Source organism: Achromobacter sp. MYb9 (genome assembly GCF_002975275.1).
Taxonomy (GTDB): domain Bacteria; phylum Pseudomonadota; class Gammaproteobacteria; order Burkholderiales; family Burkholderiaceae_B; genus Achromobacter.
In genome coordinates, this window is record NZ_PCOQ01000009.1 from 111,607 (window position 1) to 224,026 (window position 112,420).

A 112,420-nucleotide genomic window follows, 5' to 3' on the forward strand; every position below is an offset into this window, starting at 1 on the left:
CTGTGCAGCGTGGGTGCGCGTTCGGGCAAGAGCTTGGCAAGCTCGGCGGCAACGGGAAGGGCGGGCAGGGCGCCCGGAATGACGATCAGCATGGCGGGATTGTAGTCCGCGCGCGCCAGGGGAACTAAGCGGTGGTGGCGACTGCCATAGGTTGACACGGCTGGTCGTGGAACCGCACATCCGCGGCGCGATTTCCAGGCCGTTAATGCCATAATGCGCACGTGCTGAAAATACCCTACGAACTCTGGATAGGCGCCCGCTATGCCGGGTTGGCCCGAATCCGCCAGCGACGCGGGCGCCGCGATCGCTTCATCTCTTTCATCGCCGCCAGCTCCATGGCGGGCATCGCGCTGGGCGTCGCCGCTCTGATCGTGGTGCTGTCCGTGATGAACGGGTTTCAAAAAGAAGTGCGCGACCGCATGTTGTCGGTGTTGCCGCACATTGAACTGTACATCCCGGGGGGCTTGCCCGAACGGGTGCTGGAGCAGTGGCGGCAGTTCGCTGACGCGGCCAAGCAGAACCCCGAAGTCAAGGCCGGCGCGCCCTTTGTGGCGGCGCAGGGCATGCTGGTGCGGGGGCAGGCGCTGCGGGGCGTGCAGGTGCGCGGCATTGATCCTGCCACTGAAGGCAACGTGTCCGACCTGCCGCGCCAGATGGTTTCGGGCAAGCTGGCCGACCTGAAGGCGGGCGGCTTTGGCGTGGTGCTGGGCAACGAACTGGCCGACGGCCTGGGCGTGAAGCTGGGCGATACGCTGCTGATGATGGCGCCGCAAGGCTCGATCAGTCCGGCGGGTTTCGCGCCGCGCATGCGCCAGTTCACGGTGGTGGGGGTGTTCTCGTCCGGGCACTATGAATACGATTCCTCGCTGGCGTTCGTCGACAACGAAGACGCCGCGCGCGTGTTCCGGGAAAGCGGCACGGCCGGCGTGCGTCTGCGCATCGCCGACATGCAGAAAGCGCCCGAAGTGGCCAGCGAACTGAAGAAAGTACTGCCGCCGTATGTGATGGCCAGCGACTGGTCGCGCAACAACCGCACCTGGTTTGCGGCCGTGCAGACCGAAAAACGCATGATGTTCCTGATCCTGGCGCTGATCGTGGCCGTGGCGGCGTTCAACCTGCTGTCGTCGCTGGTGATGGCCGTGAAGGACAAGCAGTCTGATATCGCCATCTTGCGCACGCTGGGCGCGGGCCCGGGCGAAGTGGCCCGCATCTTCCTGGTGCAGGGCGCGCTGATCGGCGTCATCGGCACCTTGCTGGGCGTAGCGGGCGGCATTGTCATTGCGTACAACGTGGACGTGATCGTGCCCTTCATCGAACGTCTGCTGGGCGTGCATTTCCTGCCGCGCGAAGTCTATTTCATCAGCGCCTTGCCGTCCGACCCGCAAGTGGGCGATATCGTCACGATTGGCCTGACCTCCCTGGTGCTGTCGCTGCTGGCGACGCTGTATCCCAGCTGGCGCGCATCGCGCCTGCAACCCGCACAGGTGCTGCGCCATGATTGACGCCCCGAATCGTTCCTCTTCGACGCCAGCCTTGCAGGCCGAGAATATCGTCAAGGTCTACGACGAGGGCCCGGCCCGCATCGAAGTGCTCAGCAACGTCAGCCTGTCCGTGGCGCGCGGCGAAATGGTCGCCATCGTGGGCGCGTCGGGCTCGGGCAAGAGCACGTTGCTGCATATCCTGGGCCTGTTGGATGTGCCGACCAGCGGTTCGGTGTCCGTCGATGGAAACCTGGCCGTCGGTTTGTCCGAAGCCAAGAAAAGCGCGGTGCGCAACAGCAGCCTGGGTTTCGTGTACCAGTTCCATCATCTGCTGGCCGAGTTTTCGGCGCTGGACAATGTGGCGATGCCGCTGATCGTGCGCCGTGAAAACCGCGACAAGGCCCGCGAGGCCGCGCGCGAGGTCCTGGCTTTGGTGGGCCTGGCCGCCCGTGAAGACCACTTCCCGGGGCAGTTGTCCGGCGGCGAACGCCAGCGGGTGGCGCTGGCGCGCGCGCTGGTGACGCGGCCGGTGTGCGTGCTGGCCGACGAACCCACGGGCAACCTGGATCGCAACACGGCGCACAAGATGTTCGAGCTGCTGACCCGCGTGAACCAGGAGTCAGGCACGGCGTTCGCTATCGTGACGCATGACCCGGAACTGGCCGCTCGTGCCGACCGCCAATTGCTGATGGAAAACGGCCGGCTGGTATCGGGATAAGGCGATACGAGGGGATAATTCCGACAAGGAGGCCACGCCCATGCTGATCGACACCCACTGCCATCTGGATGCCGCCGAATTCGATACCGACCGCCAGCAGGTGGCCGACCACGCCTGCGGGGCCGGCGTCCAATCCATCGTAATTCCGGCCATCGAGCGTGCCAATTTTCCGATCGTCCGGGACCTGGCCGGCCAGATCGCCGGCGGTGCGTATGCGCTGGGCATCCATCCCCTGTTTGTGCAGCGCGCCGACGATTCCGACCTGGACGTGCTGCGCGACACCATCAAGCAGTCGCTAGGCGACCCACGATTTGTCGCCATCGGCGAGATCGGCCTGGACTTTTTCGTGCCCGAGATCTCGTCGGGCGAACCCCGTGAACGCCAGGAACGCTTCTACGCCGCGCAGTTGGACATGGCCGAGGAGTTCCGCTTGCCGGTGTTGTTGCATGTGCGCCGGTCGCAAGACATTCTGCTGAAGTATCTGCGCCGCCATGGCCGTATCGGCGGCATCGCGCACGCCTTTAACGGTAGCGCGCAGCAGGCCCAGGCCTTCATCGATCATGGTTTTGCGTTAGGGCTGGGCGGGGCCATGACCTACGAGCGCGCCTTGCAGATCCGCCGGCACGCCGTGGACGTGGACTTGGCGCATCTGGTGCTGGAGACGGATGCGCCCGATATCCCGCCGGCCTGGCTGCATCCGCCTCACCGCCGTAATCGGCCCGGGGAACTGGCCCGCATCGCCGGGGTGCTGGCCGAATTGCGCGGCATTTCGCCCGCGCAGGTGGCGCAGGCCACCACCGCCAACGCCATGCGCGTGCTGCCGCGACTGCCGGCCGCCATTCTGGCCGACGCCGACTGACTTCCGTCCCCCGATGTAGGCGACGCGATGACGGCAGTTGTCGTGTGGATGCCTCATATTTCCAAGCGACTACGGCCCGACCAAGACCGGTACCAGCGCGCCGACGGCCAATGCCAATTGGAGCAATTCATACCGCGAGGTGCTGGAAGGCCGTCGCCTGTGGGCGTCGGCGAACATCACCTTCTGATCGCGCGGAAGCCCCGGCTGTTGCCGGGCAGCGTCGCCAGGGCCCCGTCGCGTGCGGGGCCTGTTGCATTCAGGACGCTAGACGAGAAGCGGTAGTTCCATGCGCACGCTAAGGCCCTGCGGCGAGACATTGCGGGCCGAAATCCGGCCCTTGTGCGCCGCGATCGCCGCTTGCGCGATGGACAAGCCCAGGCCGGCGCCCGAGCCCGGCGCCTTCGAGCCGGAGGCAGTTCGGAAGAAGGGCTCAAACAGGGATTCCAGATCGGCGGGCGGCACGCCGGGGCCGCGGTCCTCGATTTCCAGGCAGGCGTCGCGCGCGCCGACCAACAGGCGTACCCGGATCGCGCTGTGCGCGGGCGCGAATCGCACGGCGTTGCGCAGTACGTTTTCGATGGCGCTGGCCAGGCTGTCGCGATCACCGGTCACCGGCACCGGGGCCGGGCTGTCCCAAAGAATGCGCACCTGGTGTTCGCCCGCTTCGTACCGGGCGTCGTCCACGACGGCGGACACGACACCGGCCAGGTCCAGCGCGTCGCTGGGCTCGGGCTGGGCGCCCAGGCGGGCCAGGCGCAACGTATTGCCGACCAGCGTGTCCAGGCGCTCGCATTCGCGTTCGATGCGGTCCAACTGCATGTCCTGGCGCTCGTCCTTGCGCCGCGCCAGTTCGGCGGCCAGGCGCAGCCGGGCAAGCGGCGAACGCAATTCGTGCGCGATGTTATGCAGCAGTTGCTCGCGGGTGTCCACCAATGCCTTCAACCGGTCAGCCATGGCGTTGAAGTCGCGCGCCAACAGGCCAAGTTCGTCCTTGCGTCCGGCCAGCTTGGGGGGCGTCTGCGCATCCAGGCGCCCGGCGGCCAGCGCGTGCGTGGCCTGGCGTAGCTGCGTCAGCGGCGCGGTGACGTGGCGGGTGAGCGCCCAGCACAACGGCGCGGTGACCGCCAACGCGAAAAGCAGTAGCGCCAGCGCCACGGGCGAGAGGCCCAGCACTTCCCAATGCGACGAATCAAAAGGCAGGAACAGCATCAGCAGTTGGGAACCGTCGGGCAGATCGAGCCGCTGCGGCTGCCACCAGGAAACGCGCTCGCCAGCGGGGTCGGGCTGCAGGTAGTCCGCTTGCGTCGACCGATCGGTGGCCGCCCGGTAGGCGGCAAGCCAGTCGTGCGTGCGGGCGGGCAGGGTCCGGCCCAGGATTTCCGTGTCGCGGGCGTCCAGCACGTAGATCTTCAGCGCCGAGTAGCGTCGATCCATGGCTTCAACCCAGCGTTCCAGGCCCTTCATGCCGTGATTGCGGGCGACTTGCCGGGCGTCGTGGGTGAGGCTGGCCGGATTCAGGCCGTCCAGCGAGTTGATGCGATACCAGGCGACCGTCGCGGTGAACAGCATGCCGCACACCAGGATGATGGCCATGGCGCCCCAGAAGGTCAGGAACGCGCGCCAGAAGAGCGACCGGGTGGGTAGCAGCCAGGGCATCAGGCCGCGCCCGCCAGCACATAGCCCAGCCCGCGCAGGTTGCGGATCGACAGCGTATCGCCGGACGTGCCCAGGCGCAGCTTCTTGCGCAGTGTGCTGATGTGGGTGTCGATGCTGCGGTCGTAACGTTCCGGCCGGCGTCCCAACGCATACATGCCGATCTGTTCGCGGGCGACCACTTGCCCGGGGGCGCGCATCAACAGTTCCAGGATGCGCTGTTCGGCCCCCGTCAGCAGAACGTCTTCACCGTCCAGCCGGACCCGGCCGCTGGCGGGGTCCAGCGTCAATGCGCCCAGCGTCAGGCTTGGCGTAGTGGCTTCCGGCACTTCTTCAAAGCGCCGCAGCACCGCGGTGATGCGGGCCTTGAGTTCGCGGGGGCTGAAGGGTTTGGCCAGGTAGTCGTCGGCGCCGAATTCCAGCCCCAGCACGCGGTCGGTCTCGCCGCCGTGGGCGGTGAACATGATGACCGGGCGGCGCGAGCGCCGGCGGTAATGCTTAAGCAGGTCCAGCCCGCTGCCGTCCGGCAGCATCAGGTCAAGCAGCACCAGGTCGTAATCGTGTTGCGCCAGCAGGGCAAGGCCGTGGGCGCCCGTATGGGCCAGCGTAAGCAGGCTGTGATTCGGTTCGAGGTATTCGCGCAGCATCTGTGCAAGCTCGACGTCGTCGTCGATCAGCAGGATGCGGTGCGCGACCGCTGAGTGAGTAAAAGGCATCCGTATTGAGTGTCCAGCACCCGGTAGTCTGGCGCATCGCCATGCCGCCGAGTGTCAAGAAGTGCGAAGAAGATAAAAGTTGTGGAAAGGCGTTTGCCCGCCTCCAACAGCCTCAATTCTAATATGAGAATAGTTTTCATTAAGAAATAAGAGGCGGACTTAGTGTCGCACACAGGGTGCGCCGCGGGTCCGGTACGGGAGAAAGCGGAATCATGAGCAGCAACGATCTGGCCTTGGGCGGCCGCATTCGGGTATCGCGCACGCGGTTGGCGGCGGCGCTCTGCGCGGCGGGGCTGGGCGTGGGCCCGGCGGCGGTTTGGGCGCAGGCGAGCGACTCCCCGAAGACGATGGAAACCGTCGTGGTGACCGCCAGCGGGTTCGAACAGCAGATCAAGGACGCCCCGGCGTCGATCAGCGTCATTACCCGCGAAGACCTGGACAAGAAGTTCTACCGCGACGTGAACGACGCGCTGCTGGAGGTGCCGGGCGTCATCATCACGGGCGGGGGCGACCGCCAGGACATCAGCCTGCGCGGCATGGGCCCGCAATACACGCTGATCCTGATCGACGGCAAGCGCCAGAGTTCGCGGGAAACGCGCACCAACTCGGATTCCGCCGGCGTGGAAGGCGGCTGGACGCCGCCGCTGGCCGCCATCGAACGGATCGAAGTCGTGCGCGGCCCGATGTCGTCCCTGTATGGTTCGGACGCAATGGGTGGGGTGATCAACATCATCACCCGCAAGGTGCCCAACGAATGGGGCGGCGAAATCCGCCTGGACACCACCATCCAGGAAAGCAATAAATCGGGCGACATCTACCAGGGCAACTTCTACCTGTCCGGGCCCATCAAGACCGACCTGCTGGGCTTGCAGATTTACGGCCAGTCGTCGCAGCGGGATGAAGACGATATCGTCAACGGCTTTCGCAAGCGAAATTCGGACAGCGTGACCGCCAAACTGGCGCTGACGCCCAACCGTAATCACGACATCGTGCTGGAAGGCACGACCATGCGCCAGAAGTACGAGAACACACTGGGCAAGACGGTCGCGCCGCAACCGCCGGGCGTCGCATGCGGGCGCAACGGCTGCCCCGCGTCGTCGGAAACGGACTACCGCAGCAACAAATGGGCGCTGTCGCACACGGGGCGCTGGGGCTGGGCAGTGTCGGACAGCTATGTGCAGCAGGAAGAGTTCGACAACCGTTCGCGGCAGATGAAGATCAAGAACCTGAATCTGCAATCCAGCTGGACGCTGCCGCTGGGCTCGCACATGCTGACCCTGGGCGGCACCTACCTCAGCCAGCGCCTGAATGACCAGACCGGCAACCAGTTGGCGGGCGGCCCCAACAAGATCGACCGCTACCAATGGGCGTTGTTCGCCGAAGACGAATGGCGCCTGACCGACAGTTTTGCCGTCACGGCCGGCCTGCGCATGGACGAGGACGAGAATTTCGGCACCCACTTCAGCCCGCGCCTGTACGGCGTGTGGCAAATGGCCGAGCGGTGGACGCTGAAGGGCGGGGTATCGACCGGCTTTCGCGCGCCCGACCTGCGCCAGACGGTGGCGGGCTGGGGGCAGGTCAGCCGCGGCGGCAACATGTACGGCAACCCGGACCTGACGCCCGAAAAGTCGGTGACCGAGGAAATCGGCATTCTGTATGACGACGGCGAAGGCTTCAACGCCGGCCTGACCGTGTTCAACAACGACTTCAAGGACAAGATCACGCGCGTGGGTTGCCCGGCCTCGCAATGCCCCGAAGGCCCGAACCAGTTTGGCGCCAGCCCCACCACCTACATGAACGTGGACAAGGCGGTGTCGCGCGGCGTGGAAGCCAACCTGAAGTTGCCGCTGGGCCGTGACTGGTCGCTGACCAGCAGCTACACGTTCACCAAGTCGGAGCAGAAGTCGGGCCAATACCAGGGCCAGCCCCTGAACCAGTTGCCCAAGCATCTGTTCACCACCACCGTGAACTGGCAGGCATCGGACGCGCTGCAAGCCTGGGCCCGCCTGAACTACCGCGGCAAGGAAAGCCAGCCGATCACCAGCGCGTCGTCTTCCTCGTTCATTGCGCCGTCCTACACCTTTGTGGATCTGGGCGGTTCGTATGCCGTGAACAAGACCGTGTCGGTGTATGCCGGCATCTACAACCTGTTCGACAAGCAGGTCACCTACGACGATTACGAGTTCGTGGAAGACGGCCGCCGCTATTGGCTGGGCGTGGGCGTGAAGTTCTGATCTTGAGACACAAGGGGGGCGCTTGCGTCCCCCGCAACACGAAGAGGTAGCGATGACGATGCAAGCAAACATGGGCCGTGCCCGCCACTGGCTGATCCAGGCGGGCGTCGCCTTGGCGATGGGGGCGGCCACGGCAGTGTGCGCGGCCGGCGCCACCATCCCCGTCAAGCATGCGCGGGGCGAGACCGCCGTGCCGGCCAGCCCGACGAAGACCGTCGTGATGGACATGGCCGTGCTGGACACGATGCATGCGCTGGGCATCGACGTGATGGGCGTGCCGTCGGTCGCCAAGCTGCCGCCCCAACTGGCCCAGTACGCCGACACGCGCTATTTGAAGGTGGGCTCGCTGTTCGAACCGAACTACGAGGTCATCCATGCCGCCCAGCCGCAGGTGATCTTCGTGGCCGGCCGGTCGGCGCCCAAGTATGACGAATTGACCAAGCTCGCGCCCACCGTCGACCTGACCGCCGATCCCAAGGATCTGGTCGGCAGCGTGACGCGCAGCACCGAGACGCTGGCGGCCATCTATGGCAAACAGCCTCAGGCCAAGCTGAAGCTGGATGCGTTGCGGGCGTCTATCGCGGCGTTGCACGGCCAGGCGGCGAACGCCGGCACGGCGCTGATCGTGCTGACCACGGGCGGCAAGATGAGCGCCTATGGCCCGGGCTCGCGCTTTGGCGTGATCCACGACGCGTTTGGCGTGAAACCCGCCGCAACCGGTCTGAACGTATCGAACCACGGCCAGGCGATTTCGTTCGAATTCATCGCGCAGACGGATCCCGATTGGCTGTTCGTCATCGACCGCGACGCCGCGATCGGCCGCGAAGGCGTGTCGGCCCAGCGCATGCTGGACAACGACCTGGTGCGTCCCACCAAAGCGTGGAAGAACAAGCGCGTGGTGTATCTGAACGGCTTCAACTGGTATTTGCTGGGTAGCGCCGGCCTGACGTCCATGCAGCAAAACGTGGACGAAATTTCCGCGGCGCTGGCAGAAGGAAAGTAAGCGGCATGTGTGTTGCACGGATGGGCCGCCGGTGAACTGGCGGCACGCGATCAGCGGTTGGGGCGGCCTGACTGTGGTGCTGGCGCTGTTGGCGGTGCTGTGCGCGGCAAGCGTCAGCCTGGGCGCCGGGCAGTTTTCGGTGGCCGCGCTGTGGGGCGGTGGTGAAGACGCCGAACGCGCTTGGCGTTTTCTGATGGTCAGCCGCGTGCCGCGCACCGTGGCGTTGCTGCTGGCCGGCATGTCGCTGGCGGTGGCGGGCCTGATCATGCAGATGCTGGTGCGTAACCGCTTCGTCGAACCTACGACGGCCGGCACGGTCGAGTCCGCCACGTTAGGCATCCTGGTGATCACCTTGCTTGCGCCGGACGCGCCCGTGATCGGCAAGATGCTGACCGCCACGGTCTTTGCGCTGGCGGGCACGTTGCTGTTCCTGGCGCTGCTGCGCCGCGTGCCGTTGCGCACGCCCTTCATCGTCCCGCTGATCGGCTTGATCCTGGGGGGCGTGATCCATGCGGTGACCACCTTCGCGGCGTTCCGGTTCGATCTGCTGCAATCGCTGCACGCCTGGACCACGGGCGACTTCTCGGGCGTGTTGCGCGGCCGCTATGAGTTGTTGTGGATCGGCTTTGCGCTCGCGTGCGCGGCCTATGCCGCGGCCGACCGCTATACCGTGGCAGGCATGGGACGGGAATTCGCCGCTAACCTGGGGCTGAACCACGCCCGGTTGACCCTGGTCGGCCTGCTGATCGTGTCCGCGATTTCCGCGGTGGTGGTGGTGACGGCGGGCGGCATTCCGTTCCTGGGCCTGATCGTGCCCAACGCGGTGAGCCTGCTGCTGGGCGACAACATGCGCCGGTCCATCCCATGGGCGGCCGCGCTGGGCGGCGTCTTCGTGCTGGCTTGCGACATCATCGGCCGGCTGGTGATCCACCCCTACGAAATCCCGATCGGCACCGTCGTGGGTGTACTGGGCAGCATCCTGTTCCTGTGGCTGTTGCGCACGCGGAGGAACCGCCTTGGCTGATAGCTTGCTTGTCGCGACCCGGCAGCCGGCCCGACGCGCGCCGCAGCCCCTGCGTCTGATGTGGCTGGGCGCGGCCGCCCTGGCGTGCATGGTCGCGTTCATGACCTTGGGCGCCAACGGCCAGTGGTCGTTCGTGATTCCGTTTCGCGGTGGCAAACTGGCGGCGATGCTGTTGGTGGCATATGCCGTGGCGGTGTCGTCGGTGCTGTTTCAGACCATCACGCACAACCGCATCCTGACGCCCGCGATCATGGGCTTCGATGCGCTGTATCTGCTGATCCAGGCCGTTGTCGTGTTCGGCTTCGGGCAAGCGGCTACCGCCGCGAACCATCCGGTGGCGGCCTTCCTGCTGGAAGTCGGTGCCATGACCGCGTTTGCCTGCCTGTTGTTTCGCTGGCTGTTTTCGGATGCGGTCCGCAGTCTGCACCTGATGATGCTGGTGGGCATCGTTTTCGGGCTGCTGTTTCGCAGCCTGTCCAATTTCGTGGTGAGGCTGATCGACCCCAACGAGTTCCTGGTGCTGCAGGACCGCATGTTCGCCAGCTTCAATTCGGTGCGCGTGCCGTTGCTGCCGATCGCGCTGGGCGCCGTGTGCGTGGCGACCCTGCTGGTCTGGCGCATGCGCCATCGCTACGACGTGCTGGCGCTGGGCCGCGAGATCGCGTTGAACCTGGGGGTGGATTACCGCCGCAGCCTGATGCTGACCCTGGCCGCGATTGCCGTGCTGGTGTCCGTGTCGACGGCGCTGGTCGGGCCCGTGACCTTCTTCGGCCTGCTGGTCAGCAACCTGGCGTATCAGGCGATGGGGTCCGACAAACACCGGTACACGATTCCCGCGGCGACCTTCCTGAGCGTCATTTTCCTGGTGGGCGGCCAGACGCTGCTGGAACGCGTGCTGGGACTGAACACCACGGTCAGCGTCGTGATTGAATTCGTGGGCGGCGTGATGTTCCTCTTCCTGATCCTGCGCAAGGGGCGCCGATGATAGAAATTCGACAACTCAGCAAGCATTATGGCGACAGCGTGGTCGTCGACGACGTCAACCTGGACCTGCCGGCCAACGGCGTCACCGCCATCATCGGACCGAACGGCGCCGGCAAATCGACATTGCTGTCGATGATCAGCCGCTTGCTGCCGATGTCGGCCGGGCACGTCCGGGTGGACGCGCTAAACGTGACGACCTCCGACAGCCGTGAACTGGCGCGCCGGCTGTCCATTCTGCGCCAGGATAATCACTTGCCGCTGCGGCTGACGGTGCGCGACCTGGTCGCGTTCGGCCGCTACCCGCATACCGGCGGGCGCCTGACGCTTGAGGACAAAACGCACATCGATCGCGCCATCGCCTATCTGGACCTGGAACCGCTGGCGGACCGTTATCTGGACGAAATGTCCGGTGGCCAGCGCCAGCGCGCGTTCGTGGCGATGGTGCTGTGCCAGGACACGCGCTACGTGCTGCTCGACGAGCCGCTGAACAGCCTGGATATGAAGCATGCGGTGGCCATGATGGGCACCTTGCGCCGCGCGGCCGACGAACTGGGCAAGACGGTGGTGCTGGTGCTGCACGACATCAACTTTGCGTCCAGCTATGCGGACCGCATCGTGGCGATGCGGCAGGGGCGTATCGCGCATTTGGGCACGCCGGCGGAATTGATCCGTTCCGACGTGCTGAGCCCGTTGTACGAATTGCCGATCGACGTCCACGACATCGGCGGCAAGCGGATCTGTGTGTATTACCGGTAGGGGCGGGCGGTTTTCAACGCGATACCGTCGGCCCCGCTGGCGCAGTCAGCGTGCGGGATCCGCGCTGGCGACCAGGCCGGCCTGGCGTGCGGCGCGGTGGCGGCGTTCCAGCATGACGGCCCACAGCCACAAGGGCATGCTGCCGATGGCCAGCAGGCTGCCCACCCAGCCGGTGGAAGTCCAGCCAAATCCAGCGGCAATCGCCAGACCGCCCAGGAAGGGGCCCAGCGCGTTGGCCGTATTGAAGGCCGAATGGTTCAGCGCCGCGGCCAGGCCCTGGGCATCGCCCGCGACATCCATCAGGCGCGTCTGCAACACGGTGCCCAGCGCGCCGCCCACGCCGACCAGGAACACGTTCAGCGTGATCAGCCAGACGTTGTGGGCCATCAGCGGGAATAGCGCCAGCACCACGGCGGACCACAGCAGCAACAGGCCGGCGGTGCGCATGACTGCGCGGTCGGCAAAGACCGGCACCACCATGTTGCCCACCGTCAGGCCGACGCCGAACGCGCTGAGCACGAACGGCACCGTCGTGGGCGCCACTTGCGTGACGGCGGTCAACGTGTCGGCCAGATAGGTGTAGATCGAGAACAGGCCGCCGAAGCCCACCGCCCCGATCGCCAGCGTGATCCAGACCTGGCCGCGGCCCAGCGCGCTCAGTTCGCGCAGCGGGCTGGCCTTGTGGTCCGCCGGCGTGTCGGGCGCATAGACCGCCACGCTGATCATGGTCAGCACCGCCAGCAGGGACACCAGGCCGAAACTCCAGCGCCAGCCGATGACCTGGCCCAGCCAGTTGGCCATCGGGACGCCCACGATGGTCGCCACCGTTAGGCCCAGGAACACGCGGCCCACGGCCACGGTGCGGCGGTTGGCAGGGACCAGCGAACTGGCTACCAGCGACGCGATGCCGAAGTACGCGCCGTGCGGCAGCCCGCTCAGAAAGCGGAAAAACAGCATCCAGTGATAGTCGGGCGCGATCGCGCTGAGGCCGTTGCCGATGGCGAAGAGGCCCATCAGCGCGATCAGCAACCGGCGGCGAGGCATCTTGGCGCCGAGCACGGCAAGGATCGGCGCGCCGACCACCACGCCCAGCGCATAAGCGCTGATGACGTGGCCCGCGGTGGGCGCGTCGATGCCCAGCGACTGGGAGAAATAGGGCAGCAGGCTCATCGTGGCGAACTCGGTGGTTCCGATGGCGAAGCTGCCGACAGCAAGGGCAAGCAGCACCAGCGCGGGCCGGTGCTGCGGGGAAGCAGGGTGGGACATGTGACTAAAAGAGGGGATTCGCTGAAATGTTGCGACGCAACAGCACTATTGTAAGCACCCCAAGCTGTCATTTAAATGTCTACGCACCTGAACGTGGGCCTGGGGCGCCCCGGCATCCGGGCGCCCCAGGGGCCAGCAGGCGCGGTTACTGGCTGAGATCCACGGCGTAGCGCGACAGCTGTGTCGTGGCGTCCGGTGTGGCGTCATGCACCGACACGTTGGTGACGCCATGCGCCACGGCCATGGGCAAGGTGCCGGGGACGGACCAGAACAGGACGGGGCCAGCCAGCGCGCCCAATTGCTTGAAGCGCCAGCTGCGGTCCAGGCCGTAAGTCGCCAGGTCCAGCGTGGGGTTCTTCTTGATGTAGTTGATCAGCACATCCCGGCTGGCGTCCGGGGCTTGCAGCACGATGTCGCCCTTGCCTCCCGCCAAACCCGGGAAGTCGCCGCCGCCGCTGGCGCGGTAGTTGTTGGTGACGACCAGGAACTGCGCGGCAGGATCCAGCGGCGCGCCCTGATAGGTCAGCCCCGAAATGCGTGAACCCTTGGGTTGGCTGACGTCGATCTGGTAGGTCAGCGCATTGCCCGCGGCGTATAGCACGTCGAAGTTGAACGTGGGGAAGCTGGTGTCGACGAGGTCTTGGGGGGCGACCTGGGTGGGGTCGATCTGCTTGAACTGTTCGGCCGTCTTTTCCAGCCACAGGCGGACGGTGTCGCCGGTGACCCGCACGACCTGCAGCGTGTTGGGGTACAGGTAGAGATCGGCGGCGTTGTTGATTGCCACATTGCCTTGCTTCACGAACGTGAAATCGCCCGGGCCGTTGCGCCCGCCCTTGAACGGCGCGGCGGCCGACAGGATGGGCAGGTGACCGTACGACGGGTTGTTCTTGGCGATGTAGTCCGTCAGGTAGTCGATCTGCGCCATGTTCACGATCTGCAGGGCCGACACGTCGCCCGTCAGCGCGTAATAGGTGGCCATGTCGAACTGGCTTTGCCCGATCGGCGTTTTCACGTACGCGATCGTGGCGGCGTGTTCGGCTTGCACCAGTTGCTGCACGGCGGAGTCCGAGGCGACATAGGTCGCCGGCGTGGCGCCGCTTTGCGCGGTCAGACGCGTGGAGATGCGTTGGACCGTGGTGGCGTCCTTTTGCACCTTCCAGCCCTTGTCATACGCGAGCTTCAGCGTGATCTGGCCCAGGTTGTTGCCCCATTGGCCGGCCTGCACCGCGGGCACGCCGTTAATCAGGCCTTTCTCCAGGTCAATGCCGGCCTGCCCCCGGAACGGCGACGTGGCGCTGGTGTCGGGGAACAACAGATGCTGGTGGCCGGTGATCAGGGCGTCGATCCCCGGGACCTGGCTCAGATAACCGGCGCCATTCTCCATTGACGGGCTGTAGGCGGTCTTCATGTCGATGCCGCCATGCGCCAGCGCCACGATCAGATCGGCGCCCGCGGCCTTCATTTCGGGCACGAAACGCTGCGCGGATTCCTTCCAGCCGGTGACTTCGACGTGGCCTTCCAGGTTGGCCTTGTCCCATTGCAGGATGGGCGGAGGCGCGAAACCGATGACGCCGACTTTCAGCGGCACATCGATTGTCTTGCCGTTGGCATCCGTGGCCTTGAAGGTCTTTTCCAGCAGTACCCAGGGCTTGAAAATGGGCTGCTTGCTGGCCGCCGACACGACGTTGGCCGAGACGAAGGGAAAGCCGGGCGCCGCGCAGTCCTTGGCGCCCGCCGGATTGGTCTGCGCCGTCCCCTTGCCGATGCCGGCCAGGCCGAAGTCCACGTTCGTGATCTGCGACAGGAAGGGCAGGCCATAGTTGAATTCGTGGTTGCCCATCGTGCCCGCGTCATAGGCCAGCAGTTTCATCTGCTTGTAGATCGCGATCATGTCCGAGCACTGCACGGGCGATACCAGCGCCTGGTAGTCGGACAGGGCGGTGCCCTGGATGGTGTCGCCGTTGTCGAACAACAGCGTGTTGGCGTGCTGCTTGCGGGCGTTGGCGATCAGCGTGGCCGTCCGGTCCACGCCATAGCTCTTGTCTTCCGTCAGCTTGTAGTAGTCGTAGCCCAGCACGTTGGCGTGCAGGTCGGTGGTGGCAAGAATCGCCAGGTCCAGCGCGGCGCCTTGGGGCACGCTGACTTCGGGCGGGGGCGTGCTGGTGCCCGCATCATCGTCGTCGTCATCGCCGCCGCAAGCCGCCAAGCCGGCCGCAAGCGCCAGGCTGGCGGACAGCGCAAAGAGTTTTCGTGTGTGTGGCTTCACCGTCTTTCCTCCGGGTTTGAAGGAAATCGATTTTGGGGACAGTGTGTGACCCGCTGGTGACATGGCCGCCGGGACGTGGCGTCCGGGTTCGCGCACGGGTGGCACAGGGCGCCTGACAAAAAACTGAATTGGATGCGTGTCTCATTTATCGTGGCCGCCGTGCAACGTGATGATAAAAAAATTGCGAGTGATTCTCATTGTCAAGAAAATGGCGCTTCGTTCCATTTCAAACGACTTCAGAAAACCCGTCACGGCCATGCACGCCCCTCGATCCCTTTCCGCAGCACTCCTTGCGTTGGCGCCACTTGCCAGCCCGGCCCCCGCCCACGGCCAATCCAATACACCGACCTTGCCCGCCGTCAGCGTGGTCGGCAGCGACGATGCGCAAACAAGCTACAACCCGCCAGATTCCACCAGCGCCACCAAGATCGACGCGCCGCTGCGCGATATTCCGCAGACGGTGAACGTGGTGCCGGCCGAAGTCATGCGCGACCAGCACGCGACGTCGATGCAGGATGCGTTGAAGAACGTGCCGGGCGTCAGTTTCTCAACCGGCGACGGCCAGCGCGACCAGGTGTCGATCCGTGGCTTTACGGCCATTGCCGACCAGTTCGTCGACGGCTTCCGTGACGACGCCCTGTATTTCCGCGACCTGTCCAACGTCGAACGCATCGACGTCATCAAGGGGCCGGCCGCGGTGTTGTATGGCCGGGGATCGTCCGGCGGCTTGATCAACCGCATTACCAAGAAGCCGGGCGAAGACATCTCGCAATTTGGCTTGAGCTATGGCGGCTGGAACGACCGCCGGCTGGATCTGGACCTGGGCCGCGTCAATGAAAGCGGCAGCATGGCCTGGCGCCTGACGGGCGCGGTCGAGAAGGGCGATAGCTATCGCGACAAGCAATTCCTGGACCGCAAGGCCATCGCGCCGTCGGCCCAACTGCGCCTGGGCGAAGACACGACGCTTCTGATCCAGACCGAGTTCCTGGAAGACCGCCGCATCACGGACTTCGGCATTCCGGCTTATCGCGGCCGGCCCGTGGATGTGGACCCGTCCACGTACTACGGCGCCGAGAACGCCCGCGACGTGGATTATTCGCAGGCGCGCGTCCAGTCCTACGCGGCCACGCTGAACCACCGCTTCAATGAAAACTGGTCGCTGCGCAATGCCACGCGCTACTACCACTACACGCTCAACCGCAACAACACGCTGCCCGGCGTCGTGAACGAAGCGGCCCAGACGGTGACGCTGAATCGTTCCAACGTGCTGCGCGACGAACATGGCTGGACCAACCAGACCGAACTGATGCAGCGCGCCCAATGGGGTTCCGTGCGCCACGACATCCTGTATGGCGTGGAAGTGGGCCAGCAGAACAAAGACCTGATGAACTATTCGGCCAATGCCGTGGCCACCGTCAATCTGTTTGATCCGGTGCTGCCGACCTTGCCGTTGCAGGTGCCGGGCAATCCTGGCACGAGCAACCTGGGCCGTTTCAACACGCTGGGCCTGTACGTGCAGGACATGGTGTCGCTGGGGGATCACTGGAAGGTGCTGGCCGGCGTGCGGCACGACCGTTTTGAACAGAAGACCGAAGACCGTCGCAACGGCACGGACCTGGCCCGCACGGATTCCAACTGGAGCCCGCGCCTGGGGCTGGTGTTCCAGCCCGATACCGTGCAGTCGTATTACGTGTCGTGGAGCCAGTCGTACCAGCCGTCCGGCGAAGCGTTCTCGCTGGCGGCCAACAATGCCGATCTGGCGCCCGAGAAGACGACCAACTACGAGGTCGGCGCCAAGTACGATTTCCTGGACGGCAAGCTGTCGACGACTGTGTCCGTCTTCCGCCTGGAACGCACCGACATCAAGGTGAACAATCCCGTCACCAATACGCTGGTGCCGGTGGGCACGCAGCGGACCGATGGCGCGGAATGGACGCTGTCGGGCGATCTGTCCAATGGCTGGCGCGCCATGCTTGGCTACGCCTACCTGGGTGCGCGCGTCACCAAGTCGGTCGCGCGCGACGCGGGGCAGGACGTGGAGGGCAAGCGCGCCACATTGACGCCGCGCCATGCCGCCAACATCTGGGTGACCAAAGACCTGGGCGACGGGTTCGGCGCAGGCGCCGGCTTGAATCTGGTGGGCGCGCGCTTCGCAAACCCGGGCAACACGGTCACCTTGCCGGGCTATGTGACGGCGGATGCGGCCGCGTGGTGGCGCAAAGGGCCGTACGCGGTGCAATTGAACGTGTACAACCTGTTCGACGCGGGCTACATCGTGTCGGGCCACGGCAGCAGCCCGAACCTGAACATGCCGGGCGCGCCGCGCAACGCGATGCTGAGCTTGCAGTATCGGATGTAGGCGTCAGCGCAACGGCGATTCCTGCGTCAGGCTGTCGATTTCCAGGGCGGCCAGCGCATCCAGGAATCGCCAGGCGAAGGAGCCCGGCCCGTCCGCCAGGGCGCCGGCGCGTTGGCCCGCGAGGCCGAAGCACGAGAGCGCGGCGACGGCCGCGGTGTACGGATCGTCCTTGGACACTGCCGCGAAGGCGCCGACCAGCGCCGTCAGCGCGCAGCCCGTGGCGGTCACGCGCGGCATCAGCGCGGAGCCGCCCGTCACCCGCACGGCGCGCTGGCCATCGGTGACGTAGTCCGTTTCGCCGGTCACGGCCACGACCGTCCGATGGGCGGCGGCGATGGCCCGCGCGGATTGCTCGGCCTGCGCGACGGCGTCGCGCGCGTCCACGCCCTTGCCGGCGCTTTGGCCGCCGGCCAGCGCGATGATCTCGGAAGCATTGCCGCGGATGATGGCGGGCTGCAAGGCCAGCAGGCGTTGCACGGCATCGCGGCGGAAGGCGGTGGCGTGGTGGGCCACCGGGTCCAGCACCCACGGGATGCCGGCCTGGCGGGCCGCGTCGGCAGTCAGCAGCATGCTTTCCAGCCAGGGCGCCGACAGGGTGCCGATATTGATCACGACCGCGCCCGAGAGGCGCGCGAACTCCGGCGCTTCTTCGGCGGCATGCACCATGGCGGGCGATGCGCCCATCGCCAGCAGCACGTTGGCGGCGATGTTCATGGACACGAAATTGGTCAGGCACTGCACGAGCGGCGCGTCGCGGCGGACGGCCGCGTACAGGTCTTGCGACGCCCGGGCCAGGGCGGCGTTGTCGGTGGGGATGTCAGCCATGCGGATACGGGTTCGGAGGGGATCCGCGTATGGTCTGGGGGGCGGGCGGCCTTGTCAAGCCGGCTTAGGGCAGCCCGCTCCGGCGCTGCCCTAAGCCGCCCGCGCCTGATCGCGGGCCAGCGCGTGGCGGTTGGTTGGCCGTTGCAGGCCCAGGTGTTCGCGCAATGTCGTGCCCTGGTAGTCGGTGCGGAACAGGCCGCGGCGGCGCAGTTCCGGCAAGACCTGCTCGATGAAATCGTCCAGGCCGCCGGGAAGCCACGGAGACATGATGTTGAAGCCGTCGGCGCCGCCCTCTTCGAACCACTGCTGCAGCTGGTCGGCGATGCTTTGCGGCGTACCGACGACCTGCTGGTGGCCGCGCGCGCCGGCGATCCGCAGGTAGAGGTCGCGGATGGTCAGGTTTTCGCGCTGCGCCAGGTCGACCAGCAATTGCTGGCGGCTCTTGCCGCCGTTCGTCTCTGGCAACGGAGGCAAAGGCCCGTCCACGGGGTAGGCGGACAGGTCGATGCCGCCGATCATATTCGACAGCAGCGAGACGCCCACGACCGGATGGATCAGGTCTTGCAAGGTCTGGAACTTCTCGTCGGCCTCTTCTTGCGTGCGCCCCACGATGGGGAAGATGCCCGGCATGATCTTGATGCCGTCCGGGTCCCGGCCGTGCCGCGCCGCGCGCTGTTTGATGTCGCCATAGAATTCCTGCGCCTCGCCGAACGTCTGGTGCGCCACGAAGATCACTTCGGCCGTGCGGGCCGCCAGGTCGCGGCCGGCTTCGGAAGCGCCCGCTTGCACCACGACCGGCCAGCCTTGCGGAGAGCGGCCCACGTTCAAAGGGCCGCGCACCGAGAAGTGCTTGCCTTTGTGGTTCAGCGCGTGGTGCTTGCCGGCGTCGAAGAATTCACCGGTCTGCTTGTCGCGGATGAAGGCGTCGTCTTCCCACGTGTCCCACAGGCCGGTCACGACGTCGTGGAATTCTTCGGCGCGCTGGTAGCGCAGCGGGTGCGCCACGTGCGTGTCCAGATTGAAATTCTGCGCTTCGCCTTCGCCGCTGGAGGTCACCAGGTTCCAGCCCGCGCGGCCGCCGCTGATCAGATCCAGCGACGCGAACTTGCGGGCGACGTGATAGGGCTCGTTGTAGGTGGTGGAGACGGTGGCGATCAGGCCGATGCGTTCGGTCACGGCCGCCAGCGCGGACAACAGCGTGAGCGGTTCGAAGTGTTCTGCCCGGGCCGTGCGCGACAGCGACGGGCTGTGCGCGTTGCGCACGCCGACCGAGTCCGCGAAGAAGACCGCGTCGAATTTCGCGGCCTCGGCCTTGCGTGCCAGGTCCACGTAGTGCCGGAAGTTCTGGCCGGCGTCGGCCAAGGCTTCCGGGTGGCGCCAACCGGCGATGTGGTGGCCGGTCTGCATCAGAAAGGCGCCCAGCTTGATCTGGCGGGAAGGAGTGCTCATGGTGTGTCCTGGTCGATGCGGGGAAGGGGGGTTACCAAGCCATGCGCAGGCGATCCAGGGCGGGCAGCGTGCCCACCGTGGCCGTCAGGGCGCCAGCGGGCGGCAGGGACTCGTTGTCGGCGATGCGGCCGTCGGGATCGAGAAAATCCCCAAGCACGTCGTCGCGCAGCCGGATGAAGCGCAGGTCGCTGCGGTTGCGCGGGTGCGGCAGGTCGATATCCACGATGCGGCGGATGCGTCCCGGACGCGGCTGCATCACCACCACGCGGTCTCCCAGGAACACGGCCTCTTCCACATCATGGGTGACGAGGATCATGGTGATCTGCTCTTTTTCCCAGATGCGCTGCAATTCATTCTGCAGGCGCGACCGCGTCAAGGCGTCCAGCGCGCCCAGCGGTTCGTCCAGCAGCAGCACGCGCGGCCGGTTCACCAGGCCGCGAGCAATCGCCACGCGCTGCGCCATGCCGCCGGAGATCTGGTGCGGGAACGATTTCTCGAACCCTTGCAGCCCGACCAGCGCGATGTGGTCGGCCACCAGTTCCTTTTTCTCGGCGCGGCTCAACGGCGCGTTGCGCAGGCCCGCCGCGATGTTGCGTTCGACATCGAGCCAGGGGAAAAGCCGGTGGTCCTGGAAGACGATGCCGCGGTCCAGGCCCGCGCCTTGCACAGGAACCCCATCCAGCAGGATCTGGCCGGTGTAGTCGTCATCCAGCCCCAGGATCAGGCGCAGCAGGGTGGACTTGCCGCAGCCGCTGGCGCCCACGATGCTGACGAAGCGGCCGGCGGGCACGTCCAGATCGATGTCCTGCAAGACCTGCAACGCTTGCGCGCCGTCGTCGCTGCCGGCGTAGCGCTTGCCTACGCCGCGGATGCTTAACTGCTTGCCGAAAGTGTCAGCCATTCCTTTCCTTCTCTTGTCATGCGGCGCCGAAGCGGTGCCGCGCCAGCCGGCGCTCCAGCGCGCGGGCCAATGCGTTCATGGACCACCCCACCACGCCGATCACGAACATGCCGAAGATCACGAGGTCCATCTGGAAATGCTCGCTGCCTTCGATCAGCGTGTTGCCGATGCCATGGCCCGCCACCAGCAGGTATTCCGCGCCGATCGTCGCCAGCCAGGAATAGATCAGCGCCAGATAGACGCCGGTGAAGATCGACGGGGCCGCGGCCGGCAGCACGACATGCCACAGCGTCTGCCAGCGGGAATAGCCGAATACACGGGCCACTTCCAGCAGCGAGGCCGGCGTATTGCGGATGCCGTCACAGGTGTTGACGACCACAGGCACCAGCGCCGCCAATGACAGGAACGTGACTTTGGCGACGTCGCCCAGGCCGAACCACACGGAGATCAACGGGATCCAGGCAAACAGCGATATCTGCTTGAAGGTGTTGAAGCTGGGGCCCACGATCCGGTTGAACAGCGGCAACAACCCCAGCAGCGCGCCGAGCGCGAGGCCCAGCGTGGTGCCGATCGCGAAACCCGTCATCTCGCGCGCCAAACTTGCGCGTAGCGCCCGCCACAACTGGCCGGATGCGATCTGGCTGGCGGCGGTGTCCAGGACTTTGCCGGGCGACACCAGCAACGGCGTCGACACCCAGCCCAGGCTTGCAAGCGTCCACCACGCCGTGATGGCGACGGCGGGCAGCACCAGGCCGCGCCAGCGCGCGCCCAGCCAGGCCCGCCAGGCGGCCGGCCGGCGCGTTGCCGGGGCAGCGGTGATCCGCGCGGCCGTCATGCGCGGGCTCCGGTGTTCGAGACGCCCAGGCGGGTGGCGGCCTGGCTGGCGCCAACGCGGGTTTCGGCCAGATCCAGCAGCTTGTCGATGGCGTAGCCGATGGCGCCCACCACGATCACCGCGGCCATGACCAGATCCAGCTGGAACAACTGGCGGCCGTAGACGATCAGGTAGCCCAGCCCCTCGCTGGACGCGACCAGCTCGACGACGACCAGGGACAGCCAGGCCTTGGTGAACCCCAACCGCAGTCCCGTGAACAGCGTCGGCAGCGCATACGGCAAGACGACTTCCAGCACTTGCTGGCGGCGTGTGTAGCCATAGACGCGGGCGACTTCCAGCAGGCTTGTCGGGGTCTGCCGGAATCCTTGCAGGGTATTGAGCGTGACGGGCACCAGCGCCGCCTTGGCGATCAGGATGTACTTCAGGGGTTCGCCGATGCCCACCAGCAGCAGGACGAACGGCAGCCACGCCAGAACCGGAATCTGCACCAGCGCGTTGAACGTGGGCAACAGATAGGCTTCGAGCGGGCGCCACAGCCCCATGGTGGCGCCCAGCGCCAGCCCCAGGACGCTGCCCGCCGCGAAGCCGACAAGCACTCGCTGCAGGCTGGCGTGCACGTTCAGCCAGAGGTCACCGCTGGTGTACAGGTCTTGCAATGTGAGCCAGACAAAGTGGGGCGACGGCAGCACTTGCTCGGATATCCAGCCCTGGGAGGCGCCCAGTTGCCATAGCGCAAGCAAGGAAAGGGGCAGCAACCAGGGCAACAGGCTGCCGCCGGCCTGTCGCAGCCAGGCTTGCGGGCCGTGCCGGGCGCGCCGCAGCGCGGGGGCGGGCGAGGGCGAGACGTGGACGTCCAGGGTGTTTTCTGCCATGGCGCTTTCCTTATCGCGCCGGCGCGGCCGCGGCCTGGCGTTCGCCCGTCGCCGCCTTTCCTTGGGCATTGAAGGCGGTCCAGCGGCCGGCCAGGTTGGCCTTCTGCAGCGCGGCGTCCAGGTAGCGCGGCTCGAACCAGCCGTCCACGCTGACCGGGCGGCGGATCAGCTTCAACTTCAGCGCATCGTCGGCCACGGCCTGGTAGCGCGCCGTCAGGAATTCATCCAGCAGCGGCGAATTGCGCACGGCCAGCGTGTCGCCGTCGAACTCCGCCTGCCATGACGCGTAAGGCGTGCCACTGCGCGCCCAGATATTGAACAGGGCGTCGCGGTTTTGTTCGTCCGACGACCACTGCGCGGCGCGCACGAACACGTCAACCACCCGCTGCACGGCGTCGGGGTTTTCCTTTTCGAAGTCTTCGCGCACCAGCAAGGCCGCCTGGCGCGTGAAAGAAGGGTCCTGGCCCTTGGTGGAGTAGATGATGCGCACCAGGCCCTGATCGCGCAGCTTGAAGTATTCGTATCCCCCGAACGCGGCGTCCACGCCGTTGGACACCAGCGCGGCTTGCGCGCTGCCGCCGTCCAGGTTCACGCCTTTGATGTCGCGTTCGGTCAGGTGCTTCGAGGCCAGCACATTGATGGCCACCAGGTGTCCGTTCGTGCCGCGAAAGATCGAGACTTTGCGGCCTTTCAGATCTTCCAGGGCGTTGAGCGGGGAGTCCTTGGGGGTCGAGACGTACAGGTTGTTGCGCACGCCGCTGCCAAGCAGGATGCGGGTTTTCAGGCCGTTGGAGCGGCCCACGACCGCGGGCAGGTCGCCCTGGTAGGCGAAGTCGATCTGCTTGTTCGAGAGCGCTTCGTTCACGGCGGGGCCGGCGCCCTTGAAGAACAGCCATTGCACCTGGGTGCCGGTGCCCTTGAAGGCCTCTTCCAGCCACTGGTTGGCGCGCGCGACGCCGCCGGGAGATCCGCCCCAGGTGATCGGGTCGCCGCCGCCGGCGGTCGCCACACCGATTCGGACCACCTCGGGCGCGGCCAGCGAGGCGGCGCTGGCCGCGCATAAGGCGACGCCCAGCAACAGGCGTGAAATCAGGCGGGCAGAGGGCAGGATGCGCATGGTTGTTCCGTATAAAGATGAAAAGCGGGGATGAACGAAGCCGGTCCGCGCCGGAAACGGGCAGACCGCCGCCCGCCTGAGCGGACGGGAATGTCGGCAAGGCGGGGGGCGGCTCAGGCCGCGAGCGCTTGGGCCTGCAACGTCTTTTCGATGCGGGTGCCCTTGAAGAATTGCGGATGCGCCTGGGTGTAGAAGCGGTAGGGGTTGTCGAAAACCAGGGCCTTGAAATCCGCCTTCGTGATCACGCCTTGTTCGACCAGGTCCCAGCTTTCGGCCAACGGTTCGGTCAGGTCTGGCACGTCCCAATGGCCGACATCCGACGACCAGATCGCATTGAGCTTCACGTTCAGCGGATTCGCGCGGTCGTTGAAGGCGGCGCCGACGGTCCTGTCGTCGGCTTCGGACCCGAAGTAGAAGCTGTCCACCCAGCGCGCGCGGATGTCTTCGACGCGTTCGATGCCGGCGGCCGCGAAGTCGTCGAGTTCGTCGCCCCGCGGATCGCGGCTGTGGGGCAAGGCCGAGACGCCCAGGCTGTCTTGCAGCAGGGTGGCCTTGTCCACGCCGCGCCCCTGGAGGAGTTCCGCGCCATAGCGCTCGAACAGTTCCGCCAGCAAGCCGATGTCCGCGTTGGCGGGGTTGTACTGGTGCACGGCGTCGCGGTTGCGTTTTTCCCAGCGGTCCACCAGGTGCGTGTACACATGCGCGCCCCAGTCCGCGCCGCCTTCCAGCAGCGCCACGCGCAGGCCGGGAAAGCGGCGGGTGACGCCGCCGAAGAACAGCGCTTTGGCAAAGGCCTGCGAGCCGTCGGCGAAGTGGCCGATGTGGTTGAACATGTAGTTGCTGATGGAGTGCCGCCCCGTCCAGCCCTGGCTGCCGTAATGCGTGGCCAGCGGCACGCCCAGCTCGACGGCCTTGGCCCAGAACGGGTCGTAGTCGTGTTCGCTGTCCAGGCCGAAGAAATCCACATACGACGCGTGGCGGGCGATGTCCGGGTATTGCGCGGGCGGGTACTTGTCGGCGATGGCCTTGATCGGCCGGCGCACCCCGCCGGGGATGTTGGCCACCTTCAGGCCCAAGGTGTTGACCGCGAATTCAAGCTCTTCGATGGCCTCCTGCGGGTGGTACATGGGGATGCCGGCGACGGGCGTCAGGCGGTCGCTGTACTTGCGGTATTGGTCCGCATGAAAGTGGTTGATCGCGCGGTGCAGCGGCTGGCGGAATTCATTGCCGGCGCCCAGCGGGGCCAGCACGTCATTGGGAAACAGGATGGAATAGTCCGAGCCTTGCTCTTCAAGACGCTCGTACAGCAACTCCGGCAATGTGACGGTGGCCAAGTCCAGCGTGTTGCGCGTGACGCGCGCCCACCAGGGCGCACGCAGCGTGCGGTGGTATTGCCTTTCCTCGGGCGTCTGCTGGTACCAGTCTTTGCCTTCGGCCTTGGTGGCGAAGCGTGAACCCTGGGTTTTACGCAAAATGTCCACCAGCTTAGCGCCGCCGTAGTGCTGGATGTAGTCCTCCAGGACAGGTGCATAGTCGTTGACGTGGACATCGGTATCGATCACCGGGTAATCCAGATTCGCCTTGATGGCGGCGGAGCGGGATGCCTGGGTACGGTGCAGCCGGTCATTCATGGAGGTCTCCGAAAATGAAACGAAGGCGGCGTGTTGCGCGTTGGGAAACGGCAATATCGGCGCGGATACGTCACAGTACGGGACCGCCGGGCGTAACCAAACGACGAATTTGAAATGTCGTTCTGAGTGATGTGCTTATGGCGTTGGGGGCGTCGCCCACAATAAATAAGCCCCGCCCGAGAACCGACCGTCCCACTTCGTGGGGGTCACTTCACGTGCGGGGCTTATTGGGATAACGCGCTACACGGCCGATGCGGCCGGCAGGAAAGGCGGGCAGTGCACGCGCCACCGGTCCGGCGCGGCGCCGAACCGATGGCGAGCGGGCAATATCAGACGCCGACGACGGAGACGGCCTTCGTCACCAGGTAGGCTTCCAGCGCTTCCGGGCCGCCCTCGGAGCCGTAGCCGGAATCCTTCACGCCACCGAACGGGAGTTCAGCGGACGGGGTGGCGGGCTGGTTGACCCAGAGCATGCCCACTTCAAGGCGGCGCGACAGCTCGTGCACCGTCTTGATCGACTTGGTGAAGCCGTAAGCAGACAGGCCGAACGGCAGGCGATTGGCTTCGCGGATGGCCTCGTCCAGCGTTTCGAAGCTGCGGATCGCGGCGATCGGACCGAACGGTTCTTCGTTGAAGATGTCGGCGTCAAGCGGGACGTCGGTGAGGATCGTGGGCGCGAAGAAGTTGCCGGCGCCGCCGATACGCGCGCCACCGGTGGCGATGCGCGCACCCTTTTCGCTGGCGTTCTTGACGATCTTGTCCATGGCCACCAGGCGACGGTCGTTGGCCAGGGGCCCAAGCGTCGTGCCTTCGGTCAGGCCATCGCCCAGCTTGAGCTTTTCGGCATGGGCGACGAAGGCTTGCTCGAATGCGGCCTTGATGCTCTTGTGGACCAGGAAGCGCGTCGGCGAAATGCAGACTTGGCCCGCGTTGCGGAACTTGGCGCCGCCCGAGGCCTTCACGGCCAGTTCGACGTCGGCGTCCTCGGCCACGATCACCGGGGCGTGGCCGCCCAGTTCCATCGTGACGCGCTTCATGTGCAGGCCGGCCAGCGCGGCCAGTTCCTTGCCGACCGGGGTCGACCCGGTGAACGTGACCTTGCGGATCACCGGATGCGGGATCAGGTAGCTGGAAATCTCGGCGGGCGATCCGAAGACCAGGCCCAGCACGCCCTTGGGGATGCCGGCGTCGACGAAGCAGTTCAGCAGGGCGGCGGGGGAAGCCGGGGTTTCTTCGGGTGCCTTCACCAGGAAGGAGCAGCCGGTGGCCAGCGCGGCGCCAAGCTTGCGCACGACCTGATTGACCGGGAAGTTCCACGGCGTGAACGCGGCCACCGGGCCGACGGGTTCCTTGATGACCAATTGCTGCGCCAGCGGGTTGCGCGACGGCACGATGCGGCCATAGACCCGCAGTGCCTCGTTGGCGAACCAGTCGATGATTTCAGCGCCAGCCAACACTTCGCCGCGCGCTTCGGCCAGGGGTTTGCCCTGTTCCTGGGTCAGCAGGCGGGCCACCGAATCCGCGCGTTCGCGCAACAGGGCGGCCGCGCGGCGCATGACCGCGCAACGTTCATGGGCCGAGGTGTCGCGCCAGGTCTCGAAGCCGCGCTGCGCCGCAGCCAGCGCCAGATCCAGGTCTTCGCGCTTGGCGTGGGCGACCTGGCCGATCTTCTGGCCGGTGGCGGGGTTCACGACATCGATGCGCGCGCCGCCTTTGGCTTCGCGCCATTCGTTGTCGATCAAAAGAAGGGTATTCGGGTAATCGGCCATGGGGTCTCCGTAGGGTCAGGGATTGAGGGTCTGTCCGGGATGGCTGGGCGAACCTGCGGCAGCATCCATGCCCATCTCGGGGTTCTGCGGAAAAACGCGTTCAGATCGATAGGGAAAGGAAGACTCTACGCCGAAATTCCGCGCGAATCCACCGGGCGGGGGACGGATGGCCGGTTTAAAGGTGCAGATTCGAGAGCAGGCGCGTCGCATCACACCGCATACGTGACCCGATGCGCCTCGGTCGGCAGTGGCAGGTCCCACCGGTGCAGCATGCCGGTCAACGTCTTGTTCGATAGCGATGTGTCGCGCCGGGTGTTTCGGCGCAGCAGCTCGGTGCGCGGCTGTTCCAGATAGACCAGTTCGACTTGGGCATGATAGGAATACAGCAAATCCAGCGTTTTCTTGCGCATCAGCTCGCTAAGGTGGGTGGCGTTCCAGACGAAGGGCGCCTTGCGCCGCAGCAGTTCGCGGGCTCGGTCGATAGCCAGGTGCGCCACCATGCCTTCGTTCTTGCCGTGGCGCAGGCCCAGTTCTTCGCGCGCATCGTCGAACGAAATCACCGGCAGCTCGGGATGATGCCGGGTTACCCAGGTGTTCTTGCCCGACGCGGGCAGTCCGGACATCACAATCACCCGCGATCCACGTTCCTGGAACAACGGGTAGTCGGGATGCACGTCGGCGCCGCGAAAATAGCTGACCGCGGTATGGGCATCGGCGAAGGCGCGTGGCTGACCAAAGCACCGTTCGTCGCGCGCCAGTTCGCAGAACAGCGCGATGTTGTCCAGCACGCGCTGACCGTCCGGGCAGATGCGTCCACGCATGTCGGCTTCGGCCAGCATGGCCAGCAATGGAATGTCGACCTGCCAGGACAGTTCACGCACGATGAACTCGGGCGTCTTGCCGCGGCGCGAGCCCTCTAGTGCGAAGAACGGCACCTGATGGACCGCGATCAACCTGCACACGGCCTCGCGCACGGCAAAGGGCACGCCCGCATCCCACAGCGCAATACGCGCGTCGATGGCGCCCTTGCGGGAGTGGCCGGGCTGGCCGATGGCGCCGGTGACCGGATCGATGACGGTCGTGCTGTGCTTGGCGATGTCGTGCAGCAGCGCGGCAAGAAATACGATTTCCTGGTCGGCCCGATCCGCCGCGTGGTATTGCGGCAATGCCAGCAGCGCTTCCATCACCATTTTCGTATGGGTCCAGACATCGCCCTCGCCGTGATAGCGCGGGTCTTGCGGCGTGGTCTTGGCCAGCTCCAGCGCGGGAAATGCCGCCAGGCAGGCGTTGAAATCCGGCGCCTTGCCGGGAGCAGGCGTAAGTGCCCGCAGTGCTTCGTATTGCATGATCTATTCCTTATTGTCCGGCGGCGCCGCGCAGCGTGTCCCAGTCCACCGCGAGACGCGGCGCGTAGAGGTCAACGCCGGGCGCCAACTGGTTGGGCACGTAGGGCTGCTCGGAATGGTGTTTGTCCGAATCCAGGATGGCTTGAACGAAATCTCGCCGTACCCACTTGTAGCGGGCGATCGTCCTGCCGTCGGCTTCCACTTTGACGTACAGGCCTTCCGACAGGTCCGATTTGTCGCATTGTTTCCAGGCGCGCTCTAGGTCCAAGCCTTCTCGCTGCACGGTGGCTTCAAATGCCTTGCGCCAGTCTGCGGTCTTGGCCAGCGACGGCCGCAGCAGGGCCTTGAGCGTGTCAAGCCTGGGCGGCGCCACGCCTTCATACAGGACGGGCACGGACAGCACGGGGCCATCCGCCAGCAAGGCGCGGCGCGCCTGGGTGGACAGGAAGTCGCCGCTGTGACGATCCAGGACATCGAACTCGAAAAAATGATGCGGCAAGGCGTCGTAGAAAACCGAGTGTTTCTTCGACAGCGTTTCGCCATACATCACGTAGCGATCCTCCAGGCGGTCAAGCAGCCAGTCGGTGTGCGCCGCGGCCCAGGCTTTTACGAAACTGAATTGCCGTTCGCGGCCGCCGCCCACCAGGTAGTGGCCGCGCGATTGCAGCAGCAGTTCGCCCGATGGGCTGAAGCTGATGCCAGTGTTCGCGCCGTCGAGCTTTTCCTCGACGACCAGGTGCAGGCCGGCCAACTGGCGGTACGGCACGTGGTCGTGGCCTTCGTCGCCGTCTTGCAGGCGCGAGCCTTCCAGGTGGGGGGTGCGGGGATAGCGAAACAGGTCCAGCGATTGCGCGTAAGCGCAGAAATCTTGCGTCATGGGATCTTCTCCAGTGTGATGGAAAAGCCGACGACGCAGTCTGGACGGGAAAGGAAAGCGAGTGGGGTGTGTGCTTCCTGGAACCGCGCCTGGACCCCATGGCGTGCGCTCAAGACTCAGGCGTCGAGCAGCACGGGGCGCGCAGGCAGACCGCGATTACCAGGGCGGTAGTCGTCGGCGTTTAGGCGTAGTGACGGATGGCAGACACGGTTGCACTCAAATGAAAAGGGGGGAAAGAAGAGGCAGAATCCTAAGACACCGGAAAGGGTTTTGTCAATGCGCGGGATGACGCGGGTGCGTAAGCGCTTATGGCCGACTGGAAAAGTCGCTGGCGGGCACATTGCGACGGCGTGAAAAGTCGCAGACCTCGGCGGCCCGCCGCGCGATGTACTCGGCGCGCGTATCGAGCGAGCCCTGGTGAAAGACCGCGTTGTAGATCATCGGCGGCGGCATGGGGACGCTGTGAACGATCTTCAGCAGGCCGGCTTCCAGTTCCGGCCTGAAATACGCCGGGCACAGCTGGCTGATGCCGAAACCGTCGATGGTCAGTTCGCCCAGCACGGCCAGGCTGTTGCTGGCGAAGACGCGGTTGAATCGGAACCCGTGTTCCTCCAGCCAGGGCCGATAGAACAGGCTTTTGCTGGAATCGTGGGACTGCTCAAGAAACGGGTACAGCGCAAAGTCCATGGGCTTCAGCGGGCCTTCGGGCACGCCTAGCGCGGGGCTGGCCATCCAGACGTTTTCCACGACGCCCACCGGCATCAGCTGAAAGTCCTCGCCCCAGTACGTGCCTGGCACGATGGCCAGATCCAGTTCATGTTGGCGCAGTTGGTCAATCAACTGCAGGCCGGGCGCCACGCTGGGCTCCAAGGTCAAACCGGGACACTCTTTCACCACGGTGCTGATCAACAGGCCCAGCCAGCTAAGCGCCGTCAGTTCGGTGACGCCGATGCGGACCTTGCCTTCCAGCGGCGCCGAGCCGCCCGCCGCTTCAGCCATGCGCAACCGCAGCCGCAGCGCCTCTTCGGCCATGGGCAAAAGGCGTTCGCCGTCGGGGGTCAGAACAATACCGGTGGCGCCGCGATGGAGCAGGCGCTTGCCCAATTCGGCTTCCAGGTCGCTGACTCGCTTGGAGATCGCGGACTGGGTCGTGTGCAGCGTCGTCGCGGCGGCGCTCAGGCTACCCAGCTTGGCGCTGTGATAGAACGCCTCGAGTTGTTTGAAGGTTGGATTCATGGGGAGGGCGAGCGAGGGGCCGTGAAGATCCAGGAACCCATGCCAATCTGGAATGGCGGGGTATGCGGATTAGTCGCTACCGCCTGGAAAGTGATCGTATCCATAATGTGTCCACTGTTCAATAGACTCCGGATGGACCATGCAAACCGCCGCAAGACTTCAGCGTATCAAGCCTTCACCCAGTTCGATGGCGGGCCAGCATGCCCGCATGCTGCGCGCCCAGGGCAGGGACATCGTCGGCCTGACGTCGGGCGAACCGGATTTTGATACGCCGGCACACATTCGCGAGGCCGCCTATCGTGCCATGAACGACGGCCAAACGCGCTACACCGATGTGGGCGGCACGGCTGCGTTGCGTGAAGCCATCCGCGCCAAGTTTGCCCGTGAAAACGGACTGGATTACGGGCTGGACGAGATCATCGTCAGCACTGGCGCCAAGCAGATCATTTTCAACGCCATCATGGCCACCGTCGATACCGGCGACGAAGTGATCGTGCCCGCGCCGTATTGGGTGTCTTACCCCGACATCACCTTGCTGGCCAATGGCACGCCGGTGATCGTCGACACGCGCGCGGAAAACGGCTTCCGTTTGCAGGCGGAAGAACTTGAACGCGCGATCACGCGGAAGACGCGTTGGCTGATCCTGAACGGCCCGAATAACCCCAGCGGCGCCAATTTCACTGAAGCCGATTTGCAGGCCCTGGCGGATGTCCTGCGCAAGCACCCGCACGTCTGGATTCTGACGGACGACATTTATGAACATCTGCTTTATGACGGCCGGCGGTTCTACACGCTGGCGCAAGTGGCGCCAGACCTGAAAGATCGCACGCTGACGCTGAATGGCGTATCGAAGGCTTATGCGATGACCGGATGGCGAATTGGCTATGCCGGGGCGCCGGCGGCGTTGATCAAGGCGATGACCAAGCTGCAATCGCAAAGCACGTCCAATCCAAGCTCCGTGAGCCAGGCGGCGGCATTGGCGGCGTTGACCGGCCCGCAAGATTTCGTCACGCAGAGCCGTGAGCGTTTCCAGGCGCGACGGGACCGTATCGTCCAGGCCCTGAACGCCATTGACGGTATTGATTGCGCCAGCCCCGAGGGTGCGTTCTACGTCTTTCCGAAGTGTGCCGACCTGTACGGCTTGACCTTGCCGGATGGCGGCAAGCTGCAAAACAGCGAGCAATGGGTGCTGCATCTGCTGAATGCGCAGAACCTGGCGGTGCTGCAAGGCTCGGCTTATGGCGTTGACACGCATTTCCGAATTTCATTTGCCGCCAGCGACGCCGTGCTGGAGGAAGGTTGCCGTCGTATCGCGCAGGCACGGGCGCAGCTGGCCTGACCTGTCGCACTGTTTAAAAATCACAAGGGGAAAACCATGAACAAAAAACAAGCACTGACGCTAAGCGTCACCCAGACCGTCGCGGCCGTCTTGATTGCGTGCGCACCGCTTGCGCACGCCGCGGATTATCCAAACAAGCCCGTGCGTTTGATCGTGGGTTTTGCCCCGGGCGGATCCAACGACATCATCGCGCGGCTGCTGGCTCCCAAGCTGGAAGCGGTGTTGAAGCAGTCCGTCGTGGTCGAGAACCGGCCCGGCGCCGCGGGCAACATTGCCGCGGACGCGGCCATCAAAGCGGCCGCCGACGGGCACACGGTGTTCATGTGCACCACGGGCACGCTGTCCATTCAACCGTTCCTGCCCCAACGCATGCCGTTTGATGTGGAGACGATCACTCCCATCACGCAGATTGGCAACACGCCCTATCTGATGCTGGTCAGCAAGGACCTGCCGGTAACCACGGTGGGTGAGTTCTTGAAGTATGCACGCGAGAATCCCGGCAAGGTCAACTACGCGTCATCCGGCAACGGCACCACCGCGCACCTGGCGGGCGAGATGCTGCGTGCCAACGCCAAGATCGATATCGTGCACGTGCCGTACAAGGGGGCGGGCCAGGCGATGGTCGACTTGAACAGCGGTCGGGTATCGCTGATGTTCGACCAGGCCGTCAGTTCGCTGCCCTACATCCAATCCGGTGCATTGAAAGCGCTGGCGGTTGCGAACGATCATCGCCTGCGTGGCTTGCCAGACCTTCCCACGACGGACGAGGCCGGCTTGAAGAATTTCAATCCCACGCCCTGGACCGGGTTGTGCGCGGGCCCTGGCATTCCGCCCGAGGCCGTGAGAACGCTGCAGCAGGCCACCACGCAGGTGTTGGCGGACCCCGAGATACGTGAACGCTTTCAGCGCGATGGCATCGAGCCGGTCGGGAGCACGCCGGAACAATTCGCCGCATTCCTGAAGGCAGACCGCGCCAAGTGGGGCGGCCTGGTCAAAAACGCGGACATTCAACTTTGATCGTCCAGACCCGCATTGAGAATATTCAAACATGAACCCTTCTTCCTCCGCCGTCGCGTGGCCGGCGGGCTACGGCATCCATCCGCGCCAGCAGGGCGCGGATGCCGACACCATTGCGGCCTTTTCCTCGCTACCGGTCGCCGCTATCGGCGACGCGATGAGCCGTCATATTGGCGCGATCGGATTGCGCCAATATCACGCGGACCTCAATACCGTGCTCTGTGGCAACGCCTTTACGGTGCGCGTGCGGCCCGGCGACAACCTGATGATTCATAAGGCGCTCACCATGGTGCGGCCGGGCGACGTGCTTGTCATTGACGGCGGTGGCGACCTGACCCAGGCGCTGGTTGGCGGGCTGATGCGCACCACCTGCATCGCACAAGGGCTGGCCGGCCTGGTCATCGATGGCGCCGTGCGCGATGTGGTCGAGTGGGCCGAAGGCGGCATGCCGCTCTTTGCCAAAGGCCATACCCATCGCGGCCCGACCAAGGACGGTCCGGGTGAGATCAACATCCCGATCGCCTGCGCCGGCCTGCACGTGGCGCCGGGCGACGTGATCGTGGGTGATGCGGACGGCGTGATCGCCATTCCTGCCGCATACGCCAAGGATGTGTTGCAGCGCACGCGTCGCCATCTGGATAAAGAGGCAAGAATTCGTGAAGAAAATCGTTCGGGCACGTCCGATCCGGAGCGGTTTGATTCGCTGCTGCGGGCGAAAGGCCTGGCGGTTTAAGGCCAAGCGACGGAATGCTCGGGGGCCGAAGTGCCACCGAGGATTACGGTGTCGGACTGCAATATCGCGGTCTGTACGTGGCTGATCGCTATCGATAAGCCGTATTTGCGGTTTCCCGAGGTGGACCAATCCGTTCACCCGCTGGCCTGTTCCATGCCGCTACGTCCTACGCTCCAGGCTTTGGGAGAGGGACATCACCGGTCGTTCATTCTGCTTGGCGTTCGTGGCCGGCGCGGCGTGGGTGCAATGCCTGCCTGCACTGCCGGGGCGGATGCTGTTGTTGCTGACGGTGGGGTTGGGCGTCCTGGCTTCGGTGTGCTGGTCACGCTCCCGACAGGACGCGGTTCGTATTGCTTCAGCTCTGGTGTTGGGCCTGTGCGCCGGCACGCTTAACGCCAGCCTGCAAGCCGGGTATCGGCTGGACGACGCCCTGGCGGATGCGCACCAGGACCAGGTGTCGCGCTTGATCATGCGGGTGGCTGAACTGCCGGACGGAGACGACCGGCATCAACGTTTCGTTGCCGAGCTGGCGGAACCTTCCCGGCCCGGCATTCCGTCGCGCATCCAGGTGACGTGGCAAGCGCCGCCGGGGGCAAAGCGCGGAACGTTGCAGGACATACCGCAGTTGCTGCCTGGCCAGGTGTGGCGCATGGCGCTGGTGTTGAGACGTCCGCATGGCCTGCTGAATCCGGCGGGGCCCGACGCCGAAGCGCGGATGTTCGCGCGCGGCTTGCGCGCCGTGGGCACCGTTCGCGGCCAGCCCAGGCTGCTGGACGATCAGCCCTGGGCGTCGCCCGGCATCGGGATTGAACGCGCCCGGCATCGGGTGCGCGAGGGATTGCGCAAGGCCTTGGGCGGCCATCGTTATGCGCCCGTGCTGATCGCGTTGGCCATCGGCGATCAGGCGGGTGTGGCGCGCGACGACTGGCGTATCTTCAACCGCAGTGGCATCACGCATCTGGTGTCGATCAGCGGCATGCACGTCACGTCGATTGCCGGGATTGCGGGCGTGCTGGTGGCGGCGCTGTGGCGGCGGGCGCGCTGGCGCGGTGTGGGGTTGGCGGAATATGCGCCGTCGCGGGTGGCGGGCGGGGCGGCGGCGGCGATGGTGGCCTTGCTGTATTGCTTGTTGGCAGGGTGGGGCGTGCCTGCCCGCCGCACGTTTTTCATGTTGTCGGTGGTGTTGGCGGCGGCGATGTCGCGGTTGCCGTTGACGGCGGGCCGGGTGTTGGCCTGCGCGGCGGCGGGGGTGGTGGCGTTGGATCCCTGGGCGCCGTTGTCGCCCGGGTTCTGGCTGTCGTTCGGCGCAGTGGCGATTCTGCTGCGCATCGCGGACGCGCCGTTTGATGCGGAAGCGGGTTGGCGCAGGCGGTGGATGGCCAGGCTGGAGCAGGCCACGCGCTTGCAATTGCTGGTCACCTTGGGGTTGACGCCTTTGCTGGCCTTCCTGGTGTATCAAGTTTCGGTGGGGTCGCCGCTGGCCAACGCGGTGGCGATTCCTTCGGTGACGTTTATCGTGACGCCGCTGGCGTTGCTATGCGCGGCCCTGTCGGTGTTGCCGGGCGCGGGCGGCATCGCTGCCTGGGCGGGGCAATTGGGGTTGGCGGCGTTCGACTACACGATGGTGCCGGTGGCGTGGGTGGGCAATGCAGGATGGGCCAGCTTTGCGGTGGCGGCCGCGCCGTGGCCCTGGCTGCTGTTGGCGCTAGCGGGGATGGCGTGGGCCCTGCAAGTGCGCGGCTGGCCGGCGAGGCACGTGGGGTGGGTGTGCATGTTGCCGCTGCTGTGCTGGCGGCCTGACCGGCCGGACCCCGGCCATTGGCGGATGAGCGCGCTGGATGTGGGGCAGGGCAGCGCCATCCTGGTGGAAACGGCTAGCCAGACATTGCTGTTCGATGCCGGTCCGCGCCATTACGGCGGCAGCGATGCCGGCGAACGCGTGGTGGCGCCGTTCTTAAGGGCGCGGGGTATCAGGGCGTTGGATGTGCTGGTGTTGTCGCATGCCGATCTGGACCACGTGGGGGGCACGCGGGCGGTGCTGGCGGCGGCGCCGGTCCGACGCAGCTACGCGTCGTTCGATGTGGCGGCGTTTGTGCGGCGGGATGCGCGGTTGTGGCCGGATACTGGCGGGGCCGCTCTGGGCGCCGCTTCGCGCGCCGCCGGTGCAGCAAAAGCCGGCGGCGGCCCCGCGGCCGTCTTGCCACCCGCCTTGCCGCAAGAGACGCTGCGGTGCCAGGCTGACGACGCCTGGGACGTTGACGGCGTGACGTTCACCTTCCTGCATCCGGCCGGTGGCGGCAGCGGGGCGGTCGCCGACCGCAATGCCGATAGCTGCGTGCTTCGCGTGGAGGGCGTCAGCCATTCGCTACTGTTGACCGGTGACATCGGGGTGGCGCAGGAGCGCGCGCTGGTGGCGCGCGGCGTGCCGCCGACGGATGTGGTGATGGCGGCGCATCATGGCTCGGCATCGTCGTCCGGACGGGATTGGGTGGCTACGACGCAAGCCAGCCACGCCGTGGCGCAAACCGGTCACCTGAACCGCTTTCGTCATCCGGCGCCGGCGGTCGCGCGACGCTGGTTGCGCGCGGGGGCGGCGTTCTGGCGCAGCGACCGGGACGGAGCGGTGATGGCGGAGTCTGCCGCGCAAGGGTTGGATGTGTGGTCGCAGCGGGAGCGCGGCCGTCGGTATTGGCACGGGCGCTAGGTGCAAAGGGCCGCGCTGCCCCGGCAGGCCGCTAACGCGAGTCAGGGCGTGCGGGCTTTGGTTTAGCCCGGCGCGTGCTTGCGGGTTTGCTTGACGGCAGGCGGGGGCGACGGCGGAGGAGCGATGTCGCTTTTCTCGACGACATAGCGCACGGGCAGCATGACGATTTGCTTGTCCGGCGCCATGTCTGGCGTGAAGGCGGGCAGCCGGCCGGCGCGCCGGATCATGGCCAAGGTCGCCTTGTCCACCGCGACGTTGCCTGAAGACCGGGCCAGCGTCACGCCTTCGACGGCGCCAGTGGGCAGGACGACGATGCGCACCTGGACGTTCAGGTCCGCGTTGGCCTCATGGATCTCGCGGGGGACCACGATGTTGCGTTGCAGCTGCTGGCGGATGGCGGTATGCCATTCGGCCTGCGTATTCAGCGTGTTGGCGAGCAAGGGCAAGGGCAGGCCCAAGACGAGCGCGGCAATGAGGAAGGCGCGGTACCGCCAATGCATGGGGAAATCTCCTGGGCTGGGGCCGTCGGCCTATCTGCCGGACGAATCCCGGCAGCATAACCGACGCCATCCGTGCGTTATGCCGTGCCCGCCGCCAGGTCGTCGAACAGCCGCTCGCCGCCCATCTGGCCGCCCTTGAGCATCAGTTCGACGCCGTCGATGACCGGGTCGTCGCTGCGGGCGACGCTGACGGTGACGCCCGGCGCCAGCACGCTGCGAAATGCCAGGCCCCACAACCCCAGCGCCAGCGTGGCCTGGCTGGAGGTGTCGCCGCCCGCGATGCCGATGCGCGACAGCCGCTTGCCCGCTTGCGCGCTGGCTGCCACGATCGCTGCCGCGAGCCGTGCGGTGCCGCTTGCCGTGGCCGCGGCCTGTTGGGCGGTGACGGCTTGCGCAGGCCGGTCCGTGTGGACCAGCACATTGCGCCCGTCGGCCAGCGACGAGGCCGCCAGGCGGACCTGCTGAGCAGCGTAGTCGGGGTCGTCCAGCAGCCGCTGCACATGCAATGGCTGGCGCGTGTACTGTTGGCAGGCGGCGATTTGCCGCGCCGTGACCGGCGACAGGCTGCCCGCCACGATCAGGACCGGGCCGGCCGCGGGCGGCAAGGCGGTGCAAGGGGCGTTCGCGCGGCCGGGTGCGTGGGCACGGGCCAACGCTTGCTGCACGCTGCTGGGGCCAACCGCCAGTAGCGGCACGCATGCCGCCGCGCGCCAGATCAACCGCCCGATGACGGGCAATTGCTCGTCGTCGGTCACGTCGAAAAGGACGGGGCCGTCGGACGTTTCGATCACGCCATCGATCCAGTCCTCCACGCCGGGGGCGTCGGCGGCCTGTCGCAGGCGGGGATAGGCGATGTGCGGCAGCGAGCGGATATCGGCCACGCCCTGGGCCGCCAGATGCAGGCGCAGATCGGCCTCGTGCATGGGCGTGACGGGATGCTGGCTCATGACCGGATGACGGTCGATGCGATGGATCTCGGGCGCGCTGCCCGCGCGGGCGAACAATTGGGCGAAGCTGCAATAGCGCCCGATTCCCGGCTGCCCGCCCAGGATGGGCACCAGCGGGTTCGGCATGTGGCGGCGCAGTTCGCGGATGGCCACGCCGATGCTGCCGACGTGCGGCGCGCTATCAAAGGTGGAACAGCATTTGTAGTGCAGCACACGCGCGCCGGTGCCCGCCATGAAGCGGCCGACGGCGCGCAGCTCGATTTCCATCTGGTCCGGCGCCATGGCGCGCGCGGCGCCGGCGATGCCCAAGGCGTCCAGCGGACCGGCGCGGCGCAGTTGTTCGGGCGTGGGCACGCCCAGAAACAGCAGGCTGCGCAGGCCGGCGCGGGACACTTCGGCCAGCGTGTCGGTGGCGCCCGTGAAGTCATCGCCATACCAACACACGCGTGGCGCGGACGCGCCGCCTTCGACGCCAGTCATGCGCGGTTTCCGAAGAAGGCCAGGGCGCGTTGCAGTTCGGGTGCGTTTCGCGCGAAGTCTTCCAGCGACTGCCCCTCGCGCACGGCATGCCAGGCCTGGCGGATGCTCTGCACGCCTGCGGCGGGGCCGTCCGGGTGGGCAAGGATGCCGCCGCCTGACATGAACATCAGGTCGTCGGTGCGCACCGCGGACCACGTGGCGGGCACGGTGCCGGCCCATTGGCCGGACGAGAATGCCGGCATGACCGGATCGTCGATGCCTAGCGTCAACGAAGCCAGGCAGTCGCGCGCCGAGTCGACGACTTCCTGGTCGTCCTGCGCGAACTTGCCCTGCAATCCATGCACGTGCATGTGGTCCACGCCCGCCAGCCGCCATAGCGTCTGGTAGGCCTGGAAGCCGATGCCCAAGAGCGGCGCGCGCGACAGGGCGCCATAGCCGTTGCGGTGGCCGTGCAGGGCCAGCGGCGTGCTGCGGCGCAGGGTCTGGATCGCCGAGAAGCCGCACCAGTTCAGGCTGGCCATGACGCAGGTGCCTTCTTCGCGTTCGATCAGGTCGGCGTGGCGGCGCATGGCGTCGGTTTCGTCGCTGATGTTGAAGGCCACCATGACTTGCCGGCCGGTCCGTTCACGATGCGCCCGCACCACCGCCATGACGGCGGCGACGCGCTGCGCCAGCGGGGCGTGCGTGGGGTTGGCGCAGACTTCGTCGTCCTTGATGAAGTCCACGCCCGCCGCGCACAGTTGCGCGACCAGATGCGCGGTCTGTTCGGGCGACAGCCCGACATTGGGCTTGATGATCGTTCCCACCAGCGGCCCGGCGGCCACGCCCGTCAGTTGCCGCGTGCCGGCGATGCCGACCCGTGGCATGTCGAATTGGGCACGGTAGTTGGCAGGAAGCTCCATGCTTTCCAGGCGTAGCCCGGTGACTTCGCCCAGATCGTACAGATTGCCGCCGACCGTGGCCGCCAGCGTGGCCAGGTTGGCGCCGACATTCGCGACGGGAAAAGCGATGCGGACGCGGGCCCGCTGGTACTGCCCCGGCATGCCGCCCGGCTGGCGCGCCAGCCAGGCGTTTGGCAGGCTGGGCGTGGTCACGGTGTCCAGAAGTTCGACGGATTCGATCCGCGCGCGGGCACGGGCGCGCAGCTCGTCGGTTTCGCCCTGGACGCGGGTGAAGGTGCCGCAGGACTGCTCGCCCGCCATCACCTCGGCGACCCGGGCGGGATCCATTGGCGTTTCGATCAGATAGGTGGCGCTAAACGATTGGGAATTCATGGTGGCGGGCGGCAAACAGTGTCGGGGCAGGGGGCGTTCAGAGGCGGCTCAGATCGGGGAACGGACGCACGGGGTCCTTGCCGTCCCAGTCCGTGGCGCTATTGCGGATCAGGTCGAACAGGCGGCCCTTGGGGCCGGCGACTTCGGACAGCTCGATCACGGTGCCCGGGTGGTATTCGGTGTCGAAGTAGATGAAGCGGCCTTTTTCGCCGACCTCACCGCTCATCTTGGGCTTGAAGCCCTGGGCCAGCAGGCGTTCCAGATCGGCGTCGTAGCTTTCCGTCCAGTAGGCCACGTGCTGCAGGCCGGTGCGGCCGGCTTGCAGGAAATCGCGGTACATGGAGGGCACGTCGTTGCGCGTCTGAATCAGTTCAACCTGCACGAAGCCCGAGTTGGCCAATGCCACCGAATTGTGCGGCTCGTGGCTGACGCCGTCGTACTGGTAATTCACGATCGGCACGCGGGGGTTGTAGTACCAGGGGCCCACGCCAAGCGTGGTGCTCCAGTAGTCCATGGCGGCTTCGATGTCGTGGACCACATAACCGAGTTGGCGGATTTCGCCCAGGAAACGACTCATGATGGATCTTTATGAAAAGGTGGCGGAAGAGGCGAAGCGCGTGCGGCAGGCGGCGGACGCCTGCCGCGTCGCGTCATAGGAAACCGATCGAGAACCAGGGGAAGGCAGCGACGACGATCAGCCCCACCAGCAGCGCGGCGATGTAGCCCCAGATCGGGCCGATGCCCTCGTTGGGGTCGACGCGGCTGATGGCGCAGGCGCCGTAGTAACCCACGCCGAAGGGTGGCGCGAACAGGCCGATCCCCATGGCGAAGATCACAACCATCGCGTAATGGACTTCATGCACGCCGGCCTGCACGGCGATCGGGAACAGCAGCGGCCCGAACAGCACGATGGCGGGAATGCCTTCCAACACGCTGCCCAGGATGATGAAGGCGACGATGGACACCGCCAGGAAGCCGTAGCTGCCGCCGGGCATGCCGGCCATCAGGCGGGCCAGATCGCCCGAGAATCCCGACTGCGTCAACGCCCAGGCCATGGCGGTGGCGCAGCCCACGATCAGCATGATGGCGCCCGACAACGAGGCCGTTTCGATCAACATGGGCCGCAAGCGGGCCCAGTCGAAACGCCGGTAGACCAGGATGCCGACGACGGCGGAATACACGATGCCGATGGTCGATACCTCGGTGGCCGTGGCCACGCCTTCGACCACCGCTGCGCGGATCACGAAGGGCAGGGCGACGGCGGGCAGGGCGATCACGAAGAAGCGGCCGATTTCCTTCGCGCTGAAGCGTTGCACCAGGCTCAGGTCTTCCCTGCGGTAACGCCACCACACCACCGAACACAGTGCCAGGCCCAGCACCACCGCGGGCAGCAGGCCGCCCGTGAACAGCGCGGCGATGGATACGCCGGTGACCGATCCGATCGTGATCAGCACGATGGACGGCGGAATGGTTTCGGTCTGGGCGCCGGTGGCCGACAGCAGCGCCACCAGATCGCCCGGCTTGGCGCCGCGCTTCTGCATTTCAGGGAACAGCACGGGAGCGATGGCCGCCATGTCGGCGATCTTCGACCCCGAGATGCCCGACACCAGGTACATGGCGCCGATCAGCACATAAGACAGCCCGCCGCGCACATGGCCCAGCAGGCTCGCCAGGAACTGGATCATGGCGCGCGCCATGCCGGTCATCTCGATCAACGATCCCAGGAAGATGAACAGCGGCACCGCCAGCAGCATCAGGTGCGACATGCCTTCGTCCAGCCGGCCGACCATCACTTCCATCGGCGTGTTGGTGGTCAGCGCCAGATAGGAAAATGTCGCCAGGGCGAACGAAAACGCGATCGGCACGCCCGAAAACACGGTGGCGGCCACGATGCCAACGAAGAAAATCACCAGGTTGAGCTTGCCCAGCCCCTTGAACAGCGGCTGTGCCAGCCAGAACACGGCGACCACCACGGCCACGGCGGCCAGCGCCATCAGCACTTGCGGCAAGGGCTGCGTGCGCAGCAGCCGCAGCACCGCCACGACGGCCATCAGCCCCATGCCCACCGGAATGGCAGAGGCCCGCCATGCGTTGCTGAGTTCCAGCGCGGGGGTGATGATGAAATGCTCTTCGTGCGCGTATTCAATCGCGGGCGCCAGGATCAGGATCAGGAAGGCCAGCGACGCGGCCAGCGCCACGGTTTCCAGCTGCGCGCGCCGCGTGGGGCTGACATTGTTGACCAGGGCCGTCATCCGCATGTGCTCGCCGCGGCGCAGGGCCACGACGGCGCCCAGCATGGACAGCCACAGGAACAGGATGGAGGCGAGTTCGTCGGACCAGACCAATGGGCTGTGGAACACGTAGCGCGCGACGACGCCGGCGAACAGCACAACGATCTCGATCAGCACGATGGCGGCGGCCGCGTGCTCGACCACGCAGCCCAGCGCGCCGTCAAGCGCGCTGGCGGCCCGGCGCAGGGGATTGGCCGGCAGCACCGGGGCCGCGGCGTGGGGGGCGGACAAGGAAGACATGGCGCGACCTCAGGCCAGCTTGCCGACGCTTTGTTCCAGCAGCGACCAGGCTTCGTTGCCGAAACGGCCTTGCCATTCCTTGTAGAAGCCCGCGGTGCGCAGCTGTTCGCGGAAACTGTCGGCGGCCGGCTGATTGAACAGCAGCCCCTTGGCTTCCAGATCGGATTGCACCGAGGCGTTCAGTTTCTTGATGTCTTCGCGCTGCGCCAGGCCGGCTTCGTTGATGCCGCGGGCAACGACGGTCTTCAGGTCTTCCGGCAAGCCTTCCCACATGCGGCCGTTGGCGATGAACCAGTAGCCGTCCCAGATGTGGTTGGTCAGCGAGCAGTACTTCTGCACTTCATACAGCTTGGCGACCTGGATGATGGGCAGCGGGTTTTCCTGCGCGTCCACCACCTTGGTCTGCAACGACGAATACACCTCGCTGAACTGCAGGCTGGCGGGTGCTGCGCCCAGGCCCTTGAACATGGAGATCGGCAGCGAACTGACCGGCACGCGGATCTTCAAGCCGTTCATGTCGGACGCGGATGCCACGGGCGCCTTGCTGCTGGTGGTCTGGCGGAAGCCGTTGTCCCACATTTTTTCAAACGCGTAGAGCTTGCGCTGCGCGATGGCGGCGCGTACGTGCGCACCCAGCGCGCCGTCCATGGCGCCCCAGACCTGGTTGTAGTCCTTGAACGCGAAGCCCACGGCGTTGATGGCGGCTACCGGCACCAGGGTGGCGATCACAAGCGCGGACGGCGTGAAGAAATCGATGCCGCCCGAGCGCACTTGCGCCAGCATGTCGGTGTCGCCGCCCAGCTGGTTGTTCGGGAAGATCTTGATGTCGACGCGGCCGTTGCTTTCCTTCAGGATGCGTTCGGCGGCTTCCTGGGCGCGGATGTTCAGCGGGTGGGTAACGGGCAGGTTGTTGCCATACTTGAGCGTGTAGTCGGCTGCGCGGGCAATCAGCGGGAATCCGCCGGCCAGGGCGGCCATGGCGGGAACGGCGCAAAGGCGACGCAGGGCACTGCGGCGTGTCAGCAGCTTCATGGTTGTCTCCATAATCGTAGTTATGATGTTTTTTGATGTGCCACAAAAACGCCAAACCCATGCGGCAGTGTGGACAATAGTGAATAGGCAGTATCATCGTCAAACCTTATTCATGATGGTTTTTGATGTGAATAGAGCCCTGCCCGAACGTAAGCTTGCCCGCCTGGCCGATGTGGCCGCGCGCGCCGGCGTCTCCACCGCCACGGCCGACCGCGTGTTGAACCGCCGGCCCGGGGTGCGCGCCAACACCGCGCAAAAGGTCTTCAAGGCCGCCATCGAACTGGACTATCTGCCGGAACAGGAACTGGCCGCCGCAGCCCCGGCCGAGCCCATGCGGCTGGTGTTCCTGCTGCCGCGTGGCAGCAACCGCTACCTGCGCATGCTGGGCGACACGGTCAGCTACGCGCACGAGCACTTCGCGCCCTTGAACGCCAAGTGCCAGATCGAATATGTGGAAAGCTTCAACCCCGATGCGCTGGCGCAAGCGCTGGCCAAGCACGGCAAGCGCGCGGACGGCATCGCGTTCATGGCGCTTGAGCATCCCGTGGTGCGCGAAGCCGTCAATATGCTGGCGGAACAGGGCGTGCCCACGGTGACGCTGATTTCCGATCTGGCCAACAGTGCGCGCACGGCCTATGTGGGGCTGGACAACCGCGCGGCGGGACGCACCGCCGGCTACCTGATCGCGCGCTTCATCGGTTCGCGTGCCGCGCATGTGGCCCTGATCGCCGGTTCGCGCCATTACCGCGCTCACGAAGAGCGCGAAAGCGGGTTCCTGCAGTTGTATGCCGAACAGTTCCAGGCCATGCAGGTGGTGGACTTGCGCGAAGGCTACGACGACGCGCAGCGCAACTACGAGCAGACGCGCCAGTTGCTGGAGCAATATCCCAATCTGGCCGGCATCTATAACATCGGCGGAGCGTCCGACGGCGTGGCGCGCGCGCTGAAAGAAGCGGGCCAGCAGCACCGCGTCGTGTTCATCGGCCACGGGCTGACGCCCGACACCCGGTCCTTGCTGATCGACGGCACGATGGACGCCGTCATCACGCAAAGCCCGATGGAAGCGCTGATGAGCTGCGTGCGCATCTTCTGCAATCTGCGCGATAAGCGCAGCGCGATGAACGGGGTGGAATTGGCGCGCAGCCAGGTGATTTTCCGCGAGAACCTGCCGTAGTTCGCCATGCCTTGCCGTGAATGGGCGGCAGTCGCCTGTCGTCTCGTGGCCCGTGGCGCATCCCCTTGATGCATCGCTTGCATTTTAGCTGCCTAGGCAGTTAAACTTCGGAAATCGACCCCAAATGTTGCGGCAAGGCGACTATGTCCCGCGTCAAACCTTCCATGCTGGACCGCTTTCATACCGGTGAACTCGGCTTCATGGTGACGTCCGTGCGCAACAGCATCTATGACGCCCTGGAACGCGAGTTGGCGCCGTTCGAACTCACGACCCCCCAGTACGTGGTGCTGAATTGCCTGGCAAAGGGCTGGGGCCGCACCCTTAGCGACTTTTGCCGCGTGTTGGCGTATGACTCGGGCGCCATGACGCGTCTTCTGGACCGCATCGCGGCCAAGGGGTTCATCCGCCGGGTGGAAAACGAAGCCGACCGGCGCAGCTATCTGATCGAGCTGACCGAACAGGGCCAGGCCGCGCTGCCTCAGGTGCTTGACGCCATCGACGTCGCCATGCGGCGTTTGCTGACCGGCTTTTCGGAAGAGGATGCCGAGACGCTGCACAAGCTGTTGTCGCGGCTGCTGGTGAACGCCGCGGCGGACTGACGTTATTCAGTCCGCTTTTTTTTATCCATTTACCTGCCTAGGCATATACAGCCTGGGCCTATATTAACCGCTACGTTGTCCGCCGCCATGAGTCCCGCCCCAGCGCCAAGCCACTCCCCCGTCCCGCCCGCGTTGCTGATGACGATCGGCGCGCTGACGTTCATCGATTTCCTGCAGAACGGCATGGTCACGTTCGCGGCGGCTCCCATCATGGGCGAGATCGGCGCAAGCCCCGAGGAATACACCACCGTCGCCGTCATCTACGCCTGCGTGGCCGTGGTGCTGATCGCGCTGCAAGGCTGGCTGGTGCATCACCTGGGATTGCGCCGCTATCTGCTGGCGTCGCTGGGCGCGGCGGCGGCGGGCGCGGTGGTGTGCGCGCTGTCGCTGGGCGAGACCGGGTTTCTGCTTGGCCGCGTCCTGATGGCCACCGGTTGCGCGGCGATGCTGACGTCGTCGCGCTTGAGCGTGAATCTGATTGCGCCGGGCCCGATGCGGTTCCAGGGCATCAAGGCCTTGGCGACGGGGCTGTGCACGGGAACGGCGCTGGCGCCGTGGGTGGCGTCGGTGGCGGTCGACCACGATGGCTGGCCGCTGATGTTCTGGCTGGTCGCCGCGCTGTCGGTGCTGGCGATGATTCCGGTCGCCCTGTCGATGCCTGGGAAGGAAGGACACGCGACGGTGGCCGGGCAGGCCCGCATGGCGCCGATCGCCGCGCTGGGATTGGGCAGCTTCCTGCTGCTGCACGCGCTGCAGCGGTCCTATTACGATTTCTTCAGCGACCGTCATCTGCTGGTGCTGTCCGCGCTGGCCGGCATGGTCGCGCTGGGATACTTCGTCTGGGCGGAGACGCGCAACGGCGCGCCGCTGCTGAAATTGGGCGGCATGAAAGAGGCGCGGTTCGTAAGCGGGCTGGCGCTCTTCATGTTCTGCTATCTGATGCTGGGCGCCAATGGCTATCTGGTGCCGTTGATGCTGCAACGCGCGCTGGGCCACTCCTGGGCCAATACGGGCGTGTTCTTCGCCATGGGCCTGGGGGCGGGCGTGCTGACGTTCGCCGTGATGTCGCAGCTGCTTGCCCGCTGGCCCTCGCCGCGCAAGTTCTTCGTGACGGGGTTCGTGGCGCTGGCGGCGTTCGGCGTCCTGATGTCGCGCCTTTCGCCCACGGCCGATGCCTGGAGCGACGTGTTGCCCGCGCTGGCCTGCTATGGCGTATTCATCATGATCATCATGCCCACCACGGCCATGAACACCTTCGCCGGCTTGGCCCACGATCCGGCGCTGTTCGCGCACGCCCAGCAGGTAAAGAACATGTTGGCGCAAGTCGGACAGGCGCTGGGCATCATGGTGGCCACCGTGGGTCAGCAGTGGTTGACGTCTGAACACTACAACGTGCTGCAAGCCAGCATCGCCACGGGCAACGCCAACTTCGAAGCGGCCAAGGCGCAGCTAAGCAGTGTGTACGCTGCGGTGGCGGATCCGGTGCGGGCGCAGCAGATGGCGGTGGCGCAGATCTCGCAAATGCTGGATCAGCAATCCGTGTTGCTGGCGAATCTGGACCATTTCCGCGTGCTGGCCGTCTTGGCCGCGGCCGGCGCCCTGGTCAGCTTGAGGCAACGGGTGTTCCGGTAGCGCGACGGGTTAATTTCCGCCCAGCTGAACGATCACCTGGCGCGCGACATCCGACAGCGACAGCCCGCCATCCATGGCGGCGCGTTGCAGGCGTTCGTGCGCGGCCTGTTCAGTCAGACCGTATTGGCTGATCAGCAGCAGCTTGGCGCGGTCGATGCGCTTTTTCTCGTCCAGCGCGCCGCGCACGGTGTTCAAGGCGTCGTCGGTCCGCTGCATGCGCAGGGTCTGTTCGCGCATCATGTCGAGGATCGACCGTTCCAATTCACTGCCCACGCCATCCGCGGGCGGCGTATCCACGATGCGGCTTTGCACGCTGTACAGCATGCTGGGCGCGCGGCCGCTGGCATGGTCGGCATAGCGGCTTAAAAGCAGGCGGCGGTCGTCCAGCTCTTGGCGGGTCTCGGCGATGCGGCGGGCGCATTGCTGCGCCAGCGCCTGGGCCAGCAGGCTTTCGACTTCGCGCATGGCGTCGATGCGCGCGGTGTACAGGTCGAACCACAGTTCGGCCAGGGCGCCGTCGACGCGTTGCGCGCTGGAAGTGTGCTGCGCCATGTCGCGCATGCGTTGCACCGGCTGACCCTGTTGCTGGATCCGTTCCCAGCATTGCAGCGCTGCGCCTTCCGCATATTGGGAATAAGTGTCGAAGCTGCGCCGCTGGTTGGCCGCAAGGCCCAGCATGCGGGCCTTTTGCACGTCGGTGAAGAAGCCGGCCGTGTACCCCATCACGCCACAGGCGCGTTCCTGGCCGCTCAGTTCCTTGCCCTGCATGAAATTCAGCAGCGCCACCAGGATGCGGGTGACGCCGGGATCCAGCGCGGAATCGGCCGCTTCGAAGACCACCGCCAGCAGGCTGCCGATCACCTGCGTGAAGCGCGAATCGGTCTCGTCGGCGGATACGGATTGGTCGCGGACCTGTCGGCGCAGCGCGGGCAGCTCGTCCAGGCGGAACAGCGCAAAAGCGATGCAATTGAGCAGGCGCGCGCGGCTTGCGCCGTGGCTGGAATCGGTGGCGTGGGTGTCCAGGAATTGACGCGCTTGCGCTTCGACGCCGACGGCGTCCTGGCTCAGCCCGGCCAGGGCCGGTTGCAGGCGGTCTTGCGGGCTGCACAGCGTCAGGTTGGAGTAGCCCCGTTCTTTTTGCAGCGCGTGCACCAGCGCGCTGACGCGCACCACCAATTCGCAGGTGCCCGACAAGGCCTCCAGGCCCTGGAGTTCGCTGCGACGGGCGGCGAGTAGGAAGCGCAATGGCGGCGGCAGGCGGCGTTCGGCCATCGGAGTCCTGGATTCAGGCGTGCCGGCGCAGGGCCGGCTCGGCAAGCGCCGGCAAGCGCGCGTCGCTGGCGCCGAACATCTGGCAGGCGGCGACCTGGCCGATGACCAGCACGGCCGGGCTGCGCAAGCGGAAGGCGTCGGCATCGCGCGTCATGGCGGCAAGCGTGGAACGGCATTCGCGCTGGTCGGTCAGGGATGCGCGCTCGATCATCGCGACGGGGGTGTCGGCGGCCATGCCGGCCGCCAGTAATTGGCTGCTCATGTCGTGCAGTTTCGCCACTCCCATATAGACCACCAGCGTCGTGCCGCTGCGCGCAAGCCCCGTCCAGTCGGGCACCGTGCCGTCCTGGGAATGGGCGGTGATCAGTGTAACGCCCTGGGCCATGCCGCGTTGCGTCAAGGGAATGCCGCAGGCGGTGGCGGCCGCCAGCCCCGCGGTGATGCCGTTCACGACTTCACAGGCCACGCCGTGGTCGCTGAGCCATTGGGCCTCTTCGCCCGCGCGGCCGAAGATGCACGGGTCTCCGCCTTTCAGGCGTGCCACCCGCAGGCCTTGGCGGGCGTATCGCAACATCAGCCGCTGGATGAATGCCTGTGGCGTGGAACGGCAACCGCCGCGCTTGCCGACACGCACAAGACGGGCCTGCGCGCAATAGTCCAGCACTTGCGGATTGACCAGGTCGTCGATCAGGACGACATCAGCCTGGTTTAGCGCCTTGACGGCTTTGAGCGTCAGCAGCTCCGGGTCGCCGGGGCCGGCGCCGATCAGCCACACGGTGGGATTCATAACGGCACGCTCCAGGTTTCAAAGAGTGATGGAAAGGATAAGGATGACGACGAACTGGACCAGGCACAGGCCTTTCCAGAACGCGACGGGATTGCGTTCCAGCAGCGGCAGGCGTTCGCCGCGGCGCGCTGCATCGGGCGGATGGCGCAGCGCATGGGTGAACTCGGACAGCTCGGCCGTGCGCGCGGCGGGGTCCGGGTGCAGCGCAGGGCTAAGCACGCCGTCGATCCAGGCGGGCAGCTCGCGCTCGGCATCCAGCACCGATACATAATTCAGCCGCAGTTGCGCGGCGCGGCTGCGGGCCCGCGCGACCTCGGCGCCATAGGGCAGGCGGCCCGACAGCATCTGGTAGAGCACTGCCGCCAACGAATACAGGTCCGAGCGCACGGTGCCGGCTTCGCCCAGGAAAGTCTCGGGCGCGGCGTATTGCGCCGTGCCCAGCATGGGGGGCGCGTCGTCTTCCTGCGCCGCGCGGTCCAGCAGACCGGCCGTTTGGGCGGAACCCAGGTCGATGATCTTCGCCCGGCCGTCTTCCGTGATCAGGATGTTGTCCGGGCGCAGGTCCTGGTGCACGATTTCCAGCCGGTGGAAGGCCTGCAGGCCGCGCGCGACCTGTTCGATGATCGCGACCGCCTCCTCCAGCGTGGGCCGGGGATGCTCGGCCATCCAGCGTGTCAGGGTACGTCCCGGGATGTGCTCGCTGACGGTGTACAGGTAATGGCGGGGGCGCGGCATCGGCCAGGCGCGCACGACGTGGCGGCTGTCGATGCGGCGGGCAATCCATTCCTCGGTCAACAGCCGTTCCAGGTAGGCGGGGTCGTGCCGCATGTCCAGCGACGGGATCTTCAGCACGACGGGTTCGCCGCTGGCGATGTCGCGGGCCAGATACACGTGGCTGCGGTGGCTGGCGCGCAATTCCTCCTGGACGTGGAACCCTTCGAACGTCATGCCGGCGGTCAACAGGGGCGGGCAGGGCAGGTGGCGGCTGTAGCGGGCGATCTCGTCGGCGCGGCGCGGCGGCAGCGCGTCGATCCGGACGATCTGCACGGTCAGGTTGTCGTCGCTGCCGCGTTCATACGCCAACTGGACCAGGCTGCGCGCCGCCTGGTCCAGCGTGTCTGGATGCGCGTCCAGGGCCCGCGCCACGTCGGCCGCGCCCAGGTGTTCATACGCGCCGTCGGTGGCCAGCAGGAACACGTCGCCCTGTTCGACCGGCTGCGTGTGGTAGTCCACCTCCAGGTGCGGCGCCAGGCCCAGGGCGCGCCCCAGATAGCTCTTGTCCTGCGATATCCAGACGCGATGGTCGTCGGTCAGTTGCTCCATCTTGCCGCCGCGCAGCCGATAGATGCGCGCGTCGCCGATGTGCAGGATGTGGGCGGTCGTGGCTTTCAGCACCATCACGGTCATGGTGCAGACATAGCCCCGGTCGGCGTCGCGGGGCTGGTCGGGATGCTGCCGCTGGCGCGTCTGCGCGTGCAGCCAGCCGTTGGCGGCGCTTAACACCTTGTGCGCGGATTTCTTCACCGACCACGTTTCGGGCGTGCAGTAATAGTCCTCCAGGAAACTGGCCACCGCGGTTTCGCTGGCAATGTGGCTGACGTTGCTGCTGCTGATGCCGTCGGCCAGCGCAATGGCGATGCCCTTGGCGCCCAGCAGCGGTTCGGCGGGCACGCACAGGCCGTGGAAGTCCTGGTTGACCGGCTTGCGGCCCGGCTCGGTGTGCTGGCCCACCGCGACCTGCAAGGAGGAGGCGGGCTGACGTTCCGTCAAGGTCGGCATCCGCTTGCGGGATCAGTTGAAGCGGCGCTTGGGCGCGGTCTTCATGTGGGTGGTGTAGAGCGTCAGGCCGGTCAGCGAGATGCCGCCGATCAGGTTGCCCAGCACGACCGGGATTTCGTTCCAGATCATGTAATCCATGATCGAGAAGTTGCCGCCCATGATCAGCGCCGACGGGAACAGGAACATGTTGACGATGGAATGCTCGAACCCCATCGCAAAGAACAGCATCACGGGCATCCACATGGCGATGACCTTGCCGCTGACCGATGTCGAGATCATGGCGCCCACGACGCCCAGCGACACCATCCAGTTGCACAGCACGCCGCGGATGAAGATCGTCAGCATGCCGCCGGCGCCGTACTCCTTGTAGCCCAGCGTGCGGTTCTCGCCGATGTGCGAGATCACTTGCCCGACCTTGTTGGGCGGCACGGAAAAGCCGTAGGTGAAGACGATGGCCATCAGCAGGGCGACCGTCAGCGCGCCAAGGAAGTTGCCGATGAAGACCAGGCCCCAGTGCTTCAGGATGGCCTTGACGGTGACGCCGGGCCGCTTGTCGAAGAGCGCCAGCGGCGTCAGCACGAAGACGCCCGTCAGCAGGTCGAAGCCCATCAGGTACAGGATGCAGAAGCCGACCGGAAACAGCGCGGCACCCAGAATGGGAGAGTCGGTCTGCACGGTGACGGTAACGGCGAACACCGCGGCGATCGCCAGGATGGCGCCGGCCATGAAAGCGCGAATGAGGACGTCGCGGGTCGCCATGTAGATTTTCGACTCGCCGGCGTCGACCATTTTGGTGACGAATTCGGAAGGTACCAGGTAGGACATGTTGTTTCCTATTGCGTTGCTATCGTGAAGTCAGTGTCGGGGCCCGGTGGTCAGGCGATTTCCACGGCGTCGCCGTTCAAGCGCGCCAGCCAGGTGCGCAGCCGCTGTTCCGGGTATTGCACGCAACTTCCGTCGGCCAGCCGGAAGTGCTGCTTGTAAAGGGGAGAGGCCACGACCAACTCACCGCCCAGATGGCCGATCAGGCCGCGGCCGATGACGTTCGCGCCCGATTTCGGGTCGCGGTGTTCAATGGCGTAAAGATCCGGACCGTCCGCGCCGGGCAGGTAGAACAGGGCGATCTGTTCGCCGTCCACAAGCACGACGACACCAGACTGGGCCACCAGGTCCTGCCGCGTGCAGACGGGCCGCCACGTGGGGGTAGGGTGGGGGGCGTTCATCAGGCGATCTCCTCTGCGATGGGAATGACACGGGACGGCACGCGCGCGGGGGCGGGCCGGGGCTGGCCGCGTTCCTGCACGAATTGAATGTCGGGGTCGCCGCCGCGCTCGTTCACGAAGGTGCGGAAGCGCTTGAGCTTTTCCGGGTCGTTCAAGGCGTTTGCCCACTCGCATTCGTAGCGGTCGACCACCAGCTGCATCTGCGCATCCAGTTCCGCGCACAGGCCCAGGCTGTCGTTCAGCACCACGTCCTTCAGATAGTCCAGGCCGCCTTCCAGCGATTCACGCCAGACCGAGGTGCGCTGCAGCTTGTCGGCGGTGCGGATGTAGAACATCAGCACACGGTCGATGGTGCGGATCAGCGCGGCGTCGTCCAGGTCGGTGGCGAACAGTTCGGCGTGGCGTGGCCGCATGCCGCCGTTGCCGCACACATACAGGTTCCAGCCGTTCTCGGTGGCGATGACGCCGATGTCCTTGCTTTGCGCCTCGGCGCATTCCCGCGTGCATCCCGACACCGCGAACTTCAGCTTGTGCGGCGAACGCAGGCCTTTGTAGCGGTGCTCGATGTCCAGCGCCATCTGCACGCTGTCCTGCACGCCATAGCGGCACCAGGTGCTGCCCACGCAGGACTTCACGGTGCGGGTGGACTTGCCGTAGGCGTGCCCGGTTTCGAAGCCGGCGGCGATCAGTTCGGCCCAGATGTCGGGAAGTTCGTGCAACTGTGCACCGAACAGGTCGATGCGCTGCCCGCCCGTGATCTTGGTGTAAAGGTTGTACTTCTTGGCCACCGCGCCGATGGCCATCAGGCCATCCGGCGTGATCTCGCCGGCGGGAATGCGCGGCACCACGGAATAGGTGCCGTTCTTTTGCATGTTGGCCATGAAGGTGTCGTTGGTATCTTGCAGCGGCACCAGGTGCGGGTCCTGGATCGGCCGGTTCCAGCACGACGCCAGGATGGAGCCCACGGCGGGCTTGCAGATATCGCAGCCCACATGGCCCTTGCCATGGCTGGCCAGCAAGGCGTCGAAGGTTTCGATGCCGCCGACGCGCACGATCGCGTACAGCTCCTGGCGGGTATAGGCGAAGTGTTCACACAGGCTCTTGTCCACGGCGACGCCGCGGCTCGCCAGTTCATGTTCCACCACTTGCTTGAGCAGGCTGGCGCAGCCGCCGCAGCCGGAGGCCGCTTTGGTGCAGCTTTTGACGCCGGCCAGATCGGTGCATCCGCCGTCGATGGCCGCGCTGACCGCGCCTTTGCTGACGTTGTGACAGGAGCAGATGGTGGCGGTGGCCGGCAGCGCATCCACGCCCAGTGCCGGCGCGGCCTTGCCCAGCGGCAGGATCAGGCTGGCGGGATCGGCCGGCGGCGCGATGCCGTTCTGCACGTACTGCAGCAGGGTGTCGTAATAGCGGTTGTCGCCCACCAGCACCGCGCCCAGCACGCGCTTGCCGTCGGCGGACACGACCAGCCTGCGGTAGCTGGACCCGGCCTCGTCGATATAGCGGTAGCTGCGCGCGCCAGGGGTGGTGCCATGGGCGTCGCCGATGGAACCCACGTCCACCCCCAGCAGCTTCAGCTTGGTGGACATGTCGGCGCCGGTGAACGGTTGTTCCTCCGCACCGCACAGCTCGGCCGCGACGATGCGCGCCATTTGGTAACCCGGCGCCACCAGGCCGAACACGGTGCCGTTCCAGGCCGCGCATTCGCCGATGGCGTAGATTTGGTCGTCGCTGCTGCGGCAGCGGTCATCGATCACCACGCCGCCGCGTTCCGCCAGCGCCAGGCCGGCTTTGCGCGCCAGCGTCACGTGCGGGCGGATGCCGGCCGAGAACACGATCAGGTCGGTCTCCAGCGGCTCGCCTTCGGCGAAGCGCATGCGGTAGCGGTAGTGCGTGCCCGGCTTGATGTCCTGCGTGGCGCGCGACAGATGCACGCCCACGCCCAGCGCTTCGATGCGGGCGCGCAGCGCGGCGCCGCCGGCGTCGTCCAGTTGCACCGGCATCAGGCGCGGCGCGAATTCCACCACATGGGCTTCCAGATTCAACGACTTCAACGCATTGGCGGCTTCCAACCCCAGCAGCCCGCCGCCCACCACCACGCCGCGCCGCGCGCCGGTGGCCGCGGCCCGGATCAGGTCCAGGTCGTCGATCGTGCGATACACCAACCGTGACGCGCCTTCGGCGCCCGCGATCGGCGGAACGAAAGGGTACGAGCCGGTGGCCAGAACCAGCTTGTCATACCGCACGCGGCCGTTGGCCGTCACGATTTCGTGGGCCAGGCGATCGATCTCCAGCACCGGCTCGCCCAGATGCAACGCCAAGCCTTCCTGCGCATAGAACGCCGCATCGCTCATCGCCATCGATTCGGCGTCGCGTCCATTCAAGTAGTCGGACAGATGCACGCGGTCGTAGGCGCGGCGGGACTCTTCGCCGTAGACGTGGATGCGATAGCGGGCAAGCGCGCCGCGGGCGATCAGCTGTTCGACGCAATGGTGTCCCACCATGCCGTTGCCGATCACGACCAGCGTCTGCAAGGAATCGGGAGTGGCCGTTGCTTTCATGGAGTTCCCCAGGCTTGGATAAGTGAATCAAAAAGGCAAAAGGCGCCCTGGACCTTTCGGTCTGGGCGCCTTTGCCGGGACTGCTCAAGTTGTGGTGCTTGCCTTGCGGCCTGCATGAACACTTAAGCAAAGTCCGTGCCAGGGGACGGCGTAGCGTCCTGGCAGGGGCGCTACGCGTGGGTTTTCATAGGGAAAAGGGCGGCGATGGGGGGCGGGGACGCGCCCATCGCCTTGCCGTGTGGCGCGCTAGGCGTGCTTCAAATCGGTGCAGGGAAGTGTGCGTGGCGCACTGGTTTGGCGCGATGCGCGCTGCGGTGGCTTGCCAAACACGTCAGCCGCGCAGCGCCGCCTCGATCCCGCTGATGTCGATCTTCCCCATGGTCATCATGGCTTCGAACGCGCGCTTGGCTGCGGCCGGATCCGGGTCGATGATCGCGGCGGACAGGATGCGCGGGGTGATCTGCCACGACAGCCCCCACTTGTCCTGGCACCAGCCGCAGACGTTGGCGCTGCCGCCGTTGTCGATGATCGCGTTCCACAGGCGGTCCGTTTCTTCCTGATCGTCGGTGGCGACCTGGAACGAAAACGCCTGGTTGTGCTGGATTCCAGGGCCGCCGTTCAGCCCCAGGCAGGGGATGCCCATCACCGTGAATTCAACGGTCAGGACATCGCCTTGCTTGCCCGAAGGATAGTCGCCGGGGGCGCGGTGGATCGCGCGCACGGCGCTGTCTGGAAAGGTCTTGGCGTAGAACGTCGCGGCCTCCAGGGCGGCGCCGTCGTACCAGAGGCAAATCGTATTTTTGCTGAGCATTGTGTGTCTCCTGGGTGGATATCCTGCCGTTGCGCCGCGTGCCTGGCGGCGCACGCGGCCAGGGATGGCCGCCACTCAGGCCGGCGCGCGGCACGGCAGGCGCTGGCGTGGGGGCTGATCAAGATTGGGACATTATTGAACTTCCGCCGCGCCCGGGTCGCGTCCAAAATCGTGACATTTGAAACGGGGGTTGAAAGGGAAATGGGGCGGGCGCGCCGTCAGGCAAACGCCGCCTGCACGGCATCGAAGGCGGCGGCGACCAGCGGATCACCGCGCCGTCCGGCCTGGGTGATGAAGGAGAGCCCCGCCTGGATGGCCAGCCCCTTCACCAGCAGCAGCCCATTGGCCTGGGATTCCCGTAACGCGATGGAGTCCCTGGCCAGCGACAGGCCCACGCCGGACCGCACCAGATCCAGCATGGAGGCTTCCTGATCCACCTCGGCGACCGCGTTGGGCGTAAGCCCCAATGCGTTGAACTTGTCCGACAGCAGGCGATGGTGCACGGAGTCGGGCGGGGTCCAGATCCATGGCAGCGCGGCGATCTCGCTCCATCCACGCCCCGCCACCTGGGCGCTCCAGCCTTTCGGCGCCACCACGTAGTACGCGAACGACGCCAGCGGCAGCGCGTCCAGGCCGGGCTGGGCGGCCGCGGACGTCTGGGGGCCCAATGAGAAACCCACATCCAGATCGCCGGCCCGCACCTGCCGACCCACCGATCCCGACATGCCGTGGCGCAGGGTGGGGCGGATCTTCGGGTAATGCTCCACCAGGTATTGCAGCGTGGCGCCCAGGCGCAGGAATTCGGGATCCAGGATCGTGCCGATGCGCAATTCGCCCTGCACGGTGTCGCGCAGGGCGCCGATGGCTCGCTGGAAATCGTCCAGCGCGTCCAGGATACGGAGCGCGGACGGCAGCAACGCCCGCCCGTCGGCGTTCGGCGCCAGCCCTTGCGCCGTGCGCGAGAACAAGGTCAGGTCCAGCGATTCCTGGAAATTCTTCAATTGAAGACTCAGCGCAGGCTGGGTCAGGTGCAGGTGTTCGGCCGCGCGCGTCAGATTCCCTTCGCGCGCCACGGCGGCGAACGTCCGGATGTGCTTCAGGTCCATGGCGATGTCCGCAAGAGGGGGTGAGCATTATTAGAGATGCTTATAAGGCGGTTTTCAACATTTCATTGGACAGTTGCGGGCTGCTGAGCCAGAGTCACGCCAGATGCCCGGCGCGCGTTCGGACGCCGCAGCCGGGTCGGCTCACCGTGGCGGCAGCCCCCAAAGCGCCGCCAACCAGATAAGAAGAGCTTATGGAGACATACGACATCGTCATCGTTGGCGCTGGGTCGGCCGGCTGCGTGCTGGCCAACCGCCTGAGCCAGGACCCGGGCACTCGGGTGCTGCTGCTGGAGGCCGGCGGCCGTGACAACTACCACTGGATCCATATCCCGGTGGGATACCTGTATTGCATCGGCAACCCACGCACCGACTGGATGTACCGGACGGTGAAAGAGGCCGGCTTGGGCGGCCGTTCACTGATTTATCCGCGCGGCCGGGTGCTGGGCGGCTGCTCGTCCATCAACGGCATGATCTACATGCGCGGCCAGCGCGAAGACTACGAAGATTGGGCCGCGCTATCCGGCGACCCGGCCTGGAGCTGGGACCAGGTGCTGCCGGTGTTCAAGCGCAGCGAGGACTACCATCGCGGCGCCGACGAGTTCCATGGCGCGGGCGGCGAGTGGCGGGTCGAATCCCAGCGGTTGCGCTGGGACATCCTGGAAGCGTTCGCGGGCGCCGCCGAACAGGAAGGCATCCCACGCGTGCAAGACTTCAACCGGGGCGACAACTTCGGCAGCGGTTATTTCGAGGTGAACCAGCGCAGTGGCTGGCGCTGGAACACGTCCAAGGCATTTCTGCGCCCGGTGCTCAAACGCCCGAACCTGCATGTAATGACGGGCGCCCAGGCCGAGCAACTGGTGTTCGAGGGCAAGCGCTGCGTCGGCGTGCAACTGCGGCGCGGGGGAAAAAGCCTGACGGTGCGCGCAACCCGCGAAGTGGTGTTGGCGGCGGGCGCGGTCAACACCCCGCATCTGCTGGAACTGTCGGGCATCGGCGAACCCGCGCGGCTGCGGGAAAGCGGCATTGCGCTGCGCCACGCCTTGCCAGGCGTGGGCGAGAACCTGCAAGACCACCTGCAATTGCGGGTCATCATCAAGGTCAACGGGGTCAAGACGCTGAATCGCATCGCCTCGTCGTGGCGGGGCAAGGCCGGCATCGGTCTGGAATACCTGCTGAAACGCAGCGGTCCGATGAGCATGGCGCCGTCGCAACTGGGGGCATTCGCCAAATCCGACCCCAGCCAGACGCGCGCCAACGTGGAATTCCATGTACAGCCGCTGTCGCTGGGCGCTTTCGGCGAACCCCTGCATGCCTTCGACGCGTTTACGGCCAGCGTATGCAATCTGCGGCCGACGTCGCGCGGCAACGTCCATGCGCAAGGGGCGCCCGGTACGCCGGAGGCCGCCACGCCGGTCATCGCGGCCAACTACCTCAGCACGGAGGCGGATATCCAGGTGGCGGCCGATTCGATCCGGCTGGTGCGCCGTATCGCGGCGGCGCCGGCCCTGCAGCGCTATCAACCGCAGGAATGGTTGCCCGGCCCCGCCTACCAGACCGACGAACAGTTGCGCGAAGCGGCCGGCAAGATCGGCACGACGATCTTCCACCCGGTGGGGACGTGCGCGATGGGCAAGGACGCGGACAGCGGCGCGGTGGTGGACGCGCGGCTGCGGGTCTTCGGACTGGAGGGCTTGCGCATCGCCGACGCGTCAGTCATGCCGCTGATCACGTCGGGCAACACCAATTCGCCGACCATCATGATCGCGGAGCGCGCCGCCGACATGATCCGCGAAGAGGCGGGCGTTCAACGCAAGGAACGATAGGTTTCCTTGCGCTGCGGATGGGTCAGCATCACCTGCCAAAGCTGACCCTCGCGCGACCGGAAGAACCCCGCGCAGCACATCAGATAGTATTTCCACATGCGGTAGAAACGTGTGCCATAGCGTTCCTGCAACGCGGGCCACGCGCGTTCGAAGCGGTCCCACCAGGCCATCAGCGTGCGGTCGTAGTCGGCGCCGAAGTTGTGCCAGTCTTCAATGATGAAGCGGTGTTCGACGGCCGCCGCGATTTCGCGGGCAGACGGCAGCTTGCCGTTCGGGAACACGTACCGGTCGATCCAGGGGTCGGTGCTCTGGCTGGTGGCGGCGATGCCGATGGTATGCAGCAGGAAGATACCGTCCGGCGCCATCAGGCGCTGCACATTGGAGAAGTAGGTGTCGTAGTTCTTCGGCCCCACGTGCTCGAACATGCCGACCGACACCACTTTATCGAAACTGCCTTGCAGGTCGCGGTAGTCTTGCAGCAGCAACTGCACCGGCAGGCCCTTGACCCGTTCCTGCGCCAATGCCAGCTGTTCTTTCGATACGGTCACGCCGGTGACCGTGACGCCATAGTTCTCGGCGGCGAACTTGGCCAGGCCACCCCAGCCGCAGCCGATATCCAGCAGCGTTTCGCCGGGCTTCAACTGCAGCTTGCGGCAGATCATGTCCAGCTTGGCAAGCTGGGCGTCTTCCAGCGTCTGGGCGTTTTCCCAGTAGGCGCAGGAATAGATCATCCGGCTGTCCAACATGGCCTCGAACACATCGTTGCCGGCATCGTAGTGCTGCTCGCCAACTTCAAAGGCGCGGTGTTTGGACTGCAGGTTGAAAAGCTTGTGCCGCAAGTGTTCGGCGATCAGCTTGATGCGGGCAACGCCCAGCGCCGCCGATCCCATGTCCGCGCGCAACAGGCGCGTGAAAAGCTCGTCCAGTTGCTCGCAATCCCATTCTCCGTCCATATAGGACTCGCCCAGCCCCAGCGACCAGCTGGCGAAGACGCGCTCGTACATGTGCTTGTCGTGCACCTGGATGTCCCAGGGGCGCGTGCCGTTGATCAGGACATCGGCTCGGGACAGCACGTCCTGGAGCACTTTGGGCGGTTCGGGGGGAGGGGGGCTGACGGCGGGGGAAGAATGGTCGGTGGTCAGCGGAGAGACAGGACTGCTTTGCTGCATACGGACTCCATATCAATTTTGGGATGACTGATCTGGCAACGCCTGAAGCTCATTACTCTCGCCCCAACGGGCGGGCAACTCCAATTTAATGATTGGATCGCCCCGATAGGAAACGGCAATTTCCCGCCGTGCCGGGGAGTGCTTCGAAGAGGATGGGCTTGATCGTAGCGAGGCGCGGGCCGGGTGTCCAGCACGGGCGGCGGGGCGGCGCCAGTCCCCGCCGTTCATGTGATTGTTCGACCGGCGCGATTACACTAGTCCGCCCAGTGCGCCGCCGTGTCGGCTTGCGCCGACTCGTGGAGTGTTTTGATGGTGGACGCCAGCCTGCAACCCCGTTTGGAATTCGTCACCTGCGCCAGTCCGGCCGGCCTGCACCGCATGGCGTACTGGGAATGGGGCGACCCCGCCAATGACCGGGTGTTGGTCTGCGTCCACGGCCTGACGCGCAGCGGCCGGGATTTCGACGCGCTGGCGCGCCGATTGGCCGACCAGTACCGGGTCGTCTGCCCCGACGTGGTGGGCCGCGGCCGGTCGGACTGGCTGGCCAACCCGGCGTTCTATACCGTGCCCCAATACGTGTCCGACATGGTCACGCTGATCGCGCGCCTGCGGCCGGCCCGGCTGGCTTGGGTGGGCACGTCGATGGGCGGGTTGGTCGGCCTGGCCTTGTCGGGCGCCGCCGCGTTCGCCAGCGCCCTCCAGCTCATGCGTCCGCACGCGGGCATGCTGCCGCCGGGGCAGGGCATCCGGCTGGACAAGCTGGTGCTGAACGACGTGGGCCCCCGTCTGGAAACCGGGGCGCTGTCGCGCATCGGCCAATATGTGGGCGAGCCGGGCGAATTCGCCACGTTCGAAGAGGCCGTGGCAACCATGCGTGCCAATTCCGGGACGTTCGGGCCGCACACGGACGCGCAATGGGCGGACCTGGCCCAATACCTGTATCCGGAATATGGCGGCAAATGGGTCAAGCACTACGACCTGGCGCTGGCGCAGCCGCTGGCGGCCCAGACGCCGGAAGAACTGGCGGCTGGCGAGCAGATCCTGTGGCGTTCCTATGATGCGGTGACCTGCCCGATGCTGATCGTGCGCGGTGCGCTGTCCGACCTGCTGACGCCCGCCACCGTTGAAGAAATGCTCGAGCGCAATCCGCGCGCCCAGGCGCTGGAAGTGCCGGGTGTGGGGCATGCGCCCACGCTGATCGCCGACAGCCAGGTGGACCCGGTCGCGGCCTTTCTGCTGGCTTGACCGTCCGCCCTGCGATGAAGGGGACAGCCCGGCGCTATCCATGCTGCCGGGCCTTCTCTACAATAGCCCCATGACATCGCCCACCCTGAACATCGATCTGCACTGCCATTCCACCGTCTCGGACGGCGCGCTTGCGCCCCGCGACGTGGCGCAGCGCGCGCATGCCAATGGCGTGGATGTCTGGGCATTGACCGACCACGACGAAGTGGGCGGCCTGGCCGAAGCCGCCAGCGCGGCCAAGGACCTGGGCATGCGTTTTGCCACCGGCGTCGAGATTTCGGTAACCTGGGCCGGCCTCACCGTGCATATCGTGGGCTTGCGCTTCGATCCTGAAAACACCGCGCTGGTCGAAGGCCTGCGCAAGACCCGGTCGGGCCGGGCCGAACGCGCCAAGCGCATCGGCGAACGTCTGGCGGACATGGGCATGCCCGGCGCCTATGAAGGCGCGCTGCCGTTCGCCGGCAACCCGGAACTGATCAGCCGCACCCATTTTGCCCGCTATCTGGTTGAAGCCGGCTACTGCCCCGACGTGCAAACCGTGTTTACCAAGCACCTGGGCGACGACCGCCCCGGCCATGTGCCCATGCAATGGGCCACCCTGGCCGAAGCGGTGGGCTGGATCCGTGGCGCGGGCGGCGTGGCCGTCATCGCCCACCCCGGCCGCTATAAGTACACCCCGCTGCAATTCGCCGCCCTGTTCGACGAATTCCTGCAACTGGGCGGGCTGGGCATCGAGGTCAACACCGGCAGCCACACCGCCGAAGAAGCCCGCCAATACGCCGGCGTCGCGCGACGCTACGGGTTCCTGGCCTCGCGCGGGTCGGATTTCCATAGTCCCAAGGAAAGCCGGATGGACCTGGGCCGTCTGCCCCCGCTGCCCTCCGACTTGAAGCCGGTCTGGCACGACTGGTTCTGACGCGGGCGGCCATCGCCGCCCATCTTGCAAGCCACCGATTTTGAGCGCGCCCCTGCGGCGCATCCGCCATGAACAAAGCCTTTGTTAAAGAGTCCGACAACGAGGACGACGACGATCTGCCGCAAACCCAGGCGTTGCCGGCGGGCACCAAGAACTACATGACCCCGGAAGGCTATGAGCGCCTTCGCGGCGAATTGACGCATCTGATGAACGTCGAGCGCCCCTCCGTCGTGCAAGTGGTGTCCTGGGCGGCATCCAATGGTGACCGGTCCGAGAATGGCGACTACCTGTACGGGAAGAAGCGCCTGCGGGAAATCGACCGCCGCATGCGCTTTCTGACCAAGCGGCTGGACATTGCCGAAGTGGTCGACCCCGCCGCGCAGCCCAACCGCGACCAGGTATTCTTCGGCGCCACCGTGTCCTACTCGGACAAGGCCGGCGAAGCGCACACCGTCACCATCGTGGGCGTGGACGAAGCCGAACCGCTAGCCGGCAAGATCAGCTGGATTTCCCCGGTGGCGCGCGCGCTGATCAAGGCCCGCGAAGGCGACACCGTCGTGCTTCGCACGCCGGGCGGAATCGAAGAGCTGGATATCCTGGAAGTCCGCTACCCGTAGCCCAAAAAGGAAACAGGCGCCAGCTTGTGGCTGGCGCCTGTTTGGTTGGGAGGGCTCTGACGTCCCTGCCTCGGTCTGTGGCGGCTTTCGCCGCCGTTCCCCTGGGGCTTGCTGCTAATTCAATTCCGCTGATCCGCGCCGCTTATTTCTTGCGCGCCGCGATCGACTTTTCGGCCATGTTGACCAGGTCTTCGCCGATCTGCTTCTTCCACTTGTCGTAGACGGGCTGGGTGACCTTGGCGAAGGCGTCGTGCTCGGCCGGAGACAGCGACGTCACGGTGACGCCATGGCCCGCAATTTCTTTCAGCAGCGACGGGTCTTCCGGCGTCACGCCCTTGCGCGCGATCACGATCTGCTGTTTGCCCGCGTCAAGCGCGGCCTGGCGCACGATGTCGCGGTCTTTTTCCGACCACGAATTCCAGACCTCGCGGTTGACCACGAAGATCAGCGGGTCGGCCACGTAGTTCCACAAGGTCAGGTATTTCTGGCCCACGGTGTACAGCTTGGAACCCGTGTAGATGGACAGGGGGTTCTCCTGGCCGTCCACCGCGCCGCTGGCCAGCGCCGGCTGCGCATCGGCCCAGCTCATTTGCGTGGGGTTGGCGCCCAGCGCCGTGAACGTGTCGATGTACAGCGGCGAACCCACCACGCGCAGCTTCATGCCCTTCATGTCTTCGGGCTTCTTGATGTCGCGCTTCGAGTTGCTAAGCTGGCGGTAGCCGTTTTCGCCCCAGGCCAGCGGCACCACGCCGGCCTTTTCGATCAGCTTGAACATCTCGCGGCCCACGTCGCCTTGCACCAGAGCGTCGATGGCGGCGTAGTCGGGCATCAGGAACGGCAGCGAAAACAGGTTCAGCTGCTTGACCTGGGGCGACCAGTTGATGGTGGACCCCACCGCCATGTCGATCACGCCCTGGCGGATCGCCGTGAATTCGCGAGTCTGGTCGCCCTGCACCAGCGACGTGCCGGGGTAGACCTTGATATTGATGCGGCCCTGGGTGCGCTCGCGCACCAGGTTGGACCAGATTTCGGCGCCCTGGCCCCACGGGAAGGTGGTGCCCACCACGATGGACAGCTTGTATTCGGGTTTGTAGTTCTGCGCGATGGCGGGCGCCGTGCCGACCACGGCGGCGGCGCACAGCGCGGCGCCGATCAGGTTGCGGAAGTTCATGCGATGTCTCCTCTCTCTGCGAGTGTGTCTGTTGTTGTCTTGAGATCCAGCACTTCAATAACCCCGCTGCAATAGCCCAGCAGCGTCAATAACCCAGCGTCAATAGCCCGGCGTCAATAGCCCAACTTGTGCGGCAACCACAGTGCCAACTGCGGGAACACCAGCACCGCCACCAGCACCAGGAACATGGCGCCCAGCAGCCACACCACCCAGCGCACCGTGGACTCCATCGGCACGCGCGCGATGCGACACGACACCATCAGGTTCACGGCAAGCGGCGGAGTGAACTGGCCCAGCGCCACCTTCAACGTCAGGATCACGCCGAACCACACCGGATCCCAGCCATAGGCATTGGCGATCGGCATCAGCAACGGCACGAAGATCAAAAAGATGGAAATCCCGTCCAGGAACATGCCCACCGTCATCAGCAGCAGGATCAGCAGCGACAGCACGCCCCATTCGCCCAGGCCGGAGTTGACGATGGCGTTGGTGATCGGGTCGATCACGCTAAGCGTGGACAGCGCCCAGGCGAAGATGCCGGCCAGGGTCACCACCAGCATGATGACGGCCGATAGCTCCGCGGCTTCGCGCAGGATGGTGTACAGGTCGCGGAACTTGATGGTGCGATGGATGAAGCCGCCGACGAACAAGCCGTAGAACACCGCGACTACCGCTGCCTCGGTGGGCGTGAACCAACCCAAGCGCATGCCGCCCAGGATCAGCACGGGGGCGGCGAGGCCCCAAGACGCTTCGCGCAGGCTTGCCCAGAAGGGCGGGCGCGGCAAGTGCGCTTCCAGCGCGCCCATTTTGTATTTGCGCGACAGCCAGACGGCGGGGACGATCAGCGCCAGGCCCGCCATAATGCCGGGGATCATGCCGGCGGCGAACAGCGCGGGCACCGAGGCGCCCGGCACCAGCACCGAATAGATGATGAAGGCGACCGACGGCGGGATCAGGATGTCGGTGGCGGCGCCCGCGGCCACGACCGAGGCCGAGAACGAACCGGGGTAACCCGCGCGCGACATGGCCGTGATCATCACGGCGCCCACGGCCGCCGCACACGCCGGGCCCGAACCCGAAATGCCGCCCAGGAACATGGCCACCGCGATGGACACCAGCGGCAGCATGCCCGGACCGCGGCCGACGATGGCAATGGCAAAGTCCACCAGCCGTTTGGCCACGCCGGACCGGTCGAAAATGGAGCCGACCAGCACGAACATGGGGATGGCCAGCAGCGGATACTTGGCCAGGCCGGCGTAGAAGTTCTGCGGCACGGTCAACAGGCCATACCAGGGGGTGTCCAGGTTCGACAGCACGATGGCGACGGTGCCGCCGATACCCAGCGCCACGCCGACCGGCACCCCGATCAGCATCAGGACGATGAAGACGACGAAGAGGATGGTGGCGATCATTTGGCGTCGCTCCGGGCGCCGCGTGCGATGCGTCGAATGATGCCGACGGTGCGCAGCGAGATCGCCGCGGCCATCACGGGCAGCCAGATCGAATACCACCAGGTTGGCACGCCGATCGCCGGGGAGGTCTCTTCATAGATGAATTCGTCCGACACCAGCTTCACCGACAGCACGGTCAGCAGCAGGAAGAACGCCAGCACGCAGCTGTTCGAAATCAGCGCCATGATGCGCTGGCGGCGCGGCGAACCGTTGTCGGCCAGGATTTCGATGCGGATATGGTGGTTGCGAACAAAGGCCACGCTGCCGCCCGCCATCGTCAGCACAATCAAGAGGAACACCGAGATCTCTTCCGTCCAGGCGAAAGACTGGTCGGTGAAATAGCGCACCAGCACGTTCATGAAGGTGATCAGGGCCAGCGTGGCCAGCAGGATCACCGCCAGCCAGTCTTCGATGGCCAGGGGCACCTTTACGGCGGGATCTGCTTCAACGGGGATGATCGGTTCGACAGGCTCGACGGGGGCTTCGGGGCGGGACATGGGGTGAGGCGACGGCTTCGGCGCTTGACGCGCGTTCTATGAATAAGTCGCTGCATCCTACCGTTGCCCTGCGGACGCGGTAGTTCGTGTTTTCCCGTGGTGCGGGGCGACAACAACATGCTGCGTTGCAGCAGGGAATGGCAGCGTTGTGCGCCAAGCGGCCGGATAAACCACACCGGCGGCGTGCCTTTGTTCGGATATTGCTGCGCACCATTCCGGTGCACATCCGCTGGAATTCTTTTGTAACAATGGGGAAAGCAGGGGGGTCGAACGCTTCTTGAACAAGCGCTCCGGGAAAACCCCCTAAACAGGTAAAATCACTTTTTGCACCCATCCTTATACGGCGCCCGCATCGTGTCCCTAGTTCAGCATCTGCCTGGTTCCTCTGTCCTGTCCTCCTTTCGTCGCGATCGCCTGCTGGCGCAACTAAAGGAAGCCGGCCTGCCGGTGGCCGACATCTCCGCTCGCTACGAGCACTTCGTCAGCACCGACGCCGCCCTGACGGCCGAACAGCAGCAACACCTGACCCAACTGCTGGATTACGGCACCCCCAGCACGGCTGAAACGCCCGCCAAGAGCTTGTCCCTGCTGGTCATTCCGCGCCTGGGCACCATTTCCCCGTGGGCCAGCAAGGCCACCGACATCGCCCACAATTGCGGCCTGTCGTCGGTGCACCGCATCGAACGCGGCGTGCGCTACGTGATTACTCCGGAACGCGGCCTGTTGGGCACCAAGTCTTTCGACGACGCCATGCTGGCGCGCGCGGCGGATTGCCTGCACGACCGCATGACCGAAACCGTGGTCGACGCCAGCTTTGACGGCCAGGCGCTGTTCCAGGCGCTGGCTGGCAAGCCGATGCGCACCGTCGGCGTCCAGGCTGACGGCGTCAAGGCGCTGGCCGAAGCCAATGTGTCGCTGGGCCTGGCCTTGTCCGAAGACGAAATCGAATACCTGGCCAAGTCGTTCACGGACCTGGGGCGCGACCCCACCGACGTGGAACTGATGATGTTCGCGCAGGCCAACAGCGAACACTGCCGCCACAAGATCTTCAACGCCGAATGGGTGATCGACGGCCAGGAACAGCCCAACACGCTGTTCGGCATGATCCGCGCCACGCACAAGGCGCAGCCGGAAGGCACGGTCGTGGCGTATTCGGACAACGCCGCCATCATGGCCGGTGGCCCCGCGCAGCGCTTCCAGGCCGGGGTGCCCGGCGTCACGGGGCAGGGCGCTGACGGCGCCAAGTACATCCGCCGCGACACCACCGTGCACACCTTGATGAAGGTGGAAACCCACAACCACCCGACCGCGATCGCCCCGTTCCCGGGCGCATCGACCGGCGCGGGCGGCGAAATCCGCGACGAAGGCGCCACCGGCCGTGGCTCCAAGCCCAAGGCCGGCCTGACTGGCTTCACCGTGTCGCACCTGCGTTTCGACGACGCGCTGCAACCCTGGGAAGCCGATCACCACGGCCTGCCCGAGCGCATCGCCTCGCCGCTGTCCATCATGATCGACGGCCCCATTGGCGGCGCCGCGTTCAACAATGAATTTGGCCGACCCAACCTGCTGGGCTACTTCCGTTCGTTCGAGCAGACGGCGGGCGGCACGCGCTGGGGCTATCACAAGCCCATCATGATCGCGGGCGGCCTGGGCAGCATCGACGCCGGCCTGACCCACAAAGACGTGATTCCCCCCGGCGCGCTGCTGATCCAGCTGGGCGGCCCGGGCTTCCGTATCGGCATGGGCGGCGGTGCCGCGTCCAGCATCAGCATGGGCAGCAACTCGGCCGAACTGGACTTTGATTCCGTCCAGCGCGGCAACCCGGAAATCGAACGCCGCGCGCAGGAAGTCATCGACCGCTGCTGGCAGCAAGCCGAAAACAACCCCATCATCGCCATCCACGACGTGGGTGCGGGCGGCTTGTCCAATGCCTTCCCGGAATTGGTCAACGACGCCGGCCGTGGCGCCATCTTCGACTTGAAGCGCGTGCCGCTGGAAGAGTCCGGCCTGTCGCCCGCTGAAGTCTGGAGCAATGAATCGCAGGAACGCTACGTCCTGTCGATCCTGCCGAAAGACCTGGAACGCTTTGACGCCATCGCCCGCCGCGAGCGCTGCCCGTACGCGGTGGTGGGCGTGGCCACCGAAGAACGCCAGCTGCGCGTGGTGGACGGCGAGGGCCTGCCCGGCCTGGATACCATTCGCCCGCAAGGCGAGGCCGAAGTGCGCCCCGTGGACGTGCCGATCGACGTCATCCTGGGCAAGCCGCCGCGCATGACGCGCGACGTGCGCCGCCTGCCGGGCGTGTCCGCGCCGCTGGACCTGGCGGGCATCGACCTGACGGAGGCCGCCTACCGCGTGCTGCGCCATCCCACCGTCGCCAACAAGTCCTTCCTGATCACCATCGGCGACCGCACCGTGGGCGGGCTGTCCAGCCGCGATCAGATGGTTGGCCCGTGGCAAGTGCCGGTGGCGGACTGCGCGGTTACCTTGGCCGATTATGAAGGCTTCCGTGGCGAAGCCATGTCGATGGGCGAACGCACCCCCATCGCCATGCTCGACGCCCCGGCGTCCGGCCGCATGGCCGTGGCCGAAGCCCTGACCAACCTGGCCGCCGCCGACGTGGCGCGCCTGGAAGACATCAAACTGTCCGCCAACTGGATGGCCGCTTGCGGCGTGGACGGCCAGGACGCTGCGCTGTATGACACCGTGTCCGCCGTCAGCGAACTGTGCCAGGCCACCGGCCTGTCCATCCCCGTGGGCAAGGATTCCCTGTCCATGAAAACGTCCTGGGAACAGGACGGCGAGCAGCGCCAGGTGGTGGCGCCGGTGTCGCTGGTGGTCACGGCGTTCGCGCCCGTGGCCGACGTGCGCGCCAGCCTGACCCCGCAACTGCGTACCGACGCCGGGGACAGCGTGCTGATCCTGATCGACCTGGGCCGCGGCCGTCACCGCATGGGCGGCTCGATCCTGGCGCAGACGTACAACCAGATCGGCGAAACCGTGCCGGACATCGACGCGCCGCAAGACCTGCGCGCGTTCTTCATCACGATCCGCACGCTGGCCGAAGCCGGCACCATCCTGGCCTATCACGACCGTTCCGACGGCGGCCTGTTCGCCACGCTGACCGAAATGGCCTTCGCCGGCCGCACCGGTATTTCCGTGAACCTGGACATGCTGACGTTCGATCCGCAATCGGCGGACTGGGGCGACTACAAGATCCGCCCCGACCAGGTAAAGGTGCAGCGCGAAGAACTGACGCTGAAGGCGCTGTTCTCGGAAGAAGCCGGCGCCGTCATCCAGGTACCGGCATCGCAGCGCGACGCGGTCATGCAAGTGCTGCGCGGCGCGGGCCTGTCGGCCCACTCGCACGTCATCGGCGGCCTGAACGGCGCCGACGAAGTCGAGTTCTACCGCGACGGCAAGAAGGTCTGGGGCCAGCCGCGTGCTGACCTGGGCCGCGCCTGGAGCGAAGTGTCCTACCGCATCATGGCGCGTCGTGACAACCCCGCCTGCGCCCAAGCCGAACTGGACGTCTGGAACGATACGACCGACCCGGGCATGAGCCCGAACGTGTCGTTCGACCCGCAAGAAGACATCGCGGCGCCCTTCATCAACACCGGCAAGCGTCCGCGCGTGGCCATCCTGCGCGAGCAGGGCTGCAACAGCCAGGTGGAAATGGCCTGGGCGTTCGACACCTCGGGCTTCGAAGCCATCGACGTCCACATGACCGACCTGCTGGCCGGCCGCGTGGACCTGGCGCAGATGCAAGGCCTGGTGGCCGTGGGCGGTTTCAGCTACGGCGACGTGCTGGGCGCCGGCGAAGGCTGGGCACGGACCATCCGCTTCAACAGCCAGTTGTCGGACCAATTCGCCGCGTACTTCGCGCGTCCGGATACGTTCGCGCTGGGCGTGTGCAACGGTTGCCAGATGATGGCGGCGTTGGCCCCCATGATTCCGGGCGCCGAGCACTGGCCGCGCTTCACGCGCAACCAGTCGGAAAAGTACGAAGCGCGCCTGTCGATGGTGGAACTGGCCAAGTCGCCGTCCATCTTCTTCGCCGGCATGGAAGGCGCCCGCATCCCGGTCGCCGTGGCCCATGGCGAAGGCTTTGCCGATTTCTCGCAGCAAGGCGACGCCAGCCGTGTGCTGACCGCCGCGCGCTACATCGACAACCGCGGGCAAGCCACCGAGGCCTATCCGTTCAACCCGAACGGCAGCCCGGGCGGCCTGACGTCCGTCACCACCGCCGATGGCCGCTTCACGGTCATGATGCCGCACCCGGAACGCGTGACCCGCAACGTCATGATGTCGTGGGCGCCCGAGCAATGGGGCAATGCCGACAAGGGCGGGGCATACAGCCCGTGGATGCGCATTTTCCGCAACGCGCGCGTCTGGCTGAAGTAAAACCAGCTGCGACCACCCCTGGCCCGCTAACCGGGCTCAGGCAGAAAACGGGCTTCGGCCCGTTTTTTTATCGTCGCGATTGGCGTGTGCCTGGGATGGGCATGGATCAGGGCAGGGCGCCGTGCAGGGACGATGCCTGGCCGGCGAACTGCGTGGCCAGTTCCTCCGCCGCGGGCGTCAGCGGTTGCCCGGCGCGCTGAAGCAGACTGATCACGTAGGCGGGCAGCGGCTCTTCGACCGGCACGATTTCCAGTTGTTCGCGCAGCAGACCGGTCGTGATCAGCGCGGTGGGCAGCAGCGCCATGCGGTCGCTGTTGGCCACCAGCGCGGCGGCGTCGATCAGTCCGTCCGTATGCATGTCCACGCGGGGCGAGCCCAGCCGCGCCTGCTCAAACACCTGATACACGGATGCGCCCGGCTGGCCGGGCGGGCCGGCCACCGCGAAGAGCTCCTCCTGCAACGCCTTCAGGGACCGCGCATGCCGCATGGGATGGCCGCGGCGCGCGGCGACGGCCATCGGGCTGTTCATCAGCGTGCGCGCCTTCACCTGCGCGTCGGGCAGGTCGTGGCCAAGCGGGCAGATGGCGAAGTCCAGCAGCCCGTCCCGCAGCAGCGGCGTCAGCGTATGGCAAAGCCCGCTGCGGCTGCTGAGTTCCACATCGGGATAAATCAGACGGAATCGGTGGATAGCCGACGGTGCCAGCAGCATGGAAGCCACCGCTGAAATGCCGTATTGCACCTTGCCACTGCGGTCGCCGAGCATTTGTGCCATGGTGTCGCGCGCGCGCTTGGTCTCGTGCACCAGATGCTGCGCATGCGGCAGAAAGCGTTTGCCATAGTCGTTGGGGCGCATGCCTTTGGCGTGGCGCTCGAATAGCGGCAACCCCAGCGTGTTTTCCAGCCTGCGCAGGGATTTGGTCATGGCGGGCTGGGTCTGTCCGGTGGCACGCGCCGCCGCATGCACGCTGCCGTGTTGCGTGACGGCAAGGAAATCGAATACCTGCTGCAGCTTCATCTTGATGTCTCCCCGGGATCACTCGGTGTGCCTGTTCTGAGCGGGCCCCACGCCGCCTGTTATGGGGTGAATGACCGTAGTCCATTAACCCGTGCCCGGCAACCTTGGGCCGGGCAGCGGTTGACCGATGTCAAACAGATGTAACCCAATGAGATATTTAACTTTTCATTGCATTGGGCCGTTAACCGGACAAGCGTTATGCAACTCCGGAGTGGCCTTTCATGTTCAAGAATTTAAGTATCCGAGCAATCCTCACGTCCGCCCTGGGCGTCTTCTTTGCGCTCTTCCTGGTAACCGGCGTCGCCGTGTATCAGCAACTGACGTCCAACCGCACGTCCATTGAGCTGCTGCTGGACACCAACCTGGTCCGCGCCAACGCCGTGGACGCGGCGGCTGCTGAATTGCTGCGCGCGCGCCTGGTGCTGCTGGCGGCGCAAAGCGCGCTGCTGGAAGGCAAGAGCATCGACAGCCTGGCCAGCATGCAGCGGCTGGACGGCTACACCAAAAAGGCGTCCGACCTGGTCGATATCGCCCGCAAGCAGCCCGAGACGTCCGCCGAGGGCAAGCCCTTGTTCACCGCCGCGCTGGCTGCCTATGACGTCTACCAGCGGGATGCCATCGCGCCCATGGTGGCCGCCATCCGTGCCGGCAAGCCGCAGGACGCCAGCCGGTTGAACCTTGAAAAGGTCACGCCGCTGGGCATCGCGTTCACGCAGGCCATCCAGAAGTATGTGGACTATGCCGACGAAGTGGGCCAGCGCGTTGCGCGCGACACGTCCGCGCGCATCAACGGGGCGATCGTGCTGCTTGTCTGTCTGCTGGCGGTGGTGGCCGTGCTGGTGGTCAGCCTGTACGTGATTTTCGCGCGCTCGGTGTTCCGTCCCATGCACGACGCCGGCCGTTTGTTCGACCGCATCGCCGCGGGCGACCTCAGCAACCGCATCGAGCAGCGTGGCAACAACGAGATCGGCGTGTTGTATGCCGCGGTCAAGCGCATGCAGGACAGCCTGGCCCGCACGGTATCGGCCGTGCGATTGGGCGTGGAAGAGATCCACACCGGTTCGCGCGAAATCGCGGCGGGCAACATCGACCTGTCTTCCCGCACCGAGCAGCAGGCGGCCTCACTGGAGGAAACCGCGGCCAGCATGGACGAACTGTCGTCCACCGTGAAGAACAATGCGGACAGTTCGCGCAGCGCATCGCAATTGGCCACGGCGGCCTCGGAAGTGGCCACGCGGGGCGGCAGGGCGGTGGGCGACGTGGTGGGCACGATGCGCGGCATCGCCGACAGCTCCAAACGCATTGCCGACATCGTCGGCGTGATCGACGGCATCGCGTTCCAGACCAACATCCTGGCGCTGAACGCCGCGGTGGAAGCGGCGCGCGCGGGTGAGCAAGGCAAGGGCTTTGCCGTGGTGGCCAGCGAAGTGCGCGCGCTGGCGCAACGCAGCGGTCAGGCGGCGAAGGAAATCAAGGGTCTGATCGACGAGTCCGTGCAGAAGGTGTCGATTGGATCGGACCAGGTGGAAGCCGCTGGCGCCACCATGCAGGAGATCGTCGTGTCGGTGCGCCGCGTGACGGACATCATCAACGAGATCTCAAGCGCGTCCGAAGAGCAGTCGCAAGGCATCCAGCAGGTGAATCAGGCCGTGTCGCAAATGGATAGCGTGACGCAGCAGAACGCGGCGCTGGTTGAGCAGGCCGCGGCCTCCGCGGCGTCGCTGGAGACGCAGGCGCAGCGGCTGCGCGAGGCCGTGGCGGTGTTCAAGCTGCAAGCCGGCAGGCAGGTGATCGACGCCGATGCGCCCGCGTTGGGACGCGGCCAGGAACCGGCGCTGATCGGCGCCTGACGGCAACGGCCATCGGCACATTGCCGGTGGCCGTCTTATCGCCGCAGGGGCCGCGGAGCACGCTGCCCGGATCGGGCACATGCGTTACTCCGCTTCGTCCTGCTTACTGGTCCAGTTGAATCTTGGCGTCGGCGGCCACGTTCTTCCATTTCTTCACGTCGCTGGCAATCACTTGCTGGAACGCGTCCGAGGTGCCCGCCACGACCGTGCCGCCCAGGCTGGCCATCTTGGCCTTCACGTCCGGGGCGTTCAGCGCCTTGACCGAGGCGTCGTGCAGCTTCTTCTTCACGTCTTCCGGCAAACCCTTGGGCGCCAGCAGGCCGTTCCACGCGTTGGCCTCATAGCGCGCCAGGCCGGCTTCCTTGAAGGTCGGCGTGTCGGGCAGTTCGGGCGAACGCGTATCGGCGGCGATGGCGATGGGGCGGATCTGTCCGCCCTTGATGTAGGGCAGCGATGCCGGCACCGGTTCCCAGATCATCGAGACCTGGCCGCTGATGACGTCGGTGAACGCAGGGCCCGCGCCGCGGTAGGCGATGTGCATGAGCTTGGCGCCCGTCATCGACTTCATCAATTCCATGGCCAGGTTGCCCAGGCCGCCCGCGCCCGACGAGGCGTAGGTGTAGCGGTCCGGATTCGCCTTGGACGTTGCGATCAGCGCGTTCAGGTCGGCCGCCGGGAAATCCTTCGTGACGCTCAGCACGCCCGGCACGGTCACCAGTTGCGTGATCGCGGTGAAGTCCTGCGTGGCGTCATAAGTCAGCGACTTGTATACGGCCGGGTTGGTGCCGTGCGTGCTGGACGACGCCAGCAGCAGGATGTAGCCGTCGGGGGCGGAGTCGGCCACGAAGCGGGTGCCGATGGACCCGCCTGCGCCCGCCTTGTTCTCGACGACCACGGTGGCGCCCAGTTCGGTGCCCAATTGCGCGGCGAAGACGCGGCCGATGATGTCGGCGGTGCCGCCCGGGGCGAACGGCACGATCAGGCGCACGGGCTTGGAGGGGTAGTCCGCGGCTTGCTGCGCCGAAGCGGCGCCGGCGGCCAGCGTGGCGCCGGTCAGCAGCGCCAGCGCGATGGTGGATTTCTTGAAATTCATCTGTGTCTCCAGGTGAAGGTTAGTCGAGGCTGCGGTCGAGCCATTCGAGGATCAATCCCGCTATCTGGTCGCTATTGCGGTCCAGCATGCAGAAATGGGAATTGCCGGCGATGCCCGCCGCGGGCAGGTCCAGCACCTGAGTGCGAACGCCGGCCGCGCGTAGCGCGCGCCAATAGGCATCCGTCTGGCCGCGGTAGCGCAGCCAGGTGTCGTCCGCCTGAAAGTGGTCGCCCCACACCAGCAGATGCGGTGGCAACTGGCAGGGCACGCAGGCTGGGGTGCCGGTGGGTTCCAGCGCGACCACGGCGCGCACGGTGGCGGCATATTCGTGCGCCAGCAGGGTGGCGAAACCGCCACCCTGGCTGTGGCCGAAGACGATGCAGGGGCCGGCCAGTTCCAGTAGCTGCCGGTAGGCGTCCAGCGCCATGTCGCCATGGGTGAGCCAGCGCGGCACGAACTGTTTGGCGAAGGTGTCGAAGGATTCGGTGGGGAATTGCTGCCCCGGATAGGCTTGGCGTGGCTCGCCGGCAGGCGCGTAGCCCGAGCCCGGGCCGATGCGGAACAGGCGCCACGCCTCTTCCTTTGAGCGGAAGATTGGCGCGCTGTCATAGACCTGCGGGTACATCGCCCATGACGCGCGGCCGCGTTCGGGCGCATCGGAGACAAACACGTCATAACCGGCTTGCAGCAGGCGCCACAGCCAGCCTTGGCGTCCGTCGGGCGTGCTTTCCCATTGCGCGCCCGTCATGCCGCCGCCATGCCATAGCAACACCGGGTAGGGATGCCGCGGTTGCGCCAACCGGTATTCCTGCACGTAGAGCTGCCCGACGCTGTAGCCGCCGTTCATGTCGATCAATCGGGGCGACGCGTTGTCCACCACCTTTTTCTGCAGCATCGGCACGCCGCCGGCCACGGCTTCGCTGCCGCCCAGGAAATGACTGCGGAGGGATTTGAGCAGGACAGGGGTGTCGGACATCGGCGTTACCAAGGAGTGGACGCCGGGATGTTAGTTGCCAGATGTATCTGGGTTGTGCAAAATGAGCATCCCTTGTGCCAGATCGGCACAGGCGTTGAACCCCACGCCGTACCCGTTCTGGAAGAGATATGGACACCAAATGGCTGGAAGACCTTGTCGCCTTATCGAAGTCGCGCAACATGTTCCAGGCGGCCGAGGCGCGTAGCGTGACGCATCCGGCGTTCGGACGCCGCATCAAGGCGCTGGAGGAATGGGCGGGCGTGCCGCTGGTTGAGCGCGGCCATCAGGCCACGACCCTGAACCCGGCCGGGCGCAGCATGCTGGCTGCCGCCATCGACGTGCTGGATATCCTGCGCGACACCCGCCAGGCGCTGCAAAAGCCCGAGCAGGAACGCAATCGCAAGATCACCATCGCGTCGGGCAAGACCCTGGCGCATTCCGTGCTGCCGGGCGTGATGGCCAGCGTGCAGCAGGGCATGCCGGCGTTCCAGTTGAAGGTCATCACCACCACGCTGAACTACGGCGTGGACATGCTGGCGGATGGCGAGGTGGATTTCCTGCTGTGCCACGCGCACGAGCCGCTGTACGCCAAGATCGACAATCCGGGATATCGGTGCCGGCGCGTCGGGGCCGACAAGCTGGTGGCAGTCAGTGCGCCGGTGTCGCCAGGCGGACGCCATCCACGCCATGCCGTGCCCAAGCTGGCCTCGGACCCCGCCGTGCCGTTCCTGGCGTACGCCGACAGCATGTCGCTGGGCCGCATCCTGCATGACCGCCTGCGCGGGCTTTGCGTGGTGCCGCTGCTGCACACCATGTATGAATCGGATTTGGCCGATGCCTTGCACGCGATGGCGCGGCAGGGCTTCGGCCTGGCCTGGCTGCCGCACACGCTGATCGAAGCCGACTTGCGAACGGGCGCGCTGGTGCGCGCCGACAGCGCCCGCAACGACATCCATATGGAGATCCGGCTGTACCAGTCGGTCGACAACGCCAAACCGCTGGCGCGTCAGGTATGGAGCCGGATCGAAGCGTACGCGGCCCGATAGCGACACCGAATTCACGCCCGCGAACTTCAAACGGGGACAAAAGGTGCCAGCGGGCCCGCGCAGGCATAAAATGCCGGATTACCCCATCCCCGCCCGACCACGCACATACAGGATCCCGCGCCATGAACGCACGTATCCCCGAAGACGCATTGCCGCCCACCCTGGACCCGAAGGCCCTCCAGGAATTTGTCGACGACAAATGGGACAACGAGATCATCCCCGCCCTGACCGACTACATCGCAGTGCCGGCCAAGAGCCCGGCGTTTGATGCCGACTGGGAAAAGAACGCGTTCATTGAACGCGTGGTGCGCGATGCAGCGCAGTGGGTCGAAGCGCAGAAGGTGTCTGGCCTGGTGCTGGAAGTGGTGCGCCTGCCGGGCCGCACGCCCGTCATCTTCTTTGATGCGCCCGCCACCCGCAGCGATAACGGCGACACGGTGCTGCTGTATGGCCACCTGGACAAGCAGCCGGAATTCTCGGGCTGGCGGGCGGGCCTGGGGCCGTGGACCCCCAAGTACGAAGACGGCAAGCTGTACGGCCGTGGCGGCGCGGATGACGGCTATGCCGTATACGCCTCGCTGACCGCCATCATGGCGCTGGACAAGCAGGGCATTCCCCGCCCACGCTGCGTGGGCATCGTCGAGACCTGTGAAGAATCCGGCAGCTACGACCTGCTGCCCTATGTGGACGCGCTGCGCGACCGCCTGGGCAATGTGGCGCTGGTGGTGTGCCTGGATTCGGGCGCCGGCAACTACGATCAGCTGTGGATGACGACGTCGCTGCGCGGCATGGTGTCCGGCACGCTGGAAGTCCAGGTGCTGGATGAAGGCGTGCACTCGGGCGACTCCAGCGGCGTCGTGCCGTCGTCGTTCCGCATCCTGCGCCATCTGCTGGACCGCCTGGAAGACAGCGGCACCGGCCGCCTGCTGCCGCAAAGCCTGCACTGCGAGATCCCGGCCGAACGCATCGAACAGGTTTCCGCCACCGCGCGCATCCTGGGCGACGAAGTCTGGCGCCGTTTCCCCTGGAGCTGCGGCGCCGAAGGCGGCTTCGTGCTGCCGATGACCACCGAGCCCGAGCAGGCGCTGCTGAACCGCACCTGGCGCCCGACCTTGTCGGTGACCGGCGCGGAAGGCCTGCCGCCGCTGTCCAGCGCCGGCAACGTGCTGCGCCCGCGCACCGCCTTCAAGCTGTCGCTGCGCCTGCCGCCGCTGGTGGACGCCGTGGCCGCGTCGCAGGAAATCAAGGAATTGCTGGAAGCCGACGCGCCCTACAACGCCAAGGTGATCTTCAAGGCCAACGACGGCGCCGCCACCGGCTGGAACGCCCCGGCTACCGTGCCGTGGCTGACCCAGGCCCTGGACGCGGCCTCGCAGCAGTATTACGGCCAGCCGTGCGGCTACATCGGTCAAGGCGGCACGATTCCGCTGATGAGCATCCTGCAAAAGGGCTTCCCCAAGGCGCAGTTCATGGTCTGCGGCGTGTTGGGCCCCAAGTCCAACGCCCACGGCCCTAATGAATTCCTGCACGTGCCTTACGGCAAGAAGCTGACGGCTGCCGTCGCCCAGACCATGGCGGCGACGCCGGCATGATTTCCACTTCCGACGCTTACGCCAACGTAGTGGCCGAAACCCGCGATTGGCTGACCAAGGCCGTGATCGGCCTGAACCTCTGTCCGTTCGCCAAGGCGGTTCAGGTCAAAGACCAGATCCGCTTTGCGGTCAGCGACGCCACCGATGCCGAAGGGGTGTTGACCGACCTGCAGGACGAACTGGCGCTACTGGCCGAGACCGACCCTGAAAAGGTCGACACGACCTTGCTGATCATTCCCGACGCGCTGGACGACTTTCTGGATTTCAACGATTTCGAAGAGTTGTCCGATCGCCTGCTCAAGCGCATGCGCCTGGTGGGCGAGCTGCAGGTGGCAACCTTCCACCCGCAGTTCCAGTTTGCCGAGACGCAGCCGGACGATATCGAGAACTACACGAACCGGTCGCCATATCCCATCTTGCACCTGCTGCGCGAAGACAGCATCGATCGCGCAGTGGAGTCCTTCCCGGACGCCTCCGAGATCTACGAAAAGAACATCGAGACGATGAACAAGCTGGGTCTGGAAGGCTGGAAGAAGTTGATGACCAAGGCCTGAGGCCGGGCAGGGGGGCCGCCGCTTGCCCGGCGCCGGCGGCCCTGTGCTAAATATTTTCTAGTTATATAGGGGCGGCCGCTTATTCAGGCGACCCGGCCCCCGGAACGCCAGCTGATAGGGTCTCTTAAGCAGAGCAGATGGTGCTTCTGGCATGCGCTGGTCATACCAGCGACACCCACGAGAAAGATTTCACGAAACTTACGGCAAGGGTTTTCCCGCTACGTCCCGGCATAAATTTGCCGATAGCATCGCCCCCAAAATCATAAAGCGCGACCATTTGTTACCCACTGGATCGCGCCAGGGGCTCCACCAAATCGCCCCGGGACCAGCACAAACTTTATCCAAAGTTGGGAGACTTGCATGCAACGCCGTTCGTTTTTGAAGAAAGCCACCTTGGGGGCCGCAGCAGGCGGCGCCACCCTGGCGGTGCCCGCCATCGCCCAAGAGGCCCCCACGCTGAGCTGGCGCCTGGCGTCCAGTTTCCCGCGTAGCGCCGATGCCATCTTTTCGGGCGGCGAAAGCGTCGCCAAGTACGTGTCGGAGGCAACGGGCGGCAAGTTTTCCATCCGCGTGTTCCCGGCGGGCGAAATCGTCCCGGCCTTGCAAGTGCTGGACGGCGTGCAGAACGGCACGATCGAATGCGGCCACAGCGCGTCGTACTACTACTACGGCAAGGACCCGGTCCTGAGCTTCGACGCCGCCGTTCCGTTTGGCCTGAACACGCGCCAGATGAATTCGTGGATGCGCCACGGCGACGGCCTGTCGTTGCTGCGCGAGGTCTTCAAGACCTACAACATCGTCAACTTCCCCTGCGGCTACACCGGCACGCAAATGGGCGGCTGGTTCCGCAAGGAAATCAAAACCGTCGACGACCTGAAGGGCCTGAAATTCCGTGTCAGCGCCTTCGCGGGCGCGGTGTTGTCGCGTCTGGGCGTCGTGCCGCAGCAGATCGCCGGCGGCGATATCTACCCGGCGCTGGAAAAGGGCACCATCGACGCGGCCGAATGGATCGGCCCCTATGACGACGAAAAGCTGGGCTTCAACAAGGTGGCTCCGCACTACTACTACCCGGGCTGGTGGGAAGGCACGCTGCAAGTGTCCCTGTACGTCAACCAGGACGCCTACAACAAGCTGCCCAAGCAATACCAGGCCATCCTGGCGCAAGCATCGGCTGCGGCGACCAACGACATGATCGCCAAGTACGATGCCGAGAACCCGGCCGCGCTGCGCCGCCTGATCGCCCAGGGCGCCAAGCTGCAATCGTTCCCCAAGCCCGTCATGGATGCGTGCTTCGCGGAATCGGTCAAGCTGTACGACGAAATGAGCGCCAAGAGCCCGGTGTTCAAGAAAGTCTACGAAAGCATGAAGAACTTCCGCGACAACGAACTGCCCTGGTTCCGCGTCGCCGAAGGCAGCTACGACAGTTACATGGGCACGATCAACCGCAAGTAAGCGGCGGACCTGATCGTGCCGGCGCGCGCGGATGTGCCGCATCCGCGCGCGCTTGCTGGTTTTCTCCTCTCTCGATTTGCACATTGACCGCGCGCCATGCCCTCGCGCGGGGTCCGGATATCCGACATGAATGCCCTACTAGCCCTATCCCGGTTGATCGATGCGGTCAACACGGTGGTCGGCCGGTGCGTGACGTGGTTGACGCTGGTCGTCGTCCTGGTCAGCGCCGGCAATGCCGTCGTCCGCAAGGTTTTCCAAATCAGTTCCAACGCGTGGCTTGAATTGCAGTGGTACCTGTTTGGCGCCATCTTCCTCTTGGCCGCCGGGTACACGCTGCTGCGCAATGAGCACGTGCGTGTCGACGTGCTGTCCTCGCGCCTGCCGCGCCGCAAGCAGATCTATATCGACATCTTCGGCGTCATCTTCTTCCTGATGCCCGCCTGCCTGCTGATCACGTATCTGTCGTGGCCGATGTTCATCGATTCGTTTCTAAGCAACGAGCAGTCGTCCAACACGGGCGGCCTGGTGCGCTGGCCGGTGAAACTGCTGATCCCGGTCGGCTTCGCGCTGCTGGTGCTGGCGGGGCTGTCCCACCTGATCAAGTGCGTGGGATTCCTGATGGGCAAGTGCCCCGATCCGGGCGCGCGCGCCACCGATATCTCGGCCGAGGAAGCGTTGGCCCAGGAAATCGCGGAAGAAGCGCGGCTGCGCGAAGAACGCGCCCTGGCGGCGCAAGGCGGGCAGGCCCCAGGCGGCGCCCGCGACCAGAACGGACAGGACGGACGCTGACCATGGAATTTCTGACTGCAAACCTGGCCCCCATCATGTTCGCCACGCTGGTGGTGTTCTTGCTGATGGGCTTTCCCGTGGCGTTCGCGCTGGCGGCCAACGGCATCCTTTTCGCGCTGGTCGGCATTGAGCTGGGACTGTTGAACGCGGCCTTGTTCCAGGCCTTGCCGCAACGCATTTTCGGCATTATCTCCAACGACACATTGCTGGCGGTGCCATTTTTCACCTTGATGGGGCTGGTGCTTGAACGATCAGGCATGGCCGAAGACCTGCTGGAGACCATCGGCCAACTGTTCGGCACCGTGCGCGGCGGCCTGGCGATTGCGGTGGTGTTCGTGGGCGCGATGCTGGCTGCCACCACGGGCGTCGTGTCGGCGTCGGTGATTTCGATGGGCTTGATCTCGCTGCCCATCATGCTGCGCTACGGCTATGACCGCAGGCTGGCCAGCGGCATCATCGCCGCGTCGGGCACCTTGTCGCAGATCATCCCGCCGTCGCTGGTCCTGATCATCCTGGCCGACCAGCTGGGCCGCTCCATCGGCGACATGTACCGCGGCGCGATCCTGCCCGGCTTCCTGCTGGCGGGCACGTATGTGGTGTTCGTCATCATCAAGTCATACCTGAAGCCGGACTCGGCGCCCGCATTGCCCGAGGAAGCGCGCTCGTTTCGCGAAAGCAACGGCACGCGCGGCGGCCGTTCGCTGCTGGTGCTGATGATCATCTCGGCGCTGTCGGCGTACTTCGTCGGCCAGTACATCGAAGCCGACACGGCGCCGGTGGACGAGCAGATCGTGCTGTCGCTGCTGATCTGGGGGCTGACCGCCTTCATCATCGCCGGCGTCAATAAGGTCTTCAAGATCGGCATGCTTTCGGCCCTGGCCGAGCGCGTCACGTTTGTGATGATCCCGCCGCTGTTCCTGATCTTCCTGGTGCTGGGCACGATTTTCATCGGCGTGGCCACCCCGACCGAGGGCGGCGCAATGGGGGCCGTGGGCGCCATCGTCATGGCCATGATCCGTGGCCGCCTGACGCTGAACCTGATGAAGCAGGCCATGGACACCACCACCAAGCTGTCCACCTTCGTGGTGTTCATCCTGGTGGGCTCCACGGTGTTCGGCCTGACCTTCCGCGGCGTCAATGGCGACTTGTGGGTCGAACACCTGCTGGTCAGCCTGCCGGGCGGCGAAATGGGCTTCCTGATCGCCGTCAGCATCCTGACGTTCGTGCTGGCGTTCTTCCTGGACTTCTTCGAACTGGCCTTCATCATCGTGCCGCTGCTGGGCCCGGTGGCGGACAAGTTGGGGATCGACCTGATCTGGTTCGGCGTCCTGCTGGCGGTGAACATGCAGACATCGTTCATGCATCCTCCATTCGGGTTCGCGCTGTTCTACCTGAGGTCGGTGGCGCCCAAGGACCGATATAAGGACAAGGTGACCGGCAGGATGATCGAACCCGTGACCACGGGCCAGATCTACCGCGGCTCGATCCCGTTCATCGTGATCCAGCTGGCGATGGTGGCCGCCGTCATGGCGTTCCCGGGCCTGGTCATGCACTACAAGAGCGATGCCGCCGAGGTCGACGCCAGCAAGGTGAAGATCGAGGTGGATACCTCGTATGGCACCAGTACCTATGGCAGCGATGACCCGGCAGCCGGGTTCAAGTAGCGCGTCCATCCCGAAGAGAAAAAATGCCGGCGCTGCCGGCATTTTTTTTTGCGCGGGATATCCCTAAATGGCGGGCAAGCCGAATTGCATACAACATACCGTTTCCTTGCCAGGAGACCCGTATGCGAATGAACCGCCGCCATGCCCTGGGCGCGCTTGCCGCGTTGCCCCTGATGTCCCGTCCCGTCTGGGCCCAAAGCACCTTCCCAACGCGGCCCGTAAGGCTGCTGGTGGGCTTTGCGCCCGGGGGGCTGACGGACATCGCCGCCCGCGCGCTGGCCGAGCGCATGAGCAAGACGCTGAAGCAGAACGTGGTCGTCGAGAACCGCCCGGGCGGCCAGGCGATCATTGCCACGGTGGCGGTCGCGCGCGCCGAGCCGGACGGCTACACGCTGGGGTTCGCCGGCACCAACGGCATGATCCTGAACCCCTTGCTGTACAACAACCTGCCGTACCAGCAGTCGGACTTCAAGCAATTGGGGTCCATGGGCAAGTCGCCCATGCTGCTGATCGTGCATCCCGCGCTGGGCGTGAAGAACGTGCAGGAATTCATCGCGCTGGCCAAGAAGAAACCGGGCGACCTGACCTGCGCCCATGCCGGGCGGGGCGTCATCAACCATCTGGCGCTGTTGCATTTCCAGTCCAAGACCGGCACGCAATTCCAGGACGTGCCCTATAAGGGCAGCGGTCCCGCGCTGTTGGACCTGATGGCGGGCACCGTGCAAAGCACCTTCGATTTCCCCACGTCGGCGCTGGCCAACATCAAGACGGGCAAGCTGCAAGCGCTGGCCGTAACGGCCGACAAGCGCCTCTCCAGCCTGCCCGACGTGCCCACCATGAAGGAGGCGGGCGTGGATGACTTCGAGCTGTACACGCGCATGATGATTTCGGGCCCCGCCGCCATGCCCGCGGCGGTGGTGAAAGTGCTGGAGAACGCCGTGCGCGAAGGCACGCGCGACCCCGGTCTGGTCCAGCAATTCGCCGAGCAGGGCGTGGCGGTGGAGTTCACGTCTTCCGCCGACCTGGACAAGGTGATCGCCGACGAATCCGCCATGTGGGCCCAGGTCATCAAGGCCAACGGCGTGCCCAAGACCGACCTGAAAGCCTGAGGAATCGCTGTGATTGAACAAGCCCGCATCACCGTCACGCCCGAATTCGCCCTGATCGATGTCTCGCGCGAGATCCGCATCGACGGCTTTCCCGCCTATGCCTTCATCACCGTCACGGCCACCATGCAGATGTGCGGCGCCCCATGGCGTTCGCAAGCGGTGTTCATGGCAGGCCACGACGGCAGCCTGGACCTGGGGCGCGACAGCCCGGTTTCGGGCAGTTATGCCGAACCCTCGGCCATGGGCATCGTGTGGTCCATGGTGTGCGAAGACATGAGCCGGGTGGTCTTTCCCCCTGACCGCACGGAACCGCTGGTCATCCAGATCGACGCCACCGACGGCGTGCGCAGCGCTTCGGCGCGGCTGGTGCAGGAATTCCTGGAAGAGGGCGTGACCCACCGCGCGGTGCGCGAGCAGGTGGACGGCATGACGGTGTCGGGCGAACTCTACACGCCGGCGGGCCCCGGACCGCATCCGTTGGTGATCTACATGAACGGTTCGTCGGGGGGCGTCAACGCGCCGCGCGCCGCGCTTTTCGCCGCCCGGGGATTCCAGTGCCTGGCCCTGGCCATCTTCAACTACGAAGGGCGGCCCAAGTACTTGAACGACATGCCCCTGGAATATTTCCAGCATGTGCTGCAGTGGGCCCGCGCTGAACTCGCGCCGCGCGACGGCTTCGTGGCGCTGTCCGGCATCAGCCGGGGCGGCGAGACCTCGCTGCTGGTGGCGTCGCACTATCCCGAACTGGTCAGCGCGGTCGTCGCCTATGTGCCGTCGCCCGTCACGCATGGCGTGGTCAGCGCCGGCGCGCCGGGCACCGGCCGCAACGCCCAGGTCTGGACCCAGGGCGGCCAACCGTTGCCGCACCTGTGGCAGGACAACGCCAGCGCCGACTGGGAAGCCGCCTACGCGTCCGAGCCGCCCTACCGCCAGACGCATGCATTCTTAAGCGCCACCCGCGATAGCGCGGCGTTCGAACGTGCTCGCATCCCGGTGGAGAACTATCCCGGCCCGGTCCTGCTGGTCAGCGCGTCCGACGACGGTTTCTGGCCCAGCACCGCTTATTCCGAGATCGTGATGCGGGAGCGCCAGTCGCACGGGCTGCCGACGTTTCATCACGTCTGCATGGGGGCGGGGCACCACGTGCACTATCCCTACCTGCCGGCCACATTGATCAGCAAGCCCCACGCGATGTCGGGGCTGCTGCTGGATGCGGGCGGCACGCCTGCCGCGAACGCTGCGGGCAACGAAGGGTCTTACGTGGCCGTGCTGGAGTTTCTGGGCAGGGCGGCGGGGTAGGCCGCCACTGCCCGCTGCCTGGCCTGATTGACCTGTCCTCGGGGTTAAAGCGGTAGGGCAGGGTAGATTTCCAGGCTGCCTGCGCCGCCGAAGAACAGTGCGGCCGCGGCGGAAATGACCAGCGGCACCCGCTGGGCCGGGCCGCCATGGGTCGCGGTCATGGCTTGGATCTGGCCGTTCGTGACGGTTTTGACCTCTGTCTTGTACGGGCGCCCGGCGTGTGTGCTGCCGTCCAGCGCGGCACCGTCGGTGCAAAAGGCCAAACCGCCGTCCCGCAGATTCAACGCCGAGTCCATCAACTGCATGCCGCACGAGGTGACCAGCTGGATGTCCAGGGCCGGCGGCGTCATGGAGTTCTTGATTCTCTGCATCAGATGATCCAGGCAGATTTCGACCCCGATCGTCAGGCCGTCCAGAACAAAAATGCAGTGTCCGTCGTCGTGGCGCAACTGCCATTCGCTGCTGGGGATGCCGGCCATGGATGACGGCAGCCGGCTCAGGTGATCGGTCCACTCATCCATTAGCGGAAATGGAACATTGCGGGCTGAAAGCCTCTGCCAAGCGATGAAGTCGATGTTGGACTTGAACTCCTTGATGATCAGGCGTCCATCGTCCTCGGCAGGCCCCGCGCCGCCTTTCTGGACCAGGCAGTGGTTATACGCCTGGTATCGGTCAACCCCGGTGTCGATGCTTTGAGAAAGGATGGTGCCGAACACAAAGAGCCAGTCCTCGTATTCCGGCTTTCGGACCAGCTCCTGCAGTTTCAACACGACTGCCGATGTCCGGTCTACCGGATACGCCCCGTTCACACCGCGGAAAAAGAACTCCGGCATCATGTAGATCTTCAGGCACCTCGGGTTGTTGTCGATACTGTCCTGCCGTACCGCCTGTTGGATCGCCTGGTCCACGACGTCGCATCGCAGGGTGTAGTCCTGGTTGGTGCTGGGATTGCCCAAATAAGTCAGGTTGCCTTGCGCATCCTGCTCTGGCGCCGAGCACAAACTGTGACCGACGAACTGTACTGTTTGGTATGGGGAAGGCATGCGGGTCGTCCTTGATCAATGGAGTAGAGATTGATTCGAGAGGGGGGCGATCGTCAGGCTTCCAGCACGGCCAGGCTTTGGGTGGCCTGCAGCATGATTTTGTCGTTGATCGATTTGGCCAACGTCGAGACGATCTTCGCGGCTTGCTCCGGATCATCGATCGAATGGCTGATGTGCTGATTGTTTAGCGTGCGAGACTGCTCGACGCTGATGGTGTATTGATGCGCGATCTCGTGCAGCGCGGCCCAGGAGCAGATGTGCTCCAGGTATGACAGCATGAAGACTTGCGATTTGTATTCCGCGATACGCTCGTCCTTGGACAGCGACTCCAGGTCGATCACCTGCTTGTCCATGCTGTCCTGGCGCAAGTTCTCGCACGCCGTCGAAATCTGCCGCCAGAACATGGCCGCATCATTCAGCGCCACGATGACTTGGCTGATGGCGAACATCGCCACCTGCAACGCCTTGACCGCGACCTCGGCATTGGCGCCGACGACCTGCGTGGCTGCCAATTGCCCGACCATCCCGCCCATCTTTATCTCAAGATCGTTACGTTCTTGATTGACCTGACGCTTGATGTCGATGATCTTTTCGAGTTTTGACTGAGACTGGTCCGCAGCGCTGAATGACTGTTTGGCCATGTTGTCGGTGCCTTCCGCCAGCTTCCGCGCAGAGGCGCCCAGGGCGGCATACGTTTCACCCGCCGCGACCGACTGCGCTTTCAGGTCTTTGATGTCGGCCTCAAACTGCGCGACGTTCTTGGTTTCGGCTTGAATGATCGCCTGCTTGTCCGCAATGGACTTGTCCCGGCCGGTCTTCTTCGCAGCGTCGTCCTTGCCCTCTGCGGTCTCGCCGTCAGGCTGCGCTTTCAGATCGTCGATTTCCTTCTGGCTCAAGGCGATGGTCTCTTTGGCGCAATCCAGCTTGCGGGTCAGATCGCTCAGCTTCTTGTTGACGTCGTCTCGCTCCTTCTTTGCCGCTTCCCATTTTTCGGTTATCTGCTTGAGTTCGGCGTTGTCCAGGGTGCCGGTCTGATTCTGCGCAACAAGCACCGATAGCGGATTGCGTGTCTGCGCATACGTCTGCAAGCCTGCTGCCGCCACGCCACTTACCAACGAAATGATGCCAAGGACAAAGCCCCGCTTCTTGTCGGCCGACAACTCCTTTTCGGCCTTCGCCTGGTCAGCGTTGACCTTTTCGAGTTCCTTGACAAGGTTCCCTATGCTGGTTTCGCAACCCTTCAGTTCAGCGTTCAGTTTCACCATTTCCTGATGGGCGTGCCGCCGCTTTTCTTCTTCGGAAGCGTGGGCCAACGCCGCTTCGCTTTTTGCCTCGGCGGATTTTCCTTGCAGGTCCAGGAACTGGTCGGACAATTTTGCCGCAGCCGCCGACATTCTCTTGGCCTGATCCGCGCAGCGCGCCAATTTGGCCAGGGCCACGCCGTCGCTGCCCTGGATCAGGTAGGCATAGGCTGCGTCCAGCAGCTTCAAGGTTTGCTGGCAACTGTCCTTGAGGGTCAGCATCGTTTCATTGGCCAGCACGCATATCTTGCCGAATTCGCTTTGCAGGTCTATGACCTTGGACTTGACGACGCCGGCGTTGGCCGCGGTGGCGCCGATATAAGCCAGCCGGTACATGTCCACGCACAGGTCCAGATTGTTGATGACGGTGTCCAGGCGCAGGTTGCCCAGGATTTCCTTCTGCTTCTGCTGAACCAATACGTCGACGGCCGACGGACGTTCGTTGAGGATGTATTCGCGGTTTTCAACGATGAGGATTTCATATTCGGCAGCCATGTTGCTTCTCCGTAGTTTGCGCTGAAGGTTCAAGAAAACACTGATTGCGGACGCGGGGCCGCCGTTTCGCGGCGCGAGTCGGCGGCATTGCGTGGGAGGTAAACGTGTGGGAAAGGCGATCAGGCCGGATGGGCCTCAAGTGCCTGGTATGCGGATACGACCATCTGGTCGAATCGGATCACGGCATCCAGTAGAGACAATCGCTCGATGCGGGTGTCTTCGAAGTAGTCGATGACGGGATTGCTGTCGCCAAGCAGCACAATGATCTCGTCGATGTCGGCAATGTCGTAGTTGACGCTGTCGCAACGGTTGGCCGCCAGGACGTAGAAGTTCGCAACGTCGTTGAAAAACACGAGTTGGGTTTCCATGTATTTCTTGAGGTCGACAAGGGAACGCTTGACCGGCTTCAACTGATCCAGTTCGGCCTGCAGCGCTTGATTCCGGGCCTTGAGCTTCGCCATGGCGGCTTGCAATTTCGCTTGGTCCTGCGCCAGGTCCGCCAGCTCCCGTTCAAGCGTTTTCTGCTGGTCGTGGGCCAGATTCAGGGCTTTCTTGATTGCTTCGATGGCGGTATTGATCGCGTCCAATGCGGCATAGAAGGCCCGTTTTAGCCATTTCCAGATCGGAATGTTGGAATTGCGCTGGGCGGCCTTCTCGCGTTCTTTCTCGGCGAGTTCGTCCTTGGCCTTTTTTATTTTCGCCGCTACGAGATCAAGCGCCTTTTGCTTGTCTTCGAGGGCCTTCTTCAAGGTGCTTTGATTGGCTAGAACGTCGTCCTGTTGCGCCGTCAACGATCGGATGTTGGATTCGGTCTCCGTCATCAGATCGATCAGCCCCTTGATCATGTACACGATCGCTCCCTGAGTCGCCAGGGCGGCTTCTTTTGCAAAGCCGCTCAGCGATTTCATGGCGTCGATGTTGTGCTTGAGCGCGCGGATCGTCGTCTGCGCGGCAACCACATCGTTTGCTTTCAGATGCCGTATCAGCGCGTCGTAGTCTCGCTGGATCGCGCGAACGCCGATGTCCAGGTGCTGGACGCCGTTCGAATGGGACAGATTCTGCATGCCGCCTCCCGGAATGCCCCTGCTGGGTCGGGGCGTGGTCTGACCTGCGGCAGACTATTCTTCCGGGGGGAGCCTGAACATCACTGGAATTGGTGCTTTTTATGTGATGGTCGAAAAAGAGCGGGGATGCGCCGCCGTCTTACTCTTCGCTGGTCCATTCCACCTGCACGCCCAGGCTGCGCAGGTTTTCAACAAACTGCGGATGCGCCCGGCGGATCGGCGTGGCGTTGCGGATTTCAGAGCGGCCCTTGATGCTGCTGGCCACCATGAACAAGGCGATGGCCACGCGGATGATGTAGGGGCTTTCGACCACGGCCGGCGTCAGCGGATTGCCGCCAAACGTCACGACCCGATGCGGGTCGGACGAAAACACGTGCGCGCCGAACTTCGACAATTCGCCCGTCCAGCCCAGCGCGCCGTCGTAGACCTTGTTCCAGAACATCGCGTTGCCCTCGGCGCATACGCCCAGCGCGATGAAGATCGGCAACAGGTCCACCGGAAAGTACGGCCACGGCGCTGCTTCGACCTTGGTCAGCACGTTGCTGGTGAAGGGCGTCTGCACCTTCAGCGGCCCGGCGCGCAGCGCACGTGACCAGCCGTCCTTGTGCTCGATCTGCACGCCGAACTTGGCGAACGTGCGGTCGATCAGCGGGAAATTGCCCGGCGTGCGATTGCGCACCACCACGTCGCCACCCGTGATCGCGCCCAGCGCCAGGAAGGTCGTGATCTCGTGGAAATCTTCTTCAAACGTGAACTCGCCGCCGGCCAGCGGCTTGCCGCCCCGGACCGTCAGGCGGGACGTGCCGATGCCGTCGATATCGGCGCCCATCATCGCCATGAAGCGGCAGAACTCCTGCACGTGCGGTTCGGATGCGGCATTGGTCAGCGAAGATTCGCCATCAGCCGCGGCCGCGCACAGCACGAAGTTCTCGGTCGTGGTGACCGACGCGTAGTCCAGCCAATGGTGCGTGGGCTTGAGCGCGCCGCTACTGCGGACCAGCAGCGAGCCGCTGGCGCGCTCGACCTGGCCGCCGAACGAACGGAAGATCTCCACATGCGGATCGATCTCGCGCACGCCCAGCGTGCAGCCCTTCACGTTGTCTTCCAACCGCGCCACGCCAAAGCGGGCCAGCAGCGGCGGCACCAGCATGATGGACGAGCGCATCTCTTCGGGCAGGCGATGGGCCTTGGCATCGAACGTGGTGTGCTGGTGATGCAGATCCAGCGTGCGGGTCGTTTCGTCCAGCCGGACCTCGCTGCCCAGCGTGCGGAAGATGTCCAGGATCTTGCGCACGTCCGTGATGTCCGGTACCCCGTGCAGCTTCAGCGGCTGATTGGTCAGCAGCGTGGCGCACAAGATGGGAAGCACGGCGTTTTTATTGGCGGAAGGGATGACGCGGCCGCGCAGGGGCGTGCCACCGTGGACGATGAGGTTGGACATGGGAAGAGGGCGGCCGGGAGTGAATAAGAAAGGACAGCGCCGGAATTGTACCGGCGTCGCGTCGCTCGCATTGGGGGACGTATTATTTCAAACGTTTCAAACTGCGTGCGCGGCTTAATGTCCGACGGCGACCGCGCCCGCCGTGCGCAACCCCGGCCGGAACGCGTAAGCGTGGCCCGACAGCGCGATCAGGAACGCAATGCCCGCCAGGATGAGCAAGGCCCAAGGGAAGGCGCCCGGGCCCCAAGCGTCAAGCAGCATGCCACCCGCCACGCCCGCCCCGGCGATTGCCCCGTTCCAGGCGACCACATTCATCGACAACGCCACGTCGGCGCCGCTTCCGGCCGTGTCGGCCAGGGCCGTTTGCAACAGCGTGGCCGCACCGCCGAAGCTGATTCCCCATACGGCGACCCCCACGTAGATCACTGCCGGATTCGCTGGCGCCATGCCGAACGCCAGCGCCGTGACGCCAAACGCCGCCAGGCTGGCCAGTACCGTCGAGCGCAAGTGATGGTCCACCAGCTTGCCGGTGATCCAGATGCCGGCCAGCGCGGCCAGGCCGAAAATGAACAGCACAAGGTCCACCCGGGCACCCAGACCGGCCGGCGCCACGAACGGCGCGATATAGGTGTAGAGAATGTTGTGGGCCAGCATCCATGTGATGACGACGGCCAGCACGCGCCGCACGCCGGGAGTCGTGAATACGCGGCGCAAGGGCATCCGTTCGTGGGCGGACTGGCCGGGGTAGTCGGGGACTTTGGCCAGCACCCACGCAATCAGGACCAGCGTCAGCCCGGACATGATCCAGAAGGCGGCGCGCCAGCCCACCGCGGACCCTAGCAGCGTGCCCAGCGGCACGCCCAACGACAAGGCCACGGGTGTGCCCACCATGGCAAGCGCCATCGCCTGGCCTTGCTGATAGGGGGCGACCATGCGGCGGGCATAACCCGCCAGCAGGCTCCAGGCCAGCCCGGCGGCCATGCCGGCGAAGAAACGTGCCACCAAGGTCAGCCAGTAATGGGACGACAGCGCCGTGGCGGAATTGAAGACCAGGAAACCGACGATGGTCAGCAGCAGCACGTTGCGGCGTCGCCATCCGCGGGTGGCGATGGTGAGTGGAATGGCCGCCAGCAACGAGCCCAACGCATAGGCCGTGACCATCTGGCCCGCCATCGACGCGCTGACGTCCAGGCCGCGGCTGATCTGCGGTAACAGGCCGGCTGGCAGGGTTTCGGTGACGATGCAGATAAAGCCCGTCATGGCCAGCGCCAGCAGTCCGGATACCGGCAGACGATCGGACGCAGGCTTTCCGGCCTGAAGAGAGGAATGGCTCACGCAAAAATCCTTTGGAAGATGAATCGGGGCCGATACGGACGGGCAGCGCCTGGGAAAAAGGCCGAGGCTTTGTCCTACATATATATCGATCGGTATAAATGTAGGCGGCGCGCGATCGCGTTGTCAACGACTTTTGTATCGAGTAGTATGTATGTCGTGAACAAAGGAGCCTGCCATGGCGCAGATGGGCCGGCCGCGCGCGTTTGACCGCCATCAGGCGATCGACCAGGCGCTGCATTTATTCTGGGAACAGGGCTACGAATCCACGTCGTTGAGCCAGTTGAAGGCCGGTATCGGCGGCGGCATTTCCGCGCCCAGCTTCTATGCGGCCTTCGGCTCGAAAGAGGCGCTGTTCAAAGAGACCGTCCAGCGCTACCTGGACACCTACGCCCAGGTCACGGAATGCTTGTGGGATGACGCCATGCCCGCCCGCGATGCCGTGGAACTGGCGTTGCGCCAATCGGCCAGGATGCAATGCGAACGCGGGCACCCCAAGGGTTGCATGGTGGCGCTGGGCGTCATGAGCGCGCCGACCCCCGAGCATGCGGACGTGGTCAAACCACTGACCGAATCTCGCTTGCGCACGCGCGCGGGTTTTGTCCATTGCGTCGAACGCGCCATCGCCACCGGCGAATTGTCCGCTGGCACGGATGCCCGGTCGATGGCCTGCGTGTTCGACAGCTTCCTGGTGGGGGTGTCGACATTGGCGCGCGATGGGGTCCGCTATCCGACCTTCGATGCCGCGATCACGCAGCTGATGCGGCTCTGGGACGCCGCGCGCGCCAATTAGGAATCCGCCCGGTTTAGCCGGGCCGCGATCCCCGGCGCTTAATTCGGCTTACGCCGCACGGCGCGGCGATTGGCGTTTGAGCTTGGGCGCGTCGCCACGGGAATGGCGGATGGCGAACCGGTAGGCGGCGCCATTTCCCAGGCGGCTCCGGCCGCGCCGCCGGTTTACGCGCCGCCCGCCCTGAATTGCTTGCGGTAAGCGGACGGCGAAATCGCGAACGCATGCGTGAAGTGCTGGCGGAATGAAACCGAGGATCCGAAACCCACGTTTTCGGCGATCAGGTCCACCGCCTGCCCGCTGGTTTCCAGCAGCCGTTGCGCCGAGGCCAGCCGGTGGTTCAGGACCCAGCCGGAAACCGTGGCCCCCGTCTTTGCCTTGAAACGCCGCGTGAAGTTGCGCCGGCTCATTCCGGCCTTGTCCGCCAGCATATCCAGCGTCAAAGGCTGCCGCAGGTTTTCAATGGCCCAATCCAGCACGGCACTGAGCTTGTCCGCACCCTGACGCTCAGGCAGCGGTTGTTCGATGTACTGGGCCTGGCCGCCGTGCCGGTGCGGCGCCACGACCATGCGGCGGGCGATGCGGTTGGCGATCTCGGCGCCGTGATCGCGGCGCAGCAAGTGCAGGCAGCAATCGATGGCGGCGGCCGTGCCGGCGGACGTGAGGATATCGCCGTCATCGATATACAGGGATTTTCGGTCCAGCCGGACCTTCGGATGCCGGCGCTCGAAGTCGTCGCCCCACACCCAATGCGTGGCCGCGGTACGCCCGTCCAGCAAGCCGGCTTCGGCCAGTACGAACGTGCCCAGGCACAGCCCGGCAATGCGGGCGCCCCGGGCGTGACCGGCCCGCAGCGCCTCAAGCAAGGCAGGGGGCGCGGATTCTTCGGGGTCGCGCCAGGCGGGCATGATGATGGTGTCGGCCTGGGCCAGTGCCGACAGGTCGTGCGGTACCTCGATCTTGAATCCGGACATCGTGGAGAGCAGCCCCGCCCGTTCCCCGCAGATCATCAGCCGATAGCGTGGCACGCCCAATTGGGCCAGATCGTCGCCAAACACCATGCACGGCACGGATAGATGAAAGGGGCTGATGCCCTCGAAGGCAATGACGGCGACGGTATGCATGGTTTTCCAGGATCAGGATCCGTTTGGCCCGATTTTAGCAATTGTTGTCCATCGGGCCACTATCGTGAAAGCGGGCCTGGCGGGACACTGGTGGCTCTTCCACTACCCATTCAAGAGGCAAGCCTTGAACCATCCCACCATCCGCACCCTGGCCGGCGCCGCCGCGCCGGCTTCCATCGACGCCTCCACCACGGCGTTGCTGGTCATCGATTTCCAGAACGAGTACTTCAGCGGCAAGTTGCCCATCCCTGCGGGACAGACGGCCCTGGGCAACGCGCAACGCCTGATCGCGCACGCCGACCAGGCGGGCATGCCCGTCTACCATGTTCAGCACGTCACGCCCGCAGGCAGCCCGGTCTTTGCCGATCAAAGCCCGACCGGCGCGTTCCATGCCGAATTGCAGCCCGGGCCGCGCCACCATGTCGTGCGCAAATCTTCGGTCAGCGTGTTTCCCACGACTGACCTGGACCAGCAGTTGAAAGCCGCCGGCGTGAAGACCCTGGTGATCACCGGCCTGATGACGCACGCTTGCGTGGCTGGCGCCGCGCGCGATGCCGTGCCGTTGGGCTATGGCGTCATCGTGGCCGAAGACGCGTGCGCCACCCGCGACCTGGACCGCGCCGATGGCAGCGTGGTCAGCCACGACAGCCTGCATCGCGCCGCGCTGGTCAGCATCGAGGACACGTTCGGGGATGTCTTGACGACGGAACAGGTGTTGAAGCTGCCCGTGGTGTGATCCGCGTTCAGCGGGGCGCGGGTTCGATCGGCGCCGGGCCGGGGTTCTTACGAATCAGCATGATGCCCACGATCGTCAGCGCCAGTCCGCCGCCAATGTAAGGCAGGCCAAAGATAAGGGCCCAGAAGAACAGCGCGGTATTCGCGTCATTGGCGGCGCGTGCGCCTGCGGTGGCGGCCTCGTGTGCCGAGGGGTCCGTCAACAGCAGGCTGGCGGGCAGGGTCAGCAACAGCGCGACCCCCAGCAGGGTGCAGCCCCAGCCGATCAGGCGGCGCATGTTGGGAATGCGGACCAGCGCCGCCGTCACCGCGATCGTCACCAGCAACGTGACAACCGCGCCCGCTATCTGCATCTTTTCCACGCTACCGGAGACATCGGCGCCTGCGGCGGGCCCGTTCAGCCCGAACGCGATGACCAAGAGCGGATTGAGCAAGCTGTAGGTGGTTTGCCCGATCAGCAGGCCGAAGGCAATGCTGGCAAGCCATTTGATCGCGGTAGGAGGCATTGTGGGTCCGGGGTTGAAGGTCGGGCGCGGGACGGCGCACCGGTTTCCCGAAGCGGAACCGGTGCCGGTGGCTTAGTAATAGATGTCCACGTAATCGGTCAGGCGGCCGCAGCTTTCCATCTGCTGCAGGCGCCAGTACTTGCGCTTGCCCGTCGCCCGGAACTCGTAGTCGCCCGTGCGCTCGCAGCGGCGGCCTTTGTCCGGCGCGTCCAGGATCAGGATGGTGCCGCGGAAGGTGAAGCGGTCGCTGTCGATCGAGACGATTTCCCCGTTGATCTTCAACGTGCCTTCGAAGTTGGCCTGCGTGCCGTCGATACGGACGACATCGTTCACGTCCTTGGCGGTCAGGTGGCCGCGGTCGGCGGACCAAAGCCATTGCACACTGACGCCGCTGTTGTTCAGCAGGCGTTCGTAGGCGGCCTGGTTCTTGATTTCGGTTTTGGATACCGGCGCAAGCGCGGTGGCGCCAGCCGGCTGGGCCGGCGCGCTGTTTTGCTGGACGGGGGTGCCGCTTTGCTGGACAGGGGCGTTGTTCTGCTGGGCGCCGCCTGCGTTTAGTTGGGCGCCGCCGTGAGCCCGGAGCGCGCCGTCATTCTGCGCCGCGATAATGGGCGAAGCTGCGGCAAGGGCCAGGCCCAGCGCCAGGGGAATCAGTCGGGACATCCGCTTCGTTCTCTTGGCAATCGTCAAATCGCGATCAGGCGTCGTGTGCATGGTCATGAATAAGGTGGCAAAGGACAGCGCCGCCTTCGGTCGAGGGCAGCTACGGGCGCCTAAATTAGCATGCGAATTGCGTCTAATAATTGCCGGTTTTCCGTGTTGTGTATCTATTGGTTAAGTTTCGCCTGGTGCAGCAGACGGACCTGCTCGGCCAATTCCGGTTCTGGCCCATCGACCTCGATGCCGTCCACGACCTCGGCGATGGCCAGCGGCCGCACGCGGGATGCCGGCGCGCCCCATTCGCGCATCCATTGCGAATACTGCGCCGACGAACTGGCGTACACGATGCGCCCCAGGCCCACCCATCCATGCGCCGCCGAACACATCGGACAGTGTTCGCCCGAGGTATAGACCACGCAAGCGGCGCGCTCGGCGGCCGGCACATGGTTGGCGGCCCAGCGCGCGATCTCGAATTCGGGGTGCTGCGTGTGATCGCCGCCGGCGACGTGGTTATGGTCTTCAAACAGCACCGTGCCGTCGGCCGAAACCAGAATGGAACCAAAAGGCTCGTCGCCTGCGTCCAACGCTTGCTTTGCCAGCGCCACGCACCGCGCAAGGTGTTTTCTGTCCTGTTCGGTAATCACGAAGGTCTCCTCGTCATGAAAGACGGCATCCGCCGGGTAGGCCTGCAAGGATATCGCGGCGACAGCGAAGCAGGGTAGAGTGGGGGGAATCTAGCAGACGCATTCACACCGGGAAATCCTCATGCTGACCGTCCATCATCTGGGAAAATCGCAATCCGAACGCATCGTATGGCTGTGCGAAGAACTCGCCATTCCCTATGAGCTGAAAGTCTATGACCGCGACCCGGTCACGCGCCTGGCGCCGCCCGAGTACAAGGCCCTGCATCCGCTGGGCACGGCGCCGATCATCACCGACGGCGATACCGTGCTGGCTGAATCCACCGCCATCGTCGAATACCTGCTGGCCAAGCATGGCAACGGCCGCCTGACGGCGGCGCCCACGGACGCCAACTTTGCGGACTATCTCTATTGGTCCCATTTCGCCAACGGATCGCTACAGCCCAGCCTGATGCGTTGCATGGTATTGGCGCGCGCCGAAGTGCCGGCCGACAAGCCGGTGGCGCAGTTTGCCGACGCCCGGCGCAAACAGGCGCTGGCCCTGGTCGACAAGCAGTTGGGGGCGAACGATTACCTGGCGGGCAACGCGTTGACCGCCGCGGACATCATTGCGGTGTTTTCCTTGACGACGATGCGGCTGTACTTTCCGTTCGACTTGGCGCCGTACCCGAACATCCTGGCCTATCTGCAGCGCATCGGCGCACGCGACGCGTATCGCCGCGCCATGCAGAAAGGGGACCCGGACATGGCCCTGATGCTGACTTGAACCCGAGCCGAAAAAGCAAGGGCCCGCCATCCGGCGGGCCCTTGTCGTTCAGGCAGGCAGATTTACAGCAGCAGCGGCGAAATCTTGCTGCCATCCACGGACACGCCGGCCATCAGGCCGCCATTGTTCATGACGAAACCCACGACGGGCTGCTGCACGGTGTTCGAGTCAATCGTGCCGTTGGCGCCCAGGTTCGCCACGGCGACGGTCGCGTCCGCCCCGATCGTCCATCCGCTGCTGGCGCGGAACTTGGCCAGCGCATCGTCCGTCATGAACAGCAGCACCATGGCTTTGGATTGGGCGCCGGCCTGCAAGCCGATGGAACCGCCCGTGATGCTGTAGTAGCCGCTGTCTTGGCCGTTGACCCGAAGCTCGCCCGTTCCATGCTGCGCGCCGACGATGAAGCTGGCGCTTAGCACGGCCGGAAACACCAGCACGCCACGGGCTTGCGCGACCAGTTGCTTGGACTGCGGCGCGGCTTCGTACAGCTTGGACAAGGTGGCGGTCGTGGCGGTGTTCAGTTCCTGGCGCTTTTCCGCCGCCGTCGGCGAGGCTTGCGGACCGTTCATCGTGCAACCCGCAAGGAACACGCTGGCTATCCCCAGCGTCAACGCCGCCACGCCGGTCTTACGCAAGGTTGAAAATGAGTTGAGCATGTAGGCTTCCTTTGGGTTGCTAGCGATCAGGTCGCGCCAGAGATGACGCTACGGCGAAGATTACTCCCGCTGGCTGCCTACGCACGCGCTTTCGACTCAGGCGTGAAAAAAAACGCGTCCGCTCCCGGTTTAACATCGCGCCATGCTTATTTACCTCATCCTCGTTTGGGTCGCGCTGTCCATTGCCGTCGGGTTCCTGGCAGCCGGGCGGGGGCGCAATGCAGTCGGTTGGACGATTCTTGCCTGCCTGATCAGCCCGGTCGTGGCCGGCATCTTCCTGAGGGCGATCGACGACCGCTCGGCCCGAGCCGGGCAGCCTGTCCTGGCGGCGCATATCGATTGTCCGGGATGCGGCAAGCGCATCCTGCGGGACGCACGCGTGTGCCGGCATTGCGACGGCATGGTCGCTGACATGGCCGAACGCAGCGAGGCGCAACGGACGGCGGCGCTGCGGCAACTTGGCGTGTCCGAGCCGCTGATCCAGCTGTCATCCGGCAACTGCCTGCACGAGGCATTCCGCGGTGTTTGCTTGGGGCCGCCCACCCGCGCCTATCCCCGGCCCGCCGCTGCCGATGGCCCGGCCTGGCTTGCGCTTTGGGACCAGGACGGCATGGTCTACGCCGTCCTGGAAGACGAAGGCGGCCTGGAGTTCAACCGCTACAGCATCGAACGCCCGCGCGATATCGACGTGATCGCCCGCACCGAGCAAGGGTTCTGGCTGCATCGTTTTGATTTCCTGTACGAACGCGACATGCCGGACAACACGCTGCGGCAAGCCGCGCAGGCGGCAGGCTTTCGGTACCTGGACCGCTACCTTAGCGAAAGGCATGCCGCCGAGGCGCAACTGGGTAATTTCGCCGCGCATCGCGCATGGCTTGACGGCCTGATCGCGGAGATCGATCGCGATGCCGGCCACGGCTTGGCGCCATCCCTGCCATCGTCGACATGAACGTCATGGGCATCCCGGGCGTCAAGACCAAGTTCGCAGCGATGGCGCCGGTTTGATTCGGCGGCGGATGGGTCGTTTGACGATATGATGACGACGGCGTAGCGGCCGTCGTCCGTACGCGTGTCTACCCGTGCAGCGTTGATAAGGGCCTTCCGATGCGTCTGAACCAGTGCCAGAATTTCCACGATTTTCGCCGCATGGCGCGCCAGCGGTTGCCCGGCCCGATCTTCAACTACATCGACGGCGCGGCCGACGACGAAACGACCTACCGCCGCAATACCCAGGCGTTCGAAGCCTGCGATCTGGTGCCCGACGTGCTGCGGGGCGTGGCGCAGGTGGACATGTCGGTGACCGTGATGGGCCAGAAGCTGGCGATGCCCGTGTATTGTTCGCCCACGGCGCTGCAACGCCTGTTTCATCACGATGGCGAACGCGCCGTTGCGGCGGCCGCAGGCAAGTACGGCACGATGTTCGGCGTGTCCTCGTTGGGCACCGTCAGCCTGGAAGAAGCGCGCAAAATCAGCGGCGGCCCCCAGGTCTACCAATTTTATTTTCACAAAGACCGGGGCCTGAACCGCGACATGATGGTGCGCGCCAAAGCCGCCGGCGTGCAGGTCATGATGCTGACGGTGGATAGCATCACTGGCGGCAACCGCGAACGCGACAAGCGCACCGGGTTCGCCATTCCGTTCCGGCTCAATCTGGCCGGCATCGCCCAGTTTGCGGCCAAGCCCGCCTGGGCATTCAACTATGTCACGCACGAACGGTTCCGGCTGCCGCAGCTGGACGGCCACGTCGACATGGGCGGCGGCGCCATGTCGATCAGCCGTTATTTCACCGAAATGCTGGATCCGGCGATGTCGTGGGACGACGTCGCCGACATGGTGCGGCAATGGGACGGCCAGTTTTGCCTGAAGGGCGTGATGTCGGTGGAAGACGCCAAACGGGCGGTCGACATCGGCTGCACCGGCATCGTGCTATCGAACCACGGCGGCCGGCAACTGGACGGTTCGCGTAGCGCCTTCGACCAGCTGGCTGAAATCGTGGACGCCGTGGGCGACCGGATCGACGTGATGATGGATGGCGGCGTGCAGCGCGGCACGCACGTGCTCAAGGCCCTGGCGCTGGGCGCCAAGGCGGTGGGGCTGGGCCGCTACTACCTGTTCCCGCTGGCCGCCGCCGGCCGGCCCGGCGTGGAGCGCTCGCTGGAACTGATGCGCATCGAGATCGAGCGCGCGATGAAGCTGATGGGCTGCAGGTCCGTGGCGGATCTGCAGCGGCGGCATTTGCGGTTTCGGTAAGCGGCGCGGGTTCAGGCTTCCACCAGGCCAGCCAGGCCGGCGCGTTCCGCGGCAATCCTGGGCGCGGTCCAGCCCCGCAGGCTTTCACGCAGCAACGATACCGCGGCCCGGCCACTTTCGTTCAGCCGTTTCGACGCGTACATGCCGAACTGCGCGCTCAGGCCGGAAGCGCCGTCCGGTCCGATCGAGATAATCCGCATGGTGTCGGGCCGCACGCATTCGGTCGTCAGCACCGCCACGCCCAGACCGTTTTCGACCGCCGCGATGGTGGCGCCCACATTGTGGCTGGTCAGCGCCACCCGGAAGTCGCGTCCCGCCGCGGTCAGCGCATCGAACACTAGCCGGCGCCACGAGCACGGCTCCGCGTACACGATCATGTCCAGCGGCTGGTCGGGGTCCGGCGCATCGTCGATGCCGCACACCCAGTGCAGGTCCACTGACCATGTTTCGACGGGCTCGTCCACAAAGCCGGCGCAAACGCCTACGGCCACATCCAGCGTGCCTTCCTGCCAGCGCGCGGCCAGTCTTTCGCCATCGTCCACCACGACCTCCAGATGCAGCTGGGGGCATGAACGTTTCAACCGGCCCAGGGCGGCGGGCAGGGCGGCTACCGCCACGTCTTCGGACAGGCCGATCCGGACGCTGCCTGCCACCGCGCGTTCCCGGAGCCGGGCCGCAGCCGCTTCGCCCAGCGCAAGGATGCGGTTGGCGTAGCTAAGCAGCAATTCGCCTTCGGTCGTGGGCGACATGCCGCGCCCCGTGCGGTGCAGCAGCCGCTTGCCCACCATTTCTTCCAGCCGCCGTATCTGCGTGCTTAGCGCCGACTGCGCCCGCCCGGCCTGGTCCGCGGCGCGGCTCAGGCTGCCATGGCGGCAAACGGCAACAAAGGTGCGCAACAGGGCAGGGTCGAAGTCGCCTGACATTATCAATCCGTTAAGTCTGCATTATGGGAATTCAGTCTACCTTTATCTCTCGAGGATGCCTAGGATCGAGTTGTTGCCAATCGGCCCACCTGAACCCCGGAGATTCCTCCCATGTCTGACCATCAAAACCTGCGCGTCGTCCTTGCCTCCCGCCCCGTCGGACGCCCCAAGCCCAGCGACTTCCGCTTTGAACATGCCCCCATTCCCGAACCTGGCGACGGCCAGGTGCTGCTGGAAATCCAGACCTTGTCCCTGGATCCCTATATGCGCTGGCGCGTCAGTGCCGCCAAGTCCTACGCGCCGCCGATTGAAATCGGTGACGTCATCGTTGGGGGCACGGTGGCCCGGATCAAGGCGTCCCGCCATCCCGACTGGCGCGAAGGCGAGATCGTGCTGTCTGAATCCGGCTGGCAACGCTACGCGCTGTCGGACGGCAGCGGCCTGCGCCGGCTCGACCCGGCCATTGCACCGCCGTCCACCGCATTGGGGGTATTGGGCATGCCGGGTTTCACCGCGTATGGCGGGCTGCTGAACATCGGCCAGCCCAAACCCGGTGAAACCGTCGTCGTCGCCGCCGCCAGCGGTGCGGTAGGCTCGATCGTGGGCCAGATCGCCCGCATTCACGGCGCGCGCGCCGTGGGCATCGCAGGTGGCCCCGAGAAATGCGCCTTCGTGAAAAATGAACTGGGCTTTGACGCGGTCGTCGATCACCACGCGCCCGATTTCGCGCAGAAATTGGCGGAAGCCTGCCCCGATGGCATCGACGTCTATTTCGAAAACGTCAGCGGCCACGTGTGGGATGCCGTGCTGCCGCTGCTGAACGACTTCGCCCGCGTGCCCGTGTGCGGCCTGATCGCGAACTACAACGACGACCCGGCGACATCAAGCGGCCCGGACCGCCTGCCCGCCACGATGCGCGAAGTCCTGGCCAGGCGGATCACGCTGCGGGGCTTCCTGGTGTTTGACTTCACGGATGCGCAGCATCAGGAGTTCCAGCGCCAGGCCGCGCAGTGGATCAAAGAAGGAAAGCTGCGGTGGCGTGAAGACGTGGTCGACGGGCTGGAGCAGGCGCCCCAGGCGTTCATCGGCCTGCTGGACGGGCGGAACTTCGGCAAGCTGGTGGTGCGCGTGGCGCCGTAACCGTTAACCGACGCTATCGTCAGCCGGCGTGATCGTCGGTCCGCCAGGGCTTGCGGCGCCGGGCCTTCGGTTTAGGCACTACCCCGAACCGGGGGTCCCGCGCGAGTGCAAGCTGTACAAGCCGGGCCGCGATAGCCTCGAACGCTTCGTCGCTCTGTGGCAGGTACAGCCACTTTCCCAGTTGTGGGTGAGGAACCAGACTTGGAAAGTCGGCCATCAGCGCCGCCTGGCGTTCATGCGACGTGCACACCATGACGCCGTCCCAGGGGGCTTCACGGTCGGCCACCACCAGATACAGCAGCCCGTCCAGGTACGCGGCATCGCAACCGAACATCTTCCGGCGTGCGTACTCGGCATCGCGCTCCAGCGGTTCAAGAATCCAAATCAGGGAATTCTGGCGGGCAGGGCGCTGTTTTCTGGGCGGGGCGAAGAGGTCTGGGTTGCGCATGGGCAAGGCGTGCGTGTCTGTTCGATGTTCGGGGTGAGCGTACAGGTTTCCTGGCGATTATCGATAGATCCCCAGGCGAATTTCAACATTGGAAGGCTCCCGCGTTTCAAGCGGGCGGCGGGCGAGTCGGCTGGCACTGCCTATAATTCCCCTAATCCCCGCTTTTTGACGGCAACCCTGCCGTGCCCCATGTCCACCTCGCCTGTACGCGTGCTGTCGGTCATCCCGCCGATGACGCAGCTTAATACCCCTTACCCGTCCACCGCCTACCTGACGGGCTTCCTGCGTTCGCGTGACGTCACCGCATTCCAGGAGGACCTGGCGTTGGCGCTAGTGTTGCGCCTGCTGTCCACCGACGGCCTGCGCGCCGTGGCGGCACGCATCGAGGCGATGCCCATTGCAAAACACACGCCTCCCATCCAGGCGTTCGTGGCGATGCAGTCACGCTACCTGTCCACCATCGGACCGACGATCGCCTTCCTGCAAGGCCGGGACTCCACCTTGGCGCACCGCATCGTCGGCCGCCATTTCCTGCCCGAAGGCCCCCGTTTCAGCTCGCTGGACGTTTACCTGGACGAAGACGGCGGCGACCCCCTGGGTTGGGCATTTGGGGCGCTGGGCCTGCACGACCGCGCCAAGCACCTGGCCACGCTGTACCTGAACGACCTGGCCGACGTGCTGCGCGACGCCATCGACCCGCGCTTTGAATTCGTGCGCTACGCCGAATCCCTGGCCGGCAGCCAGCCCACCTTCGATCCCTTGGCCAACGCCCTGGCGTCCCCGCCCACGCTGGTGGACGACACGCTGCGCGAACTGACGCTTGACGCGCTGGCCCGCCACACGCCGACCATGGTGCTGCTGTCGGTGCCGTTCCCCGGCGCCGTCTACGCCGCCTTCCGCATCGCCCAGACCATCAAGGCGCAAGATCCCAGCATCGTCACGGTGCTGGGCGGCGGCTTCGTCAACACCGAACTGCGCGAACTGAAAGATCCGCGCGTGTTCGACTACTTCGATTTCGTCTGCCTGGACGCCGGCGAACGCCCCTTGCTGGCGCTGCTGGAACACGTGCAAGGCAAGCGCTCGCGCCAGCGCCTGGTCCGTACCTTCGTGCGCAACAAGGACTCGGGCGCCGTCCAGTACGTGAACCTGGTCGAACCCGACGTGGCCTTTGCCGAAGTGGGCACGCCCACCTGGGACGGCCTGCCGCTGGACCGCTACCTGTCGCTGCTGGACATGCTGAACCCCATGAACCGCCTGTGGAGCGACGGCCGCTGGAACAAGCTGACCGTGGCGCATGGCTGCTACTGGAAGAAATGCAGCTTCTGCGACGTCAGCCTGGACTACATCGGCCGCTACGAAGGCGCGTCGGCGGCGGTGCTGGCCGACCGCATCGAAGCCATCGTGCAAGAAACCGGGCAAACCGGCTTTCACTTCGTCGACGAAGCCGCGCCGCCGAAATCCCTGAAGGCGCTGGCAACGGAACTGATCGATCGCAACGCCGGCATTTCGTGGTGGGGCAACATCCGGTTCGAAAAGACCTTCAGCCCGGAACTGTGCGAATTGCTGGCCGACAGCGGTTGCATCGCCGTATCAGGCGGCCTGGAAGTCGCGTCGGACCGGCTGCTGACCTTGATGAAGAAGGGCGTGTCGGTGGACCAGGTGGCGCGCGTCACCCGTGCGTTCACCGACGCCGGCATCCTGGTGCACGCGTACCTGATGTACGGTTTCCCCACGCAAACGGTGCAAGACACCGTGGATGCGCTGGAATATGTGCGGCAACTGTTCGAAAACGGCTGTATCCAAAGCGGATTCTTCCACCGGTTCGCCTGTACGGTGCATTCGCCGGTGGGCAAGAATCCCGAAGAATATGGGGTGACGCTACAGCCGCTGCCCGAGGTGACGTTCGCCAAGAACGATATCGGTTTTCATGACCCGACCGGCGTGGATCATGACGCGCTGGGTAAAGCGCTGAAGAAGGCGATTTATAACTACATGCACGGCATCGGGCTTGAAGAAGACGTGCGGACGTGGTTCCCGTTCAAGGTGCCAAAGACGACGGTGTCGCGGAACCGGATTGCCCGGGCGTTGAGCCAGCAGGGGTAAGTCGTCTTCTGCGTCCCGAAACGTCGCGCCGGGTATCATGGCATCGACGTGTTCACGGACCGGCTGCCCAGGCAGTCACAAGGTAGCTCGATGAGAAACAGACTTACCCTCCTGGCGCCATCGGCTGCGCTTTTGACCGCGCTTTTGACCGGGTGCGGCCCAAACAAGATCATCGTGGATCTGCCGTCGCCCCAGGGCCAATACCACGTTGAAGTGCGCAAATGCCCTCAACCGGGCGCCATGACATGGACCGAGAAAACCCAGGTGTCGGTCTTAAAGTCCGGCACATCAGAGAACTGCCAGTCCGCGGTGAATGCGCTGGCGCAATTCGGTTCTTTTTCGCCGGATGACCAACTGCAGTTGGAATGGATTTCCGACGTGGAGCTTAGGGCCTGGCATCCGAGCTTTGATCCCAAGTTCGGGCCTGCATCCGCCTCATACAAGCCCGACAATCCGGTCAAGATCATATTTGCGCCGGCCAAATAATCAGCGCGTCGTGCTTGGCAAGCGGGGTGGCTACGTCGACGGCTTCGCGCCGTCGCAATGCTCCCTGAACGCCTTCTCGCCCGCATCAGAGACTTCTACCCACTTCTGGTCCGGCGGCGCGCCCGCGACATAGCTGTCGTGCCAGTTCCACCACTGGTAGGCCGGCGTCTGGGGGTACCCTTCAGGGGAATCCTCCCAAGCCTCTTGCCGGCCCAGCGGCGTGATGTCCAGATAGTTCCACGTTCCACCCATCTGCTCGTCGCCGCGGTTATTCAAAAAGTACGTTCGGAATACGCGGTCTTCGTCGCGAAAGAACACGTTCGTTCCGTGCCATTCATTCACGCCAAAGTCCGTATCGAAACTATCGGTCAGCGTGAACCACGGCATCTTCCAGTCCATGCTCGCCTTCAAGCGCGCGATGTCCGCTTGCGGGGCGCGGGAAACGAAAACCAGTGTGGTGTCGCGAGCGTTCAGATGGGCCAGGTGGGCGACCTGATCGGCCACCATCGAGCAGCCACGGCACGCGTGTTCCGGCCAGCCGTAAACGCCGGGTTCGAAGAAGGCGCGGTAGACGATCAGTTGGCGGCGGCCGTCGAACAGGTCGCGCAGGGTGACGGAACCGTCAGGGCCTTCGAAGACGTATTCCTTGTCGGCAGGCGTCCAGGGCATGCGGCGGCGTTCGGCCGCCAGCGCGTCCCGGGCGCGGGTGTGGGCCTTCTCTTTCAGCAAGAGGCGCAGGCGGGCGGATTCCCATTCATCGGGGGTGACGATGGGGGGCGTGTGCATGGCGGTCTGGTTGACACGGCCGTTGGATGGGGTAGGCGTGGTCATGGCTAAGAATCCTCCGAAGTGCGGTGATGTAAAGACAGTTTTGCACCATCGGAGGCCGCCGGGGAGTAACAAATGTGGCGCTATTTCAGTGGCTTACTGGCGGCAGCGCGCCCGTTGTCTACTAGTCTTGTTGCGCGTCGAATTCGCTGCGGTTGAGCAATTCCAGGCACAACGTATCGAACCACTGCAACCCCAACGGATATTCCGTTTCACCCGTGCGCGTGCTGTCGAATTCGTCGTCCAAACGCAAACCGAAAAAGGCGTCCAGCGGGGGCGTGCCGGGTTGGCGGGTCGCCGAGACCAGTTGTCGTCCTGCCTGTGCGATGTCGCCCGGAAGCGCGTCTACAGCCGCCCCTGTCTGTACGCATCGTGCAATTTCCTGCTCGACGCGCGCCTTTAACCGGGCCTCTTCAGATTCGGACATGGTGTCCAGCTCGAAGGTTTCCAATAGCAGATATGCGTCGCGGTGGGCCTCCAGAAACGTGATGGTTTCGTCAAGGCCGGCGAGCAGGTCGTCAACCTCCGGAGGCGGCGCCGGCTCCGGATCCACGGATGTGGCTTGGCCAGACGCGAATACCTGCTTCAGTCGGCTGATAAAGGACGGCGACTGCGGCGTGGCGGCAGGTTGCGGCCCACCTACCGATAGGCGGGCCGCCGCGCGCACAATCTCCGCGAAGCGTTTCACCCGCTGGAATCCGGTATCGAATTCGCTGCTGATCGCATACAGGCGCGGCTTTTCGTTGGACTCGTCGCTATCGAAACCCTCGTCCACGAGCGATGCGCAAAGCTGTGGATCTCCCGACATCAGCAGGCGGTACATGAATGGCACGGCGTAAGGCCATTCGGACAGGCCGGAAATTGTCTCGGGGCGGTCTGCGTAGGAGCTGGGGCGATTGCTCAAGCTGTAGAGATAGGAGCGATTGGCCATGGATAGTCCGAGAGAAAAGGGAACAGGTGATTGACACGGTACGGCGTCAGACCGAGCTGATAGCGCGGCACTAACGGCCCGTTTGCCAAGCAAACGATACATGGGTTGTGCGCTGCAGCGGCAAGGAAATGCTGGCGAACCGCGCTTCGATGCGATCGCGCTCCCGCGCATCGATGCGTTCGCCAAGCACCAACGGCAGCCGCCGGCAACGGGCGAGCGCATCGGCTACGCCAATCTGCAGCAGTTCAGCCGTTGCACGTGCCGCAGTAGCGATGCGGTCCGCCGGGCACGTCATCAGGTGCAGATCGTACTCAGCGTAAAGGTCGCGCGAGATGCCGGGCAATGGCTGCGGCGCGTTGCCACCGCTATAAAACTCCCCACGATCCAAAAATGCATCCTGCTCGGCGTAGTGCTCAAGCGCAGCCGCATAATCTTCAAGCTGTGAAAGCGGCTGCTGCCGTTTTTGAACGCTTAGCACGTCGGCAAAGGTGGCGGCCTCTAGATAAGTGACCAGCCCATGCTCGACGGCGAATGCGGGATGTTCCTCGCCTTCTTCATTGACCACGGGCTCGATCTCGTCTTCGCTGCAAGACAAATAGATCTGCGCCTTAACGAGCGGAACGCCATCCGTCACGTAGACCCAGGAATAGCGGTCCCATACATCCCTATCGTCGTGACAGGCAGCGATGGCTTCGATGCTGTCTAGAAGGCTTAAAAGCTTGGCCATGGAGAATCTATCTGTCGAAAGGGACGATGATGCCAGATCACGGCTCCGCTAACTCACACCCGCAGTCTGACACCATTTTTTACTGAGCCACGCGGCCGCATGCGGCATCCTCGCCCGTACACTACCCGGATCATCAAGGAGCGATATGTCGATGCAGAAGTTGGGCCGTTACGGGGTAGTGCTGTTTCTTGCTGCGCTGAGTTCCGGGTGTTCTTCAATCGTTGGCGAATGCGGACTGGTCCGCAGCAGCTGCATGTATGAAGGCCAATACGAGCAGGGCGAGGAAGACTACGCGGAAGAGGAAGCGCAGCGCTTGAACAAGCAGTCGACGGATCGGTTGCGCCGAAGCAATTGATCTCCGGAATATGGCGTCAGACTGCATTTTGGGTAGGAGTTGAATGGCCTTGTGTCAGACGACCCATGTCAGACGACCGGTCAAGGCCGTCACACTCCCGCAAACCGCCCCGCCAACGCATCGCAATATCGCACCAGAATCGCCGCGTCCACGCCGACAGCCGTAAACAAGCTACCCGCTTCGATATACCGACGCGCCAGCGCCTCATCTCCCGTCAACACCCCCGGCGCCTTGCCGGCGGCGCGCACCCGGCGAATCGCGTTTTCCACTTCCGCCACCACCTTCGGATGCTGCGGCTCGCCCGGATACCCCAGGCTGGCAGCCAGATCCGCGGGGCCGATAAACACCCCATCGACGCCATCCACCGCAATCATGGCGTCCAGGTTCTCTAGCGCTTCGCCCGTCTCGGCCTGCACCAGTAAACACAGTTCTTCTTCGCACCGGCGCATATAGTCCGGCACGCGCCCATACCGCGTCGCGCGCATGGTGCCGCTGACACCGCGCACGCCGCGCGGCGCATAACGCATACCGGCCACCGCGCTTTGCGCCTCGTCCGCGTTCTGCACATACGGCAGCAGCAACGTCTGCGCGCCGATATCCAGATACTGCTTGATCTGCACCTTGTCATTCCAAGACGGACGCACCACCGGATGGCTCTTATACGCGCCAGCCGCCTGCAACTGCGCCATTACCGTCGGCAGCACCACGGGCGTGTGCTCGGTATCCAGCAGCAGCCAATCAAAGCCGCTGGCCGCGACCAGTTCGGTACTGTTCGCAGCCCCAAGCGTGACCCACAGCCCGGTTTGATGGCGCTGTTCACGCAGCGCGCGTTTGAACGTATTGATCGGAAGTTCCATGCGCGCCGCCTTATGAGAAATGCACCGAGATGCTGCCCAGCTTGCCGTAGTCGGCATGCAGCGTGTCGCCGCGCTTCACCGCAACGGTGCGTGTGAAAGACCCCGCCAGCACGATGTGCCCGGCTTCCAGCCCGGCGTCGTGCTGGGCAAGCTTGTTCGCCAACCAAGCAATACCCAACGCCGGATGCCCCAGCACGGCCGCCGACACGCCTGATTCCTCGATCACACCATTTTTAAGCAGCAGGGCGCCGACCCAGCGCAGATCAATATCCATCGGCCGCACCGGTCGGCCGCCCAGCACGATGCCGGCACACGCCGCGTTGTCGGCAATGTTGTCCACGATGCGGCGCGGGTATTTACTGCGGCCGTCAATCAGTTCCAGCGCGGGCACCACATAATCCGTGGCATCCAGCACGTCGAACAAGCTGACGTCCGGCCCTTGCAGCGGCTTGCCCAGCACGAAGGCCAGTTCGACTTCCACGCGCGGCACGATCAGTTTGTCGGTGGGAATCGTCTGCCCGTCTTGATAGAACATCGTGTCCAGCAAATGGCCGTAATCGGGCTCGTCGATACCCACGGTGCTTTGCATGGCCTTGGAGGTCAGGCCGATCTTGTGGCCGCGCAGCTTGGCGCCGTCGGCAATCTTCTGGTCGATATTGCGTTGCTGGATGGCGTACGCATCCGCAATCTCGATGCCGGGAAACGCCTGGTCAAGCTGCGTGGTGGGCACGCCGCTGCGCTCGGCTTCAAGCAGCAGGCTGGCCGCGCGGGCGCGGTCTTCATCGTTAAGCATGGAAGGCTCCTGATCAATGCGCGGCGACTTCGTCGGCCACGGGGTTGGACAACACGCCGATGCCGGCAACTTCGACTTCAACCACGTCGCCCGGCTTCAAGAAGCGCGGCGGCGTGAAGCGCACGCCTGCGCCGATGGGCGTGCCGGTGGAGATCACATCGCCGGGTTGCAGCGTGGTCCAGATGGAGATGTAGCGGATCAGTTCCGCGAATGGAAACATCAGGTTGTCGGTGGCGTCTTGCTGTCGCAGCTCGCCGTTCACGCGCGTGGCCACCGTCAACGGCGCGGCGGGATCGAATTCGTCCGCCGTCACCATCCACGGCCCCATCGAACCGCTGGCGTCAAAGTTCTTGCCCTGCGTCACGTTGAACTTGCCGTGCTTGATCCAGTCGCGCACCGTGCCTTCGTTCAGGCAGGTCAGGCCCGCGATGTGGCTCCAGGCGTCTTCGGCCGCAATGCGGCGTCCGGCCTTGCCGATGATGATGGCGATCTCGCCTTCGTAATCCAGCTGCTCGGATTCCGGTGGGCGCAGCAAGGGTTCGCCATGGCCCACGAACGAACCGGGAAAGCGCGGGAACACGCTGGGGTAGGCGGGCGGCGCGCTGCCGTCTTTATATTCTTCGTTGCGCTTGCCGTAGTTCACGCCGACGCAGATGATTTTTTCTGGCGAGGGAATTGGCGGCAACAGCCGCACGTCGTTTAGCTTGTGCGTGGCAAGAAGCGAGTCCGCCAATTTGGCCAGCGCGGGCAGGGCATCGGCTTCCAGCGCAGCGCGCAGGCTGTCATAACCATGGCCATGTCCATCCAAGGCCACGATCTGGTCCTGGCCGCGCAGCGCGCCAAAGTGCGTGCGGCCTTGATGCGTATAAGTCAGCAGTTTCATTCGTCGAATCCAAACAAGCGAGCGGGGTTGTCCACCAGGATTTTCTTAAGCGTCGCGGCGTCGCCCGCATAGCGCGCCAACTGGTCCACCAACTGGCCCTCGTCGGGCGTGGGCTTGGTGGAGACGGGATGCGGCCAGTCGCTGCCCCACACCACGCGGTCGGGGTTGGCGGCGATCAGCGCTTGCGCAAGCGGCGTCACGTCGTCCCAAGGCGGGCCGGCGCGAGAGATTTTTTCCGTCAACGACAACATCACCCAGAAGTTGCCGCGCCTTAGCAACGACTCCACCAGTTGGCGAGTCGGATCTGCCGCGCCTGCAGTGGGATCGGCACGCCCCATGTGATCCAGCAGCACCGGAATATCCAGCCCTTCAAACTGCGCCGCCTGCGCCATCATGCCGTCGGGCTCCGGCTGAAACTTGGCGTACCAGCCCAGTTCACGAATGCGCGCAATCGCGCGGTCAAACACAGCCGGCGCCATGCTGATGCCCAAGCCCTGACGCGTGAACCGCGCCCCGCGCACGCCCGCGTCGTGCAGCTTCTGAATGTAGGCGTCGTCACGCTCGGCCAGCACCACCGCGTTCGCGCAACCGCGATACGACGGGCCGGCGGCGGCCAGGCCGTCCAGCACCACCTGATGATCCGCCCCGTAGGTGGTGGCCTGCACGATCACGCCGCGTTCGATGCCCAGCAGGCGGTGCAGGCCCAGCGCGGTCTCGATGGTGGCGCTGGGCATCTCGTACGCCGCGCCGGGGCGCACGGGGTAGCGATCCGCGGGGCCGAATACGTGAAACTGGCTATCGCAGGAGTGCGGCGGAAGGTGGGTAGCAGGGGCGGTCGGATAGGGGTTGAACGGCTGATATTGCGAGGGTTGATACTGTGCCATCGTCTGTCTCCCTTATCCGATCACGGCAACAAAATCGCATTCGATCAGCTTGTCGCCATCCAGATCGGCCTGCATCGTGTGGCGCGCCGGGCGGTTATCCGCATCCGGAAACGCTTGCAACCACACCGCATTCAGCGCCGCGCGCTGGCTGCGGTCGCGCATCCACACCGTCATCTTGGCGATGTGATCCAGCGTGCCGCCACCCGCTTCCACAATGCGCCGCACGTGGTCGAACATCAGTTCGCACTGGCGTTCCAGCGACGCGCCATACGCGCCCGTGGCGGGGTCGGTGCCTTGGATGCTGCCCGAATACAGCAAGGGTCCAATCCGGCACGCGGCCGGAATGGGATTCTTGTGGCTGAAGCCTTCGGCGTAAATGCTGCGTCTGCTCATGGCGGGTTCCGTTTGCAAAGAAGAGGGTGGGGCGGCATCGCGGCCATGACCAGGCAAGGCCGCGATGCGTTCGGTTTTCAGGGCGTAGCTACTGGCGGTCAGGCAAGGCTGCGGTCCGGCGGCGGTGGTCTGGCCTTAGTTCGCCGTGATGCCCGCACGCTTGATGATCGGCGTCCAGCGCGCGTCTTCCGACGCCAGATAGCGTGTGAATTCCTCGGGCGTACTGCCGCGCGCCTCGGCGCCCAGCTCATCAAAACGCTGAATAATCGTCGGCTGCGCCAGAATCTTCGTCAGCGCTTCGCTCAAGCGCTTCTGCACATCCGGCGGCGTGCCCTTCGGCGCCAGCAGCCCGGTAAACGTGGCCGCCTCCATGCCCTGCACACCCGCTTCCGCAAACGTCGGCACGTCCGGCATCGACGGCACGCGCTTGGCCGTCGTCACCGCCAAGGCGCGCAAGCGGCCTTCCTTCACATACGGCAGCGCCACCGAAATCTGATCAAAGTTGAAATCCACCTGGCCGCCCAACAGATCGGTTGTGGCCGGCGCGTTGCCCTTGTACTGCGCCGTCGTCCAACGCGCGCCCGTCAACGACTGCAACAGCTCGCTGACCAGATGATTCGTGGTCCCCGCACCCGGAGACGCCATGTTCAGCTTGCCCGGCTCCTTCTTCGCCAGCGCCAACAACTCAGCCAGCGTCTGCGTCGGCAAGCCCGGCTTCACCTGCAACACCAGCGGCGTGTACGACACCGAACTGATCGGCGCAAAGTCCCGATCCCACTTGTACGCATCCCGCTTGAAAATCAGCGGCGAGAACAGCAGCGGCCCGTTCGCCGCCATGAACAAGGTGTAGCCATCAGGCTCGGACCGCGCCACCTGCTCGCCGGCAATCATGCCGCCCGCACCCGGCTTGTTCTCGACAATAAACGGCTGCCCAAACGCCGCCTGCAAACCCGGCGCAATCAGCCGCGCCGCCACATCCACATTGCCGCCCGGCGGATAGGGCACCACGATCTTCACGGGCTTCTCGGGCCACGCGGCGTGCGCCATGGAAGTCAGAACGGTCAGCGCCACCGTGGCGCAGGCGCGAAGCGCATTGCGATGCATGGGTTGTCTCCTGGTCGTGTCATCACGTTTTGTTTGTTGTGTTTGACGACACTCTAGAAAGTCCCGCGCCGCTGAACAATCCGAATTTCAAGAAAAGTTCCGGATGTTGGACTCTTTTGGCAGGTTGCTTTGCGGGTGGCTTCTGGCATGACCGCATTTCGCCGCAGAATTACCCTGGGCGCCTATTGCGCACGCGGTTTTATTCATTGTTGAATGTTCAATATCCGGACTACGGAGCCAGACCCATCATGCACTTTCCCGCCAGCGACCTGAACCCCGAACAAACCTACCGCCTGATGAGCGGCATCGTCGTGCCCCGGCCCATCGCCTGGATCAGCAGCGTCAACGCCCACGGTGGCGTCAATCTGGCTCCGTTCAGCTGCTACACCTTCGTCTCAAACAAACCACCCATGATCGGCGTCAACATCGGCCGCAAAGCCGGCAAACGCAAAGACACCGCCGAGAACATCCTGGCCAACCGCCACTTCGTCGTCAACGTTGGCGACGAAACCCTGCTTGATCCCCTGCACGACAGCGCACAAGAACACCCGCCCGAAATCAGCGAGGTCGACGTGCTGGGCTTAAGCGTGCTTCCCGGCGCGGTTATCGACACCCCCCGACTTGCCGCCGCACCCATCAGCCTGGAATGCCGCTTTCATAGCGTCACCCCGTTTGGCGACACCGGCGCGGAGTTCTTCGTGGGCGAAGTCGTGATGTTCCATATTCGCGATGGCCTGCTGCAAGACGGCAAGATCGATACGGCATTACTACGCCCCATCTGCCGCATCGGCGGGCCGAACTACGCATCGCTAGGCCCCATCGTCACCAAGCGCGGTATTCAGCAGACGCCAAAATCCATTATCAAACCGGAGGCAAAGTGAGCGAATCAGACGATAAAACCGCATCCGGCGCGCAGACCGTGCGCAGAGCCTTGGCGCTGATGCGGCTGATTGCCTGCGGACAAGAGCGCGGCGTGCGGCTGGTGGATCTGGAACGCATGTCCGGCTTGAATCGGCCCACCGTGCATCGCTTGCTGAAGACGCTGGTGCAAGAGGGCGCGGTTGAACAGGATTCAGAAACGCGACGGTATTTGATCGGGCAAGAGATCAGTTTGCTGGGGCTTGCAAGGACGCGACGCTTTCCGCTGCTGACGCTGGCGGACCCGTATATGAGCGAGCTGGCCGATCAGGTGGGGGATACGGTGTTTTTGAGTATTCGACATGGGCACGATTCGATATGTATTGGGCGGCGGACGGGCAGGCATCCGATACAGGTGCTGTCGATTGAGGTTGGGGTTAGACGGCCGCTGGGCGTGGGGGTGTCGGGGGTGGCGTTGTTGGCGATTTTGGGC

General features: G+C 65.1%; 99 protein-coding genes (1 of these 99 cut by a window edge). 41 read left to right on the forward strand and 58 right to left on the reverse strand.

Annotated elements, in window-relative coordinates; all coding sequences use genetic code 11:
• A protein-coding gene (locus CQ050_RS15400; RefSeq protein WP_105557793.1) for a hypothetical protein crosses the window boundary here: on the reverse strand, positions 1-92 show its beginning. Its footprint begins 853 nt before the window's first position; only the first 92 of its 945 coding nucleotides appear in the window; the start codon lies at positions 90-92; its stop codon lies beyond the left edge, outside the window.
• 177 nt (positions 93-269) lie between these two features.
• Between CQ050_RS15400 and CQ050_RS15405 the strand changes: the two genes are divergently transcribed.
• From CQ050_RS15405 to CQ050_RS15415, 3 genes are read left to right on the forward strand one after another with little or no spacing between them, the layout of a single operon-like run.
• A complete protein-coding gene (locus CQ050_RS15405; RefSeq protein WP_233214089.1) occupies positions 270-1,502 on the forward strand; it encodes a lipoprotein-releasing ABC transporter permease subunit in 1,233 nt (410 codons plus the stop codon).
• Complete coding sequence (locus CQ050_RS15410; RefSeq protein ID WP_105557700.1) at positions 1,495-2,199, forward strand: ABC transporter ATP-binding protein; 705 nt, start codon at positions 1,495-1,497, stop codon at positions 2,197-2,199. Before CQ050_RS15405 ends, CQ050_RS15410 begins: the two co-directional genes overlap by 8 nt.
• A gap of 40 nt (positions 2,200-2,239) precedes the next feature.
• Positions 2,240-3,058: a TatD family hydrolase gene (locus CQ050_RS15415; RefSeq protein WP_105557701.1), complete on the forward strand. Its 819-nt coding sequence runs from the start codon at positions 2,240-2,242 to the stop codon at positions 3,056-3,058.
• Positions 3,059-3,322: 264 nt separating this feature from the next.
• Here the strand turns inward: CQ050_RS15415 and CQ050_RS15420 are convergent, their stop codons facing one another.
• Together CQ050_RS15420 and CQ050_RS15425 are read right to left on the reverse strand one after the other, a co-directional pair.
• Positions 3,323-4,714: a HAMP domain-containing sensor histidine kinase gene (locus tag CQ050_RS15420; RefSeq protein WP_105557702.1), complete on the reverse strand. Its 1,392-nt coding sequence runs from the start codon at positions 4,712-4,714 to the stop codon at positions 3,323-3,325.
• A complete protein-coding gene (locus tag CQ050_RS15425; protein WP_105557703.1) occupies positions 4,714-5,427 on the reverse strand; it encodes a response regulator transcription factor in 714 nt (237 codons plus the stop codon). The genes CQ050_RS15420 and CQ050_RS15425 overlap by 1 nt, the downstream gene beginning before the upstream one ends.
• Positions 5,428-5,639: 212 nt before the next feature.
• On the opposite strand from CQ050_RS15425, the gene CQ050_RS15430 reads away from it, so the two are divergent.
• The 5 genes from CQ050_RS15430 to CQ050_RS15450 are packed head-to-tail and all read left to right on the forward strand — an operon-like array spanning position 5,640 to position 11,428.
• The gene (locus tag CQ050_RS15430) at positions 5,640-7,661 is read left to right on the forward strand and encodes a ligand-gated channel protein (RefSeq protein ID WP_105557704.1); all 2,022 of its coding nucleotides are present in this window, start codon (positions 5,640-5,642) and stop codon (positions 7,659-7,661) included.
• A gap of 52 nt (positions 7,662-7,713) precedes the next feature.
• Positions 7,714-8,664, forward strand: coding sequence for a siderophore ABC transporter substrate-binding protein (locus CQ050_RS15435; RefSeq protein ID WP_105557705.1), 951 nt, complete (start codon positions 7,714-7,716; stop codon positions 8,662-8,664).
• Between the two features lie 31 nt (positions 8,665-8,695).
• Positions 8,696-9,688 (forward strand): ABC transporter permease, encoded by a 993-nt coding sequence (locus CQ050_RS15440; protein ID WP_105557706.1) that lies wholly within the window; start codon positions 8,696-8,698, stop codon positions 9,686-9,688.
• A gap of 58 nt (positions 9,689-9,746) precedes the next feature.
• A complete protein-coding gene (locus CQ050_RS15445; protein ID WP_199196829.1) occupies positions 9,747-10,673 on the forward strand; it encodes an iron chelate uptake ABC transporter family permease subunit in 927 nt (308 codons plus the stop codon).
• Positions 10,670-11,428 carry an ABC transporter ATP-binding protein gene (locus CQ050_RS15450; RefSeq protein WP_105557707.1) on the forward strand — a complete coding sequence of 253 codons (759 nt, stop codon included), beginning with the start codon at positions 10,670-10,672 and terminating at the stop codon, positions 11,426-11,428. The genes CQ050_RS15445 and CQ050_RS15450 overlap by 4 nt, the downstream gene beginning before the upstream one ends.
• A 45-nt stretch (positions 11,429-11,473) precedes the next feature.
• On the opposite strand, the gene CQ050_RS15455 is transcribed toward CQ050_RS15450, so the two are convergent.
• The gene (locus CQ050_RS15455) at positions 11,474-12,694 is read right to left on the reverse strand and encodes an MFS transporter (RefSeq protein ID WP_105557708.1); all 1,221 of its coding nucleotides are present in this window, start codon (positions 12,692-12,694) and stop codon (positions 11,474-11,476) included.
• Between the two features lie 145 nt (positions 12,695-12,839).
• Positions 12,840-14,960 (reverse strand): 5'-nucleotidase C-terminal domain-containing protein, encoded by a 2,121-nt coding sequence (locus tag CQ050_RS15460; protein WP_199196825.1) that lies wholly within the window; start codon positions 14,958-14,960, stop codon positions 12,840-12,842.
• A 256-nt stretch (positions 14,961-15,216) separates the two neighbouring features.
• Between CQ050_RS15460 and CQ050_RS15465 the strand changes: the two genes are divergently transcribed.
• A complete protein-coding gene (locus CQ050_RS15465; protein ID WP_105557709.1) occupies positions 15,217-17,319 on the forward strand; it encodes a TonB-dependent siderophore receptor in 2,103 nt (700 codons plus the stop codon).
• Between the two features lie 3 nt (positions 17,320-17,322).
• Here CQ050_RS15465 and thiM read toward each other — a convergent pair whose 3' ends face one another.
• The 11 genes from thiM to CQ050_RS15520 all read right to left on the reverse strand — a co-directional run bounded on the left by thiM (position 17,323) and on the right by CQ050_RS15520 (position 30,177).
• A complete protein-coding gene (gene thiM, locus CQ050_RS15470; RefSeq protein WP_105557710.1) occupies positions 17,323-18,144 on the reverse strand; it encodes a hydroxyethylthiazole kinase in 822 nt (273 codons plus the stop codon).
• 90 nt (positions 18,145-18,234) lie between these two features.
• Positions 18,235-19,593 carry an LLM class flavin-dependent oxidoreductase gene (locus CQ050_RS15475; protein ID WP_105557711.1) on the reverse strand — a complete coding sequence of 453 codons (1,359 nt, stop codon included), beginning with the start codon at positions 19,591-19,593 and terminating at the stop codon, positions 18,235-18,237.
• Positions 19,594-19,624: 31 nt separating this feature from the next.
• Positions 19,625-20,494 (reverse strand): ABC transporter ATP-binding protein, encoded by an 870-nt coding sequence (locus CQ050_RS15480; protein WP_105557712.1) that lies wholly within the window; start codon positions 20,492-20,494, stop codon positions 19,625-19,627.
• Between the two features lie 16 nt (positions 20,495-20,510).
• A complete protein-coding gene (locus CQ050_RS15485) occupies positions 20,511-21,329 on the reverse strand; it encodes an ABC transporter permease (protein WP_199196826.1) in 819 nt (272 codons plus the stop codon).
• Positions 21,326-22,201, reverse strand: coding sequence for an ABC transporter permease (locus CQ050_RS15490; RefSeq protein ID WP_105557713.1), 876 nt, complete (start codon positions 22,199-22,201; stop codon positions 21,326-21,328). The genes CQ050_RS15485 and CQ050_RS15490 overlap by 4 nt, the downstream gene beginning before the upstream one ends.
• 10 nt (positions 22,202-22,211) lie before the next feature.
• Complete coding sequence (locus CQ050_RS15495) at positions 22,212-23,318, reverse strand: ABC transporter substrate-binding protein (RefSeq protein ID WP_105557714.1); 1,107 nt, start codon at positions 23,316-23,318, stop codon at positions 22,212-22,214.
• 113 nt (positions 23,319-23,431) lie between these two features.
• Positions 23,432-24,949 carry an amidohydrolase family protein gene (locus tag CQ050_RS15500; protein WP_105557715.1) on the reverse strand — a complete coding sequence of 506 codons (1,518 nt, stop codon included), beginning with the start codon at positions 24,947-24,949 and terminating at the stop codon, positions 23,432-23,434.
• 329 nt (positions 24,950-25,278) lie between these two features.
• On the reverse strand, positions 25,279-26,718 hold the full coding sequence (locus CQ050_RS15505; protein WP_105557716.1) for an NAD-dependent succinate-semialdehyde dehydrogenase: 1,440 nt from the start codon (positions 26,716-26,718) through the stop codon (positions 25,279-25,281).
• A gap of 209 nt (positions 26,719-26,927) precedes the next feature.
• Positions 26,928-28,064, reverse strand: a complete 1,137-nt coding sequence (locus tag CQ050_RS15510) for an AAA family ATPase (RefSeq protein WP_105557717.1) — start codon at positions 28,062-28,064, stop codon at positions 26,928-26,930.
• Between the two features lie 10 nt (positions 28,065-28,074).
• On the reverse strand, positions 28,075-28,941 hold the full coding sequence (locus CQ050_RS15515; protein WP_105557718.1) for an RNA ligase family protein: 867 nt from the start codon (positions 28,939-28,941) through the stop codon (positions 28,075-28,077).
• A 306-nt stretch (positions 28,942-29,247) separates the two neighbouring features.
• Positions 29,248-30,177 carry a LysR family transcriptional regulator gene (locus CQ050_RS15520; RefSeq protein WP_105557719.1) on the reverse strand — a complete coding sequence of 310 codons (930 nt, stop codon included), beginning with the start codon at positions 30,175-30,177 and terminating at the stop codon, positions 29,248-29,250.
• 139 nt (positions 30,178-30,316) lie between these two features.
• Between CQ050_RS15520 and CQ050_RS15525 the strand changes: the two genes are divergently transcribed.
• The 4 genes from CQ050_RS15525 (at position 30,317) to CQ050_RS15540 (ending at position 35,970) form a co-directional block, all read left to right on the forward strand.
• Positions 30,317-31,516 (forward strand): pyridoxal phosphate-dependent aminotransferase, encoded by a 1,200-nt coding sequence (locus CQ050_RS15525; RefSeq protein WP_199196827.1) that lies wholly within the window; start codon positions 30,317-30,319, stop codon positions 31,514-31,516.
• A gap of 36 nt (positions 31,517-31,552) precedes the next feature.
• Entirely contained in the window at positions 31,553-32,533 is a 981-nt protein-coding gene (locus CQ050_RS15530; RefSeq protein WP_105557721.1) for a tripartite tricarboxylate transporter substrate binding protein, read from the forward strand.
• Between the two features lie 31 nt (positions 32,534-32,564).
• Positions 32,565-33,266 carry an RraA family protein gene (locus tag CQ050_RS15535; protein ID WP_105557722.1) on the forward strand — a complete coding sequence of 234 codons (702 nt, stop codon included), beginning with the start codon at positions 32,565-32,567 and terminating at the stop codon, positions 33,264-33,266.
• Between the two features lie 214 nt (positions 33,267-33,480).
• Positions 33,481-35,970 carry a DNA internalization-related competence protein ComEC/Rec2 gene (locus CQ050_RS15540; protein WP_105557723.1) on the forward strand — a complete coding sequence of 830 codons (2,490 nt, stop codon included), beginning with the start codon at positions 33,481-33,483 and terminating at the stop codon, positions 35,968-35,970.
• A gap of 62 nt (positions 35,971-36,032) precedes the next feature.
• Here the strand turns inward: CQ050_RS15540 and CQ050_RS15545 are convergent, their stop codons facing one another.
• From CQ050_RS15545 to CQ050_RS15570, 6 genes are all read right to left on the reverse strand, one after another.
• A complete protein-coding gene (locus tag CQ050_RS15545) occupies positions 36,033-36,470 on the reverse strand; it encodes a TonB family protein (RefSeq protein WP_105557724.1) in 438 nt (145 codons plus the stop codon).
• A 77-nt stretch (positions 36,471-36,547) separates the two neighbouring features.
• Positions 36,548-37,897: a four-carbon acid sugar kinase family protein gene (locus CQ050_RS15550; RefSeq protein ID WP_105557725.1), complete on the reverse strand. Its 1,350-nt coding sequence runs from the start codon at positions 37,895-37,897 to the stop codon at positions 36,548-36,550.
• Positions 37,894-39,171: a ribulose-bisphosphate carboxylase large subunit family protein gene (locus CQ050_RS15555; protein WP_105557797.1), complete on the reverse strand. Its 1,278-nt coding sequence runs from the start codon at positions 39,169-39,171 to the stop codon at positions 37,894-37,896. The genes CQ050_RS15550 and CQ050_RS15555 overlap by 4 nt, the downstream gene beginning before the upstream one ends.
• Positions 39,172-39,208: 37 nt before the next feature.
• Positions 39,209-39,748 (reverse strand): VOC family protein, encoded by a 540-nt coding sequence (locus CQ050_RS15560; RefSeq protein WP_088591170.1) that lies wholly within the window; start codon positions 39,746-39,748, stop codon positions 39,209-39,211.
• Between the two features lie 73 nt (positions 39,749-39,821).
• Entirely contained in the window at positions 39,822-41,702 is a 1,881-nt protein-coding gene (locus CQ050_RS15565) for a TRAP transporter large permease subunit (protein WP_105557726.1), read from the reverse strand.
• A 9-nt stretch (positions 41,703-41,711) separates the two neighbouring features.
• Positions 41,712-42,734, reverse strand: coding sequence for a TRAP transporter substrate-binding protein (locus CQ050_RS15570; protein WP_105557727.1), 1,023 nt, complete (start codon positions 42,732-42,734; stop codon positions 41,712-41,714).
• 112 nt (positions 42,735-42,846) lie between these two features.
• Here CQ050_RS15570 and CQ050_RS15575 point away from each other — a divergent pair, with 112 nt between their 5' ends.
• The 3 genes from CQ050_RS15575 (at position 42,847) to CQ050_RS15585 (ending at position 46,139) form a co-directional block, all read left to right on the forward strand.
• Positions 42,847-43,908 carry a LacI family DNA-binding transcriptional regulator gene (locus CQ050_RS15575; protein WP_105557728.1) on the forward strand — a complete coding sequence of 354 codons (1,062 nt, stop codon included), beginning with the start codon at positions 42,847-42,849 and terminating at the stop codon, positions 43,906-43,908.
• Between the two features lie 143 nt (positions 43,909-44,051).
• Positions 44,052-44,507: a MarR family winged helix-turn-helix transcriptional regulator gene (locus CQ050_RS15580; protein WP_105557729.1), complete on the forward strand. Its 456-nt coding sequence runs from the start codon at positions 44,052-44,054 to the stop codon at positions 44,505-44,507.
• Between the two features lie 87 nt (positions 44,508-44,594).
• Positions 44,595-46,139: an MFS transporter gene (locus CQ050_RS15585; RefSeq protein ID WP_105557798.1), complete on the forward strand. Its 1,545-nt coding sequence runs from the start codon at positions 44,595-44,597 to the stop codon at positions 46,137-46,139.
• A 9-nt stretch (positions 46,140-46,148) separates the two neighbouring features.
• Here the strand turns inward: CQ050_RS15585 and CQ050_RS15590 are convergent, their stop codons facing one another.
• From CQ050_RS15590 to CQ050_RS15625, 8 genes are all read right to left on the reverse strand, one after another.
• A complete protein-coding gene (locus tag CQ050_RS15590) occupies positions 46,149-47,411 on the reverse strand; it encodes a nitrate- and nitrite sensing domain-containing protein (RefSeq protein ID WP_105557730.1) in 1,263 nt (420 codons plus the stop codon).
• A 13-nt stretch (positions 47,412-47,424) separates the two neighbouring features.
• Complete coding sequence (gene cobA, locus CQ050_RS15595) at positions 47,425-48,198, reverse strand: uroporphyrinogen-III C-methyltransferase (protein ID WP_105557731.1); 774 nt, start codon at positions 48,196-48,198, stop codon at positions 47,425-47,427.
• Between the two features lie 18 nt (positions 48,199-48,216).
• The gene (locus CQ050_RS15600; RefSeq protein ID WP_105557732.1) at positions 48,217-49,977 is read right to left on the reverse strand and encodes a bifunctional protein-serine/threonine kinase/phosphatase; all 1,761 of its coding nucleotides are present in this window, start codon (positions 49,975-49,977) and stop codon (positions 48,217-48,219) included.
• A gap of 12 nt (positions 49,978-49,989) precedes the next feature.
• Positions 49,990-50,802 (reverse strand): formate/nitrite transporter family protein, encoded by an 813-nt coding sequence (locus CQ050_RS15605; protein WP_105557733.1) that lies wholly within the window; start codon positions 50,800-50,802, stop codon positions 49,990-49,992.
• A 50-nt stretch (positions 50,803-50,852) separates the two neighbouring features.
• Positions 50,853-51,200: a nitrite reductase small subunit NirD gene (gene nirD / locus CQ050_RS15610; protein ID WP_105557734.1), complete on the reverse strand. Its 348-nt coding sequence runs from the start codon at positions 51,198-51,200 to the stop codon at positions 50,853-50,855.
• Positions 51,200-53,761, reverse strand: coding sequence for a nitrite reductase large subunit NirB (gene nirB / locus CQ050_RS15615; RefSeq protein ID WP_105557735.1), 2,562 nt, complete (start codon positions 53,759-53,761; stop codon positions 51,200-51,202). Before nirB ends, nirD begins: the two co-directional genes overlap by 1 nt.
• Positions 53,762-54,092: 331 nt before the next feature.
• Entirely contained in the window at positions 54,093-54,572 is a 480-nt protein-coding gene (locus CQ050_RS15620; RefSeq protein ID WP_105557736.1) for a VOC family protein, read from the reverse strand.
• Between the two features lie 218 nt (positions 54,573-54,790).
• Positions 54,791-55,678: a LysR family transcriptional regulator gene (locus tag CQ050_RS15625; RefSeq protein WP_105557737.1), complete on the reverse strand. Its 888-nt coding sequence runs from the start codon at positions 55,676-55,678 to the stop codon at positions 54,791-54,793.
• A 191-nt stretch (positions 55,679-55,869) separates the two neighbouring features.
• Here CQ050_RS15625 and CQ050_RS15630 point away from each other — a divergent pair, with 191 nt between their 5' ends.
• The gene (locus CQ050_RS15630; protein ID WP_105557738.1) at positions 55,870-57,501 is read left to right on the forward strand and encodes a GMC family oxidoreductase; all 1,632 of its coding nucleotides are present in this window, start codon (positions 55,870-55,872) and stop codon (positions 57,499-57,501) included.
• On the opposite strand, the gene cfa is transcribed toward CQ050_RS15630, so the two are convergent.
• Positions 57,483-58,670 (reverse strand): cyclopropane fatty acyl phospholipid synthase, encoded by a 1,188-nt coding sequence (cfa, locus tag CQ050_RS15635; RefSeq protein WP_105557739.1) that lies wholly within the window; start codon positions 58,668-58,670, stop codon positions 57,483-57,485. The two genes, CQ050_RS15630 and cfa, sit on opposite strands and share 19 nt — an antisense overlap.
• A 309-nt stretch (positions 58,671-58,979) precedes the next feature.
• Between cfa and CQ050_RS15640 the strand changes: the two genes are divergently transcribed.
• The 3 genes from CQ050_RS15640 (at position 58,980) to greB (ending at position 61,448) form a co-directional block, all read left to right on the forward strand.
• Positions 58,980-59,915, forward strand: coding sequence for an alpha/beta fold hydrolase (locus CQ050_RS15640; RefSeq protein WP_105557740.1), 936 nt, complete (start codon positions 58,980-58,982; stop codon positions 59,913-59,915).
• Between the two features lie 70 nt (positions 59,916-59,985).
• Positions 59,986-60,831: a 3',5'-nucleoside bisphosphate phosphatase gene (locus CQ050_RS15645; protein ID WP_105557799.1), complete on the forward strand. Its 846-nt coding sequence runs from the start codon at positions 59,986-59,988 to the stop codon at positions 60,829-60,831.
• Between the two features lie 68 nt (positions 60,832-60,899).
• A complete protein-coding gene (gene greB, locus CQ050_RS15650) occupies positions 60,900-61,448 on the forward strand; it encodes a transcription elongation factor GreB (RefSeq protein ID WP_105557741.1) in 549 nt (182 codons plus the stop codon).
• Between the two features lie 142 nt (positions 61,449-61,590).
• Here the strand turns inward: greB and CQ050_RS15655 are convergent, their stop codons facing one another.
• The 3 genes from CQ050_RS15655 to CQ050_RS15665 form a co-directional block, all read right to left on the reverse strand.
• Positions 61,591-62,619, reverse strand: coding sequence for a DctP family TRAP transporter solute-binding subunit (locus CQ050_RS15655; RefSeq protein WP_105557742.1), 1,029 nt, complete (start codon positions 62,617-62,619; stop codon positions 61,591-61,593).
• Positions 62,620-62,732: 113 nt separating this feature from the next.
• The gene (locus CQ050_RS15660; protein WP_105557743.1) at positions 62,733-64,031 is read right to left on the reverse strand and encodes a TRAP transporter large permease; all 1,299 of its coding nucleotides are present in this window, start codon (positions 64,029-64,031) and stop codon (positions 62,733-62,735) included.
• Positions 64,028-64,567 carry a TRAP transporter small permease gene (locus CQ050_RS15665; protein WP_105557744.1) on the reverse strand — a complete coding sequence of 180 codons (540 nt, stop codon included), beginning with the start codon at positions 64,565-64,567 and terminating at the stop codon, positions 64,028-64,030. The genes CQ050_RS15660 and CQ050_RS15665 overlap by 4 nt, the downstream gene beginning before the upstream one ends.
• A 354-nt stretch (positions 64,568-64,921) precedes the next feature.
• Between CQ050_RS15665 and purL the strand changes: the two genes are divergently transcribed.
• Entirely contained in the window at positions 64,922-68,971 is a 4,050-nt protein-coding gene (gene purL, locus CQ050_RS15670; RefSeq protein ID WP_105557800.1) for a phosphoribosylformylglycinamidine synthase, read from the forward strand.
• Positions 68,972-69,077: 106 nt separating this feature from the next.
• On the opposite strand, the gene CQ050_RS15675 is transcribed toward purL, so the two are convergent.
• Positions 69,078-69,986: a LysR substrate-binding domain-containing protein gene (locus tag CQ050_RS15675; protein ID WP_105557745.1), complete on the reverse strand. Its 909-nt coding sequence runs from the start codon at positions 69,984-69,986 to the stop codon at positions 69,078-69,080.
• A gap of 221 nt (positions 69,987-70,207) precedes the next feature.
• Here CQ050_RS15675 and CQ050_RS15680 point away from each other — a divergent pair, with 221 nt between their 5' ends.
• Positions 70,208-71,836: a methyl-accepting chemotaxis protein gene (locus CQ050_RS15680; protein ID WP_105557746.1), complete on the forward strand. Its 1,629-nt coding sequence runs from the start codon at positions 70,208-70,210 to the stop codon at positions 71,834-71,836.
• 103 nt (positions 71,837-71,939) lie between these two features.
• Here CQ050_RS15680 and CQ050_RS15685 read toward each other — a convergent pair whose 3' ends face one another.
• Together CQ050_RS15685 and CQ050_RS15690 are read right to left on the reverse strand one after the other, a co-directional pair.
• Positions 71,940-72,929: a tripartite tricarboxylate transporter substrate binding protein BugE gene (locus CQ050_RS15685; protein ID WP_105557747.1), complete on the reverse strand. Its 990-nt coding sequence runs from the start codon at positions 72,927-72,929 to the stop codon at positions 71,940-71,942.
• A gap of 19 nt (positions 72,930-72,948) precedes the next feature.
• Entirely contained in the window at positions 72,949-73,905 is a 957-nt protein-coding gene (locus CQ050_RS15690; protein ID WP_105557748.1) for an alpha/beta fold hydrolase, read from the reverse strand.
• A 128-nt stretch (positions 73,906-74,033) separates the two neighbouring features.
• Between CQ050_RS15690 and CQ050_RS15695 the strand changes: the two genes are divergently transcribed.
• From CQ050_RS15695 to CQ050_RS15730, 8 genes are all read left to right on the forward strand, one after another.
• On the forward strand, positions 74,034-74,951 hold the full coding sequence (locus CQ050_RS15695) for a LysR family transcriptional regulator (protein WP_105557749.1): 918 nt from the start codon (positions 74,034-74,036) through the stop codon (positions 74,949-74,951).
• Between the two features lie 122 nt (positions 74,952-75,073).
• The gene (locus tag CQ050_RS15700) at positions 75,074-76,543 is read left to right on the forward strand and encodes a M20 family metallopeptidase (protein ID WP_105557750.1); all 1,470 of its coding nucleotides are present in this window, start codon (positions 75,074-75,076) and stop codon (positions 76,541-76,543) included.
• Complete coding sequence (locus tag CQ050_RS15705) at positions 76,540-77,097, forward strand: DUF1415 domain-containing protein (protein WP_105557751.1); 558 nt, start codon at positions 76,540-76,542, stop codon at positions 77,095-77,097. Before CQ050_RS15700 ends, CQ050_RS15705 begins: the two co-directional genes overlap by 4 nt.
• 360 nt (positions 77,098-77,457) lie before the next feature.
• Positions 77,458-78,549: a TRAP transporter substrate-binding protein gene (locus CQ050_RS15710; protein WP_105557752.1), complete on the forward strand. Its 1,092-nt coding sequence runs from the start codon at positions 77,458-77,460 to the stop codon at positions 78,547-78,549.
• A gap of 126 nt (positions 78,550-78,675) precedes the next feature.
• The gene (locus CQ050_RS15715; protein WP_105557753.1) at positions 78,676-79,338 is read left to right on the forward strand and encodes a TRAP transporter small permease subunit; all 663 of its coding nucleotides are present in this window, start codon (positions 78,676-78,678) and stop codon (positions 79,336-79,338) included.
• Between the two features lie 2 nt (positions 79,339-79,340).
• The gene (locus CQ050_RS15720; RefSeq protein WP_105557754.1) at positions 79,341-81,002 is read left to right on the forward strand and encodes a TRAP transporter large permease subunit; all 1,662 of its coding nucleotides are present in this window, start codon (positions 79,341-79,343) and stop codon (positions 81,000-81,002) included.
• A gap of 122 nt (positions 81,003-81,124) precedes the next feature.
• Entirely contained in the window at positions 81,125-82,111 is a 987-nt protein-coding gene (locus CQ050_RS15725) for a tripartite tricarboxylate transporter substrate binding protein (protein ID WP_105557755.1), read from the forward strand.
• A gap of 9 nt (positions 82,112-82,120) precedes the next feature.
• Positions 82,121-83,410 carry an acyl-CoA thioester hydrolase/BAAT C-terminal domain-containing protein gene (locus CQ050_RS15730; protein ID WP_105557756.1) on the forward strand — a complete coding sequence of 430 codons (1,290 nt, stop codon included), beginning with the start codon at positions 82,121-82,123 and terminating at the stop codon, positions 83,408-83,410.
• Positions 83,411-83,454: 44 nt separating this feature from the next.
• Here CQ050_RS15730 and CQ050_RS15735 read toward each other — a convergent pair whose 3' ends face one another.
• From CQ050_RS15735 to CQ050_RS15755, 5 genes are all read right to left on the reverse strand, one after another.
• Positions 83,455-84,453 (reverse strand): hypothetical protein, encoded by a 999-nt coding sequence (locus tag CQ050_RS15735; protein WP_146121034.1) that lies wholly within the window; start codon positions 84,451-84,453, stop codon positions 83,455-83,457.
• 53 nt (positions 84,454-84,506) lie between these two features.
• On the reverse strand, positions 84,507-86,249 hold the full coding sequence (locus CQ050_RS15740) for a hypothetical protein (RefSeq protein ID WP_105557758.1): 1,743 nt from the start codon (positions 86,247-86,249) through the stop codon (positions 84,507-84,509).
• Positions 86,250-86,368: 119 nt separating this feature from the next.
• Positions 86,369-87,313 carry a hypothetical protein gene (locus CQ050_RS15745; protein ID WP_105557759.1) on the reverse strand — a complete coding sequence of 315 codons (945 nt, stop codon included), beginning with the start codon at positions 87,311-87,313 and terminating at the stop codon, positions 86,369-86,371.
• Between the two features lie 139 nt (positions 87,314-87,452).
• Entirely contained in the window at positions 87,453-88,754 is a 1,302-nt protein-coding gene (locus CQ050_RS15750) for a UDP-N-acetylglucosamine 1-carboxyvinyltransferase (protein ID WP_105557760.1), read from the reverse strand.
• A 114-nt stretch (positions 88,755-88,868) separates the two neighbouring features.
• Positions 88,869-90,014 (reverse strand): MFS transporter, encoded by a 1,146-nt coding sequence (locus CQ050_RS15755; RefSeq protein ID WP_199196831.1) that lies wholly within the window; start codon positions 90,012-90,014, stop codon positions 88,869-88,871.
• Positions 90,015-90,264: 250 nt separating this feature from the next.
• Between CQ050_RS15755 and CQ050_RS15760 the strand changes: the two genes are divergently transcribed.
• Positions 90,265-90,879: a TetR/AcrR family transcriptional regulator gene (locus CQ050_RS15760; protein WP_105557762.1), complete on the forward strand. Its 615-nt coding sequence runs from the start codon at positions 90,265-90,267 to the stop codon at positions 90,877-90,879.
• A 164-nt stretch (positions 90,880-91,043) separates the two neighbouring features.
• On the opposite strand, the gene CQ050_RS15765 is transcribed toward CQ050_RS15760, so the two are convergent.
• Positions 91,044-92,000: a GlxA family transcriptional regulator gene (locus CQ050_RS15765; RefSeq protein WP_105557763.1), complete on the reverse strand. Its 957-nt coding sequence runs from the start codon at positions 91,998-92,000 to the stop codon at positions 91,044-91,046.
• Positions 92,001-92,124: 124 nt separating this feature from the next.
• Here CQ050_RS15765 and CQ050_RS15770 point away from each other — a divergent pair, with 124 nt between their 5' ends.
• The gene (locus CQ050_RS15770) at positions 92,125-92,736 is read left to right on the forward strand and encodes a cysteine hydrolase family protein (RefSeq protein WP_105557764.1); all 612 of its coding nucleotides are present in this window, start codon (positions 92,125-92,127) and stop codon (positions 92,734-92,736) included.
• Positions 92,737-92,743: 7 nt separating this feature from the next.
• On the opposite strand, the gene CQ050_RS15775 is transcribed toward CQ050_RS15770, so the two are convergent.
• From CQ050_RS15775 to CQ050_RS15785, 3 genes are all read right to left on the reverse strand, one after another.
• Positions 92,744-93,241, reverse strand: coding sequence for a hypothetical protein (locus CQ050_RS15775; RefSeq protein ID WP_105557765.1), 498 nt, complete (start codon positions 93,239-93,241; stop codon positions 92,744-92,746).
• A 72-nt stretch (positions 93,242-93,313) separates the two neighbouring features.
• Positions 93,314-93,904, reverse strand: a complete 591-nt coding sequence (locus CQ050_RS15780) for a hypothetical protein (RefSeq protein ID WP_233214081.1) — start codon at positions 93,902-93,904, stop codon at positions 93,314-93,316.
• 164 nt (positions 93,905-94,068) lie between these two features.
• Entirely contained in the window at positions 94,069-94,545 is a 477-nt protein-coding gene (locus tag CQ050_RS15785; RefSeq protein WP_105557802.1) for a nucleoside deaminase, read from the reverse strand.
• Between the two features lie 121 nt (positions 94,546-94,666).
• Between CQ050_RS15785 and CQ050_RS15790 the strand changes: the two genes are divergently transcribed.
• The gene (locus tag CQ050_RS15790; protein WP_105557766.1) at positions 94,667-95,308 is read left to right on the forward strand and encodes a glutathione S-transferase family protein; all 642 of its coding nucleotides are present in this window, start codon (positions 94,667-94,669) and stop codon (positions 95,306-95,308) included.
• Positions 95,309-95,370: 62 nt separating this feature from the next.
• Here the strand turns inward: CQ050_RS15790 and CQ050_RS15795 are convergent, their stop codons facing one another.
• The gene (locus tag CQ050_RS15795; protein ID WP_105557767.1) at positions 95,371-95,964 is read right to left on the reverse strand and encodes a YSC84-related protein; all 594 of its coding nucleotides are present in this window, start codon (positions 95,962-95,964) and stop codon (positions 95,371-95,373) included.
• A 142-nt stretch (positions 95,965-96,106) separates the two neighbouring features.
• Here CQ050_RS15795 and CQ050_RS15800 point away from each other — a divergent pair, with 142 nt between their 5' ends.
• Together CQ050_RS15800 and CQ050_RS15805 are read left to right on the forward strand one after the other, a co-directional pair.
• On the forward strand, positions 96,107-96,913 hold the full coding sequence (locus CQ050_RS15800; protein WP_105557768.1) for a hypothetical protein: 807 nt from the start codon (positions 96,107-96,109) through the stop codon (positions 96,911-96,913).
• Positions 96,914-97,068: 155 nt separating this feature from the next.
• A complete protein-coding gene (locus CQ050_RS15805) occupies positions 97,069-98,214 on the forward strand; it encodes an alpha-hydroxy acid oxidase (RefSeq protein WP_105557769.1) in 1,146 nt (381 codons plus the stop codon).
• An 11-nt stretch (positions 98,215-98,225) separates the two neighbouring features.
• Here CQ050_RS15805 and CQ050_RS15810 read toward each other — a convergent pair whose 3' ends face one another.
• Positions 98,226-99,137, reverse strand: a complete 912-nt coding sequence (locus CQ050_RS15810) for a LysR family transcriptional regulator (RefSeq protein ID WP_105557770.1) — start codon at positions 99,135-99,137, stop codon at positions 98,226-98,228.
• A gap of 111 nt (positions 99,138-99,248) precedes the next feature.
• On the opposite strand from CQ050_RS15810, the gene CQ050_RS15815 reads away from it, so the two are divergent.
• Positions 99,249-100,277 carry an NADP-dependent oxidoreductase gene (locus tag CQ050_RS15815; protein WP_105557771.1) on the forward strand — a complete coding sequence of 343 codons (1,029 nt, stop codon included), beginning with the start codon at positions 99,249-99,251 and terminating at the stop codon, positions 100,275-100,277.
• 19 nt (positions 100,278-100,296) lie between these two features.
• Here the strand turns inward: CQ050_RS15815 and CQ050_RS15820 are convergent, their stop codons facing one another.
• Positions 100,297-100,725, reverse strand: a complete 429-nt coding sequence (locus tag CQ050_RS15820) for a hypothetical protein (protein ID WP_105557772.1) — start codon at positions 100,723-100,725, stop codon at positions 100,297-100,299.
• Between the two features lie 189 nt (positions 100,726-100,914).
• Between CQ050_RS15820 and CQ050_RS15825 the strand changes: the two genes are divergently transcribed.
• Together CQ050_RS15825 and CQ050_RS15830 are read left to right on the forward strand one after the other, a co-directional pair.
• Complete coding sequence (locus tag CQ050_RS15825; RefSeq protein ID WP_105557773.1) at positions 100,915-102,828, forward strand: radical SAM protein; 1,914 nt, start codon at positions 100,915-100,917, stop codon at positions 102,826-102,828.
• A 132-nt stretch (positions 102,829-102,960) separates the two neighbouring features.
• Entirely contained in the window at positions 102,961-103,314 is a 354-nt protein-coding gene (locus tag CQ050_RS15830) for a hypothetical protein (RefSeq protein WP_233214083.1), read from the forward strand.
• A gap of 30 nt (positions 103,315-103,344) precedes the next feature.
• Here CQ050_RS15830 and CQ050_RS15835 read toward each other — a convergent pair whose 3' ends face one another.
• The 3 genes from CQ050_RS15835 to CQ050_RS15845 all read right to left on the reverse strand — a co-directional run bounded on the left by CQ050_RS15835 (position 103,345) and on the right by CQ050_RS15845 (position 105,800).
• Entirely contained in the window at positions 103,345-104,145 is an 801-nt protein-coding gene (locus tag CQ050_RS15835) for a DUF899 domain-containing protein (protein WP_233214087.1), read from the reverse strand.
• 121 nt (positions 104,146-104,266) lie between these two features.
• Positions 104,267-105,073: a hypothetical protein gene (locus CQ050_RS15840; RefSeq protein ID WP_105557775.1), complete on the reverse strand. Its 807-nt coding sequence runs from the start codon at positions 105,071-105,073 to the stop codon at positions 104,267-104,269.
• 70 nt (positions 105,074-105,143) lie between these two features.
• A complete protein-coding gene (locus tag CQ050_RS15845; protein ID WP_105557776.1) occupies positions 105,144-105,800 on the reverse strand; it encodes a hypothetical protein in 657 nt (218 codons plus the stop codon).
• Positions 105,801-105,945: 145 nt separating this feature from the next.
• Between CQ050_RS15845 and CQ050_RS15850 the strand changes: the two genes are divergently transcribed.
• Positions 105,946-106,155: a hypothetical protein gene (locus CQ050_RS15850; RefSeq protein ID WP_105557777.1), complete on the forward strand. Its 210-nt coding sequence runs from the start codon at positions 105,946-105,948 to the stop codon at positions 106,153-106,155.
• An 89-nt stretch (positions 106,156-106,244) separates the two neighbouring features.
• Here CQ050_RS15850 and CQ050_RS15855 read toward each other — a convergent pair whose 3' ends face one another.
• The 6 genes from CQ050_RS15855 to CQ050_RS15880 all read right to left on the reverse strand — a co-directional run bounded on the left by CQ050_RS15855 (position 106,245) and on the right by CQ050_RS15880 (position 111,069).
• On the reverse strand, positions 106,245-107,012 hold the full coding sequence (locus CQ050_RS15855) for an aldolase/citrate lyase family protein (protein WP_105557778.1): 768 nt from the start codon (positions 107,010-107,012) through the stop codon (positions 106,245-106,247).
• 10 nt (positions 107,013-107,022) lie between these two features.
• The gene (gene hpaH / locus CQ050_RS15860) at positions 107,023-107,805 is read right to left on the reverse strand and encodes a 2-oxo-hept-4-ene-1,7-dioate hydratase (protein ID WP_105557779.1); all 783 of its coding nucleotides are present in this window, start codon (positions 107,803-107,805) and stop codon (positions 107,023-107,025) included.
• Between the two features lie 13 nt (positions 107,806-107,818).
• Positions 107,819-108,688, reverse strand: coding sequence for a fumarylacetoacetate hydrolase family protein (locus CQ050_RS15865; protein ID WP_105557780.1), 870 nt, complete (start codon positions 108,686-108,688; stop codon positions 107,819-107,821).
• Complete coding sequence (locus tag CQ050_RS15870) at positions 108,685-109,572, reverse strand: amidohydrolase (protein ID WP_105557781.1); 888 nt, start codon at positions 109,570-109,572, stop codon at positions 108,685-108,687. Before CQ050_RS15870 ends, CQ050_RS15865 begins: the two co-directional genes overlap by 4 nt.
• Before the next feature lie 12 nt (positions 109,573-109,584).
• Positions 109,585-109,965, reverse strand: a complete 381-nt coding sequence (locus CQ050_RS15875) for a RidA family protein (protein WP_105557782.1) — start codon at positions 109,963-109,965, stop codon at positions 109,585-109,587.
• Between the two features lie 135 nt (positions 109,966-110,100).
• A complete protein-coding gene (locus CQ050_RS15880) occupies positions 110,101-111,069 on the reverse strand; it encodes a tripartite tricarboxylate transporter substrate binding protein (protein WP_105557783.1) in 969 nt (322 codons plus the stop codon).
• A 248-nt stretch (positions 111,070-111,317) separates the two neighbouring features.
• On the opposite strand from CQ050_RS15880, the gene CQ050_RS15885 reads away from it, so the two are divergent.
• Positions 111,318-111,950 carry a flavin reductase family protein gene (locus CQ050_RS15885; protein WP_105557784.1) on the forward strand — a complete coding sequence of 211 codons (633 nt, stop codon included), beginning with the start codon at positions 111,318-111,320 and terminating at the stop codon, positions 111,948-111,950.
• A partial coding sequence (locus CQ050_RS15890) for an IclR family transcriptional regulator (protein ID WP_146121035.1) occupies positions 111,947-112,420 on the forward strand: 474 nt, incomplete at its 3' end. The genes CQ050_RS15885 and CQ050_RS15890, both read left to right, overlap by 4 nt.

Bases quoted from the DNA above. Each gene is read 5' to 3' on its own strand.
- CQ050_RS15410 (WP_105557700.1), top strand. From the start codon at position 1,495: ATGATTGACGCCCCGAATCGTTCCTCTTCGACGCCAGCCTTGCAGGCC.
- CQ050_RS15415 (WP_105557701.1), top strand. From the start codon at position 2,240: ATGCTGATCGACACCCACTGCCATCTGGATGCCGCCGAATTCGATACC.
- CQ050_RS15420 (WP_105557702.1), bottom strand. From the start codon at position 4,714: ATGCCCTGGCTGCTACCCACCCGGTCGCTCTTCTGGCGCGCGTTCCTG.
- CQ050_RS15425 (WP_105557703.1), bottom strand. From the start codon at position 5,427: ATGCCTTTTACTCACTCAGCGGTCGCGCACCGCATCCTGCTGATCGAC.
- CQ050_RS15430 (WP_105557704.1), top strand. From the start codon at position 5,640: ATGAGCAGCAACGATCTGGCCTTGGGCGGCCGCATTCGGGTATCGCGC.
- CQ050_RS15435 (WP_105557705.1), top strand. From the start codon at position 7,714: ATGACGATGCAAGCAAACATGGGCCGTGCCCGCCACTGGCTGATCCAG.
- CQ050_RS15445 (WP_199196829.1), top strand. From the start codon at position 9,747: ATGTGGCTGGGCGCGGCCGCCCTGGCGTGCATGGTCGCGTTCATGACC.
- CQ050_RS15450 (WP_105557707.1), top strand. From the start codon at position 10,670: ATGATAGAAATTCGACAACTCAGCAAGCATTATGGCGACAGCGTGGTC.
- CQ050_RS15455 (WP_105557708.1), bottom strand. From the start codon at position 12,694: ATGTCCCACCCTGCTTCCCCGCAGCACCGGCCCGCGCTGGTGCTGCTT.
- CQ050_RS15465 (WP_105557709.1), top strand. From the start codon at position 15,217: ATGCACGCCCCTCGATCCCTTTCCGCAGCACTCCTTGCGTTGGCGCCA.
- thiM (WP_105557710.1), bottom strand. From the start codon at position 18,144: ATGGCTGACATCCCCACCGACAACGCCGCCCTGGCCCGGGCGTCGCAA.
- CQ050_RS15475 (WP_105557711.1), bottom strand. From the start codon at position 19,593: ATGAGCACTCCTTCCCGCCAGATCAAGCTGGGCGCCTTTCTGATGCAG.
- CQ050_RS15480 (WP_105557712.1), bottom strand. From the start codon at position 20,494: ATGGCTGACACTTTCGGCAAGCAGTTAAGCATCCGCGGCGTAGGCAAG.
- CQ050_RS15485 (WP_199196826.1), bottom strand. From the start codon at position 21,329: ATGACGGCCGCGCGGATCACCGCTGCCCCGGCAACGCGCCGGCCGGCC.
- CQ050_RS15490 (WP_105557713.1), bottom strand. From the start codon at position 22,201: ATGGCAGAAAACACCCTGGACGTCCACGTCTCGCCCTCGCCCGCCCCC.
- CQ050_RS15495 (WP_105557714.1), bottom strand. From the start codon at position 23,318: ATGCGCATCCTGCCCTCTGCCCGCCTGATTTCACGCCTGTTGCTGGGC.
- CQ050_RS15500 (WP_105557715.1), bottom strand. From the start codon at position 24,949: ATGAATGACCGGCTGCACCGTACCCAGGCATCCCGCTCCGCCGCCATC.
- CQ050_RS15505 (WP_105557716.1), bottom strand. From the start codon at position 26,718: ATGGCCGATTACCCGAATACCCTTCTTTTGATCGACAACGAATGGCGC.
- CQ050_RS15510 (WP_105557717.1), bottom strand. From the start codon at position 28,064: ATGCAATACGAAGCACTGCGGGCACTTACGCCTGCTCCCGGCAAGGCG.
- CQ050_RS15515 (WP_105557718.1), bottom strand. From the start codon at position 28,941: ATGACGCAAGATTTCTGCGCTTACGCGCAATCGCTGGACCTGTTTCGC.
- CQ050_RS15520 (WP_105557719.1), bottom strand. From the start codon at position 30,177: ATGAATCCAACCTTCAAACAACTCGAGGCGTTCTATCACAGCGCCAAG.
- CQ050_RS15525 (WP_199196827.1), top strand. From the start codon at position 30,317: ATGCAAACCGCCGCAAGACTTCAGCGTATCAAGCCTTCACCCAGTTCG.
- CQ050_RS15530 (WP_105557721.1), top strand. From the start codon at position 31,553: ATGAACAAAAAACAAGCACTGACGCTAAGCGTCACCCAGACCGTCGCG.
- CQ050_RS15535 (WP_105557722.1), top strand. From the start codon at position 32,565: ATGAACCCTTCTTCCTCCGCCGTCGCGTGGCCGGCGGGCTACGGCATC.
- CQ050_RS15545 (WP_105557724.1), bottom strand. From the start codon at position 36,470: ATGCATTGGCGGTACCGCGCCTTCCTCATTGCCGCGCTCGTCTTGGGC.
- CQ050_RS15550 (WP_105557725.1), bottom strand. From the start codon at position 37,897: ATGACTGGCGTCGAAGGCGGCGCGTCCGCGCCACGCGTGTGTTGGTAT.
- CQ050_RS15555 (WP_105557797.1), bottom strand. From the start codon at position 39,171: ATGAATTCCCAATCGTTTAGCGCCACCTATCTGATCGAAACGCCAATG.
- CQ050_RS15560 (WP_088591170.1), bottom strand. From the start codon at position 39,748: ATGAGTCGTTTCCTGGGCGAAATCCGCCAACTCGGTTATGTGGTCCAC.
- CQ050_RS15565 (WP_105557726.1), bottom strand. From the start codon at position 41,702: ATGTCTTCCTTGTCCGCCCCCCACGCCGCGGCCCCGGTGCTGCCGGCC.
- CQ050_RS15570 (WP_105557727.1), bottom strand. From the start codon at position 42,734: ATGAAGCTGCTGACACGCCGCAGTGCCCTGCGTCGCCTTTGCGCCGTT.
- CQ050_RS15575 (WP_105557728.1), top strand. From the start codon at position 42,847: ATGATGGTTTTTGATGTGAATAGAGCCCTGCCCGAACGTAAGCTTGCC.
- CQ050_RS15580 (WP_105557729.1), top strand. From the start codon at position 44,052: ATGTCCCGCGTCAAACCTTCCATGCTGGACCGCTTTCATACCGGTGAA.
- CQ050_RS15585 (WP_105557798.1), top strand. From the start codon at position 44,595: ATGAGTCCCGCCCCAGCGCCAAGCCACTCCCCCGTCCCGCCCGCGTTG.
- CQ050_RS15590 (WP_105557730.1), bottom strand. From the start codon at position 47,411: ATGGCCGAACGCCGCCTGCCGCCGCCATTGCGCTTCCTACTCGCCGCC.
- cobA (WP_105557731.1), bottom strand. From the start codon at position 48,198: ATGAATCCCACCGTGTGGCTGATCGGCGCCGGCCCCGGCGACCCGGAG.
- CQ050_RS15600 (WP_105557732.1), bottom strand. From the start codon at position 49,977: ATGCCGACCTTGACGGAACGTCAGCCCGCCTCCTCCTTGCAGGTCGCG.
- CQ050_RS15605 (WP_105557733.1), bottom strand. From the start codon at position 50,802: ATGTCCTACCTGGTACCTTCCGAATTCGTCACCAAAATGGTCGACGCC.
- nirD (WP_105557734.1), bottom strand. From the start codon at position 51,200: ATGAACGCCCCCCACCCTACCCCCACGTGGCGGCCCGTCTGCACGCGG.
- nirB (WP_105557735.1), bottom strand. From the start codon at position 53,761: ATGAAAGCAACGGCCACTCCCGATTCCTTGCAGACGCTGGTCGTGATC.
- CQ050_RS15620 (WP_105557736.1), bottom strand. From the start codon at position 54,572: ATGCTCAGCAAAAATACGATTTGCCTCTGGTACGACGGCGCCGCCCTG.
- CQ050_RS15625 (WP_105557737.1), bottom strand. From the start codon at position 55,678: ATGGACCTGAAGCACATCCGGACGTTCGCCGCCGTGGCGCGCGAAGGG.
- CQ050_RS15630 (WP_105557738.1), top strand. From the start codon at position 55,870: ATGGAGACATACGACATCGTCATCGTTGGCGCTGGGTCGGCCGGCTGC.
- cfa (WP_105557739.1), bottom strand. From the start codon at position 58,670: ATGCAGCAAAGCAGTCCTGTCTCTCCGCTGACCACCGACCATTCTTCC.
- CQ050_RS15640 (WP_105557740.1), top strand. From the start codon at position 58,980: ATGGTGGACGCCAGCCTGCAACCCCGTTTGGAATTCGTCACCTGCGCC.
- CQ050_RS15645 (WP_105557799.1), top strand. From the start codon at position 59,986: ATGACATCGCCCACCCTGAACATCGATCTGCACTGCCATTCCACCGTC.
- greB (WP_105557741.1), top strand. From the start codon at position 60,900: ATGAACAAAGCCTTTGTTAAAGAGTCCGACAACGAGGACGACGACGAT.
- CQ050_RS15655 (WP_105557742.1), bottom strand. From the start codon at position 62,619: ATGAACTTCCGCAACCTGATCGGCGCCGCGCTGTGCGCCGCCGCCGTG.
- CQ050_RS15660 (WP_105557743.1), bottom strand. From the start codon at position 64,031: ATGATCGCCACCATCCTCTTCGTCGTCTTCATCGTCCTGATGCTGATC.
- CQ050_RS15665 (WP_105557744.1), bottom strand. From the start codon at position 64,567: ATGTCCCGCCCCGAAGCCCCCGTCGAGCCTGTCGAACCGATCATCCCC.
- CQ050_RS15675 (WP_105557745.1), bottom strand. From the start codon at position 69,986: ATGAAGCTGCAGCAGGTATTCGATTTCCTTGCCGTCACGCAACACGGC.
- CQ050_RS15680 (WP_105557746.1), top strand. From the start codon at position 70,208: ATGTTCAAGAATTTAAGTATCCGAGCAATCCTCACGTCCGCCCTGGGC.
- CQ050_RS15685 (WP_105557747.1), bottom strand. From the start codon at position 72,929: ATGAATTTCAAGAAATCCACCATCGCGCTGGCGCTGCTGACCGGCGCC.
- CQ050_RS15690 (WP_105557748.1), bottom strand. From the start codon at position 73,905: ATGTCCGACACCCCTGTCCTGCTCAAATCCCTCCGCAGTCATTTCCTG.
- CQ050_RS15695 (WP_105557749.1), top strand. From the start codon at position 74,034: ATGGACACCAAATGGCTGGAAGACCTTGTCGCCTTATCGAAGTCGCGC.
- CQ050_RS15700 (WP_105557750.1), top strand. From the start codon at position 75,074: ATGAACGCACGTATCCCCGAAGACGCATTGCCGCCCACCCTGGACCCG.
- CQ050_RS15705 (WP_105557751.1), top strand. From the start codon at position 76,540: ATGATTTCCACTTCCGACGCTTACGCCAACGTAGTGGCCGAAACCCGC.
- CQ050_RS15710 (WP_105557752.1), top strand. From the start codon at position 77,458: ATGCAACGCCGTTCGTTTTTGAAGAAAGCCACCTTGGGGGCCGCAGCA.
- CQ050_RS15715 (WP_105557753.1), top strand. From the start codon at position 78,676: ATGAATGCCCTACTAGCCCTATCCCGGTTGATCGATGCGGTCAACACG.
- CQ050_RS15720 (WP_105557754.1), top strand. From the start codon at position 79,341: ATGGAATTTCTGACTGCAAACCTGGCCCCCATCATGTTCGCCACGCTG.
- CQ050_RS15725 (WP_105557755.1), top strand. From the start codon at position 81,125: ATGCGAATGAACCGCCGCCATGCCCTGGGCGCGCTTGCCGCGTTGCCC.
- CQ050_RS15735 (WP_146121034.1), bottom strand. From the start codon at position 84,453: ATGCCTTCCCCATACCAAACAGTACAGTTCGTCGGTCACAGTTTGTGC.
- CQ050_RS15740 (WP_105557758.1), bottom strand. From the start codon at position 86,249: ATGGCTGCCGAATATGAAATCCTCATCGTTGAAAACCGCGAATACATC.
- CQ050_RS15745 (WP_105557759.1), bottom strand. From the start codon at position 87,313: ATGCAGAATCTGTCCCATTCGAACGGCGTCCAGCACCTGGACATCGGC.
- CQ050_RS15750 (WP_105557760.1), bottom strand. From the start codon at position 88,754: ATGTCCAACCTCATCGTCCACGGTGGCACGCCCCTGCGCGGCCGCGTC.
- CQ050_RS15755 (WP_199196831.1), bottom strand. From the start codon at position 90,014: ATGACGGGCTTTATCTGCATCGTCACCGAAACCCTGCCAGCCGGCCTG.
- CQ050_RS15760 (WP_105557762.1), top strand. From the start codon at position 90,265: ATGGCGCAGATGGGCCGGCCGCGCGCGTTTGACCGCCATCAGGCGATC.
- CQ050_RS15765 (WP_105557763.1), bottom strand. From the start codon at position 92,000: ATGCATACCGTCGCCGTCATTGCCTTCGAGGGCATCAGCCCCTTTCAT.
- CQ050_RS15775 (WP_105557765.1), bottom strand. From the start codon at position 93,241: ATGCCTCCTACCGCGATCAAATGGCTTGCCAGCATTGCCTTCGGCCTG.
- CQ050_RS15780 (WP_233214081.1), bottom strand. From the start codon at position 93,904: ATGTCCCGACTGATTCCCCTGGCGCTGGGCCTGGCCCTTGCCGCAGCT.
- CQ050_RS15790 (WP_105557766.1), top strand. From the start codon at position 94,667: ATGCTGACCGTCCATCATCTGGGAAAATCGCAATCCGAACGCATCGTA.
- CQ050_RS15795 (WP_105557767.1), bottom strand. From the start codon at position 95,964: ATGCTCAACTCATTTTCAACCTTGCGTAAGACCGGCGTGGCGGCGTTG.
- CQ050_RS15800 (WP_105557768.1), top strand. From the start codon at position 96,107: ATGCTTATTTACCTCATCCTCGTTTGGGTCGCGCTGTCCATTGCCGTC.
- CQ050_RS15805 (WP_105557769.1), top strand. From the start codon at position 97,069: ATGCGTCTGAACCAGTGCCAGAATTTCCACGATTTTCGCCGCATGGCG.
- CQ050_RS15810 (WP_105557770.1), bottom strand. From the start codon at position 99,137: ATGTCAGGCGACTTCGACCCTGCCCTGTTGCGCACCTTTGTTGCCGTT.
- CQ050_RS15815 (WP_105557771.1), top strand. From the start codon at position 99,249: ATGTCTGACCATCAAAACCTGCGCGTCGTCCTTGCCTCCCGCCCCGTC.
- CQ050_RS15820 (WP_105557772.1), bottom strand. From the start codon at position 100,725: ATGCGCAACCCAGACCTCTTCGCCCCGCCCAGAAAACAGCGCCCTGCC.
- CQ050_RS15825 (WP_105557773.1), top strand. From the start codon at position 100,915: ATGTCCACCTCGCCTGTACGCGTGCTGTCGGTCATCCCGCCGATGACG.
- CQ050_RS15835 (WP_233214087.1), bottom strand. From the start codon at position 104,145: ATGACCACGCCTACCCCATCCAACGGCCGTGTCAACCAGACCGCCATG.
- CQ050_RS15840 (WP_105557775.1), bottom strand. From the start codon at position 105,073: ATGGCCAATCGCTCCTATCTCTACAGCTTGAGCAATCGCCCCAGCTCC.
- CQ050_RS15845 (WP_105557776.1), bottom strand. From the start codon at position 105,800: ATGGCCAAGCTTTTAAGCCTTCTAGACAGCATCGAAGCCATCGCTGCC.
- CQ050_RS15850 (WP_105557777.1), top strand. From the start codon at position 105,946: ATGTCGATGCAGAAGTTGGGCCGTTACGGGGTAGTGCTGTTTCTTGCT.
- CQ050_RS15855 (WP_105557778.1), bottom strand. From the start codon at position 107,012: ATGGAACTTCCGATCAATACGTTCAAACGCGCGCTGCGTGAACAGCGC.
- hpaH (WP_105557779.1), bottom strand. From the start codon at position 107,805: ATGCTTAACGATGAAGACCGCGCCCGCGCGGCCAGCCTGCTGCTTGAA.
- CQ050_RS15865 (WP_105557780.1), bottom strand. From the start codon at position 108,688: ATGAAACTGCTGACTTATACGCATCAAGGCCGCACGCACTTTGGCGCG.
- CQ050_RS15870 (WP_105557781.1), bottom strand. From the start codon at position 109,572: ATGGCACAGTATCAACCCTCGCAATATCAGCCGTTCAACCCCTATCCG.
- CQ050_RS15875 (WP_105557782.1), bottom strand. From the start codon at position 109,965: ATGAGCAGACGCAGCATTTACGCCGAAGGCTTCAGCCACAAGAATCCC.
- CQ050_RS15880 (WP_105557783.1), bottom strand. From the start codon at position 111,069: ATGCATCGCAATGCGCTTCGCGCCTGCGCCACGGTGGCGCTGACCGTT.
- CQ050_RS15885 (WP_105557784.1), top strand. From the start codon at position 111,318: ATGCACTTTCCCGCCAGCGACCTGAACCCCGAACAAACCTACCGCCTG.